This window comes from Methylophilus sp. DMC18 (assembly GCF_056314005.1).
Map to the genome: position 1 here is coordinate 279908 of NZ_JBQUZE010000003.1, position 115343 is coordinate 395250.

The 115343-nt window shown below is 51.9% G+C and carries 108 protein-coding genes, 1 tRNA gene and 1 pseudogene (2 of these 110 running past the window's edge); 62 read left to right on the forward strand and 48 right to left on the reverse strand.

Annotation, left to right across the window (positions count from 1 at the left end; genetic code table 11):
* The 5 genes from ACT53G_RS08355 to lgt form a co-directional block, all read left to right on the forward strand.
* Positions 1-393 carry the final stretch of an efflux RND transporter periplasmic adaptor subunit gene (locus tag ACT53G_RS08355; protein ID WP_275356344.1) on the forward strand. 786 nt of this gene lie to the left of the window's left edge, so the window shows 393 of its 1179 coding nt (coding positions 787-1179); the start codon falls outside the window, past its left edge; its stop codon occupies positions 391-393.
* A gap of 82 nt (positions 394-475) precedes the next feature.
* Positions 476-3613 (forward strand): efflux RND transporter permease subunit, encoded by a 3138-nt coding sequence (locus tag ACT53G_RS08360; RefSeq protein ID WP_275356343.1) that lies wholly within the window; start codon positions 476-478, stop codon positions 3611-3613.
* A complete protein-coding gene (locus tag ACT53G_RS08365; protein WP_476169141.1) occupies positions 3610-5070 on the forward strand; it encodes an efflux transporter outer membrane subunit in 1461 nt (486 codons plus the stop codon). Before ACT53G_RS08360 ends, ACT53G_RS08365 begins: the two co-directional genes overlap by 4 nt.
* 111 nt (positions 5071-5181) lie before the next feature.
* Positions 5182-6447, forward strand: a complete 1266-nt coding sequence (locus ACT53G_RS08370; protein WP_476169142.1) for an MFS transporter — start codon at positions 5182-5184, stop codon at positions 6445-6447.
* 99 nt (positions 6448-6546) lie between these two features.
* Entirely contained in the window at positions 6547-7338 is a 792-nt protein-coding gene (lgt, locus tag ACT53G_RS08375; RefSeq protein WP_476169143.1) for a prolipoprotein diacylglyceryl transferase, read from the forward strand.
* Between the two features lie 13 nt (positions 7339-7351).
* Here lgt and ACT53G_RS08380 read toward each other — a convergent pair whose 3' ends face one another.
* Together ACT53G_RS08380 and ACT53G_RS08385 are read right to left on the reverse strand one after the other, a co-directional pair.
* On the reverse strand, positions 7352-7624 hold the full coding sequence (locus ACT53G_RS08380; protein WP_476169144.1) for a YkgJ family cysteine cluster protein: 273 nt from the start codon (positions 7622-7624) through the stop codon (positions 7352-7354).
* A 6-nt stretch (positions 7625-7630) separates the two neighbouring features.
* Entirely contained in the window at positions 7631-8371 is a 741-nt protein-coding gene (locus tag ACT53G_RS08385; RefSeq protein ID WP_476169145.1) for a competence/damage-inducible protein A, read from the reverse strand.
* A 212-nt stretch (positions 8372-8583) separates the two neighbouring features.
* Between ACT53G_RS08385 and ACT53G_RS08390 the strand changes: the two genes are divergently transcribed.
* The gene (locus ACT53G_RS08390; protein WP_476169146.1) at positions 8584-10257 is read left to right on the forward strand and encodes an MHYT domain-containing protein; all 1674 of its coding nucleotides are present in this window, start codon (positions 8584-8586) and stop codon (positions 10255-10257) included.
* A 29-nt stretch (positions 10258-10286) separates the two neighbouring features.
* Here the strand turns inward: ACT53G_RS08390 and ACT53G_RS08395 are convergent, their stop codons facing one another.
* From ACT53G_RS08395 to polA, 3 genes are all read right to left on the reverse strand, one after another.
* Positions 10287-10526, reverse strand: coding sequence for a GlsB/YeaQ/YmgE family stress response membrane protein (locus ACT53G_RS08395; protein WP_194748688.1), 240 nt, complete (start codon positions 10524-10526; stop codon positions 10287-10289).
* Positions 10527-10677: 151 nt separating this feature from the next.
* Positions 10678-10896, reverse strand: coding sequence for a hypothetical protein (locus tag ACT53G_RS08400; protein ID WP_228518837.1), 219 nt, complete (start codon positions 10894-10896; stop codon positions 10678-10680).
* A 58-nt stretch (positions 10897-10954) separates the two neighbouring features.
* Complete coding sequence (polA, locus tag ACT53G_RS08405) at positions 10955-13720, reverse strand: DNA polymerase I (protein ID WP_275356336.1); 2766 nt, start codon at positions 13718-13720, stop codon at positions 10955-10957.
* Between the two features lie 96 nt (positions 13721-13816).
* Between polA and ACT53G_RS08410 the strand changes: the two genes are divergently transcribed.
* The 4 genes from ACT53G_RS08410 to ACT53G_RS08425 all read left to right on the forward strand — a co-directional run bounded on the left by ACT53G_RS08410 (position 13817) and on the right by ACT53G_RS08425 (position 16778).
* Complete coding sequence (locus tag ACT53G_RS08410; RefSeq protein ID WP_194749104.1) at positions 13817-14542, forward strand: LOG family protein; 726 nt, start codon at positions 13817-13819, stop codon at positions 14540-14542.
* 104 nt (positions 14543-14646) lie between these two features.
* Complete coding sequence (locus ACT53G_RS08415; RefSeq protein ID WP_275356335.1) at positions 14647-14991, forward strand: DUF2782 domain-containing protein; 345 nt, start codon at positions 14647-14649, stop codon at positions 14989-14991.
* Between the two features lie 40 nt (positions 14992-15031).
* Complete coding sequence (locus ACT53G_RS08420; RefSeq protein WP_313985567.1) at positions 15032-15958, forward strand: homoserine kinase; 927 nt, start codon at positions 15032-15034, stop codon at positions 15956-15958.
* A 22-nt stretch (positions 15959-15980) separates the two neighbouring features.
* Positions 15981-16778 (forward strand): BPSS1780 family membrane protein, encoded by a 798-nt coding sequence (locus tag ACT53G_RS08425; protein ID WP_476169147.1) that lies wholly within the window; start codon positions 15981-15983, stop codon positions 16776-16778.
* Between the two features lie 19 nt (positions 16779-16797).
* Here the strand turns inward: ACT53G_RS08425 and ACT53G_RS08430 are convergent, their stop codons facing one another.
* The 3 genes from ACT53G_RS08430 to trmL all read right to left on the reverse strand — a co-directional run bounded on the left by ACT53G_RS08430 (position 16798) and on the right by trmL (position 21664).
* Positions 16798-18567 carry a GGDEF domain-containing protein gene (locus ACT53G_RS08430; protein WP_476169148.1) on the reverse strand — a complete coding sequence of 590 codons (1770 nt, stop codon included), beginning with the start codon at positions 18565-18567 and terminating at the stop codon, positions 16798-16800.
* 206 nt (positions 18568-18773) lie between these two features.
* Complete coding sequence (uvrD, locus tag ACT53G_RS08435; protein ID WP_476169149.1) at positions 18774-20954, reverse strand: DNA helicase II; 2181 nt, start codon at positions 20952-20954, stop codon at positions 18774-18776.
* 245 nt (positions 20955-21199) lie between these two features.
* The gene (gene trmL / locus ACT53G_RS08440) at positions 21200-21664 is read right to left on the reverse strand and encodes a tRNA (uridine(34)/cytosine(34)/5-carboxymethylaminomethyluridine(34)-2'-O)-methyltransferase TrmL (RefSeq protein WP_194748681.1); all 465 of its coding nucleotides are present in this window, start codon (positions 21662-21664) and stop codon (positions 21200-21202) included.
* A 141-nt stretch (positions 21665-21805) separates the two neighbouring features.
* On the opposite strand from trmL, the gene ACT53G_RS08445 reads away from it, so the two are divergent.
* From ACT53G_RS08445 to ACT53G_RS08515, 15 genes are all read left to right on the forward strand, one after another.
* The gene (locus tag ACT53G_RS08445; RefSeq protein WP_338655325.1) at positions 21806-23458 is read left to right on the forward strand and encodes a GspE/PulE family protein; all 1653 of its coding nucleotides are present in this window, start codon (positions 21806-21808) and stop codon (positions 23456-23458) included.
* A 5-nt stretch (positions 23459-23463) separates the two neighbouring features.
* Positions 23464-24678, forward strand: a complete 1215-nt coding sequence (locus ACT53G_RS08450; protein ID WP_476169150.1) for a type II secretion system F family protein — start codon at positions 23464-23466, stop codon at positions 24676-24678.
* A 121-nt stretch (positions 24679-24799) separates the two neighbouring features.
* On the forward strand, positions 24800-25216 hold the full coding sequence (locus ACT53G_RS08455; protein WP_476169151.1) for a prepilin-type N-terminal cleavage/methylation domain-containing protein: 417 nt from the start codon (positions 24800-24802) through the stop codon (positions 25214-25216).
* A 29-nt stretch (positions 25217-25245) separates the two neighbouring features.
* Positions 25246-25698 (forward strand): pilus assembly FimT family protein, encoded by a 453-nt coding sequence (locus ACT53G_RS08460; RefSeq protein WP_476169152.1) that lies wholly within the window; start codon positions 25246-25248, stop codon positions 25696-25698.
* 35 nt (positions 25699-25733) lie between these two features.
* On the forward strand, positions 25734-26357 hold the full coding sequence (locus ACT53G_RS08465; RefSeq protein WP_476169153.1) for a type IV pilus modification PilV family protein: 624 nt from the start codon (positions 25734-25736) through the stop codon (positions 26355-26357).
* Complete coding sequence (locus ACT53G_RS08470) at positions 26341-27132, forward strand: prepilin-type N-terminal cleavage/methylation domain-containing protein (protein ID WP_194748676.1); 792 nt, start codon at positions 26341-26343, stop codon at positions 27130-27132. Before ACT53G_RS08465 ends, ACT53G_RS08470 begins: the two co-directional genes overlap by 17 nt.
* 86 nt (positions 27133-27218) lie before the next feature.
* Positions 27219-27578, forward strand: coding sequence for a hypothetical protein (locus ACT53G_RS08475; protein ID WP_476169154.1), 360 nt, complete (start codon positions 27219-27221; stop codon positions 27576-27578).
* Between the two features lie 6 nt (positions 27579-27584).
* A complete protein-coding gene (locus tag ACT53G_RS08480; protein ID WP_476169155.1) occupies positions 27585-30641 on the forward strand; it encodes a DUF6701 domain-containing protein in 3057 nt (1018 codons plus the stop codon).
* A gap of 277 nt (positions 30642-30918) precedes the next feature.
* Positions 30919-31857 carry a hypothetical protein gene (locus ACT53G_RS08485; RefSeq protein ID WP_194748675.1) on the forward strand — a complete coding sequence of 313 codons (939 nt, stop codon included), beginning with the start codon at positions 30919-30921 and terminating at the stop codon, positions 31855-31857.
* Positions 31854-32738: a PilN domain-containing protein gene (locus ACT53G_RS08490; RefSeq protein ID WP_476155694.1), complete on the forward strand. Its 885-nt coding sequence runs from the start codon at positions 31854-31856 to the stop codon at positions 32736-32738. The genes ACT53G_RS08485 and ACT53G_RS08490 overlap by 4 nt, the downstream gene beginning before the upstream one ends.
* A gap of 3 nt (positions 32739-32741) precedes the next feature.
* On the forward strand, positions 32742-33455 hold the full coding sequence (gene gspM / locus ACT53G_RS08495) for a type II secretion system protein GspM (protein WP_476169156.1): 714 nt from the start codon (positions 32742-32744) through the stop codon (positions 33453-33455).
* 13 nt (positions 33456-33468) lie between these two features.
* A complete protein-coding gene (locus tag ACT53G_RS08500; RefSeq protein WP_476169157.1) occupies positions 33469-33840 on the forward strand; it encodes a hypothetical protein in 372 nt (123 codons plus the stop codon).
* Between the two features lie 61 nt (positions 33841-33901).
* On the forward strand, positions 33902-35680 hold the full coding sequence (gene mshL / locus ACT53G_RS08505; protein ID WP_275356320.1) for a pilus (MSHA type) biogenesis protein MshL: 1779 nt from the start codon (positions 33902-33904) through the stop codon (positions 35678-35680).
* 8 nt (positions 35681-35688) lie between these two features.
* Positions 35689-36579: an ExeA family protein gene (locus tag ACT53G_RS08510; RefSeq protein ID WP_194748670.1), complete on the forward strand. Its 891-nt coding sequence runs from the start codon at positions 35689-35691 to the stop codon at positions 36577-36579.
* A 19-nt stretch (positions 36580-36598) separates the two neighbouring features.
* The gene (locus ACT53G_RS08515; RefSeq protein ID WP_476169158.1) at positions 36599-37777 is read left to right on the forward strand and encodes a tetratricopeptide repeat protein; all 1179 of its coding nucleotides are present in this window, start codon (positions 36599-36601) and stop codon (positions 37775-37777) included.
* Between the two features lie 9 nt (positions 37778-37786).
* Here ACT53G_RS08515 and ACT53G_RS08520 read toward each other — a convergent pair whose 3' ends face one another.
* A complete protein-coding gene (locus ACT53G_RS08520) occupies positions 37787-38239 on the reverse strand; it encodes a ComF family protein (protein WP_476169159.1) in 453 nt (150 codons plus the stop codon).
* 391 nt (positions 38240-38630) lie between these two features.
* On the opposite strand from ACT53G_RS08520, the gene bioB reads away from it, so the two are divergent.
* The 6 genes from bioB to ACT53G_RS08550 are packed head-to-tail and all read left to right on the forward strand — an operon-like array spanning position 38631 to position 44211.
* Complete coding sequence (gene bioB, locus ACT53G_RS08525; RefSeq protein ID WP_409934468.1) at positions 38631-39662, forward strand: biotin synthase BioB; 1032 nt, start codon at positions 38631-38633, stop codon at positions 39660-39662.
* The gene (bioF, locus tag ACT53G_RS08530) at positions 39663-40847 is read left to right on the forward strand and encodes an 8-amino-7-oxononanoate synthase (RefSeq protein ID WP_476169160.1); all 1185 of its coding nucleotides are present in this window, start codon (positions 39663-39665) and stop codon (positions 40845-40847) included.
* Positions 40844-41635 carry a pimeloyl-ACP methyl ester esterase BioH gene (gene bioH / locus ACT53G_RS08535; RefSeq protein WP_194748665.1) on the forward strand — a complete coding sequence of 264 codons (792 nt, stop codon included), beginning with the start codon at positions 40844-40846 and terminating at the stop codon, positions 41633-41635. The genes bioF and bioH overlap by 4 nt, the downstream gene beginning before the upstream one ends.
* Positions 41636-42514, forward strand: coding sequence for a malonyl-ACP O-methyltransferase BioC (gene bioC, locus ACT53G_RS08540; protein ID WP_476169161.1), 879 nt, complete (start codon positions 41636-41638; stop codon positions 42512-42514).
* Entirely contained in the window at positions 42514-43158 is a 645-nt protein-coding gene (gene bioD, locus ACT53G_RS08545) for a dethiobiotin synthase (RefSeq protein WP_476169315.1), read from the forward strand. Before bioC ends, bioD begins: the two co-directional genes overlap by 1 nt.
* Positions 43159-44211, forward strand: a complete 1053-nt coding sequence (locus ACT53G_RS08550; RefSeq protein WP_476169162.1) for a rhomboid family intramembrane serine protease — start codon at positions 43159-43161, stop codon at positions 44209-44211. It begins immediately after the preceding gene.
* A 4-nt stretch (positions 44212-44215) separates the two neighbouring features.
* Here ACT53G_RS08550 and ACT53G_RS08555 read toward each other — a convergent pair whose 3' ends face one another.
* The gene (locus ACT53G_RS08555) at positions 44216-45346 is read right to left on the reverse strand and encodes a glycosyltransferase family 4 protein (RefSeq protein WP_476144390.1); all 1131 of its coding nucleotides are present in this window, start codon (positions 45344-45346) and stop codon (positions 44216-44218) included.
* Between the two features lie 30 nt (positions 45347-45376).
* On the opposite strand from ACT53G_RS08555, the gene waaC reads away from it, so the two are divergent.
* Positions 45377-46327 carry a lipopolysaccharide heptosyltransferase I gene (waaC, locus tag ACT53G_RS08560; RefSeq protein ID WP_476169163.1) on the forward strand — a complete coding sequence of 317 codons (951 nt, stop codon included), beginning with the start codon at positions 45377-45379 and terminating at the stop codon, positions 46325-46327.
* Between the two features lie 39 nt (positions 46328-46366).
* On the opposite strand, the gene ACT53G_RS08565 is transcribed toward waaC, so the two are convergent.
* Positions 46367-46873 carry a type II secretion system protein gene (locus ACT53G_RS08565; protein ID WP_194748661.1) on the reverse strand — a complete coding sequence of 169 codons (507 nt, stop codon included), beginning with the start codon at positions 46871-46873 and terminating at the stop codon, positions 46367-46369.
* Positions 46874-47123: 250 nt separating this feature from the next.
* Between ACT53G_RS08565 and grpE the strand changes: the two genes are divergently transcribed.
* From grpE to ACT53G_RS08585, 4 genes are all read left to right on the forward strand, one after another.
* Positions 47124-47660, forward strand: coding sequence for a nucleotide exchange factor GrpE (gene grpE, locus ACT53G_RS08570; protein WP_275356311.1), 537 nt, complete (start codon positions 47124-47126; stop codon positions 47658-47660).
* A 100-nt stretch (positions 47661-47760) separates the two neighbouring features.
* A complete protein-coding gene (gene dnaK, locus ACT53G_RS08575; RefSeq protein WP_476169164.1) occupies positions 47761-49677 on the forward strand; it encodes a molecular chaperone DnaK in 1917 nt (638 codons plus the stop codon).
* A 94-nt stretch (positions 49678-49771) separates the two neighbouring features.
* Positions 49772-50902: a molecular chaperone DnaJ gene (gene dnaJ / locus ACT53G_RS08580; RefSeq protein WP_194748658.1), complete on the forward strand. Its 1131-nt coding sequence runs from the start codon at positions 49772-49774 to the stop codon at positions 50900-50902.
* A gap of 496 nt (positions 50903-51398) precedes the next feature.
* Entirely contained in the window at positions 51399-52193 is a 795-nt protein-coding gene (locus ACT53G_RS08585) for a ParA family protein (RefSeq protein ID WP_476169165.1), read from the forward strand.
* A gap of 6 nt (positions 52194-52199) precedes the next feature.
* On the opposite strand, the gene corA is transcribed toward ACT53G_RS08585, so the two are convergent.
* Entirely contained in the window at positions 52200-53288 is a 1089-nt protein-coding gene (gene corA / locus ACT53G_RS08590; RefSeq protein ID WP_338657605.1) for a magnesium/cobalt transporter CorA, read from the reverse strand.
* A gap of 119 nt (positions 53289-53407) precedes the next feature.
* Between corA and aroC the strand changes: the two genes are divergently transcribed.
* Positions 53408-54499: a chorismate synthase gene (aroC, locus tag ACT53G_RS08595; RefSeq protein WP_476169166.1), complete on the forward strand. Its 1092-nt coding sequence runs from the start codon at positions 53408-53410 to the stop codon at positions 54497-54499.
* Positions 54500-54554: 55 nt separating this feature from the next.
* Positions 54555-55727 (forward strand): MFS transporter, encoded by a 1173-nt coding sequence (locus tag ACT53G_RS08600; RefSeq protein WP_476155676.1) that lies wholly within the window; start codon positions 54555-54557, stop codon positions 55725-55727.
* Between the two features lie 198 nt (positions 55728-55925).
* On the opposite strand, the gene folE2 is transcribed toward ACT53G_RS08600, so the two are convergent.
* From folE2 to ACT53G_RS08640, 8 genes are all read right to left on the reverse strand, one after another.
* The gene (folE2, locus tag ACT53G_RS08605) at positions 55926-56732 is read right to left on the reverse strand and encodes a GTP cyclohydrolase FolE2 (protein ID WP_313985639.1); all 807 of its coding nucleotides are present in this window, start codon (positions 56730-56732) and stop codon (positions 55926-55928) included.
* Between the two features lie 49 nt (positions 56733-56781).
* Entirely contained in the window at positions 56782-58626 is a 1845-nt protein-coding gene (gene dxs, locus ACT53G_RS08610; protein WP_476169167.1) for a 1-deoxy-D-xylulose-5-phosphate synthase, read from the reverse strand.
* A gap of 2 nt (positions 58627-58628) precedes the next feature.
* Positions 58629-59519, reverse strand: a complete 891-nt coding sequence (locus ACT53G_RS08615) for a polyprenyl synthetase family protein (protein WP_476169168.1) — start codon at positions 59517-59519, stop codon at positions 58629-58631.
* Between the two features lie 26 nt (positions 59520-59545).
* On the reverse strand, positions 59546-59791 hold the full coding sequence (gene xseB, locus ACT53G_RS08620) for an exodeoxyribonuclease VII small subunit (RefSeq protein WP_476169169.1): 246 nt from the start codon (positions 59789-59791) through the stop codon (positions 59546-59548).
* A 74-nt stretch (positions 59792-59865) separates the two neighbouring features.
* Entirely contained in the window at positions 59866-60522 is a 657-nt protein-coding gene (locus ACT53G_RS08625; RefSeq protein ID WP_476169170.1) for an alpha/beta hydrolase, read from the reverse strand.
* A gap of 117 nt (positions 60523-60639) precedes the next feature.
* A complete protein-coding gene (locus ACT53G_RS08630) occupies positions 60640-60981 on the reverse strand; it encodes a pilin (RefSeq protein ID WP_476169171.1) in 342 nt (113 codons plus the stop codon).
* 445 nt (positions 60982-61426) lie between these two features.
* Entirely contained in the window at positions 61427-61972 is a 546-nt protein-coding gene (locus tag ACT53G_RS08635) for an SRPBCC family protein (protein WP_194748650.1), read from the reverse strand.
* A gap of 187 nt (positions 61973-62159) precedes the next feature.
* Positions 62160-63209, reverse strand: coding sequence for a YVTN family beta-propeller repeat protein (locus ACT53G_RS08640; RefSeq protein ID WP_476169172.1), 1050 nt, complete (start codon positions 63207-63209; stop codon positions 62160-62162).
* A gap of 147 nt (positions 63210-63356) precedes the next feature.
* Between ACT53G_RS08640 and ACT53G_RS08645 the strand changes: the two genes are divergently transcribed.
* Positions 63357-63905, forward strand: coding sequence for an RNA pyrophosphohydrolase (locus ACT53G_RS08645; RefSeq protein ID WP_275356300.1), 549 nt, complete (start codon positions 63357-63359; stop codon positions 63903-63905).
* Positions 63906-63919: 14 nt separating this feature from the next.
* Here ACT53G_RS08645 and msrA read toward each other — a convergent pair whose 3' ends face one another.
* On the reverse strand, positions 63920-64435 hold the full coding sequence (msrA, locus tag ACT53G_RS08650) for a peptide-methionine (S)-S-oxide reductase MsrA (RefSeq protein ID WP_476169173.1): 516 nt from the start codon (positions 64433-64435) through the stop codon (positions 63920-63922).
* 163 nt (positions 64436-64598) lie between these two features.
* Between msrA and gap (ACT53G_RS08655) the strand changes: the two genes are divergently transcribed.
* Both gap (ACT53G_RS08655) and ACT53G_RS08660 read left to right on the forward strand, forming a co-directional pair.
* Positions 64599-65600, forward strand: a complete 1002-nt coding sequence (gap, locus tag ACT53G_RS08655) for a type I glyceraldehyde-3-phosphate dehydrogenase (RefSeq protein WP_379074761.1) — start codon at positions 64599-64601, stop codon at positions 65598-65600.
* A 99-nt stretch (positions 65601-65699) separates the two neighbouring features.
* Positions 65700-66893: a phosphoglycerate kinase gene (locus tag ACT53G_RS08660; protein WP_338655270.1), complete on the forward strand. Its 1194-nt coding sequence runs from the start codon at positions 65700-65702 to the stop codon at positions 66891-66893.
* A 48-nt stretch (positions 66894-66941) separates the two neighbouring features.
* Here the strand turns inward: ACT53G_RS08660 and ACT53G_RS08665 are convergent, their stop codons facing one another.
* Positions 66942-67934 (reverse strand): sensor domain-containing diguanylate cyclase, encoded by a 993-nt coding sequence (locus ACT53G_RS08665; RefSeq protein WP_379074765.1) that lies wholly within the window; start codon positions 67932-67934, stop codon positions 66942-66944.
* 157 nt (positions 67935-68091) lie between these two features.
* Between ACT53G_RS08665 and gap (ACT53G_RS08670) the strand changes: the two genes are divergently transcribed.
* The 4 genes from gap (ACT53G_RS08670) (at position 68092) to ppa (ending at position 71095) form a co-directional block, all read left to right on the forward strand.
* The gene (gap, locus tag ACT53G_RS08670; protein WP_194748644.1) at positions 68092-69153 is read left to right on the forward strand and encodes a type I glyceraldehyde-3-phosphate dehydrogenase; all 1062 of its coding nucleotides are present in this window, start codon (positions 68092-68094) and stop codon (positions 69151-69153) included.
* Positions 69154-69257: 104 nt separating this feature from the next.
* On the forward strand, positions 69258-70157 hold the full coding sequence (locus ACT53G_RS08675) for a phosphoribosylaminoimidazolesuccinocarboxamide synthase (RefSeq protein ID WP_275356295.1): 900 nt from the start codon (positions 69258-69260) through the stop codon (positions 70155-70157).
* A 21-nt stretch (positions 70158-70178) separates the two neighbouring features.
* On the forward strand, positions 70179-70475 hold the full coding sequence (locus ACT53G_RS08680) for a YkvA family protein (protein ID WP_476169174.1): 297 nt from the start codon (positions 70179-70181) through the stop codon (positions 70473-70475).
* Between the two features lie 71 nt (positions 70476-70546).
* Positions 70547-71095 carry an inorganic diphosphatase gene (gene ppa, locus ACT53G_RS08685; RefSeq protein ID WP_194748641.1) on the forward strand — a complete coding sequence of 183 codons (549 nt, stop codon included), beginning with the start codon at positions 70547-70549 and terminating at the stop codon, positions 71093-71095.
* 92 nt (positions 71096-71187) lie between these two features.
* Here ppa and ACT53G_RS08690 read toward each other — a convergent pair whose 3' ends face one another.
* Positions 71188-73218: a sodium-translocating pyrophosphatase gene (locus tag ACT53G_RS08690; protein ID WP_313985686.1), complete on the reverse strand. Its 2031-nt coding sequence runs from the start codon at positions 73216-73218 to the stop codon at positions 71188-71190.
* Between the two features lie 196 nt (positions 73219-73414).
* A complete protein-coding gene (locus ACT53G_RS08695) occupies positions 73415-73915 on the reverse strand; it encodes a DciA family protein (RefSeq protein ID WP_228518830.1) in 501 nt (166 codons plus the stop codon).
* 42 nt (positions 73916-73957) lie between these two features.
* On the opposite strand from ACT53G_RS08695, the gene ACT53G_RS08700 reads away from it, so the two are divergent.
* The 3 genes from ACT53G_RS08700 to ACT53G_RS08710 all read left to right on the forward strand — a co-directional run bounded on the left by ACT53G_RS08700 (position 73958) and on the right by ACT53G_RS08710 (position 77903).
* Positions 73958-74860, forward strand: a complete 903-nt coding sequence (locus tag ACT53G_RS08700) for a M23 family metallopeptidase (protein ID WP_194748639.1) — start codon at positions 73958-73960, stop codon at positions 74858-74860.
* A 101-nt stretch (positions 74861-74961) separates the two neighbouring features.
* Positions 74962-77694 (forward strand): preprotein translocase subunit SecA, encoded by a 2733-nt coding sequence (gene secA, locus ACT53G_RS08705; protein ID WP_476169175.1) that lies wholly within the window; start codon positions 74962-74964, stop codon positions 77692-77694.
* Positions 77695-77717: 23 nt separating this feature from the next.
* Positions 77718-77903, forward strand: coding sequence for a DUF1289 domain-containing protein (locus ACT53G_RS08710; RefSeq protein ID WP_194748637.1), 186 nt, complete (start codon positions 77718-77720; stop codon positions 77901-77903).
* Between the two features lie 163 nt (positions 77904-78066).
* Here ACT53G_RS08710 and ACT53G_RS08715 read toward each other — a convergent pair whose 3' ends face one another.
* The 10 genes from ACT53G_RS08715 to rsxB all read right to left on the reverse strand — a co-directional run bounded on the left by ACT53G_RS08715 (position 78067) and on the right by rsxB (position 84264).
* Positions 78067-78534, reverse strand: coding sequence for a MarR family winged helix-turn-helix transcriptional regulator (locus ACT53G_RS08715; RefSeq protein ID WP_275356290.1), 468 nt, complete (start codon positions 78532-78534; stop codon positions 78067-78069).
* 196 nt (positions 78535-78730) lie between these two features.
* Entirely contained in the window at positions 78731-79483 is a 753-nt protein-coding gene (locus ACT53G_RS08720; protein ID WP_476169176.1) for an HvfC family RiPP maturation protein, read from the reverse strand.
* Positions 79483-80361: an HvfB family MNIO-type RiPP peptide maturase gene (locus ACT53G_RS08725; protein ID WP_476169177.1), complete on the reverse strand. Its 879-nt coding sequence runs from the start codon at positions 80359-80361 to the stop codon at positions 79483-79485. The genes ACT53G_RS08720 and ACT53G_RS08725 overlap by 1 nt, the downstream gene beginning before the upstream one ends.
* A 14-nt stretch (positions 80362-80375) precedes the next feature.
* Positions 80376-80723, reverse strand: a complete 348-nt coding sequence (locus ACT53G_RS08730; RefSeq protein WP_275356287.1) for a hypothetical protein — start codon at positions 80721-80723, stop codon at positions 80376-80378.
* A gap of 36 nt (positions 80724-80759) precedes the next feature.
* The gene (locus ACT53G_RS08735; protein ID WP_476169178.1) at positions 80760-81008 is read right to left on the reverse strand and encodes a zf-HC2 domain-containing protein; all 249 of its coding nucleotides are present in this window, start codon (positions 81006-81008) and stop codon (positions 80760-80762) included.
* A gap of 22 nt (positions 81009-81030) precedes the next feature.
* On the reverse strand, positions 81031-81573 hold the full coding sequence (locus tag ACT53G_RS08740) for a sigma-70 family RNA polymerase sigma factor (protein ID WP_476144369.1): 543 nt from the start codon (positions 81571-81573) through the stop codon (positions 81031-81033).
* Between the two features lie 83 nt (positions 81574-81656).
* Positions 81657-82304, reverse strand: coding sequence for an MOSC domain-containing protein (locus tag ACT53G_RS08745; protein WP_476169179.1), 648 nt, complete (start codon positions 82302-82304; stop codon positions 81657-81659).
* A 105-nt stretch (positions 82305-82409) separates the two neighbouring features.
* Complete coding sequence (locus ACT53G_RS08750; RefSeq protein WP_275356285.1) at positions 82410-82859, reverse strand: DUF1841 family protein; 450 nt, start codon at positions 82857-82859, stop codon at positions 82410-82412.
* Positions 82860-82861: 2 nt separating this feature from the next.
* Positions 82862-83521, reverse strand: coding sequence for an endonuclease III (nth, locus tag ACT53G_RS08755; RefSeq protein ID WP_476169180.1), 660 nt, complete (start codon positions 83519-83521; stop codon positions 82862-82864).
* A gap of 14 nt (positions 83522-83535) precedes the next feature.
* On the reverse strand, positions 83536-84264 hold the full coding sequence (rsxB, locus tag ACT53G_RS08760) for an electron transport complex subunit RsxB (RefSeq protein ID WP_476169181.1): 729 nt from the start codon (positions 84262-84264) through the stop codon (positions 83536-83538).
* Between the two features lie 200 nt (positions 84265-84464).
* Here rsxB and dapA point away from each other — a divergent pair, with 200 nt between their 5' ends.
* From dapA to ACT53G_RS08775, 3 genes are read left to right on the forward strand one after another with little or no spacing between them, the layout of a single operon-like run.
* Positions 84465-85346, forward strand: a complete 882-nt coding sequence (gene dapA, locus ACT53G_RS08765) for a 4-hydroxy-tetrahydrodipicolinate synthase (protein ID WP_194748626.1) — start codon at positions 84465-84467, stop codon at positions 85344-85346.
* Between the two features lie 39 nt (positions 85347-85385).
* Positions 85386-86642: an outer membrane protein assembly factor BamC gene (bamC, locus tag ACT53G_RS08770; RefSeq protein WP_275356281.1), complete on the forward strand. Its 1257-nt coding sequence runs from the start codon at positions 85386-85388 to the stop codon at positions 86640-86642.
* A 12-nt stretch (positions 86643-86654) separates the two neighbouring features.
* Positions 86655-87422, forward strand: a complete 768-nt coding sequence (locus ACT53G_RS08775; RefSeq protein ID WP_476169182.1) for an MBL fold metallo-hydrolase — start codon at positions 86655-86657, stop codon at positions 87420-87422.
* 42 nt (positions 87423-87464) lie between these two features.
* On the opposite strand, the gene ACT53G_RS08780 is transcribed toward ACT53G_RS08775, so the two are convergent.
* From ACT53G_RS08780 to ACT53G_RS08835, 12 genes are all read right to left on the reverse strand, one after another.
* Positions 87465-87797 (reverse strand): P-II family nitrogen regulator, encoded by a 333-nt coding sequence (locus ACT53G_RS08780; protein WP_275356279.1) that lies wholly within the window; start codon positions 87795-87797, stop codon positions 87465-87467.
* Positions 87798-87842: 45 nt separating this feature from the next.
* Positions 87843-90944 carry an efflux RND transporter permease subunit gene (locus ACT53G_RS08785; protein WP_313985728.1) on the reverse strand — a complete coding sequence of 1034 codons (3102 nt, stop codon included), beginning with the start codon at positions 90942-90944 and terminating at the stop codon, positions 87843-87845.
* Positions 90945-90947: 3 nt separating this feature from the next.
* The gene (locus ACT53G_RS08790) at positions 90948-92099 is read right to left on the reverse strand and encodes an efflux RND transporter periplasmic adaptor subunit (RefSeq protein WP_476169183.1); all 1152 of its coding nucleotides are present in this window, start codon (positions 92097-92099) and stop codon (positions 90948-90950) included.
* 10 nt (positions 92100-92109) lie between these two features.
* Positions 92110-93354, reverse strand: coding sequence for a TolC family protein (locus ACT53G_RS08795; RefSeq protein ID WP_194748620.1), 1245 nt, complete (start codon positions 93352-93354; stop codon positions 92110-92112).
* Between the two features lie 93 nt (positions 93355-93447).
* Positions 93448-93801 (reverse strand): hypothetical protein, encoded by a 354-nt coding sequence (locus ACT53G_RS08800; protein WP_194748619.1) that lies wholly within the window; start codon positions 93799-93801, stop codon positions 93448-93450.
* Positions 93802-94021: 220 nt separating this feature from the next.
* Positions 94022-96277: an ATP-dependent Clp protease ATP-binding subunit ClpA gene (gene clpA, locus ACT53G_RS08805; RefSeq protein WP_194748618.1), complete on the reverse strand. Its 2256-nt coding sequence runs from the start codon at positions 96275-96277 to the stop codon at positions 94022-94024.
* A gap of 274 nt (positions 96278-96551) precedes the next feature.
* Positions 96552-96863, reverse strand: a complete 312-nt coding sequence (gene clpS, locus ACT53G_RS08810; protein WP_194748617.1) for an ATP-dependent Clp protease adapter ClpS — start codon at positions 96861-96863, stop codon at positions 96552-96554.
* 81 nt (positions 96864-96944) lie between these two features.
* Positions 96945-98216, reverse strand: coding sequence for an HlyC/CorC family transporter (locus ACT53G_RS08815; protein WP_313985737.1), 1272 nt, complete (start codon positions 98214-98216; stop codon positions 96945-96947).
* Positions 98217-98297: 81 nt separating this feature from the next.
* Positions 98298-99242: a protein translocase subunit SecF gene (gene secF / locus ACT53G_RS08820; RefSeq protein ID WP_194748615.1), complete on the reverse strand. Its 945-nt coding sequence runs from the start codon at positions 99240-99242 to the stop codon at positions 98298-98300.
* Between the two features lie 44 nt (positions 99243-99286).
* The gene (gene secD, locus ACT53G_RS08825; protein ID WP_194748614.1) at positions 99287-101116 is read right to left on the reverse strand and encodes a protein translocase subunit SecD; all 1830 of its coding nucleotides are present in this window, start codon (positions 101114-101116) and stop codon (positions 99287-99289) included.
* 60 nt (positions 101117-101176) lie between these two features.
* Entirely contained in the window at positions 101177-101491 is a 315-nt protein-coding gene (gene yajC / locus ACT53G_RS08830; protein ID WP_194748613.1) for a preprotein translocase subunit YajC, read from the reverse strand.
* Between the two features lie 445 nt (positions 101492-101936).
* Positions 101937-103127 (reverse strand): tRNA guanosine(34) transglycosylase Tgt, encoded by a 1191-nt coding sequence (locus ACT53G_RS08835; RefSeq protein ID WP_338655228.1) that lies wholly within the window; start codon positions 103125-103127, stop codon positions 101937-101939.
* Between the two features lie 156 nt (positions 103128-103283).
* On the opposite strand from ACT53G_RS08835, the gene pssA reads away from it, so the two are divergent.
* From pssA to ACT53G_RS08855, 4 genes are all read left to right on the forward strand, one after another.
* Positions 103284-104072 (forward strand): CDP-diacylglycerol--serine O-phosphatidyltransferase, encoded by a 789-nt coding sequence (gene pssA, locus ACT53G_RS08840; protein WP_476169184.1) that lies wholly within the window; start codon positions 103284-103286, stop codon positions 104070-104072.
* 125 nt (positions 104073-104197) lie between these two features.
* Positions 104198-105730, forward strand: coding sequence for a 2-isopropylmalate synthase (locus ACT53G_RS08845; RefSeq protein ID WP_194748610.1), 1533 nt, complete (start codon positions 104198-104200; stop codon positions 105728-105730).
* A gap of 84 nt (positions 105731-105814) precedes the next feature.
* On the forward strand, positions 105815-106708 hold the full coding sequence (gene yedA / locus ACT53G_RS08850) for a drug/metabolite exporter YedA (RefSeq protein ID WP_476169185.1): 894 nt from the start codon (positions 105815-105817) through the stop codon (positions 106706-106708).
* A gap of 24 nt (positions 106709-106732) precedes the next feature.
* Entirely contained in the window at positions 106733-107404 is a 672-nt protein-coding gene (locus tag ACT53G_RS08855; protein WP_476169186.1) for a histidinol-phosphatase, read from the forward strand.
* Between the two features lie 33 nt (positions 107405-107437).
* Here the strand turns inward: ACT53G_RS08855 and ACT53G_RS08860 are convergent, their stop codons facing one another.
* Positions 107438-108271, reverse strand: coding sequence for a cytochrome C assembly family protein (locus ACT53G_RS08860; protein WP_476169316.1), 834 nt, complete (start codon positions 108269-108271; stop codon positions 107438-107440).
* A 138-nt stretch (positions 108272-108409) separates the two neighbouring features.
* On the opposite strand from ACT53G_RS08860, the gene ffh reads away from it, so the two are divergent.
* The 4 genes from ffh (at position 108410) to ACT53G_RS08880 (ending at position 111993) form a co-directional block, all read left to right on the forward strand.
* Positions 108410-109771: a signal recognition particle protein gene (ffh, locus tag ACT53G_RS08865; protein ID WP_194749092.1), complete on the forward strand. Its 1362-nt coding sequence runs from the start codon at positions 108410-108412 to the stop codon at positions 109769-109771.
* A gap of 139 nt (positions 109772-109910) precedes the next feature.
* A tRNA-Lys gene (locus ACT53G_RS08870) sits at positions 109911-109986 on the forward strand.
* Positions 109987-110138: 152 nt separating this feature from the next.
* A complete protein-coding gene (locus ACT53G_RS08875; protein ID WP_476169187.1) occupies positions 110139-110990 on the forward strand; it encodes a hypothetical protein in 852 nt (283 codons plus the stop codon).
* Between the two features lie 19 nt (positions 110991-111009).
* The gene (locus tag ACT53G_RS08880) at positions 111010-111993 is read left to right on the forward strand and encodes a hypothetical protein (RefSeq protein ID WP_476169188.1); all 984 of its coding nucleotides are present in this window, start codon (positions 111010-111012) and stop codon (positions 111991-111993) included.
* A gap of 227 nt (positions 111994-112220) precedes the next feature.
* Here the strand turns inward: ACT53G_RS08880 and ACT53G_RS08885 are convergent.
* Positions 112221-112568, reverse strand: a pseudogene (locus ACT53G_RS08885) (tyrosine-type recombinase/integrase); the annotation flags it as partial.
* A gap of 184 nt (positions 112569-112752) precedes the next feature.
* Here ACT53G_RS08885 and ACT53G_RS08890 point away from each other — a divergent pair.
* The 3 genes from ACT53G_RS08890 to ACT53G_RS08900 form a co-directional block, all read left to right on the forward strand.
* The gene (locus ACT53G_RS08890) at positions 112753-113094 is read left to right on the forward strand and encodes a PilZ domain-containing protein (RefSeq protein ID WP_194748605.1); all 342 of its coding nucleotides are present in this window, start codon (positions 112753-112755) and stop codon (positions 113092-113094) included.
* A 52-nt stretch (positions 113095-113146) separates the two neighbouring features.
* Positions 113147-113467 carry a hypothetical protein gene (locus ACT53G_RS08895; protein ID WP_476169189.1) on the forward strand — a complete coding sequence of 107 codons (321 nt, stop codon included), beginning with the start codon at positions 113147-113149 and terminating at the stop codon, positions 113465-113467.
* A 334-nt stretch (positions 113468-113801) separates the two neighbouring features.
* Positions 113802-115343, forward strand: partial view of a putative bifunctional diguanylate cyclase/phosphodiesterase gene (locus ACT53G_RS08900; RefSeq protein ID WP_476169190.1) — the 5' portion only. The gene runs 897 nt beyond the window's last position; the window shows 1542 of its 2439 coding nt (coding positions 1-1542); the start codon lies at positions 113802-113804; the stop codon falls past the right edge of the window.

Genomic DNA, 115343 nt, shown 5'->3' on the forward strand with positions numbered 1-115343 from the left:
CAGATTGACCCGGCATTGGGGACGCAGCAACTGCGGGCCGAGTTCCAGAATGCGGACAGTGCCTTGTTGCCAGGTCAGTTTGTCCGTGTGCGCCTGACCACTGGCAAGCGTGATGGCGTCTTCCTGATTCCGCAAACGGCCGTACTGACTGGTCAGCAAGGCAAGTTTGTCTTTGTGGCCGAAAAAGATAAAGAAGGCAAAACGGTGGCCGCGGTCAGGCCGATTGTCGCGGGCGGCTGGTTTGACAACCGCTGGACGGTACTGGATGGCTTGAAAGCCGGCGATCAGGTCATTGTCGACAACCTGATCAAGGTGAGACCTGGTGCACCGGTGGCACCACATGCACCAGACGCTGCGCCAGCCCAAGCGGCACCGGCACCAGCCAAGTCTTAACGCATTCACCGTCTTTGTTGAATAAGCCCATTATGTTACCAAGGGCCTGGGCATGTACCAGGCCCGTCTCAGGGAAAACGATATGACCCGATTTTTTATCACACGCCCGATTTTTGCCAGCGTGCTGTCTATCATCATCGTGTTGGCAGGTCTCGCAGCGGCATTCCAGTTGCCGATTGCCCAATATCCGCAAATTGCACCCCCTACGGTGCTGATTACGGCCAGCTATCCTGGTGCCAGCGCAGAAACACTGTCAAAAACCGTGGCTGCCCCGATTGAGGAGCAGCTAAGTGGTGTGGAAAACCTGCTTTACTTTAACTCTAGCTCTGACAGCAGTGGTACCTTAACCATTACCGCTACATTTGATGTCGGTACCGATGTCAACCAGGCGACCTTTAACGTCAGTAACCGTGTGAACATTGCGTTGCCGCGTTTGCCCGAAGATGTACGCCGGACCGGGGTTGTGGTTCAAAAACGTTCGAATGACATCCTGCTGGTCGTGATGCTCACCTCGAAAAACAAAGACCATAATCGTTTGTTCTTGAGTAACTACGCTACCTTGAATTTGCTGGATGAATTCAAGCGCATCAAGGGTGTGGGCGATGTCACCATTTTTGGTGGGCAAGATTATTCTATGCGTGTCTGGTTACGTCCTGACCGCATGGCGCAACTGGGGGTGTCTACCAGCGATATTTCTGCGGCCATCAGCGCACAAAACGCGCAGTATGCCGCAGGCAAGATCGGTGCAGAGCCCGCTTTGCCTGATCAGCAATTGTCATTTACCGTGACAGCTAAAGGACGGTTGATTGACCCTGAAGAGTTCGGCAACATTATTTTGCGTGCGCAAGGCCCAAACGGTGTCTTGCACCTGAAAGATGTTGCACGCATCGAGTTAGGCGCCCAAAGCTATAACGTGACCTCTGCACTCGATGGCCAGGCCGGTGTGGCAATGCCGGTCTTTTTACAGACCGGTGCCAATGCACTAGATACCGCCAATGCCATCAAGGCCAAGGTGGAAGAGTTAAAAGCCAAATTCCCGCAAGGCATGGAATACAACATTCCTTATGACACCAGTGACTTTGTGAAAGCCACCATCAAAGAAGTGTTCCATACCTTTGGTGAGGCGCTGGTACTGGTCGTGATCGTGGTGTTCCTGTTCCTGCAAAGCTGGCGCGCAACCCTCATTCCGATGATTGCAGTGCCGATTTCGATTGTTGGTACGTTTGCCGGCTTGTATGTGTTCGGCTTCTCGATCAACCTGCTGACTCTGTTTGCCATGATTCTGGCCATCGGCATTGTGGTGGATGATGCGATCGTGGTGCTTGAGAACACCGAGCGTTTGATGAAAGAGGAAGGCTTGAACCCGCTGCATGCGGCGATTAAGTCTATCGCACAAGTGCAAGCGGCGGTGGTGGCGATTGTACTGGTCCTGTGCGCAGTGTTTGTTCCTGTGGCATTCCAGGGCGGCATTGCCGGGCAGCTCTATCGTCAGTTCGCGGTCACTGTGGCCATTGCTGTGGTCATTTCAGGCGTGGTGGCGTTAACGCTGACCCCTGCTTTATGTGCCATGATTCTGAAGAGTGGCGGTCATCACGAAAATGCTTTTTTCAGAAAGTTTAACCAGGGCTTTGGCCGGTTGACAAACTTGTACACGGGCACCGTCCGCTTGACCCTTCGTCACAAATTGATTGGTGCCGTCGTGTTTGGGGCCATGCTGGTGGTGATGATCTTCCTGTTCCGTACCGTGCCCGGTGGATTTGTGCCGCCAGAAGATCAGGGCTATGTCATTAGCATTGTGGTTATGCCAGATGGTGCCACCTTGAAGCGGACTTCCCAGACCATGGAAAACATCCGGTCAGCGGTCGCGAAAGATCCTGCCACCGCGCATGAGTTTGCGGTGAATGGGTTTGAATTGCTCACCGGCGCCAACAAAACCAATGCAGCGACCATGTTTGTCCGTATGACGGATTGGGAAAAGCGTACGACCAATGCCGACCAGATGGTTGGAAAGTTGATCGGCATAGGCATGAGTCAGCCGGATGGCATGGGCTTTGCCGTGAACCCGCCAGCGATTCGTGGCTTGGGTTCTGCGGGTGGTTTTGAGGTCTATGTGCAGAGTCATGGGGATACGGATCCCATCAAGCTGGCGCAAGTCATGAACAACTTTATGGATGCGATGCGTGCCAATCCGCAACTGACACAGATTAATAGTTTCTTCCGGCCGACCGTACCGCAGTTGTACATTGAGGTGGATGAAGCCAAAGCCTTGTCACAGAATGTGAAAATTGCGGATATTTACGCGACCTTGCAGAGCACCATGGGCTCGCTCTATGTCAACGACTTTAACCGTAATGGCCGGACTTACCGCGTGCAGTTGCAAGCCGAGGCGGGTTACCGCATGAAGCCTGAAGACCTGGGCAAGGTGTATGTACGTAGCCAGCCGACGGATGATAATCCGAATGGCAATATGGTGCCGATGTCTGCATTGGCAAAAGTCAGCAACATCGTCGGTGCCGAACAGCTGGAGCGCTACAATGGCCTGCTGTCTGCCAAAGTGTTCGGTAGCGGTGCGCCCGGCGTGAGCTCTGGCGATGCGATCAAACTGGTGGAAAAAATCGCCAAGGAAAACTTGCCGGATGGTTACCAGATTGCCTGGACCGGTCAGGCTTACCAGGAAAAACGGACCGGTTCTGCTGCGCTGGTGGCCTTTGGCTTCGCTACCATCATGGTGTTCCTGATCCTGGCGGCACAGTTTGAAACCTGGTCCTTGCCGCTGGCTGTGATCATGGCGATTCCATTTGCCATGACAGGCGCCTTGCTGGCAGTGTTGACGCGTGGCATGAACAACGACATCTACTTCCAGATTGGCCTGATTACGCTAATTGGTCTGGCGGCTAAAAACGCCATCCTGATTGTGGAATTTGCCTCGCAAAAAATGGAAGAGGGCATGCCGTTGGCTGAAGCTGCGCTTGAAGCCGCCCGCTTGCGCTTCAGACCGATTGTGATGACGTCCATGGCGTTTGTGCTGGGGATTATTCCACTGGTATTTGCGACCGGTGCAGGTGCTGCAGCGCGTCAATCCATGGGGACGGGCGTCTTCGGCGGCATGTTGCTGGCAACCTTTATTGCCACCATCTTTATCCCATTGTTCTTTACCTGGCTGACCAGTGAGAAAAAAGTGCGTCACCATGGTCATGTTGAAGAAGAGGAAGCGGTATGAAACCGACAGTAAAACAACTGGTGTGGGCACAACGCCCGATCATCATCGCGCTGGCAGCCTTGTCGTTGGCAGGTTGCCAGTTACTGGGCCCGTTATATAGCCGCCCTGACAGTCCGCTGCCACAGGGGTATGTTGAGCCCCAAGCGGCGACGTCGACGGCGGTGCCTGCGGCACAAATGCAGCAATGGTGGTCCTTGTTTAATGATCCAGTGTTAACCAGGCTGATTGATACTGCGCTGGTCAACAACAGTGATGTGCAGCTCGCCGTGGCACGCATTGAACAATACGATGCCGTGGCGCGTGAAACCTCTGGCAATGTGCTGCCGACCATCACGCTGGACAACAACAATACCCGTACCAGAATTACCGGGGCAGGGCCTAACCCGGTTTTCGGGGTCAACCCGCGTAATGACAATAAACTGGCGTTAAACGGCAGTATTGAGCTGGATGTGTGGGGCAAGTTGAGAACGGCCAATGTCGCGGCACGGGCCAATCTGCTGTCGACCGAGTATGCCCGTGAGGCAGTACGCTGGTCATTGGTAGGGCTCGTGACCAATCAATACCTGATAATCCGTAGTCTGGATGGACAGCTGGCAGTCAACGCCGAAAACATCAAAACGGCGCAAGAAAGCCTGGCCATGACACAACGGCAGCTGGATGCAGGTGTTAATACCGCACTGGATGTTAACCAGGCTGAGCTGGTAGTGACCAATTTACGCGCGCAATCGCTGGAGTTGCAGCGCCAACGTTCAATCAGCGAGCATCAGCTCGGAGTGTTGACTGCAGACTTAAGCGTCAAAATCCCGGTCGGCGGTTTAATGTCCATGCCGATACCGCCGATGCCTCCCGCAGGCTTGCCATCCACCTTGCTGGAATCACGTCCGGATATCCGCCAGACTGAGCAGGATTTGATCGCTGCACATGCGAATGTGAAATTGGCAAAAGCAGCCCTGTATCCGACCTTGTCACTGACCGGGGCTTATGGTGGCGAGAGTAAAATCCTGAGTGACCTGTTTACGGCGCCAGCCAAAATCTGGACACTGGGCTTTGCAGCAAGCTTGCCAATATTCAATGGTGGACGCTTGAACGCCAGGGTCGATCAGGCCTCTGCCTTGCAGAAGCAGGCCGTGATTAACTACCAGGCCGCCTTGCGGACTGCATTTAGCGAAGTGAATGATGCGCTGGTGAATGCGCGCCAATACCGTGAGCAAGAAGCGGTGGCGGAGTCCAAGCAAAAAACCACTGCCAACATTTTGCGTATTTCGCAAAATCGTTATCAGGCGGGTTACTCCAGCTATCTTGAAGTGCTGGATGCGCAACGTAACCACAATGAGGCGACACAAGCCTTGGTTCAGAGCCGACAAAACACGCTGACAGCCACCGTGTCACTGTTTAAAGCTCTGGGCGCGGGTTGGGATCCAGAGCCTCTGAAGAAAAAAGCCGAGGCTTCCAAGTAAGTCATGGCTTTATTCAACGCGCCGGGAGTAGTTATCTCCCGGCGTTTTTATTTGGCCGGCCGCATGCTGGCGAGGCTTGGAGATTTACGGTCTGCCAGCTAAGATGCTGCGATGTCTAGCCCCTCACTCAAGCACATTGCCTTTGCCAGTTTTATTGGTACAGCCATCGAATTTTACGATTTTTATATTTATGCCATGGCGGCAGCGCTGGTCATTGGCCAGGTCTTTTTCCCCGCCAGCGCGCCAGCGGTGCAATCGTTAAATGCCTTGCTGACCTTTGGTCTGGCGTTTATTGCACGGCCACTGGGCGCTTTGCTGTTTGGTCATTTTGGTGACCGTATCGGACGCAAATCCACCCTGGCAGCGTCATTGCTGGTCATGGGCTGCTCGACGTTTCTGATTGGCGTCTTGCCAGGCTACGATCAATGGGGGCTGTGGGCGCCGGCGCTGCTTTGTCTGTTGCGGTTTGGTCAAGGCATCGGCTTGGGCGGCGAATGGGCAGGGGCTGCCTTGCTGGCAACCGAATATGCGCCCGTACATCGTCGCAGCTGGTTTGGCATGTTTCCGCAACTGGGGCCTTCGATCGGCTTTTTACTCGCAACCTTGACCTTTTTGGCCTTAACTCTGGGGCTAACGGAGACACAATTTGAGCAATGGGGCTGGCGCGTGCCGTTTATCGTCAGTGCGGCGCTGGTCATGGTCGGGCTATACGTCCGCTTCAAGCTGGCTGAAACGCCCGCATTTGCGCAGGCACAGTCTTCAAAAGAGTTGCATCGCTGGCCGCTCAAAGCGCTGGTGGTCACGCATGGACGGGCCATTGTGCTTGGTGCGCTGGCCATGGGGGTGTGTTATCACCTGTTTTATACGGCGACGGTGTTTTGCCTGAGTTATGGCACGCAAACCTTGCACATTGCGCGCCCGGTTTTTCTGGGGCTGTTGTGCATCGCTGTGCTAGGCATGGCCACCGCGACGCCACTGGCTGCCTGGTGGTCAGACAAGGTTGGCCAGCGACCTGTGCTGATGCTCGGGCAAGGTCTGGCCGTATTGCTGGGATTTGCCCTGGCGCCTTTACTAGGCAGTGCGGATAGCGGGCTGATCCTGGTTTTTCTGTTTGCTGCGCTGTTTTTAATGGGCATCACCTTTGCCCCCATGGGCGCTTTTCTGCCACAGCAGTTCCCAGTTGCTGTGCGTTACAGCGGGGCAGGGCTCAGCTATCAGCTCGGTGGCATCTTGGGTGCCTCCTTCGCACCGGCCATTGCTCAATCTCTGGTCAATCAGGGCGGCTTGACCTGGGTAGGGGCCTATCTTTCCAGCATGGCTTTGATCAGTTTGCTGGCCGTCTGGCGCATGTCGCCAAGCACCTCCAACCCGGATTGAATAATAGGTGCATTCAGTGATTGAGTGGCTTTTAGTCTCTGTTTGCCTGCGCTGGTCGGGTCAGCAGTTATAATGCAGTTTTTTTCACGGTGATACGGCATGTTTACCCATCCGGGCTTTAACCCCATCGCATTACAAATCGGCAGTTTTGGTATCCACTGGTACGGTTTGATGTACCTGATCGGTTTTTTTGGTGGCCTGTGGTTGGGGCAGTACCAGGTCAACCGGTTGCGTAAACTGGACCCCAACTCGCCCTGGCAGGCGCGTGACCCGGACGACATGCTGTTTTACATCGCGCTCGGTGTCGTGCTGGGTGGGCGGTTGGGCTATGTGGTGTTTTACCAGCCCAGTTATTTCCTGCAACATCCGCTGGAAATCTTTGCCCTGTGGCAAGGGGGCATGTCGTTTCATGGTGGCTTTATTGGTGTGATGGTGGCCATGGCCTTGTTTGCCCGCAAGCGCGGCGTGATTTGGTTGCAATTGATGGACTTTGTGGCGCCGCTCGTGCCGATTGGCCTGGGGGCAGGCAGACTGGGTAATTTTATCAATGGCGAGTTATGGGGGCGGCCAACTAATGCGGACTGGGGCATGGTGTTCCCAGCCGTCGATCAGGTGGCACGGCATCCTTCGCAGCTCTACGAGTTTGCACTAGAGGGCATTGCACTGTTCCTGATTCTCTGGTGTTTTGCGGGCAAAAAACGACCCATCGGTGCAGTGTCCGCCATGTTCTTGCTCTGTTACGGCAGTTTCCGTTTTCTGGTTGAGTTTACGCGTGAACCAGATAGCTTCTTGGGCCTGCTATCGCTGGGGCTCAGCATGGGACAATGGCTCTGCGTGCCTATGATTCTGGCAGGGCTCTGGCTCATGCGCCGGGCTTATCGTCAGTCGTAAAGCCAGATTTCCATTAGGCGTTGCCTGGCTGAGTGGCACGTTCGAGGGCACTCAGCCACTGGATGGCATATTCACGTCCTTGCTGTTCTTCGCCACACATCTCCAGGCTAGGGCTTAATCCGCCACAAAACGCTGGGCGTTGTGGCTGCCCAAACAATTTGCAGCGATAGGCCTCATCTAGTTGTATGCATGGCACACCCGCGGGCTTGCCATGTGGCATGCCGGGGATCGGGCTATTGATGGACGGGGCAATGCAGCAGGCTCCGCAGTGAGGGCGGCAGTCCATCCGGGATTAAACATCCACCCAGGGGTAGCCTAGGGCAGTCACGCCAGCCTTCAACTCCAGCATGGCTGCAAGCACATGCGCACTTTCGCCTTTGAGGCCGACTTCTGTGGTGCGGCGCTGGTTGGTGCGTGGCAAGCTGAACAACTTGAGCATGGGATAACGGCTCAGCATGCTGTTCATCAAGTCAATCAAGTCGCTTTCGCCTGCCTCAGTGACGACAATGGCTTGCTCCAGATAGTCCTGGCCATGAAACAGGTGACTGTAATAGGTGTCCAGCACCCATTCCACCATCGGGTGCGCCATTTCTGGAAAGCCGGGCACAAAGTAATGCTCGTGAATGCTGAATCCGGCGACGCGGTTAATCGGGTTGGGGATGAGCTCACAGCCTTGCGGAAAGTCAGCCATAAGCACGCGTTTAGGGTAAGCCGCTTCCCCATATTGCGCTTCAATATTGGCAACGGCGCCTGCATGTCGCTCAATCGGTACCCCGGCAGCCGCGGCTGCACATTGGCGGGTGTAGTCATCCGGGGTGGCACCGATGCCGCCAAAGCTAAACACGACATCGCCACGGGCCATGCTGGCTTTGAGCAGGCTGGTGATCTGTTCGGGAATATCGCCGATAAAGTGCGCCCAGCTGAGTTGCAGGCCGCGGGCAGACAGAAGCGCAATGACCTTGCTGAGATGGGCATCCTGGCGCTTGCCGGACAGGATCTCGTCACCGATGATATAAATCCCAAATTGGCGCATGTTATATTGAGTAAATTACTTTTGAGTGAGCGTTTTAACAGCAGCATAATACCAAGCAATTGCTGAAAATTCACAGCATAGCCATTGCGGCAGCACTTTTGCGGTCTGGTGAGCGCGTCAGTGTGCAAGTGCTTTGATGTGGTTTTGACCTATTGCGTGCTGGTCTAGCCAGCTTTTCAGTCAGTGATCAGTACATTATCGAAAGAAATCCATTGAACAGTTTTCTCTTTGATTTTGTGAGTCCAGCAGACACCATCCTTTCATCTCGCTATGAACCCTCGATGGTCGCCTTGTCCTACCTGATCGCACTCACGGCCTCTGTGATTGCCATCCATCTGGCCGAGGTCTCCCAGCAATTCAAACTTAAGCGCGACCGCCACTTGACCATGCTCGGCGGTGGCCTGGCAATGGGTGCCGCGGTGTGGGGCATGCATTTTATTGGCATGCTAGCTTTCGAGCTGTGTGCCACGGTGCGTTACGAGCTGGTCATCACCTTGCTCTCCTTGTTGCCGGCATTTGTTGCCTCCTGGGCATCCATGCAATGGGTGGCGCAAGCAAGAAAATCTCCTTACGATTTAACCATTAGCGGCGCCTTGATCGGCCTGGGCATCGGGGTCATGCATTACACCGGTATGCTGGCCATGCAAACGGCTGCTGTCATGGCGTTTAATCCATGGCTGGTACTGGTGTCTGTGTGCTCGGCAGTGATGCTCGCCATTCTGGCGTTATGGTTTCATCAACGCTGTAACCGTTTGCGGCGCCTGCGGCCCTGGCGCCATCTGTTCAGTGGTCTGGTCATGGCGGCTGCCATTACCAGCATGCACTATCTGGGCATGGCTGCGGCCAGCTTTAGTGGCCCCATACAGTTTGATGAGCCTGTGCCCACCGTAGACCGGCTGTATTTGTCCTTGCTGGTCACCATGGGCTTGGTGACCTTGCTAGGCGCTATTCTGGCGCAAACCATGATTAGTCGGCAGCGGCAATTGGCCCGCGAGTTACAGTTCAGGGAGCATCAAATGCGCGTGATCTTTCAGCACGCGATAGACGCCATTGTGATTACGGATGCCAAGGGACATATCCAGATGGTGAACCGCGCTTTTGAGGCGATGTTTGGCGTTCAGGCGCAGGCAATCGTGGGCCGTTCGCTTGGCAAAATGATCCCCGACTGGAAGCAGCTCAGCACGCTCTCGCGCAAACGCAGGCAACATGACCAGGCTGGAAAAGTGGTCGCTGAGCGTCACGGGATACATGCGGATGGGCGCGAAATTCCATTGCGGATTGCACTGACCCGTGTGATTGAAGATGAGCTGGATTTTTGTATCAGTTTTTTGATGGATTTAACCGTATTTCGCCAGCAGCAAAACGCCCTAGAGAAACTGTTGACCGAAGATCCGCTGACCGGCTTGTTCAACCGGCGCGGCATGCTCAGTATGATGCATGGCATTGTCAGCCAGCTTCAAAGCAGTCATCCGCAACGGGGCATTATTTTATTATTCGTGGATCTCGATGGGTTTAAAGCCGTCAACGATACCCATGGCCATCCTGTGGGCGATGAAGTGTTGATGGCCATCGCACAACGATTACCTGATGTGTTGCGCGAAGAAGATATGGTGTGTCGTTTTGGCGGGGATGAGTTTGTCATTTTGCTGACCTTTGCCTCCCAGCCGGAAGAGTTGGCCCGCATGGTTGCAGGCAAGCTGGTCGAGAGCATCAGTCAGCCCATCAAGTTGCAATCGGGTCAGGAGATCGCGGTAGGCTGTAGTATAGGTATCGCCTATGACTGGCCTAAAACGGCCGACGACATCGAAGCCTTACTGCAGAAGGCGGATAATGCGATGTATCAGGCCAAAAAAGGCGAAGCTGGAAAAGTCATCTTTTCCAGCTAGGCTGTACTGCAGTAAGGGTGAATGCTGCTTTATGCCGACCTGAGCAGGCGGGAAATAAAAATCAGGAAGACGGCACCGATGGTGGCGACGATAATGCTGCCTATCATGCCACCACTGGCACTCAAGCCCAGCAGGCCAAACAGCCAGCCGCCGACCACTGCACCGGCAATACCAAGCACCAAATCCCAAATCAGGCCAAAGCCATCGCCTTTCATGATCAAGCCTGCCAACCAGCCCGCGATAATCCCTACAACAATTGTCCAAAGCATGTGTGTACTCCCCTGTTGTTATGATGAAGCTCTATGCTAAGCACAGTTGCGCCTGTCATCTGTCAGCCCATCTAGGAAAAACCTGTCAGATTCAGCTGACTCGTTTGCTGCAAACGTCCAGATAGCGCCACGCCTACCCTGACTTGAGGATTTATTTTTTCAGACCGATGATCAACAAGGCGGCCCCCGCCGCAATCACAATCAGGCTAAGCGCTTGCGGGACTTCCACCTCTTTGGTGATCTCTGCATTGGCCTCTAAAGAGCCGATTTTTGCTACGGTCTCTTTGCTCTCGTAACTAAACCCTTTGAAAATCAGACCAGCTGCGCCGACTGCAATCAATATAATGCCTACCATCGCTAATGATTTCATGCCCAAGCTCCACAGTTAAAAAAGATAGGCTCATATTGACCGTAAGTCAGGCGACTGTCTAGTGGGCGCTCTCCCAGTTGTTGCCCACGCCGACCTCGGCTAGTAACGGCACTGATAAGGTTGCCACTTCTTGCATGAGCACGGGCAAGGTCTGTTTGACTAATGCCAGTTCATGTTCAGGCACTTCCAGCACCAGTTCATCGTGCACCTGCATAATGAGTTTGGTCTGCAGTTTTTGCTCGGTCAGCCATTGGTCGACGGCGATCATTGCAAGTTTGATCAGGTCGGCCGCCGTGCCTTGCATGGGGGCATTAATGGCGGCGCGTTCGGCGCCGTTTCTTCTTTGTACGTTAGCGCTGTTGATTTCAGGTACCCATAAGCGTCTGCCGAAATAGGTTTCGACATAGCCTTGCTGCTTGGCCAGTGCGCGCGTGTTTTCCATATAGGCTTTGACACCGGGGTAACGCGCAAAATAGCGCTCAATGTAATTGGCCGCCGCGCCGCGCTCGATATTGAGGTTTTGCGCCAGGCCAAACGCGCTCATGCCATAGATGAGGCCAAAGTTAATCACTTTGGCGTAGCGGCGCTGCTCGTTGTCTACGGCCGCTTTGTCCACGCCAAAAATTTCTGCGGCCGTGGCGCGATGGATGTCTTCGTTATTGGCAAAGGCCGTCAGCATCCCGGCATCTTGTGAGAGATGCGCCATGATGCGCAGCTCAATCTGCGAATAGTCCGCCGAGATGATCTGGCTGCCGGGCGGGGCGATAAAGGCTTCGCGGATGCGACGGCCTTCGGCGGTGCGTACCGGAATATTTTGCAGGTTGGGGTCCGAGCTGGCCAATCGCCCGGTAATCGCCACCGCCTGGTTGTAGTTGGTATGCACGCGCCCGGTTTGCGCGTTGATCATTTTCGGCAACTTGTCGGTGTAGGTGGATTTCAGCTTGGCCAAGCTGCGGTGCTCCAAGATTACCTTGGGCAACGGGTAATCCAGCGCCAGTTCCTGCAATACATCTTCGTCGGTACTGGGGGCGCCAGAAGGCGTTTTTTTCAAGGGTTTGATACCCAGTTTGCCAAACAGGATTTCTTGCAACTGCTTGGGCGAACCCAGGTTAAACGGTTGTCCGGCCAGCTCATACGCCTGTTTTTCAATCTCCATCAAACGCAGGCCAATTTCATTGCTCTGGCGGTTGAGCATGTGGCTGTCGATCAACACGCCGTTGCGCTCCATGCGTTGCAACACTTGCATGCTGGGCATTTCCACCTGCTCATAAATAAAGCGCAGTTTGTCCGAGACTGTCACTTGCGGGTACAGGGCCTGATGCAGTTGCAGCGTGATGTCGGCGTCTTCCGCGGCATATTCGGCAGCCACCTCGACAGTGACCTGGCTAAACGACACTTGTTTTGCGCCTTTGCCCGCCACGCTTTCGTAGCTGATGGGGGCAATGCCAAGATGGCGCTCGCTGAGCTCATCCATGCCATGCCCTTTGTGGCTCTCAAACACATACGATTGCAACAGGGTGTCGTGCGCAATGCCTTGCAGCGTGATGCCATGATTGGCCAGCACATGCATATCATATTTGAGGTTCTGGCCGACTTTTTTAATGTCCGGGTTTTCAAGGATGGGTTTGAGTTTGGCAAGGGTCGCCGTCAAAGCCAGTTGTGGAGGCGCATCAAAGTAATCATGGGTGAGCGGGATGTAAGCCGCTTCCCCCGGCGTGATGCTGAACGAGACGCCGACAATTTTGGCTTGCATGGGGTCCAGTGAGGTCGTCTCAGTGTCAAAGCAAAGCAGAGCGGCTTGTTCCAGTTTGGTGAGCCACGGTTCCAGTTCACTGTCCGATAAAATGGTCTGGTAAAGCCGTCGCGTATCCGGCGAGTAATCGCCACCGGCTTGTCCGCTAAGCTCCTCGACGGTCGGTAGGGCCGGATTTTCAATCAACGGTGCTGTGGCACCGTCTGGCAATTTGTCTAAGTCACGCTTCCAGCTTCTGAACTCAAAATGGTCAAACAGCGCGAGTAGCGCAGGCTTGTCCGGGGCTTTGGGGATCAGTTCATCAAAATGCTCACGGATACCGATATCACAGCGGATGGTGATCAATTCGCGTGCTGTGGGTAACCAGGGTAGGGCTTTGCGCAAGTTCTCGCCGACCACGCCTTTGATGTTGTCGGCATTGGCAATGATATTGTCGAGAGAGCCATATTCTGTCAGCCATTTGACCGCCGTTTTTGGGCCGACTTTTTCGACCCCAGGCACATTGTCTACACTGTCACCGACCAATGTCAGGTAATCGATAATTTTGCTGGGCGGGATGCCAAATTTATTTTCTACGCCGGCAATATCCAATACATCATCGGTTTTACGGAAGGCATCACGCATGGTGTTGACCACGGTAATATTTTCATTCACCAGTTGCGTGATGTCTTTATCGCCAGTCGAGATAATGGTGCGGATACCTTCTTTTTCGGCCTGCTTGGCCAGTGCGCCAATCACATCGTCTGCTTCAACGCCTTCTTCAATAATCAGCGGCCAGCCCATCGCGCGGATGGTTTCGTATAGCGGTTCAATCTGCACGCGCAAATCGTCCGGCATGCTGGCGCGGTTGGCCTTGTATTCGGGATAAAGATCGTCGCGGAAGGTTTTGCCCTTGGCGTCAAACACACAGGCGCTATAGTCAGAAGGATAGTCCTTGTGCAGGCGCCGTAACATATTCAGCACGCCTTGAATCGCCCCGACCGGTTCGTTGGCCGAGTTGCGCAAATCCGGCATGGCGTGAAACGCGCGGTATAAATAACTGGAGCCATCGACCAGCAGCAGGGTTTTCATCGTGTGTTCTCAAGAGTCAAATCAATGGCGTATTTTACGCATTTCAAAGCCACTTCATGTACACTAATTTGGTTTTGATTGTTGAAGGACTGAATGATGACCACCCCCAAGCTGCCTACCATGGTCGAGCCTGAGCTGCTCAATGGCGATAGTGCCAGCCATGAATCCTGGCATGCCTTTGAAATCATGGCCGAGTTTGTCGGCGCCACTGAAAACCTCAAGGCGATTACGCCCGCGGTGTCGATTTTTGGCAGTGCTCGTACCAAGCCTGACCATCCGTATTATCAACGCACCGAAGAAATTGCCCGGCTATTATCAGACTCAGGCTTTAGTGTGATTTCTGGCGGCGGGCCAGGCATTATGGAGGCGGCCAATAAAGGTGCTTTTCCAGGCCGTGGCGCCAGTGTCGGGCTGAATATCAAGTTGCCTTTCGAGCAGCACGGCAATCCCTATCAGGATATCGGCATCAGTTTCAAATACTTTTTTATGCGCAAGGTCATGTTTGTTAAATATGCCAGCGCATTTGTCGTTATGCCGGGCGGCTTTGGCACACTGGATGAACTGATGGAGGCGATTACGCTGGTGCAAACTGGCAAAAGCCGCAAGATTCCGATTATTCTGGTCGGCAGCCAGTTTTGGGCAGGCTTGATAGACTGGTTGCGCAATACGCTGGTGGCAGAAGGCATGGCTTCGCCGACCGATATGCATCTGGTGCAAGTGATTGATGAGCCGCAACAGATCGTGGACGCGATTTTCAAACATTATGAAACCACTGGCTTCGAATTGACGCCGGCGGAGCGCAAGATGCAGTTGTACCTGTAATCGCTGCGCGCAAAGCCAGGATATTTACAAGTTTATTCAGCGCTGGATGTCCGCCACGGCACGGCTTTTTGCTAGAATAGCGATCACTGACTAAGGAGTCTTCCATGCGTAATGTTTCCCGTTTTATGCTGACCACACTGTGCCTTGCGAGTTTTTCCATGCTGGCTAGTGCTGCGGCCCCCAAAGATGCCGAGTTGCTGGATGACATTCCCTCTCCGCCCAAAGTCATTGAAGGACAACCCATAGACCAGCCGACCATCTCCAAGCGCAAGGATGGTGATAACGAGGTTGAGGAATATAGCCTGAATGGTGAGGTCTATATGGTGAAAGTGACACCACCGAGCGGCAAGTCTTACTACCTGCATCGGGAAGACCGTAATGGCGAGTGGGTACATGATGGTCCTTCTCGCCCGGTGTCCGTGCCCAAATGGATTCTTTTCCGCTTCTAAATGTTTTTGACCTGCCCGTAAGGGTAGGGTTGTCACCCACATGTCTGTTTTTACCACTCTGAGTCTGGATGAAGTGCGTCTATGGTTGGCGCCTTTTAATGTTGGCGAGCTGCAAACCTTGCGCGGCATTGCGGCTGGCATTACCAATACCAATTATTTTGTCGAAACCAGCGAGTCACGCTTTGTGCTGACCGTGTTCGAGAAAAACGATTTTGACGAGCTGCCTTATTTTGTGCACTTAATGACGCATTTATCGCAGCACGGTATTCAATGCCCAAGCCCGATTGTTGATAAAGACGGCGTGGCGTTGCACCGGATTCATGGCAAACCTGCCCTGATGGTGAGCTGCTTGCGTGGTAGTGATGTCAGTCAGCCTAACCTGACCCAGATTGAAGCCGTGGCACAGACGCTGGCGCGTATGCATCTGGCGGGTATGGCGTTTCATGAGCAATCACACAATCAGCGCGGTCAGGGCTGGCGCGTTATGACAGCGCAGCAGGTGATGCCCAAGCTTGCACCCGTACAGCAGCATTTGTTGCAAGAGGAATTGCAGTTTCAGCATGGCCTGGATTTGTCTGGTCTGCCCCATGGTGTGATACACGGCGATTTATTCCGCGATAACGTGTTGTTTGACGGCAATGTGTTGGGTGGCTTTATTGATTTTTACTATGCCTGCCATGATGTACTGGCCTACGATGTGGCCATTGCGGTGAATGAGTGGTGCGTGGATGCCAACGGTGCGTTTGTCGATGACAAGCTGGCCGTGTTCATGAATGCTTATCACGCGGTTCGCCCGTTCACTGCAGAAGAAAAATCCTTCTGGCCAGCCTTGTTGCGCCGCGCTGCCTTGCGCTTCTGGCTATCGCGCCTGTATGATTTTTACTATCCTGTGGCGGGGGAATTGACCCATGCCAAAGACCCGGCTCATTTCGAGCGGGTATTGCTGAATCGTCAAGCGCTTACTTAGTCGCGCTATAAAAGGGAGTCACATGACAGAAACAAACAGCCAGCGCGGGATTCGCTGGGTCAAAGAAAGCCTGGCTTTATTTAAAACGCAGCCACATATCTGGATGTTGTGCTCGCTGGCCTATATCTTCATTTTTATGGTGTTGCCATCCTTGCCATTGCTGGGGTTTCTGGGCATGGTGAGTGTGGTGATCTGGCCCGTCTGCATGGCCTGGATTGTGATGCTCTACCGCCAGGTGGATATGCACGGTGAAATGTCGCCCGGTGACGCCTGGCAACATCTCAAACTGCATCTTAAGCCTTTGTTGCTGTTGGGCGCTAGCTGCCTGATTTATGCTGTGTTGGCGACCTATCTGCTCAGCAGCGAACTTGCTTCGCTCATTTCGCATGCGCCGACCAAAGCCGGCATGAGTGATTCACATATGACCAAGTTTCTTGAAAATGCGTTGTCATTTATTGTGAAGTTGTTGTTATTGCTCTTGCCTTTGTTTATTGCCACCTGGTTTTCACCTATGCTGATTGCTCTCAATGGCTATCCGCTGGTGAAAGCGATCAAATCCAGTATCGCCGGCATGCTGCAATATACCGTGCCCATGGGCGTAGCCTGGCTATTCATGATGCTGGGCATGCTGGTGGTAATGCTGGGACTGGGGCTGGTGATTGGCATTTTAGGTGTGCTGATTCCAACGGTCACGCAGTTGCTGATGCCGCTGCTGGTATTTATTGCCTTGCTGGTCATTAATGCGCTGATGTTTGCCTTTCAATACATCAGCTACAAAGATGCCTTCAGGGCCGCACCACAAGTCGAGGCCAGCGTTTAATTGCTTGCTGCTTGCAACGTTATCGCTTGCGGCGCTCGGTAAACAGGCTGTTACCGACAATCTTTTTGGCTTGCTTTTTGGCATGACTCATGGCGCCAGCCACTTCATGATGGCTGGCAAAAAACTCGGCGCTAACTCTGACTGCGCCGATAGATAAACTGCCAAACGGGAAAAAATGTTCATTGCCCAAGCGGTCTTCAATATGAATGCCACCTGACTGCACATCCTTGAGGTCATAAAAGTCTGGCATGACCTTCGCCACCGTGTCCAGAATGTCGCGGCATATCCTTTCCCAGTCTTCACTCTGAAACACAATCACAAAGTCGTCACCGCCGATATGGCCGACAAAATCATGCTCATGGTTCACCATACTGCTCAGCATGCGCCCGACAAACTGGATCACCTCGTCGCCGCGGCGATAACCATAGGCATCGTTAAACGGCTTGAAATGATCAAGGTCACAATAACAGGCGACAAACGCTATGCGCCGTTCCAGCAGCTTGTCGATATGGGCATTAATTGGCACATTGCCCGGGAGCAGGGTGAGGGGGTTGGCATAACGTGCGGCATGAATCTGCATGTTGGTCACTTCGCGCAATAGCGCGTGACCACTGCCCATGCCCACATAACGCTCGCCGTCGACAATAATAAAGCCGTTCAGTAAATACTTGGGATCGGCTTGCAGGATCAGCTCGCTCAAGGCCAGGATGTGCATGTCCTTTTGGATGATGAGGCATTGCGTATCCATAAATGTGGTGCAGGATTTCTTGCCATGTAATTCTTTTTGGTAACGCCGCGCAAAGCGGTCTATGGTGTCATAACGGCTGATCAGTCCCAGCGGCTTGCCTTTATGGTCGGTGACCGGGATAGAGTTGAGATTGTTGTCGTGATGAAACCAGTCATAGACCTCTTCATTGGTCATTTCAGGCAGCGCCGCCACTTGATAGCTGGTGAGCCCGGATACGGTTGCTTGTTTGGAGACCATGGTTTGCTGGTCCGCAAATAAACGAATAATGTTTTTGTTGAGCAGCGTGCTCACTTCTTCGGACAAAGTCGCCTGAAATTTGGGGAACGGACGGCCCAGCAGGTAGCCCTGGGCATAGTCTATTTTCAAGTCTTTGATGACCGCCAGCTCTTCTTTGGTTTCTATGCCCTCGGCTATCGTCAGCGTGTTCGACTCCAGCGCAATTTTCTGAATGCCGCGGACAAATTCCAGCTTGATCGGATCGTTGTGGATGTTGGCAATAAAATGCTTGTCGATTTTGACATAGTGCGGTGACAGCTCAGACCACAAACGCAAACTTGAAGTCCCTTCACCCAGATCATCGAGCGCGATTTTAAACCCGAGTGCCTTGAGTTTGGTGACCGCCTCTTTGAGTTCGGCGTAATCGCGTATGGTGGAACTCTCGGTGATTTCGATAACAATATCGCTGGCTGCAAGCTGATAGTTCTCCAGCTGCGCCAAGCTTAATGACCAGTCACTTTCGCTGTGCAGCAAGGCATCCGGGCTAAAGTTTACAAACAGAGGCATGGCATGGTTCGCCCGGCGATATTCTTCAAAAATCACATCGCGCGCGATAGACTCCATCTCGATATCTCGCCCACATAACTTGGCTGCATTGAGCAAGGCAATCGGCGCATGTAGTTTGGACTCCAGTGGTCCGCGAATCAGCGCCTCATGCGCAAACACCTGCGCTTGCTTGATATCAATAATGGGCTGAAACAAGGGCAACAGGTTTCTCTGTGCCAGGATGACTTCAATTTCGGTATTGGGGGCAGCATAAATCATGCTAGCAGTATCGACGAAGCGTGAAGATTCTTGATCAAGAAAATGTCAAGATTGGATGAAATATTTATGACTATATCTTGTTGCTACAAGCTAGCTTGAAATAGTCGCACGCAACAACTGAGACGAATGAAACCTCAATTTGAGGCGCATCACCAGAGGATCAGTGAAGTTGCCACCCCAGGCCTAGATAACAGGCGTAAACGACCTCAGATTTTTTCCAGCTTGGCGTATTCGAGCATCAGCGTTTTCAATCCGGCGCTGCCAAAATTCACTTTCACGGCCAGATCGCTGGCGTTCCCCTCATAGCTAACCACAACCCCTTCGCCAAATTTGCTGTGGCGTACACTTTGGCCAATCTTGAAAGGATAATTGGACTGGGTGCTTGCCGGTTGTGCGGCTGGCATGGTGTATTGACCGCCTGCCGCATAAGGTTTGGCAGCCGGTTTGCTATTGAGGCGTTTGGTGAGGTCGGCAGGGATTTCATCGACAAAGCGTGACGGGATGCCGTAGCGGACTTGCCCATGCAGCATGCGGCTTTGCGCATAGGTCATATACAAGCGCTGGCGCGCGCGCGTGACGGCGACGTACATGAGCCGCCGCTCTTCCTCAAGGCCACCATTTTCATAGGCAGCTTGCTCGTGTGGGAACAGGCCTTCTTCGACGCCGCTGATAAACACACTCTGAAACTCCAGACCTTTGGCGGCATGCACGGTCATCAGTTGCAGGGCCTCATGACCAACGTCGGCCTGATGGTCGCCTGCTTCTAGGCTGGCATGGTTCAGAAACTGGGTCAGCAGGTCGGCATCTTCCTCCATGTTGTGATGGTTACCCAAGTCCTGCTTGCTAAAGGCGACCGCAGCCGTCACCAGCTCTTGCAAGTTTTCAATGCGGTCTTCGCCTTCTTTGTCGTTTTGGTAGTGCGCCATCAGGCCACTCAGGTTGATGACCATTTCTGCCATTTCACCCAGCGTGATGCCGTAGCCTTGGTCAACAATTTGCCGGATCAAGGCGACAAAGCCATCTAAGCCTTTGCTGCCTAGCTTGCCTTCACCGACTTTGTTGGTGGCGGCCTGCCATAAGCTGCATTCATTTTGGCGCGCAGCTTCTTGCAGTTGCTCCAGTCCACGCGCACCGATGCCGCGGGGCGGGAAGTTAATAATACGCAACAAGGCCGTGTCGTCGTTGGCGTTGGCAATCAGCCGCATGTAGGCCAAAGCGTGTTTGATTTCAGCCCGCTCGAAAAAGCGCAGACCGCCATACACGCGGTAAGGGATGTTGGCCGAAAACAGGGTATGTTCGAGAATGCGGGACTGCGCATTGCTGCGGTAGAGTAGGGCCATCTCGCCCAAGGGCACGCCTTCTTTTTGCAGCATATTCACTTCATCGACAATAAACTGCGCTTCGTCGGTATCGTTGTAAGCCTCATAAATGCGAATCGGCTCGCCCTTGCCGGCCGAGGTCCACAGGTTTTTACCCAAACGGTTGCGGTTGTTGGCAATGATGGCGTTGGCGGCATCGAGGATATTGCTGTGCGAACGGTAGTTTTCTTCGAGCTTGACGATATTCTGCACGTTGAAGTCGCGCTGGAAGTCATTCATATTGCCGACGCGTGCGCCACGGAATGCGTAAATGCTCTGGTCGTCATCCCCGACGGCAAAAATACTGTTATGCGCGCCGCCTAACAGTTTTAGCCACAGGTATTGCAGCCGGTTGGTGTCCTGAAACTCATCGACCAGGATATATTGAAAGCGTTGCTGATAATGCGCACGGATGTGCGGTTCGCGTTCTAGCAACTCGTAGCAACGCAATAATAACTCGGCAAAATCGGCCACGCCTTCCCGGTTACATTGCTGATCATAGGCCGCATAAATTTCGCGCAGTTTCTGGCTATGGCCGTCGTAAGCATCGACGCTATCCGCTCGCAGGCCTTCCTCTTTGCAGCTATTGATATAGCCCATCACCTGCTTGGGTGGATATTTTTCATCATCCACATTCATCAGTTTCATGACGCGCTTGATGGCAGAAAGCTGGTCGGCGGTATCTAAAATCTGAAAGGTATTAGGTAAGCCCGCTTCACGGTAATGCGCGCGCAACATGCGGTTACACAAGCCGTGAAAAGTGCCTGCCCACATACCACGCGTATTGATCGGCAACATACTCGTGAGGCGGGTCAGCATTTCCTTGGCTGCTTTGTTGGTAAATGTCACGGCCATGAGGCCCATGGGGGAGGTTTGCCCGGTTTGGATCAGCCAGGCAATCCGCGTGGTGAGCACGCGGGTTTTGCCACTGCCGGCCCCGGCTAGAATGAGTGCCGAGACATGCGGCAGGGTGACCGCTTGCAGTTGTTTATCATTCAGGCCCTGTAACAGATTATTTTCAGAATACATGCCGTTATTATCGCATGATGCAGCGTTTCAGGCGCAGTCTAAGCATGCGCTTGTAGTCGGCAAATCGTTGCACTCAACATTTTTCTGGAACTTTTTAAAACCTCTCACACTCATACTTGCACGATGATGATGAATCATCTTTCCGCTTCTTTCCTCCCTGAGCGGAAGCCTTTACGATGAGGCCTATTGCCCCGATTTACCCCTTAATCGGGGCTTTTTTTGTCTATAGGTTTTAGAAGGTGATTTTAAACACCACCGGTAAACCCGACTTGTCGCCAGGCTTCATACAGCAAAATTGCGGCTGAGTTGGATAAATTCAGGCTACGGCTATGCGGCAACATTGGCAATCTGACACGATGCTCTGCCGCAAATTGGGCGCGAATTTCCTCTGGCAAGCCACGTGACTCTGGTCCAAACACAAATACATCCTCGTCTTTAAACTGCAAATCGCTGTGGCGCGTGCTGCCTTTGGTGGTCAAGGCAAACATGCGTTTTCCATGCAGCGCTTGCTGGCATTCCGCCCAGTTTTCATACACGGTCAACGCTGCATATTCATGGTAGTCCAGCCCAGCCCGCTTTAACTGTTTATCTGAAAGTTCAAAACCCAGAGGTTTGACCAGATGTAGCCTGGCACCTGCATTGGCACAGAGACGGATAATGTTGCCTGTATTGGGCGGGATTTCGGGTTCGAAAAGCACGATATGAAACATGTTTGGCTGCTTGTTTGCTTACGCAAGGATAGTATGACGGTGATATGATAGTCGAGAAAGTATCTCAAGATAAATAATTACAACGCCATGGCTCGTCCCGAGAAAATTAGATTAGGTGAAATTCTGGTCAGACAGAATTTCATGACCCAAGCTGAACTGGATCAGGCGCTGGAAGAGCAGCGCAAGACAGGCCGCCGCCTTGGACGGGTGATTGCTGAAAAAGGCTATGCCAACGAGCGGCAAATTGCTGAAGCCGTTGCACATCAGCTCAATATCCCTTTCCTGGATCTTGGCCAGTATGAGCTGGATCCCAAGCAGGTTCAAAAACTCCCTGAAGTGCAGGCACGCCGTTTCCGTGCCATTTTGCTCGAAGAGCGTCCAGACAGCATTCTGGTGGCGATGGTTGACCCTTCGGATGTCTATGCCTATGACGAATTGGTCAGGCTGCTCAGGCGTGATATTGATATCGTCGTGGTGCAAGAGAGTCTGCTCATGCAGACCATTGATCGTTCCTATCGCCAGACTGAGCAGATTTCTTCACTGGCGCTTGAGTTGCAAGAGGACCTGGCAGACAGCAATGCCGATCTCTCAAGCATGATGGGCGTAGATCTGGGCGTAGACGATGCGCCCGTGGTCAAGCTGTTGCAGACGATATTTGAGGATGCGGTGCAAGTGCGAGCGTCTGACGTGCACATTGAGCCGCAAGACAACAAGCTGCTGATCCGCTTTCGGATTGATGGTGTCATGCACTTTCAAACCCAGGCAGATATCAAAATTGCCACTGCGTTGGTCATGCGTCTCAAGATCATGGCTGGTTTGGATATTTCTGAAAAGCGCCTGCCACAAGATGGTCGTTTTGGCTTCTCGGTCAAAGGTAAGGCGGTCGATATGCGTATTTCGACCATGCCAACACAGTATGGCGAAACGGTGGTCATGCGTCTGCTGATTCAAAATACTGCGCACTTTCAGCTGGACAAATTGGGCATGCCGCCTGCTTTACTCGCACGCTTTAGAAAAATGATTAACCGCCCCAGTGGTATGGTGTTGGTCACCGGGCCTACCGGGAGTGGTAAAACGACGACCTTGTACTCAGCATTGAGTGAGCTTAATACCCCCGAAACCAAAGTCATTACGGTGGAAGACCCGGTGGAGTACCGTTTACCCGGCATTATTCAGACGCAGGTCAATGAAAAAATCGAGCTGGATTTCCCCAAGTTGCTACGTGCCATTTTGCGTCAGGATCCAGATATTGTGCTGGTGGGCGAGATGCGAGATGAAGAAACTGCACAAACGGGTCTGCGCGCTTCCATGACTGGTCACCTGGTACTCTCCACGTTGCATACCAACGATGCCTCAACTGCTCCGGTGCGTTTGATCGACATGGGCGTGCCGCGTTTCATGGTGGCCATGTCCTTGCTCGGTGTCATGGCGCAACGTCTGGTGAGGCTGATTTGCCCGCACTGTGCTGAAGAGCATGCGCCTACAGAGAGTGAAACGGTGTGGCTCAATCAGGTGTTGCCGGATGCAACCTTACCGACCAACTTCCGCCATGGCAAAGGCTGTCAGCATTGCAACCGCACCGGTTATCTGGGGCGGGTTGGCTTGTATGAGTTTCTTGAAATGACCGATGAGCTGGCAATGGCCGCCAACATGCCGGATACCAACATCTTTATCAAAAAAGCGCGTGAACGCCTGAAAGGTAAAACCCTGCGCGACCAATCGCTGCAATTGGCGATTGAAGGTAAAACCACGCTGGAAGAAATCATGCGTGTCGATAACCAGTTTGAAGAATAACGCCTATGCCATTATTTGAATACAAAGGGCGCACCGAAGATGGCATGATGGTGACTGGGGTACAAGAAGCCGCCGATGCCGATGCCTTGGGCGCCGCGTTAATTGGTACCAGAATTACGCCGATTGAAATCAAGCCCAAGAAAACGAGTGGCGTCGCGATTAACCTGTTTGAAGAGAAAATCACCAGCCTTGAGGTGATGATTTTCAGCAAGCAAATGTATACGCTGCTTAAAGCTGGTATCCCGATCATGCGCGCCCTCTCTGGGATTCAAAGCTCCGTAGGCAACCCCAAGCTGGCGCAAGTGGTGGGGCAACTGCGCGTGAGCCTGGACTCAGGCCGTGAATTGTCAGTGGCGATGACTGAGCATCCAAAAGTCTTCGATAGTTTTTATATTAGTATGATCCGGGTTGGCGAAACGACGGGTAATTTGGATAATATTTTTTTGCGCCTGTCTGAGCATATCGAGTTTGACCGCTTTATGCGTGGACAAATCAAATCGGCTTTGCAATATCCTATGTTTGTACTCACTGCCATGGCAATTGCGATTGTGGTGATTAACGTTATGGTGATCCCGCAGTTTGAAAAAGTGTTTGCTAGCATGCATGCCGATTTGCCAATGATTACCAAAATGCTGATTGCATTTTCAAACTTCATGCGCAATTACTGGTTTGTGCTGATTGGCATGATTGCCGCGGCAGGCTGGTCATTTAAAACGTATGTTAAAACGGCAAGTGGTCGGTCAAACTGGGATCGGATCAAGATGCGTATCCCGATTGCCGGTAAAATTATTTTTAAAGGCACCATGGCACGTTTTGCACGTAGCTTTGCGTTGTCTACACGCAGTGGTTTACCCATTCTGTCAGCGTTAAGGCTGGTGTCACAAACCGTCGAAAATGACTATATTTCAGCCAAAATTTTGAGCATGTCTGCGGGCATTGAGCGTGGCGAAACCATCCTCAGAACAGCTACGCAAACTGGTGTGTTTAACTCACTCGTTTTGCAAATGATCGCTGTCGGCGAAGAGTCAGGCTCGCTGGATACATTAATGCAGGAAATTGCCGATATGTACCAAGCGGATGTTGAGTATGACGTCAAAACGTTGGGTGCGCAGATTGAGCCTATTTTGATTATGTTTTTGGGAGCGTTAGTCTTGGTGCTTGCATTGGGTGTATTTTTACCGATTTGGGACATGAGTTCTGTGATGCTAAAAGGTGGCTAGTTTTGTGGTAAGGGAATGGACCAAAATTGTCTGGCATAGTATTTGCTAATGACAATTTAACGCAGTGTTAACCTGCCACTGTGATAAGAACGGCAGGGCATTTTGATTAGGAGTTTGAGTAATGAAAAAACAAGCTGGTTTTACATTGGTTGAATTGGTTGTTGTGATCGCAGTGCTTGGTATTTTGGCAGCAACAGCGTTACCAAGATTTGTGAACGTTCAGACCCGGGCACTCAAAGCTGCCGGCGGAGGTTTGCAAGGCTCGATAGCCTCTGCTGCAAACTTAGCTAGAGCATCATGGATTGCTGGAGGTAGTACTGGAACTTCCGTACAGATGGACTCACAATCAGTAACTGTAAATAGTTCTGGTTGGCCAACAGCTGATGGGGATGGTATCTCTAAGGCCTTACAAGATATTGGCGGTTTTGCAGACAATGGGGCCGGGGTTTTCACAAAATCAAATGGAAGTTGTACTGTTACGGTTACTTACACTGCGAGCACTGGCAGTGCAGCGTTGAGCGATAATGGGTCCTGCTAAGGACTGTTTTCTAATGTCTCGTGCAACTTATGAGAGGCTTCACGCTAATTGAACTGGTTGTAGTGATTTCCGTGATGGCTATAATAGCTGCTATGGCTGTCCCAAGATTTGCAAACGGTGACATCTTCGAAACCCGCGGTGACGCGGGTTTACTTTCATCTACATTACGCTATGCGCAGAAAACGGCGATTGCCCAGCGTCGGAATGTGTATGTGATTCATAATAATGCGATACCTGATACGGTCAGCTTATGTTTCGATACCGCCTGCAATCAGGCGGTAATTAATCCTGAAACCGCTGAGGCATACGTGTTCACAAGTAGCAAGAATGTGGATATCAGTTCGGACAATGCCAGTCTTGGGTTTGATTCGCTTGGTCGTGCAGTCCCGAACTCAACGGTGAGTTATCAAGCGACCAATAGAAAAAACAATGCGCAATACGTGACCGTGACTGTCGAGGAAGATACTGGATACATACACTGATTAGTTCACCAGTAGCTCCAGACTGGATAATAACAATGCATCACAACAAACATCACTCTTACAGACAACCAGGCAAATTGTGCGTGCGCTTGCATGCAGGTTTTTCATTGGTGGAGATGGTGGTGTTTATGGTGATTGTCACCACCGCCATCGCCGGTGTTATCGGTGCGCTTTCGTTTATGGGACGTCATTCTGCCGACCCGCTGGCGCGCAAGCAAGCAATCGCGATTGCTGAGTCGCTGATGCAAGAAGTCCAGCAAATGCCTTTTACTTATTGTGATCCCGATGACCCGAATGCGTCTACGGCGACAAGTTATGGCGATTGTACCAATCCACAAAATGCGACCTTAAATGGCCCTACACCCTCTACGGAGAGCCGTTACAGTGCCACCGATCCATTTGATAATGTGGCCGATTATGGTGGATTTTCCATGCCTGGTGGTGGATGTGCCGGCATTTGCCGCATTGGCAATGCGACTGCCTTACCGGGCTTAAACCCTTACGCGGCATCCGTTGCAATTACTCAGGCGGGCGGGAGTGGTGCTTTTGCAGCGTTGCCAGCAGATGCGGTGTTACAGATTGTGATTACGGTGACAGGTCCCGCAGACACTACCATCCGGCTGACTGGATACAGGGTTCGTTATGCGCCGAGAATTTAACCAACCCAAATCTGCTATTTCAGGCTTCACCTTGGTGGAGTTGGTCATCGTCATTGTGGTGATGGCAATTCTCGGCGGTATTTCCGTCACCTTTATCAAAAATTCCATTTTGGCTTATGTGAATTCCGAGGCTTATTATGAGCTCGCCGATCGCGCCGATATCTCATTGCGCCGCATGTCACGAGATATCCGCAACGCCTTGCCCAATAGTGTCTGGGTGGCTGCTGATAATTCCTATGTAGAGTTTGTGCCGATCAAAGCTGGCGGCCGCTACCAGCAGGATACGCTGGATTTTGTAAGTGCGAATGACACTTTTAACGTACTCGGCGACCCTGTGCCTTCTGTAGACTCTGGCGACCAGTTGGTGATTTATAACCTTGGTATTCAAGGAGCAGATGTGTATGCGGGGGATACGATTCGATCCTTAACCAGCACTGGCACTAATCTCAGCACGCTCTCATTTAGCGGTTCAGCCTTTCCACTACCCTCCCCGGGTAGCCGTTTTTATGTGGTGAACGGGGCCGTATTTTATGTCTGTGATTTAGCCAACCGCCGTCTGTTGATGTATTCAAACTACGCAATTCCATCTGCCCATCCGTCAAACTTTGCCGGACTCACCCCTAGTATCGTTGCGCAAGATGTCACGGGTTGCAGTTTTACTTATACAGAAGGCGTCATGCAGCATAGCGGCGTGGTAACAGCACAGCTCGAGCTCAGTAAGAATGGTGGCGTTGTGCGCCTGGTTAACCTGATTAATGTGGTGAATTCGCCATGAAAAATACGCTTCATCGCATAAAAGGATTTATGTTGCCCGTGGCAATCTTCTTAATGGTGATATTGGCGTCGCTTGTAGGGTATTCTATGCGGCTGTCATTGTTGGCCAATCAAGGCACGATACAGGATGTGCAAGGTGCACAAGCTTACCTGGCTGCCAAGGCTGGCGTGGAGTGGGCGGCTTATCAGGTGATTGCCCCGGGGTCGACCACGATGAAATCCTGCCCCACGCCGCCTGATCCGTTTACGATTAATGGCTTTAACATTGCATTGACATGTAATCAAACAAACCCGATGCCGCAAGACCGGGCAGGGACACAGAATATTGGGATGTATACCATTACCGCTACCGCCTCAAAAGGGGCAGCTGGCGCGCTTGATTATATTGAGCGCAAAGTCACAGTGAGCTTGAGTCGTTGCCTGATGGGTACAGAAGAGTGTAGTTAGAGGAAAATGACCGTGTTTAGATGGAAGCATGCAACTGTGATATGGCTTTTGTGTCTGGTCAGCTTGTTTTCTGCTGAAGCGACAAAAGCGGCAACCGTTACTTTAAACGCCAACGGCGGTTCTGACTCTTCAAATGGGTTGAAAATATTCATCAATGATAACTCACAAATTCAAGTGCAAAGGCTTAATAGTAGCGGCCAGCTTTATCAACCTGACCGAACACCAGCCAATAACAGGTTAGATAACGGGATTTATATTCGTGGCAATAATACTATTTATGGCCCTGATCACTTTGCCTACAACGCACCAGGAAACTATACAACGCAAGCAATGACAGCGGTGACGCCGGCCAACGCATCCGCTGGAAATGCGCAGACAACTCGTTCGCAGTTCACTGTTCCTGCGAACAATATCGGCGGCGGGCCTCAAATCACTATTGATTGGAGTTACACCTATCCTTATGACTTTGTCACAGCCAAAGTGAGCATTTATATCCCCCCTTTATATCCAGTCAGCTCAACAAACCCGGTAAGGTATTATCATGCAGTTGATACCTATTTGGGCGGCTCTGACTGTGGCTGTGGTGTCCGTTACGTGGATACAAACGGTAAACAAGTCGCTGGGACTTATCCTTATGCCGGTAGTTGCTCATCTGGGAGCGGAAATACGAATGTGCAGTGCCCTTCTAGTACAAGTTTGCCTGCAAACCTGGATGTCGTTGAAAGTTTTAGAGAGCGTGATGGAACGTTTAGTCGTTATTGCGTAGGCAACTGGCAAACTTTCTGGTCAAGTAGTAATTCCAGTGCATGTGCGATTGGTAAATCAGACCAATTATCGAATACCGTCAATACAACCTTGACTGATACCGGCGCTGCGATCGAGTACGATTTTACTTTACCTGGAACATACACATTCAGCTATGACTTTGTGGTTGGGTCAACCTTAGTGCCTGATTATGATCATTTGGAAATCCGCCACCCTGGCAGTTCCTCTTTATGTCCGGTCGATATTCAGGTCATGGCTTGTTTGGTTTCTACCATGCCTTGTCCGGATGATCAGCTCATCAATTCAGGAAGCCTTACTGGTACGCTGACCATCTCTCCCAGTTCTCCAACCGTCACAGTGACGCCGGACGCCCAGTTTGAGGTCGGGAATGCCCGTACCATTGACACCCTTACCTTACAAGGTAGCGCTGCAGCTACTTATACCTTGGGAGCAAGCGGTCTCAGCAAAGGTCCGATGAATGGTATCAAGTGCTGGAACACGGCAAATAACTCGCAAAGTTGTAGCTTTACAATGACAAATACCCCATGCGTGAGTACCTATGAGTGTATGGAAAGCGGGGTGACTTATAATAATTTGAATAGCAATTCATCGGCACGTAATCCGATTTACACAAAAATCCTAGCACAGTCTTTTGATCTGGATGTGGTTGCGCTGCTCTCAAGTGGCGCCCAGTCGAGTGGCTATAATTCTTCAGGCTTAAAAGTTGATTTGGTGACAGATAGCAATGGCTCATGCAGTACAAATATTGTCGTCACTAAAGATGTTAGTTTTGCAGCCTCAGATGGTGGACGTAAAAAGGTGACTTTCAGTGCAACAGATGTCCCCAAAGCTTATCCTAATTTGCGCTGTCAGGTACGCGACCCAGGTCAGAACAAATCGGGGTGTTCGTCTGATAATTTTGCCATTCGGCCACAATCCTTGGCTGTGACCAATACCAATACAGCAAGCTCAAGCTCACCAAGCAGTACAGTGAGCCCTGTGTTCAGGGCGGGGGCTGATAATTTCAGTCTGACGGTTTCTAGTGGCGAACAGGGCTATAACGGCACCCCAAAAATATCCAATGCCTTGCTGGCTGCTCACCCAGGCGCACCCGTCGTGGGGCAGGTGGCCGGGTCATTTGCTGCAGCCAGTTCTGGGTCCAGCACCGGAACCAACTTTACTTACTCCGAGGTTGGGCATTTTAAAATTTCACCGCAAGGGCTTTACGATGATACGTTCACTGCGGTTGATCAATCCAAAGGCGATTGTGATAACAGTGGCAGTCCATTTGATAATGGCGGCGCAGGGACGCCGCCCAAATACGGCTGCCGTTTCGGCAATACCACAGACACAAATTATTTTGGCCGTTTTATCCCTAACAGTTTCCGGGTGGATCCCTCTAGTACGGTGACGCTGGCGTGTGGCAACTTTGTGTATTATGGACAAGACACCACTGCAAGCAGTGCAGCACCTGGATTTATTACACCCTTCAGCATTACGGCCTTGAATGCTGCTGGCACCACCACACAAAACTACACAGGTAATTATGCACGGCTGGATTTGACAAATTATAGTTTGTACCGATTTAGCGCTTCGCCGTCCAATGGTGCAACCCTAAGTGCGAGTGCTGCAAACCCAGCGATTAGCAAAACAACAGACAACACAGCGCCGATTTGGGGAAATGGGACTACCAGTGTTCGTGTCAGACATAAATTATCCCGACCGTCTTCTGCCATCAATCAGCAAAGTGTGGTGATCTCGGCACAGCCGCAAGACAGTGACAATGTGACTTCTACACAAACTGCATTGACGAGTGGTGGGATCGCTTTCCGCTATGGACGTCTGGCAGTGATCCCTGCACATGGTTCTGAGCTGTTGGCCTTGCCGGTGCCGATTGAGGCGCAATATTACAAAGATGGCTTTTATGTGCGTAGCCAGGGCGATGCATGTACCACCATTGATAGCAAAAGCATCGTTATGAAAAACTATAAGGGTAACCTGGCGGCATGCGAGACCTTTATGAATGGTACTTATACTGCGAATAACGGCTTGGTGAAAGCCATTCTGTCAGCGCCCAAAGTGGGGTCTGATGGGCGGCCCAATGTCGGGAGTGTTGATCTTGAAATAAATCTGGACAACGCTGTTCCTGGGGAGGTCACTTGTCAAAGCAATGCCGGTACGGTCAGTGCTATTGGTGGCGGCAAGTCAGATTGGTTTGGTACCTCGGACCCGGTGGGGCGCGCCTCCTTTGGCATCTACAAAGCGCCCATCATCTACATGCGTGAAAGCTTCCAATAAAGACAAAACCACCTAAATCAGGTGATTTTGTCGTCTTATTCCTGCATTTGATCTCCCGTTTCAGGCACTAAAGTTGCTCGCATATATGAGGCGTGGCCGGATAGCGTGATTGTCTGATGCCACGATGGCGCATGGCCACTTAAGTCATTTTGCGCATAAGAAGATGATTTGATGTGCGACTTTTTTGTGTATACTAATTTGCGATTGTGCTTGAAGTAAGTATTATTATTCTTTGATTTTAAATGATAAAGTGACTCTGAAAGACTGGCGACTCTCTATGCAATGGTTTAAAAGACAAAAAAACAAGCAGCAGGTAGGGGTGAGTTTTACCGACATGCATGTGAGTACTGTTGCCTTGACGCCGCCTGCAGAAGGGACCAAGCCGGTGGTTTCGTTTGCGGCGGTTGAGCAAATACCGCTGGATGCTACTTCCACATTACGTCACTTTGTGACCAAAAATGACCTCAAGTCTTTACCCTGCAATCTGGTACTCAATGTCGACCAGTACAACATCGTGCAAATTGACAAGCCCAATTTGCCAGAGGATGAAGTAAAACCGGCGTTACGCTGGAAACTCAAGGGATTGCTTGATTATGCGGTAGAGCAAGCGGTGGTTGATGGGATTGATCTGCCTTCGGATCCCTCTGTGGCAAATCGCCAAGCGCTGATGCTGGCGATTTGCGCCAAAAAAGCTACGGTAACCGGGGCGGGTAACCATTTGGTCGATGCCGGATTTAACCTGCGTTCGATTGATGTGCACGCGCTGGCACAACGCAATATTGCCCATTTGCTTGAACACGAAGATCGCGCGCTGGTGATGGTCAGCATCCTGCCACGCGGTTGCCTGATCACGTTTACGGCAAAAGGTGAGCTTTACCATACGCGTCTGATTGAGCTGGATCGCGACTTTTTGAACGATAGGGACGAAATCTTCAGAATCAATTTTGATAAATTGGTGCTTGAGCTGCAACGCTCGCTGGACAGCTTTGACCGTCAGTTTCCTTTCCTGAGCTTGAACCGTATGGTGGTGGCGCCGGTCGTGCATCGCGATTATCTGGTGAGCGGCCTGAGTTCCAGCCTCTATGTGCCGGTCAACGTTTTTAACCTGGAAGATGTTGTTGAGCTGCCTGCCAACCAGGATTTTTCCAGCCTTGAAAAACAGGCCATGTTGATGCCTGCCCTGGGTGCTGCTTTGCGTCAGGAGGCGGCTGTATGAGTCAGCAGATTAACCTGTATGAAGGCGGTGGTGTTAAAGCCAGAGAGTGGTTTAGCCTGCCGATGGTGGCGGCCGTCTATGTGCTGGCCGCAGTGGTGATGTATTACTTTTATACTGGACTGGCTGCTGAAAACGAGCAATTGCAAGTGCAGCGTAACCAAGCACTTGCGCAGTATGAAACCATGCAGAAAAAAGTGGAAGCCTTTTCGAAAAAGGCGATGCCTATCGATAACACCAAGCTTGAGGCTGAGTTAAAAGCATTAAAAGCGCAACTGGAGATGCAGACCCAAATTCTGGCTATTTTTCAGCAGTCCATTTCAGAACAATCGGCACACCTGATCGACTACATGCGTGCATTTACCGGGCAACAGCAACCTGGCGTCTGGTTAACCGGTTTTAAAGTTGAGCCTGCCGTCCAACACTTGACGCTTGCCGGGCAAGCGTTGCAGTCAGAAGATATTCCAGCCTATCTGGATTTGCTCTCTCACCAGTCTGTATTTGCCGGGACTGAGTTCTCAGGTATTCAGTTCAAACAACTGGAGTTGCAACAGCCTCAGTCGCGTTCAGGCGGAAATGCTGGAGCCTCTGCAGTGAGTCCATCGCTTGCGCCAGCGCCAGAGGTTGCCACAACCTCGCCTGCAGGCAAAGACGGGGGTGCTCCGCCAGTGACGCCGGCCTCAGCAGCGCCTGTTAATCCACAAGGCGGAAATAGCCCTTCGAATCAGGCGAACACAGCATTGCCTGTACTCAAAGTGTATACCTTTGAAGTCAAAGGGCGTGATACGCAAGCCACAAACAAATTGGTGAATGGCATGAGTTGGGACGAATTTGTGCGCCAGACGGTGCCACCTCAGCCCGGCAACCAGAGCGGGAGGCAGTAAGTCATGCGATCTGAAAAACTACAGGCAATCAGCGACAAATGGCAAGCGTTCTCCATGCGCGAGCGCTGGATGTTGTTTGGCACCGGCTTGTTTGCCGTGGTGGGCCTGATGGATACCTTTTTGCTGGAGCCACAGCGGGTGCAACTGGCTAATACCCAGCAAGAAATCCTCAAGATACAAAACGATACGACCACCCTGACCGAGCAACTGACCAAGATTGCTGCCCAGGCGGCGCCACAGCCAGCTACGCAGGCGTTTCAGCAGGAGATTGCAGAAACCAGCCAAAAAATGGCTAGCCAGGCAGATGAGTTACTTAAAGTTTCTGCCTTTATGGTCCCACCGCAAGCCATGGTGGAGATGCTGAAAAAACTGTTGCAAAAGCATACCGATGTGCAAGTGATTGAAATGCAATCCTTGCCGGTGGTGGATTTTATTGAAACGCGAAGAAAGTTATTGCAGGCGCAAGCCGCGCCAGGAACTGAAGCGTCATCAACCTCGGAAGAGGCTTGGAAAAACATGCCACATGTTTACCAGCACGCCGTAAAAGTCCATTTAAAAGGGCAGTATTTTGCGTTGATGGCGTATAGCAAGTCCCTGAAAGCGATAGGCCGTCAGCTGGCATGGGACAATGCCGAGCTTAAAGGCGGTTACCCAGAAAGCGAATTGATTTTTCAAGTGTATACCCTGAGTGGGGAAAACGCCTGGTTGGGGATATAGCATGCGCATATTCATGATTTGGATGGTATTGGTCAGCGTGGCACATAGCCAGGCCGCCGAGCAAATGATAGATCCTACGAAGCCGCCAGCTGCCGTATTGCCTTATCTGCCAGAGGCGCAAACGGAGACTGCGCAGGCTTGGCAAGTCACGGCCATTCAGGACAACGGCAAGCATGGGTTTGCTGTGGTCAATGGCGAGCTCGTCAACTTGGGTGAGCGTTATCAAGACTTTAAACTGGTTTCGGTCAAGCACCAGCAAGCGGTGTTTATCAATCAAAACGGTGAGAAAAAACTGTTGGGTTTGGGGTTGACCAGTGTTGTGATGCAGGCACCGCCGCCTGCGCAGGTAAAAAAAGCCAAACAGGCAAAAACGGTTAAAAAATAAAGTGAAAATGCCTGCGATTGGCTGAAGTGGCCGCCAGGTGAATATCAATAGAGAGACTGCTATGAAAACTTTTGTGAATACCTTGGGTGTGATGATGATAGGCGCCGGGTTGGCTGGATGCACCAGTAACCCGTTCACGCCGACCAATCCATCAATTCAGCCAAAAATACAAAACGAATTGGCGACCTCTGCGGCCAAGGCGCAAGCACAAGTGGTGCCGCCGCCTAAAGAAGTGACGGATGAGTTGTTTGAGCCGCTTAAAATTGAGCCACCCAAAGCCCTGGCCAAACGCGTCGAGCCTCGCTTTGACCTCGTGGTTAACAAAGCCCCGGCTAGCCAGGTATTGATGGGTATCGTCTCTGGCAGCCCTTATAGCATTGCCTTGAGCCCGGAGCTGAAAGGCGAGATTACGATTAACCTGCGCGATGTCACGCTGTTTGAAGCGCTCAATGCCTTGCGTGACTTGTATGGTTATGAGTACAAAATGAATGGCAAGCAGATTTTTGTCGAGCCACAAACCCTGCAAACCCGGGTTTTCCAGGTTAATTACATTACAGGCGCTCGCAGAGGGTCTTCTGCCACCCGTGTCACGTCCGGGACGGCCAGCGGTTCGGGTGCGGGCGGTGCCGCAGGCGTGGCCGGGCAGGCCGCCGCCATGAACGGCGCCATGGGCGTTGGCTCTGGCTCAACCGGGACAGGTACGGGCAACCAGGCGGCCTCGGGCGCCTCCAACCTGCAAGTGTATGCTTCAGATGTGAGTATGCGTACCAATAATGACTTTTGGGACGAGATTGCAGGCTCATTGAGTAGCCTGATTGGCGAAGAAAACGGGCGCAAGGTAGTCATTAACGCGCAGTCTGGCCTGATCATGGTCAAAGCCATGCCCAAGGAAATCCGCCAGGTGGAGAAATTTCTGAGTCTGATGCAGGTGACCGTGGATCGTCAGGTGATTCTGGAAGCCAAGATTATCAAGGTGCAACTGAATAGAAACTCGCAACAAGGGATTAACTGGGCGGCGGTCAGAAACATTCGCGGCCGCGATTACACCTTTGGTAACGTCAACGGTAATACCACCCTGGGAGAAACCGGTGCCCTGACCAACGGCACGCTGACCAGCACCGTACCTGGCGCTTTGAGTAACAGTGACCCGGTGTCCATAGGCGGCTCAATGTTTGCGTTAGCGGTACAAGGCAAAAACTTTTCTGCGCTGCTTAACTTTCTCGAAACGCAGGGTAATGTAGAAGTCCTGTCCAGTCCGCGCATTGCCACCATCAACAACCAGAAGGCGGTACTCAAGGTGGGGAATGATGCGTTCTATGTGACCAATGTGCGTACCAATGTCACCACCACCACGGGTGGTGCCGTAGTGACGCCAGATATTCAGCTGCAACCGTATTTTTCTGGTATTTCACTGGATGTGACACCGCAAATTGACAAGGACGACAACATTATTCTGCACGTCCATCCGTTTATCAGTGAAGTCACCCAGGTCAACCGCACTGTGAGTTTGTCCAGTGCCAACGGTGGCACCTACACGATTCCAACGGCCTCCTCCAACATCAATGAAACCGATAGCATCGTGCGTACCCGCGATGGCAGTGTGATTGCGATCGGCGGGCTGATGTCAGAGTCCGTGGATAATACACGTACAAAAGTCCCTGGTTTGGGCGATGTCAAATTTTTGGGTAACCTGTTCCGCCAGAAAGACCAAAGCTCCACCAAAACAGAACTGGTCATTCTGCTCAAATCCACCGTGGTCCGCAGTGGCGATAACTGGGCGCAAGATATGCTCGACAGCCAGGACCGGGTAGAAAAACTCAAGTCAGACAACGCATTTTAGGAGCGGGCATGTACCTGCAGCATTTTGGCTTAAAAGAGTTTCCATTTTCGATCACGCCGGATACGAGCTTTTATTACGCCACGCGCACGTTGCAAGAAGCGCTGAATACGCTATTGATTGCGATTGAGTCGGGTGAAGGCTTTGTCAAAATCACAGGTGAAGTCGGCACCGGTAAAACATTGCTCTGCCGGCGCCTGCTCAAAGCCTTGGAACCCGGTTGCCAGATTGCTTACCTCCCCAACCCCTATCTAGATCCGCACGCCTTACTGATGACGCTGGCCACCGAGTTTGGCGTCGCCTTCAAGCCTGAGTTTACCCACCATGACATGATAGATGCGCTGCATCGCACATTGCTGACCTTTGCTGAAAAAGGCACGCATGTGGTGGTCTGTCTGGATGAAGTGCAAGCCATGCCGCTGGAAACGCTGGAAGCCTTGCGCTTGCTGAGTAACCTCGAAACCGAAAAGCGCAAGTTGTTACAAGTGGTCATTTTTGGCCAGCCTGAACTGGAAGAACGTCTCAACCATTCGTCTATTCGCCAACTGCGGCAGCGCATTGGCTTTGAATATCACCTCAAAGGCCTGCAATGGGAAGAATTAGCGTTTTATTTGAATCATCGCATGCATGTGGCAGGGTATCAGGGCGGCATGGTGTTTAGTCCGGCCAGCATGCGATTGCTATACCGGTATGCCAACGGCATTCCGCGCTTGTTGAATATTCTGGCGCATAAAGCATTATTGTCTGCGTTTGGCCGTGGCCAGCACAGGGTTACAACCGAGGATGTGAAAGCGGCGATTCTTGATACACAAGCCAGTGTAAAAGCACAGCATCGTTGGCTGGAGCATGGGTTTAAATGGTGGTTGACGTTGCATGCCACCCTGGCCGGGTTTGGTCGTTAGCAGGCGACGGAGGAATCAAATGAGCTTGATTAATCAGGTGTTACAAAACGTAGAGGCCCGTCAGGGCAACACCACTGATGGTTGGGCCGGGCAGGTCAAGCCAGTGTTGTCTGCACAGCCAGCCCCAGCTGGCCGTTGGTTGAATCGCCTGATAGGCGGCGGGCTGCTGCTTGCGACAGCCGGATGGGTGTGGATGAATGCGCCCATGTTGATGGCGTATTTTTATCCGCAGCATGTGACTGCGATACCCCAGGCCGCGCCGCAGGCTCAGGGCCAAAAAACACGCGTACAGACTGTTTTATCCCCGGCAGCCGCAGAGGCAGGCACGGTGGCGACTTGGGCGCCGCCGCAGTTGACCAGGTCATTGTTCAGTGCCTGGCAGTCCGAATCTGCTTCTGCAAAGCCCAGTGCGCGCGCTGTCGTTGCTCAGCCAGTGGCTAATGCTGCTGCACCACAAGTTGAGGGTGAGTACAGCATGAAGTCCGCGGATACGGCGGCAATCACGGTTGCCACCATCGCGCCTACACTGGAGACGCACGCGGACCAGAACCAGGGCAAAAGTGATGAAAAGTCAGCCGAAAAAGGTATGGTCAATAAACATGTCAGACCGGAGCAGGAAGTGAATGTCTTGATCCAGCGTGCCGTCGATCATGAGCAAAAAGGTCGTTTGAACGAGGCGTTGGCAATGCTCAGGCAAGCGCTGACGATTTATCCGCAGTCTGAAGATGCACGCCAGCTGTTGGCCGCCTATTTGTTTGAGTCCCGGCAAGAGGCCGAGGCTGTCTCGGTTCTGCAGGCCGGCATCAAGCAGTTTCCGGCACAAGTGGGTTTGCCAAAATCACTCGCCAGATGGCAGTTGGCACATGGTCAGGCAGAGGCAGTGTTACAAACATTAAAACCGGTGGTCAATGTGCTGGCGCAAGATGCCGAATCGCAATGGATGCTGGCCATGGCTTATCAGCAAACCGGGCAGCATGCCGCTGCCTTGCCGCATTTTGAGCGCGCGACGCTGCTGCGGCCAGGGCATGCACAATGGATGGTGGCGTATGCCATTTCATTACAAGCCGTGGGCCAGAATGCGCAAGCCTTGCAGCAATTGCAACAAGCGCAAAGCCTGCCGTTAAGCGAGCGCTTGCTCGAATTTGTCACGCAGCGCATCCGTCAGCTGGGTGGCAGCGTACAAGCCAATGCCGAATAATTGTGCTAGCTAGTCCTGTTTGAGGGTGCGTGCCAGCACGAGCGCCGTCACCTGTGCAGCCCCCGCCTGTTTAAAGACTTTTGCCAGCGCATGCATGCTGGCCCCTGTCGTCATCACATCATCCACGATCATCACATGCTGACCTTGCCATCGCTGCGAGGTCGCAAAGGCACCGCGTAGATTGCGGGTTCTTGTTTTCATGTCCATCCCTGCTTGCGCTGGCGTGTCTATCAATCGTTCACAGCCGTCTATCCTTAACGGAATTTGCCACTGCTTTTGCAAGTGCCTGGCTAATTCAAGCGCATGATTAAACCCACGCTGTTTGACGCGGTTCAGGTGCATGGGCATCGCCACCAGGACGGGTGGCTGCTGGCTCGCGGGTAACACTGGCAGGCGGGATAGCCAGGCCTGAGCCAATAGCGCCCCCCATGGCAATTGCTGGTGGTATTTAAATTGATGCAAGAGTCGATCTAGCGGATAGGCATAGCGAAAAACGGTCAGCGTCTGGTCAAAGGCGGGGGCATGCTGTAAACAGATGCCGCACAGCTCACCTCGCGTATTTGGTAATGCGCATTGTGGGCAACGCGGCGATTCGTACCAGGGAAGGCTGGCCTGGCAGTCTAAACAAAGTCCGTTTGGAGGGGAGGTTGGCTCGTCAGTCGCTGAAGGTTGGCGAGCGCCTGGGGCTAGATGGCACAGCGGGCAGGGCAGCGTCGTTGTCAGCCACTGCGACAACCAGTGAGTGGTGTTGATTTGTTTAAATTTTAAGCTGTTGTAAAATTTTTTCACGTATGATTTTAAACAACATATAATTCGGCCAAATTATTCATCTACTTTTTAATGCGTGGGACTTATGGAACAACACACCTCTGCTACTGCTTGTGGCACCGAAATGCAAACCTCCGTCATTAATCTGGATGGCTTGAAGCCTGCGGCTTCCTGTCATCCAACGGTTGAGCGCTGGCGCGTTGCAGATATCATGGCACTGTTTGAGTTGCCGTTCAATGATTTGCTGCACAGAGCGCACACTGTGCATAGGGAGCATTTTGATCCAAACGCCGTGCAGGTCAGCACACTGCTGTCGATTAAAACGGGCGGCTGTTCCGAAGACTGCGGCTATTGCCCGCAAGCTGCGCGTTATCATACCGAGGTTGAAAACGAGCCCTTGATGCAGTTGGACGAGGTGCTAGCCGCAGCCAAAGCGGCCAAAGAAAGCGGTGCCAGCCGTTTCTGTATGGGGGCCGCCTGGCGCGGACCCAAACAGCGCGACCTGGAGCCTGTACTCAAAATGATCTCTGAAGTGAAGGCGATGGGACTGCAAACCTGTGCCACGCTGGGCATGCTCAAGGATGGGCAAGCCGAGCAACTGAAAGAGGCTGGGCTGGATTATTACAACCATAACCTGGATACCGCGCCCGAGTTCTATGGCGATGTGATTACCACGCGGACGTATCAGGACCGTCTGGATACCCTGGACCGCGTGCGCAGCATGAATATCAATGTGTGCAGCGGCGGCATTATTGGCATGGGTGAAACCCGTGCGCAGCGCGCGGGCCTGATTGCCCAGTTGGCCAATATGGAGCAACCGCCGGAAAGCGTGCCCATCAACTTGTTAACCCAAGTGGAAGGCACGCCTTTGCATGGCACCGACCCATTGGATCCGCTGGAGTTTGTGCGTACCATCGCCATCGCTCGCATCACCATGCCGACCAGCTTTGTCCGCTTGTCAGCGGGCCGCCAGAGCATGGGCGAAGCCGTGCAGACCTTGTGCTTCCATGCCGGGGCCAACAGTATTTTTTACGGTGAAAAATTACTGACGACCGGCAACCCTGAGGTTGAGTCTGACAATGCCCTGTTTGCCAAATTAGGCTTGAAGAAAATCTAAATGAGCAATCTGCTGGAGTCTTTACGGGCCGATCTGGAAAAACGGCAAACACTGGGCCTGATGCGTCAACGCCGCTTGCTGGATTCACCGCAGGCCGAGCATATCACCGCCAATGGCCAGCCGTTTTTGTCGTTTTGCAGCAATGATTATCTGGGCCTGGCCAACGATGCTGCGCTGGTGGCCGCTTTGCAACAAGCCGCTGCCGAAGCGGGCGTGGGCAGTGGCGCCTCCAATCTGATTACCGGTCATCACCGCTATCATGATCAGTTAGAGCAGGCGCTGGCGGCTTTTGTCGGGCAACCGGCAGCCTTGCTGTTTTCCACCGGCTACATGGCGAATATTGGCGTCGTCAGTGCGTTGATGGGGCGTGAAGATGCCGTGTTCTCGGACAAGCTGAATCACGCCTGTCTGAATGATGGCGCATTTTTGTCACGTGCCACACATCATCGCTTTCCGCACAATGACGTGGCCGCCTTGGAAAAATTATTGCAAGCCAGCACGGCCCGTCACAAGCTGGTTACCGCTGATGCGGTGTTCAGCATGGATGGCGATATTGCGCCGCTGGCTGAGTATCTTGCGCTCTGTGAACGCTATGATGCCTATTTGTATGTGGATGATGCGCACGGTTTTGGTGTGCTCGGTCCGCAAGGGCGTGGCTCGCTCAAGCACTTGGGGCTGCAGTCGCCACGCCTGATCATGATGGGCACACTAGGCAAAGCTGCGGGTGTGGCGGGTGCTTTTGTAGCTGGCCAACAAATCGTGATTGATTACCTGATTCAGCACGCCAACAGTTATATCTATACCACGCCTGCGCCACCACCGCTGTCCGCCGCCTTGCTGGCTTCAGTGAAAGAGATAGAGCAGGGCGATGCGCGCAGAAAGCAATTGTTTGACATGATTGCGCTGCTCAAGAGTGAGCTCTCACTCACCCGTTGGCACTTGCTGCCGTCAGAAACCGCTATCCAGCCACTGGTGGTGGGCGATAACCATGAGGCGCTGGCATTGAGCCAGTATTTGCAGGCGCGTGGCATTCTGGTGCCGGCAATCCGGCCCCCTACCGTGCCGGTCAACACTTCCCGCCTGCGGATTTCCCTGTCGGCTGCCCATCGTGAGTCCGACGTCAGGGCGCTGATTCAAGCCTTGCACGATGCCGAACGTGAGTTAGCTATCGGGGCGGTGGGATGAGTTGTTTTATCGAAATCATGGGGCAAGGCAAACCGCTGGTAATGCTCCATGGTTGGGGCATGAACAGTGCGGTATGGGAACGGGTCACGAAGCGGCTGTCCACCCATTTTCGACTGTTTCTGGTGGATTTGCCCGGCATGGGCCAGAGCCGTCCGGTTTATCCTTATCACTTGCATAGTCTGGCCGAAGCGGTGGCTGAGGAAATCCCCGGTGTGTCCACCATTTTAGGCTGGTCGCTGGGCGGCCTGGTTGCGCAGCAAATTGCCCTCAATCAACCCGACCGGGTAGAGAAGCTGATTCTGGTGGGGACCAACCCCTGTTTTGTGAGTAAACCAGACTGGTCACATGGCATTGCAGCCCGCCATTTTGAGCAGTTCAACGAGCGGTTTGCGCAAGACTTTAATGCCACCTTGCTCAATTTTCTGACCCTGCAATGCATGCATGCCAAAGATGCGCGCAGCACGGTACGCCAATTGCGTATTGCGTTTGGCGCCAAACCCACGCCTACCCAAGATAGCCTGAATCAGGCCCTGGATATCTTGATGCAGACGGATCTGCGCGAAGAGGTCGGGCGCTTGTTCCAGCCCGCGCTGATCATTCACGGGGATAGAGACACGCTGGCGCCGGTCTCGGCAGCGCACTGGCTGGCCATGCATTTGCAGCGTGCCCATTTGCGCGTGATCGCCGGGGCGGCACATGCGCCCTTTTTGTCACATGCGGAAGCTTTTTGCGAAGCGGTGGAAGCCTTTATGGCGGATGAGCCCGCTGTGCGCGCCGGGGAGCATTAAATGCAGGATGTTTATCAGATCGACAAGACGCGCATGCGCCAGTCGTTTCACAGTGCGGCCAAACAGTATGATGCCGCCGCCATTTTGCAGCGCCAGGTACGTGAGGAAATGTTGAGCCGTCTGGACGTGGTCAAGCTGGCGCCTGCGGTGATTCTGGATGCAGGTTGCGGCACCGGTCATGGCTTGCATGCCTTGCTCAAACACTTTAAGCAGGCAAGAGGCGTGGCGCTGGATATTGCCGAAGGTATGCTGGCCCGCACGAAAACGCTGTTTCCCTGGTATCGCTTCTGGCAGGCCAAACCACAAATGGTGTGTGCCGACATTGAAGCCATGCCGTTGGCGACCGCCAGTGTTGATATGGTGTGGTCCAACCTGGCCGTGCAGTGGTGTAACGATATGGACACCGTATTGCAAGAATTCAGGCGTGTGCTGAAACCCAACGGGCTGCTCATGTTTGCCACCTTGGGCCCGGATACGCTGAAAGAACTGCGTGCAGCCTCTGGTCAAGGACACACCCATGTCAGCCGTTTTATTGACATGCATGATATCGGCGATGCACTGACGCGGGCTGGCTTTAGCGCGCCGGTGCTGGATGTGATGCATTACACCCTGACCTACGATACGGTGGAATCTGTGATGCGCGACCTCAAAGCGATTGGCGCACATAATGCGACGGCGGGGCGTGCCAAGGGCTTGAGTGGCAAGGGCTTTTTGCAGCAATTGCGTCAGGGCTATGAGGCTTTTCGCCACCAGGGTAAATTGCCCGCCACCTATGAAGTGGTGTTTGTACATGCCTGGACCGGGAGCCAGCCCTACACGGCACCCGGGACCAGTCCGGTGCAATTTATGTCGCGCAAACCCGCCACGCAGGGGGCATGATGCAGCCGTTGCCCTCACGTTTTTTTGTCACTGGCACCGATACCGGTGTCGGTAAAACCACAGTCACCGTTTGTTTAATGCAGCAGTTGATTGCGCAAGGCAAGACGGTGATCGGCATGAAGCCGGTGGCTTCAGGTTGCGAGTGGCTGGATGGCCGCTGGCAAAATGAAGATGTGCGTTTACTGACTGCAGCCTCCAACGTGACAGCACCTGCTGAACTGATTAATCCCTACCGCTTTACACCGGCCATTGCGCCCCATATCGCCGCTGCGCAAGCCGGCGTGGAGATTCAGCTTGAGGTCATTCAAGCCGCCTATGCACAACTGACCACGCTGGCCGATGTGGTGATTGTGGAAGGCGCAGGGGGCTTGCTGGTGCCTTTAAACCAGACGCACAGCATGGCCGATTTGATTCAGGCCCTGCAATTGCCTGCGCTGATGGTGGTCGGCATGCGCCTGGGCTGTATCAACCATGCGCTGCTGACGGCAGAGGGGCTCAAGTCGCGGCAGATAGCGTGTTGTGGCTGGGTCGCGAACAGGATTGATCCGCAGATGTCTATGCCAGAAGAAAACCTGCAAACCTTAATCGATAGCTTGCAACAGCCGCCCTTGTTGCAGGTGCCTTTTCAGGAGTCCCTCGCCTAGATGCACGCTTCACCCACCCCTCGCATTGAGCTGCGCGCACCTGTGCCGCCGATGACGCGCACCTTGATTGCGCTCAATGTGCTGGTGTTCGTGCTCATGCTGTTTGGTGGCGCCGGGTTTTGGCACTCGCCCAATACAGTACAGCTGACCTGGGGCGCCAATTTTGCCCCAGCCACGGCCGATGGTCAGTGGTGGCGCTTGGGCAGCGCCATGTTTTTACACTTTGGCGCCGTGCATCTGGGCATGAATATGCTGGCCTTGTGGGATGGCGGCAAGCTGGTCGAACGCATGTTCGGCTCTGCACGCTTTTTCTTGATTTACCTGGTTAGCGGTATAGGCGGTAATCTGTTGTCGCTGGTGGTTCAGGGCAATCAGGCGGTGTCAGGCGGCGCCTCCGGGGCGATTTTTGGCATCTATGGCGCGTTGCTGGTCTATCTCTGGGTTGCCAGACACCAGATGCAGCAAGTTGAGTTTCGCTGGTTGTTCTGGGGAGGCATGCTCTTTTCAGCGTTGACCATAGGCATGGGCTACGTGATCCCCGGTATTGATAACTCTGCGCATATTGGCGGGTTTTTGACCGGCGGCGTGCTGGGCTTGCTCATGTTGCCCGCTTTTTTACGTGGCTCGCCCGCTATCACTATATCGCAAGCCTTGGCAGGGCTGGCCTGGGCGCTGGTCGTGCTGGGTTTGCTGACGCATTTGCCGGCACCCAAATATCGCTGGCGGCAAGAGGTGGCGATTCAAAAGCAATTGCAAAAACTCAACCAGGTTGACCAGCAGGCTCAGCACAAATGGCAGCAGATCATGCTTGAAGGGCGAGAGGGCAGTGTCAGTTTTGATGAAATGGCGGCGCAGATTGACGCACAGGTCGCCACGCCTTATGAAGAGAGCTTTGAAAAACTGTCCCGCTTGTCTGAGGACCCCAAGCTGCCTTCTGCGGCCTTGCTTGAGCAGGCCAAAGCCTATGCCTTGAAACGCAGTGAAGCCAGCAAGGCGGCGGCGGACCAGCTGCGGCATCTGCCGTTTAAGGCCGGCCGACCCGCTGCGCCTTAATCGGTTAAAGTGGGCGGCGGCTTGAAGCAGCCTCAATGATGCGGGCTTCAGGCGCTGAGACCTGTTTGGCGGCCAGTTGGGCGACGTATGCGCGGGCCTGTTGGCCCCAGCGTTGTTGCGGCAAGCTGGTGAGCATGGTCTGCAAAGTGCGGTTCATCACGGCCTGATCAAACGGTTCAGGCAATACTTCTCCTGCCCCGGCAGCGGCAACATAGCTCGCATAGCCGCACACACTGGTCACCAATTGCGGCAAACCGGCCGTCATCGCTTCAATGATGACGATGCCGGCCAGTTCTGAGCGCGCGGCGTGTATGAGCACATCGCAGCCTAGCATGAGCGCCGGGATATCCGGGCGGCCCCCAGCTTCAATACAACGGTCGGCGACACCACGCTCAGCAGCATAGGCCTGCATATTGCTGCTGGATTCAAACTCTCCGACGGCGATTAGCCAGCAACGTTGCTTGAGTGTCTCTGGCAGGCTGCTCAAGGCGTTGATTGCACGGTCCACGCCTTTGCGCAAAAAAGCCGAACCGACGGTGAGCAAGACGATGGCGTCTTCTGGTAACGCAAATGCCTGGCGCACATAGGCGCGGTCATCCTGGGCGGCTAAGTCAGCAAATCGCTGCAGCGGGATATTGGGCGGGATCAGGTGAAAGCGTGCCTGGTCGGTACCATACCAACGCTGAAAAATCGCCTGGTCATGCTGGTTAAGCAGCAAAATCTGTGTGCCTGCCTGGGGGCCAAACACGGCCTGCTCCATGGCAGAAAAAAAGCGGTAACGGCCAGACAATTTTTTATACCAGGGTTCGCGTGACATGCGTTCGGCATAGCAGGGATCGGCGGCGAAATAGACATCCAGCCCCGGCATGCGGTTAAAGCCGACAATACGGTCAAACTTGCCTTGCGCAATCCCTTGCTGCATCTGGCGGATCAGCGAGGTGTGTCGGTGATGATTGAGCCAACCGCGGGCCTTGAGCAAGCGGATGTGTATGCCTGATGGTTGTTCGCCACGCCATTCGCCGGTAAAAATGGTGACTTCGTGTCCCAATGCCACACAGTCGCGGGCAATACGCAGCATGTCACGCTGCACACCGCCGTAGGGAAAGTATTTGAATATGAGAAACGCAAACTTCATGCGCTGGCATTGTATGCGAAAATAGCGGCCATGAAACGCATCTTGATCGTCAAAACCACCTCCATGGGGGATGTCATCCACGCTTTGCCGGTGGTGGAGGATCTCTTGCAGCATCATCCCGATGCGCAGATTGACTGGCTGGTAGAAGAAAGTTTTGCAGATATTCCAAGATTGCATCCGCAGGTAAAGCAAGTGTTTACCGTCGCGGTGCGCCGCTGGCGCAAGCAGTGGTGGCGTTGGCAGACCTGGCGTGAAATTTCGTCAGTCAAACAGGCTGTCGCGGCTCAACCTTATGATGCCGTGCTGGATTTGCAAGGTCTGCTCAAAAGTGCGGTGATGGCCACCTGGGCACGCGGTCCGCGCCACGGCTATGATCGGCATTCCATTCGTGAGCCCCTGGCCAGCCGCTTTTATCAGCACACCTATGCGATTCCCTACCGGCAGCATGCTGTGATTCGGATGCGCACCCTGGCGGCCAGCGCACTTCATTATGCGATGCCATTGGAAAAACCCAATTACGGACTGTCTGCGCAATGTCCAGATGCTCATAGCATGGCATTTCTCGCTCTCCATGCTACCAGCCGCGATAGCAAACTATGGCCAGAAACTCATTGGGTTGCCTTGGGGCAGTATTATGCGCGGCAAGGATTGCAAATGTGGCTGCCTTGGGGCAACGACATGGAGCATCAACGTGCATTACGCATTGCAGGGCAAGTGCCAGATGCGCTGGTACTGCCCCAAATGGATCTGCAAACACTCGCTCGTCGCATGGTTCATGTGCGGTTCGCTGTTGGTGTTGATACCGGGCTTTCTCACCTGGCCGCGGCATTAAATGTGCCTGTTGTGGCCCTGTATACGGATACTGAGCCAGCTTACACGGGAGTGGCAGCAGGGCGAGTTTCACCTGCGATGAATCTCGGTGGGGCTGGGTTAATGCCGTTAGTGAACGATGTGATAGCCATGCTGGCTCCAATTGCGTGATTCGTGCCGGACGCATTATCAACACCGATGGCCGGGCTATCAACAGCCGCTGGTGACTAAGCTGACGGACATCAATGGTGGCTGGCCATCTGGGCTCAATTGATAAATCACTTTGCAATTTTGTGGGTCTGTTGCACCATCTTTGGTATATACAGTCTGGAAAGAACCGCCTTGATGCTGTGTGTAACTGAAGCCCGTGATATCCATTAAATCTCTAAGACTACCGACACCATCGTCTACAAAAAAACGACCCCATCCCGTCGGATATCCATAATGAAAATAAATCGTCTTGCCTTCTATCACCGTGGTCGGAAATTGCCCACCATCTGCGTTCATATTGCATTCAGGATCCAAAAAACACATGCTTCTACCCATTGTAGCCGCCTGTATAATTGTGCCCTTAAAAGCATATAAAGTCGAAATTCGGGCACTGCTTGCAACATTCGCAAAGCGTGGAAGCGCAGATGCAGCAAGAATACCCAAAATGGCAATGGTGCAAACAAGCTCGACCAGAGTAAATCCTCGATGTTTAAATATCGATGACATGGTGGCAGCATCTCATATCAAATACACCTTTGATTCTATCTTGGAAGCCGCCAAACAATCAGCCAAGAAGATGCAAGATATATTGCTACTTCTTTGCTTGAGTCTGATCTCGATTTTTCTTTTGGGCAAGGATGACGTTTCAAGCACATCAACCCAAGATAGCGCCCTAAATTTTATCTGATGGCCCTTGAAATCTCTGCGACTGCTCCCCATTTGCAAAAAATACCGTAATAAATCTTAGGGGAGCAATATGCAAGAAGAAAATAACGCATCAGCGGCTGAGCCAATCAACAGCCAGCCTGATGGCCAAACCACACCAGATCTCACGAACGATACTCAAGATGCCCGCATTGCCGAACTCGAATCAGCGCTGGAAGAAGCCAAGGCGCAGGTGCTGTATGTGAAAGCCGAAGGCGAGAATATTCGTCGCCGCGCTGCTGACGATATTGATAAGGCGCGTAAATTTGCGCTCGAAAAATTCAGTGGTGAGTTGCTGGCAGTGAAGGACAGCCTGGATGCCGCGTTGGCGGTAGAGAACGCCGATGTGGATAGCTACAAAAATGGCGTAGAACTGACTGCAAAACAACTATTGAGCGTATTTGAGAAATTCAATATTGCTGAAATCAACCCGGTGGGTGAGAAGTTTGACCCGAACAAGCATCAAGCCATCAGCATGGTGCCAGCAGAGGGTGAGCCCAATACGGTATTAAGCGTCTTGCAAAAAGGCTACAGCCTGAATGAGCGCGTGTTGCGTCCAGCGCTGGTGACCGTGATTCAGGCAAAATAATCCATATTGTGAACAGGGACTTGAAATCTGTAGAGATGTCCCAATGTTCAGTGCATCAGAGATTGAGATTAACCAAATTTAAAGGATAAGGATAACGACTATGGCAAAGATTATCGGGATTGACTTGGGGACCACCAACTCCTGCGTGGCAGTGATGGAAGGCGGGAAACCTCGTGTGATTGAAAACGCTGAAGGTGCGCGTACCACACCTTCTATCATCGCTTATCAGGAAGATGGCGAGATTCTGGTCGGTGCCCCTGCTAAACGTCAGGCCGTGACCAACCCGAAAAACACCCTGTTTGCGGTGAAGCGTCTGATTGGCCGTCGCTTTGACGAAAAAGAAGTGCAAAAAGACATCGACCTCATGCCTTACACCATTGCCAAAGCCGACAATGGTGACGCTTGGGTCGAAGTACGCGGCAAAAAACAGGCGCCGCCACAAATCTCCGCAGAAGTGCTGCGCAAGATGAAGAAAACTGCTGAAGACTATTTGGGCGAAGAAGTGACCGAGGCCGTGATTACCGTGCCTGCTTACTTTAACGACAGTCAGCGTCAGGCCACCAAAGATGCAGGCCGTATTGCCGGTCTGGAAGTGAAACGGATTATCAACGAGCCAACCGCTGCCGCATTGGCGTTTGGTTTGGACAAACAGGAAGGCGACCGCAAGATCGCGGTGTATGACCTGGGTGGTGGTACGTTCGATATTTCGATTATCGAAATTACTGAGATTGATGGCGAGCATCAGTTTGAGGTGTTGTCTACCAACGGTGACACGTTCCTCGGTGGTGAAGACTTTGATAACCGTATCATCGACTTCCTGGCAGATGAGTTCAAGAAAGAGAACGGCCTGGACCTGCGCAACGACTTGCTGGCTAAACAGCGTCTGAAAGAGGCCGCTGAAAAAGCCAAGATCGAGTTGTCTGGCGCACAACAGACAGAGGTCAACCTGCCTTACATTACGGCAGATGCGACCGGTCCTAAGCACTTGGTGGTGAAAATCACCCGCGCCAAACTGGAATCCCTGGTGGAAGACCTGATCGAGCGCACCATGGCGCCTTGCAAAATGGCATTGAAAGACGCAGGCGTGTCGCCTTCTGACATCTCTGACGTGATTTTGGTCGGTGGTCAGAGCCGTATGCCTAAAGTGCAAGAAAAAGTGAAAGAGATTTTTGGCAAGGAGCCACGTAAAGACGTGAACCCGGATGAAGCTGTGGCGGTAGGTGCTGCGATTCAGGGCGGGGTGTTGAAAGGCGATGTCAAAGACGTATTGCTGCTGGATGTGACCCCATTGTCACTGGGCATCGAAACCCTGGGCAGCGTAATGACCAAGCTGATCAAGAAAAACACCACGATCCCGACTAAGGCTTCGCAAGTGTTCTCGACTGCTGAAGACAACCAGAATGCCGTGACCATTCACGTGCTGCAAGGTGAGCGTGAAATGGCCTCGGGTAACAAGAGCTTGGGTCAGTTCAACTTGAGCGATATTCCTCCCGCACCGCGTGGCATGCCACAGATTGAAGTGACTTTTGATATCGATGCCAACGGTATTCTGCATGTGTCTGCCAAAGACAAAGCAACCGGCAAAGAAAACAAAATCACCATCAAGGCGAACTCCGGCTTGTCTGAAGAAGAAATTCAGCGCATGGAAGAAGATGCGGCCAAATATGCAGACGAAGACAAGAAACTGCGTGAACTGGTCGATGCCCGTAACCAGGCTGACAGTGTATTGCACAGCGTGAAAAAATCGCTGGGTGAGCATGGCGACAAGATGGAGGCAGATGAAAAGGTCAAGATCGAAGACGCAATCAAGGCGCTGGAAGACGTCGCTAAAGGCGATGACAAAGCCGACATTGAAGCCAAAACCAACGCATTGATGGAAGCTTCGCAAAAACTGGGCGAGAAGGTATACGCTGAGCAACAGGCTCAAGCCAATACCGAGAGCGCACAGCCCCAAGGTGAAAAAACCGTGGAAGGCGATGTGGTCGATGCCGAGTTCGAAGAAGTGAAAAAGGACTAATTCGACACGGCAGGCGAATAGTCGTTAGTCCTCTTGCAGGCTAACGACTTTCGCATTTCTAGACGCTGTTAACTGGACATGAAAAAGGCAAGCAATGGCAGCTGCAAAAAAAGACTATTATGAAGTGCTCGGTGTGAACCGCGACGCCAGCGATGAGGAAATTAAAAAAGCCTTTAAAAAGCTGGCGATGAAGTTTCACCCGGACCGTAACCCGGATAACCCTAAAGCCGAAGAGAGCTTTAAGGAAGCAAAAGAAGCCTATGAAGTGCTCAGCGATGAGCAAAAACGCGCCGCTTACGACCAATATGGTCACGCCGGGGTAGACCCGAGCATGGGCGGCGGCGCTGGCTTTGGCGGCTTCGGTGGCGGTGGATTCAGTGATGCTTTTGGCGATATTTTCGGCGATATTTTTGGTGGTGGACGCAATCAGCGTTCCAACGTCTACCGTGGTGCAGACTTGCGGTATAACCTCGAAATTTCGCTTGAAGAGGCGGCGCGCGGCACCGAAACCAAAATCCGTATTCCGGTGCAAGCCACCTGTGAAACCTGTCATGGCTCTGGCGCACGGCCTGGTACCTCTCCTGTCACTTGTACCACTTGTAACGGACATGGTCAGGTGCGCATGCAGCAGGGCTTTTTCTCTGTGCAGCAGACCTGTCCCAAGTGTCACGGCACCGGCAAGATGGTGAAAGACCCTTGCCCAACTTGCCATGGCAATGGACGCGTCAAACAGAACAAGACACTGAACGTGAAAATTCCGGCCGGTGTGGATGAAGGCGACCGTATTCGTTTAAGCGGTGAAGGGGAGGCTGGCGTCAACGGGGGGCCAACCGGTGATTTGTATGTGGTGGTCCACCTTAAGGAACATCCGATCTTCCAGCGCGATGGCGCAAACCTGCATTGCGAGATGCCGATCAGCTTCAGTACCGCTGCGCTGGGCGGCGAAATCGAAGTGCCGACCCTGGATGGCGCTGCCAAAATGAAGATTCCGGCAGAAACACAGACCGGCAGCGTGTTCCGTTTGCGTGGCAAGGGCATCAAGCCTTTGCGCTCTAGCGAGCATGGCGATCTCATGGTGCATGTGGTGGTTGAAACACCGGTGCGCCTGACCGAGAAGCAAAAAGAGTTGTTGCGCGAGTTTGAGAACAGCACCCAGGCGGATGCTGGCAAACATAGCCCGAAGAACAAAAGTTGGGTCGATAAAGCACGCGATTTTTTCAGCTAATTCTTGTCTTTGATCAAAGCCGTTAGTCTGGCGAGCCGCCTTCTGTTAGACTAACGGTGATTCCATTTTTGACTGTTTTATTTAAAACAGTTTTTCAAGCGATTCTTGCAAGTTGTTGTTTTTATTAAAGTTACAATTTAATAACAATTGAATTTTCAGTTTTACAATTCAGTTACAGCTTGGTCAAATTACTGCAATAACTCCTCCCTATACTGAACACATCTTTAAACGAAACACAAAATGTTTTGTTTGATGGCTAGGTTTAGTTGATTTTCAACGACTAGCATTGATTTCCTCCTGATCCAAACCCCCTTTTAACCCGCTTTTGCGGGTTTCTTTTTTTGTACTGTTTGCTTTGTGCGCCCGGCTTTGTTGCTTGCACAGGCGGTGCGGGGTGGTCTCTACTGGCAACATCGTTTATGATAGTGCGCATCTAGGTCTGAAATATCCAGGTCTGAAATGATTTCCTCAAGCGCGACTTTGCATTCATACCCTCATGTTAAAAATTGCCATTCTTAATCAGAAAGCCGGAGTTGGGGCGACGACGACTGCGCTAAATCTGGCCGCCGCCTACCAGCGCAAACAACGTCCAGCGTTGTTGCTGGATATGGATCCGCAGGCAAGATTGACGGAGATCTATAAGCACACAGGGTTGAATGTTCAGTCCAGCCTGCTCGATTTTTATGAGCGTGGCACCGCTGTCGCCAATCTGGTTCAACCGTTACGTAATGGTTTGCAAGTGATTACGGCCAATCATGCATTGAGCAAGCTCGATTCGCAATTTGGCCGTGGACCGGCGACCCTGGGTAAGTTGAATGCGGGCTTGGACACCCTGGCACAACAGCAGCCGGCGTTAACGGTGGTGATGGATTGCTGCCCTTACATGGGGGTGATTTCATTAAGTGCCGTGTTTGCCAGTGACCTGGTCGTAGTCCCTGTGACCACGGATTATTTATCGATTCATTCTGCGGTCAGGATGGACAAGGCGCTCAATGCCTTGCAGCCCGTGCTCAAGCGCAAGATCGCGCGCCGCTACCTGCTCACGCGTGCGGAGTCACGCAAGAGCATGACCACTGAGGTGGAGCAGGAAATGCGCCGCCTGTTTGGTCAGGAGCTGCTCATGACCAAAATTGGTGAGCATGCTGCCTTGAGCGAAAGTCTGCGCATGGGTCAGCATGTGTTTGAGTATGACGCACAAAGTGCCGCCGCCCATGACTATCTGGCGCTTTACTTCGAGCTACAGGATGTGTTCAGGCAATTGAACCGGCAACCGCTGCTGACGCTTGCCTGAGTGCCATTAAGCTTCACGGCGGCTGCTTAACCACTGCCGCCGCCAGAAAACTAGCAGCATGGCCAAGGCAATGCCCAGCATCATCAACATCGCCCACCAAAAGCCGTTTGGCTCCTTGAGCCATGGCATTTCATTGAAGTTCATGCCAAAAATCCCCGCAATCAGTGTCGCTGGCATAAACAGCATGGCGACCACGGTCAATGCCCGTACTTCCAGGTTGACGCGCTGACTCAGGCTGGTCATGTAAATATCCATGAGTCCACTCAAGGTGTCACGGATCGCTTCCAGCGACTCGGTGAAATGCACGGTGTGATCATACAGGTCGCGCAGGTAAGGTACAGTTTGCGGACTAAAGAATCCGTGTTCATTGCGGATCAGGCTATTGAGTACTTCGCGCAAGGGCCATACCGCCCGTCTGAGTTGAATGGACACATGTTTGAGGCGGTGGATATTCTGCAGGTCTTCCGGCGTGGGCTGGTTAAGCAAATGTGCTTCGAGTTGTTCGGCATCCTCATTGATGGCCTCCAGCACCTGAAAGTAACGTTCCATCAGGCTATCTAGCAGGGTATAGCACAAGTAGTCCGGGCCACTTTGACGCAGCAAGGCCTGGCCCTGGCGCAAGCGCTCGCGCACGGGCTCAAAACTGCCAGAGGGCCTTTCCTGAAAAGTCAGTAGCCACTCACGACCCAAGGCCATGCTGATTTGCTCGGAGCTCACACTCATGCTTTCAGCATCATAGTAAAACAGGCGCGTTTCCAGAAACAGGTAGTCGGGGTAGGTATCCAGTTTGGGACGCTGTTCGGTGTTTAAAATATCGTCCAGTACCAACGGATGCAGCTTGAAACGACGGGCGACCGCTTGTAACAGGGGAATATCCAGTACGCCGTGCACATTAATCCAGGCCACATGCCCGCCAGGCGCTTGCCAATCAGTGATCTCCTGCATGGTCAGTTGCTGCGCGACTAGCGCTTGCGCGTTGTAGCAAATTTTGTGAATGCAGGCGGCGGTTGACTCTGTTTGCGTGTTCGTGTCGATGCCGGTTTGCGGCTTGCCTAACAGGCGATGTTTGCGGTGCGGGTGCTTGCGTTTAGCCATCATGGTCCCAGATCAATAAGCCGTTTCAGCATAAGCGTTCAAGGCCCGGAAATCAACCCGTGGGCGGGGTCGCAGGCAGTCTATGATAAAATAAACAAAATTATTCAGTGAGAGTTCACATGTCTGGCAATACCATCGGCACCCTGTTTACCCTGACCTCATTCGGCGAATCGCATGGTCCGGCCATTGGCGGGATTGTGGATGGCTGTCCACCAGGGCTGGAGTTGAGTGCGGCCGATTTGCAAGTCGATCTTGATCGCCGCAAACCAGGGACTTCACGCCACGTCACACAACGTGCTGAAGCCGACGAGGTTGAGATTTTGTCTGGCGTGTTTGAAGGCAAAACGACTGGTACACCGATTGGTTTGCTGATTCGCAATACCGATCAGCGCTCGCAGGATTACAGCAAAATCATGGACACTTTCCGTCCTGGCCATGCGGATTATACCTATGCCCAGAAATACGGCATTCGCGATTACCGTGGCGGTGGCCGTTCCAGTGCGCGTGAAACTGCGGTGCGGGTTGCCGCCGGCGCCATTGCCAAAAAATGGCTCAAGCAACAATACGGCGTAGAAATCCGCGGCTATTTGAGCCAACTCGGTGAAGTCAAGGTGCCGTTTGTGGGCTGGGAAGCGCTGGCACATGAGGGTAACGCTTTCTTTGCCCCCAATGTCGAGATGTTGCCGCAACTTGAAGCTTATATGGACCAGATCCGTAGCGAGCGCGATTCTGTCGGTGCTCAGATTACTGTGGTGGCCGAACGCGTGCCGGTTGGTCTGGGCGAACCGATTTTCGACCGTCTGGATGCCGATATTGCGCATGCGATGATGGGCATTAATGCCGTTAAAGGCGTGGAAATCGGTGCCGGGTTTGATTCGATTGCCCAGCGCGGCAGCGAGCATTGTGATGAGTTGACGCCAGAAGGGTTTGCCACCAACCATGCCGGGGGTATTTTGGGCGGCATTTCCAGCGGTCAGGACATTGTGGTCAATGTCGCGTTCAAGCCCACGTCCAGCATCCCGCAAGCGCGTCGTTCAATTAATCAGGCTGGCGAGGCGATCATGATGCAAACCACGGGTCGTCATGACCCATGTGTCGGCATCCGGGCCACGCCTATCGTAGAGGCGATGCTGGCATTGGTGCTGATGGATCATGCCCTGCGTCATCGTGGCCAGAATGCGGACGTGCATTCAAACACGCCTCGTCTGTAATTTCACCCGCCCATGGCCTGCGCCTGGGCGGTGACCTTTAAAGCGCACACCTGTCATGAGCCACGCCTTACACTTTAATCTGTCGCGCTTTTATTTCATCTACTACTTTTTCGTCGGTGCGTTCGTTCCCTACTGGGGGCTTTATCTGACGGCCGAATCCTTCAGTCCTGCCGATATCGGCATCCTCATGTCGCTGTTTCAGTTGAGCCGGATCGTCGCGCCCAATCTTTGGGGCTGGCTGGCTGACCATACCCGGCAACGTGTACGCTGGATACGCGTGACCGCGTTTCTCGGCTTGCTGGGCTTTGTCGCCATCTTTTGGGCCCATGATTTCAAGACCATGTTTATTGTCATGGTCGCCTTAAGTTTATTTACCAGCTCCACCTTGCCGCTGTCGGAGTCGCTGGTACTGGCGCATTTGGCTAGCACCAACGGTCACTACAGCAAAATTCGTTTGTGGGGCTCCTGGGGCTTTATTGTGGCCTCAGTCTTACTCGGTTACCTGACGGACTGGTTTGGCATAGGCAGCCTGCTCTGGTTTATTCTGCTGGTGCAATGCAGCTTGTTTGGCCTGACCTGGTTATTACCTGAGGCGCATGTCCCCCCGCATGCGCAGGATGATTTTTCAGTGTGGCAAATTCTGAAGCAGCCTGCCGTGATGTCTCTGCTGATTGGCTGCGCCATGATGGTGACCGCGCATGGGCTCATGTATAACTTTTATTCGATTTATCTGGCCGAGCATGGCTATAGCAAAGGCATGATCGGCTGGTTATGGTCGCTAGGCGTGATTTGCGAAATTGGCATTTTCATGAAAATGCCCTGGATCATGGCACGCTTTAAACTCAAAACCATTTTGCTGGTGAGCCTGCTGATTGGCGTGGTGCGCTTTACCATGATGGGTCTGGTGCCAGATCAACTGTGGTTGTTATTACTGGCGCAAACCCTGCATGCGTTTACCTTTGGCAGTTTTCACGCGGCCTCTGTCGAGGTGGTGACGCAATATTTTAATGGCCGTCACCAGGCCAAAGGGCAGGCCATATATAACAGTGTGGCGTACGGGGTAGGTGGCGCGCTGGGTGGCTTACTCGGCGGTTTTGCGTTGCAGTATTTAGGCGGCCAATTGACCTTTACGCTAGCGGCGCTGTTTCCGCTCCTGGGGGCGATCATCGTGGCGGTCGGCCTGCATCTGAATCAACCTTATGCGCGCAATGGCATGTTTAGTCATTAGCGAAGGAGGGCGCATCAGCAGGTATAAAAAACGGCCTAATGGCCGTTTTTATTTGCATGTGCGGTTATGAAAGACGTTTGTCTTTCTCAATTAATGCATAAGCCGAGTGATTGTGGATAGACTCGAAATTTTAGTTTTGGCCGCTTCGCTTAACATCGAAATCGATGTTAGCCTACACTGAAACTTTGTCAAAACAGATTACTGAACGCGTTTGTCTCTCTCGATCAAGGCATATGCACTATGGTTGTGAATACTCTCAAAGTTTTCAGATTCAACAACGTATTTGATGATGCGTTTTTCATCATTGAGTTGTGCTGCGACGTCACGCACCATATCCTCGACAAATTTTGGATTGTCATAGGCACGCTCGGTAACGAATTTTTCATCTGGACGCTTGAGCAGGCCATACAACTGGCAAGAGGCTTGTTCTTCAACTAGGGTTACCAGGTCTTCCAGCCACATAAACTCGCTCAATAATGCAGTGACAGTCACATGTGAGCGCTGATTATGTGCGCCGTAGTCTGAAATTTTCTTGCTGCATGGGCACAGGCTGGTCACTGGTACCATGACCTTGACGGTAATCTCGAACTGGCCGTTTTTAATTTCACCGATAAACGTTACTTCATAATCAAGCAGGCTTTTCACACCAGATACTGGCGCCGCTTTGTTGATGAAGTAAGGGAAACGCATTTCCACATAGCCTGATTCAGCCTCCAGGCGCTCCACCATTTGGCGCAAGATGGTTTCAAATGAATCAATCGAGATGGCACGCTCGTTCATGTTCAATATCTCGACAAAGCGAGACATATGCGTGCCTTTAAAATTGTGCGGCAAGTGCACAAACATATCAAACATCGCTACGGTATGTTGTTCGCCGCCCGTTTTGTCTTTGACAATCACAGGGTGACGGATAGATTTGATGCCGACTTTGTTGATGTCCAGACGACGCACGTCAGGCGTATTTTGTACGTCTTCAATCGTTGTGGGGATCACGGGTTGATTCATTAGGGTTCCATAGCGGGGATGCCCGCCTGTTAGTTAATAGTTGAGTTTACTACTCGGAAATTAATTTCTCAATAGCCAAGCGTATACCGGTCTCGTCTAGACCACAATCCGCAAGCATAGTTTCATGTTTGCCGTGATCAATAAAACGGTCAGGAAGTCCCAGACAGCGGATGGCTTTCACCACGCCATGCGACTGCAAGCACTCCATGACGGCAGCGCCAGCTCCACCCTGAACAGCGTTTTCTTCCACCGTGACCAGGTAGTCGTGGGTTTGCGCCATGTGCAACACCATCGCTTCATCCAGCGGCTTGATAAAGCGCATATTCACCACGCTGGCATTCAAAGCTTCTGCAGCTTGTAATGCAGGCTGCAGCATGCTGCCAAACGCCAGAATTGCCACTTTTACGCCCTGTCTGACTTGGCTGGCTTTGCCGATTTCTAGCGTCGCTAACGTGGGCGACACGGTGGCACCGATGCCACTGCCGCGCGGATAACGGACAGCCGCAGTCCCAGGGTAGTGGTAGCCGGTAGACAACATCAGCCGGCACTCGTTTTCATCGCTGGGCGCCATGATGACGATCTCCGGGATGCAGCGCAAAAAGCTTAAATCAAAGCTGCCAGCATGGGTGGGGCCATCGGCACCGACCAGCCCGGCACGGTCAATCGCCAGTAACACATCCAGTTTTTGCAGCGCAATATCGTGGATCAATTGGTCATAAGCGCGCTGTAAAAAGGTCGAGTAGATCGCCACCACCGGTTTAAGGCCATCGCACGCCATGCCTGCGGCAAAGGTGAGGGCGTGCTGTTCGGCAATGCCGACATCAAAATAACGTGCCGGATACGTCTCTGCAAAACGATTGAGTCCGGAACCGTCACACATGGCAGGCGTGATGCCTATCAGTTTGTCATCTGCTGCGGCCATGTCTACCAGCCAATCACCAAACACTTGCGTATAAGTCGGACGGTCGCTGTGGCTCAGGCTGTGGCCATTTTCCGGATCAAACTTGCTCACGCCGTGGTATTTGTTCGGGTTGTCTTCGGCCGGGCTGTAGCCTTTGCCTTTTTGTGTGACCACATGCAAGAACTGCGGTCCTTGCAATTGACGGATATTGCCCAGCGTATCCACCAGCGTGTCTATGTCGTGGCCATCAATCGGGCCGATGTAATTAAACCCGAATTCTTCAAACAGGGTGCCGGGCGTAACCATGCCTTTGGCATGTTCTTCCGCGCGTTTGGCAAATTCTTTGACGGGCGGCATGATATCCAGCACTTTTTTACCGCTACGGCGCACGCTGTCATACAGTTTGCCCGACATCAGGCGGGCCAGGTAATTGTTGAGGGCGCCCACATTGTTGGAAATGCTCATGTCGTTGTCATTGAGGATCACCAGGATATTGGTATCCATGTCGCCCGCATTATTGAGCGCCTCAAACGCCATGCCTGCGGTCATGGCACCATCACCGATAATGGCAACACTGCGGCGATCCAGTCCTTGCGCTTTGGCCGCTACCGCCATGCCTAGCGCTGCAGAAATCGAGGTGCTGGAGTGGCCGGTGCCAAAGGTGTCGTACTCACTCTCATCACGCTTGGGAAAACCGGCAATCCCGCCCGCCTTGCGCAGGGTCGCCATGGCTTCGCGTCTACCAGTCAGGATTTTGTGCGGATAGGTTTGATGGCCGACATCCCATACCAGACGGTCATCCGGCGTGTTGTAAATGTAATGCAGCGCAATGGTCAGTTCGACGACGCCAAGGTTAGAGGCCAGATGCCCGCCTGTTTGCGAGACGCTTTGAATCAGAAATGCTCGCAGTTCTGCGGCCAGCACTTTGAGTTGTGTGCGTTCGAGTGCGCGTAACTCAGTGGGGGAATGAATACGGGACAACAGTGAAGTCATGATTAAAAAGGACGCTCACAAATAAATTTGGCAATCCCGCGCAGCGGATCCGCCTGGGCACCATAGCCTGCCAATAATTGCAGTGCTTCAGCATAAAGTGCTTCTACCAGTGTTTTTGCCTCTTCCAGCCCCAGCAGGCTGACGTAGGTAGACTTGTCTTGCAGCGCATCCTTGCCAGCCGTTTTGCCCAGGGTTTGTGTATCTGCCGTTGCATCGAGAATGTCATCGACAACCTGAAATGCCAGCCCCATCTTTTGGCTGTATTGCTCCAAACACTGAATTAATGCCGGTGCGGTGTCTGGCGCCGCATAAGCGCCAAGCAATGTCGCGGCTCGGATCAGCGCGCCAGTTTTATATTGATGCATGGTCTCTAACTCAGCGCGCGTCAACCGTTTGCCCGTACTCTGCAAATCGATGCTTTGGCCGCCACACATGCCACGTGAGCCGGTCGCTTGTGCCAGTACCTGCACTTGCTTGAGCGCTTGTGGCGCTTGCGTCTCAGCAATGCATTCAAACGCCAGGCTTTGCAGCGCATCACCCACCAAGAGTGCCGTGGCATCGTCATACTGCTTGTGGCAGCTGGGTTTGCCACGACGCAAATCGTCGTCATCCATGCATGGCATATCGTCATGCACCAATGAAAAGGCGTGAATCAACTCGACAGCTGCCGCACTGGCATCAGCCGTTATTCTGGAGGTGCCTGCCAGTTCTGCTGCGGCATAACTCAATAAGGCGCGGACCCGTTTACCCCCACCCAGCACCGAATAACGCATGGCCTGGTGCAGGCGCTCAGGCAATACTTGGTCACTTGGCAAGAGGCGAGCCAGCACCTGCTCCACATGTTGTTGATGTGCGCGTGCCCAGTGATCAAAGACAAAAGCAGAAGTAGTCATGAATAAACAGTAAAGTGGCTGGCGGGTTAATTCGCTTCGAAGGGCATCAGTTGCTGTTGTTGGTTAAGCAGCATCACGGTTTGTTCTGCTTGCTCTAAAGAGGTCTGGCAAGCTTGTAACAATTGCACGCCCTCAGTGTAGGCTGCCAGCGAGGCCTCCAGCGGCAATTCGCCTGACTCCATGCGCTTGACGATGGTTTCTAGCGCCGCCAGACGTTCGGCAAAACTGGGTTGATCACTCACCGCAGACGGTGTTTTTTTGGGAGCACTCATGAAAATAGGCCTATGAAAACGCTGGCTATTTTAACAAAACTCCCCCTGCTTGCGGGATTATTCTCAAGATAGGGTTATTGCGCTGGCGGCAGCACCTTGAGCAAAAATTGGCGGATATCGTTGATCTCTTCGTCGCACACACTATGCGGCATATCGTATTCATGCCATTCCACCGCATAGCCTGCGGCCTCCAGTGTTTGCCGCGACGCTTGCGAAGTTGCCAGTGTGATTACACTATCAAAGCGCCCATGCGCCATCCAGATCGGGCACTGCTGGTTGGCTGGGTGTTTTTCTTGAGAGAGCTGGCTCTTTAAGGGTAAATAAGTGGAAAGCGCCAGTACGCCTGCCAACGTTTGCGGAAAACGCGTTGCCGTATGCAAAGCCATCGCGCCGCCTTGCGAGAACCCTGCGAGTAAAATGCGGTGCGACGGGATGCCCTGCGCAATTTCGGCTTCTATCATCGCATTTAATGTCGCTCGCATGCTGTTAATCCCGGCTTCATCTTGCGGGCTATCCGGCTGTAGCCCAAAAATGTCATACCAGGCACGCATCTCATAGCCGTTATTCAGAGTAACTGGACGATAGGGGGCATGAGGTAAGATAAATTTTATGTGGGACAGGTTGAGCATCTGTACCACAGGCTCAAAGTCATGGCCGTCGGCACCTAGGCCATGAAGCCAGATAATGGATGCCTGAGAAGCGTTATACTGGCTGATGATATTTTCGAGCATGTCGTTAGTGATCTAATATAAAAACGAATCTTAGAAAAAAACAAGGGTGCAAGTTGGATGTGAAAAAACCCTGTAATTTGAACAGGGTTTTTTCATTAATACCTTAATGTTACTTAACTAGCTGCAAGAGCCTGCTTTTGCTAAATCACATGTATAAGTTTTATTTGCACTACCGTTTACGGGTGTGAATGTTAGTGTATCGTTGACTGTTGCTGGCGCGTTGACCGCTGCGCAAGCGCCTGCGGGGTAGTTAGCTACTGCAACATTAGGTTTAAGAGTTAAGGACGTATAAGCACGTTTAGAGTATGCTGAGGCTTCTGCTAAACATGCGCCATCATGTGCCTCGTTTACATAATCGGTATAAGCGGGAATCGCCACAGAAGCCAAAATACCAATAATCGCTACCACGATCATCAATTCAATCAGGGTAAAACCTTGTTGTGCGTGTTTTTTCATCATGTTTTCCTTCAAGTCAAGTTTAAAGTCAGTTACTTCTTTGTTTAAGTCACTGCTTTTTCAACAGTGTTGGCTAACCCTAAAGCAACAGGTGTGCCAATCCGCTTTTGTGGTTTGTAACTGATTGAAAAATATGAATTAAAGGGTTTTTGTGCTTTATTTCTTCGAATTGAATTTAAAAAGTGAGGGCTTGGTTGCGATTAGTTAAGCTGACAGAAAGTGACAGGCTTTGCCCATCTTTGACAGAGTAGGTGATGGTTTTGGGCAGGTGGTTTGGCTAAATGCAAAAAAGGGATTGTGTGGTACACAATCCCTTTACTTGGTGCCAGTCGCTTGCTTTTGGCCGTGACTGATTTGCAAAAACAGTGTTGTTTACAATGTAAGACTTACCAGAATTTCCACCAGGGTTTACTGTTGCCTTGCGATTTTTTTCCAGAACCCTGGCTAATTACTTTCCCGATTCGGCAACCTTTTTCAGGCTTTCGAGACCTGGATCAAAAAAGTCGTCGAGCGCCTTGGTCGCGGCATCATCATTTTGCTCAGGCTTTGGAATGTTGGAGGAATCGGCGCGAGTGTAGCTGCCTTTGACTGAAACGACGGTGTCATTGCCGTTGGCAGTCACTGTGATCATTGGGTAAAAGTTAGCAAACTGTAATGTACTTTTTTCATACACATATTCATATTTAACGCGCATGCCAGCGTCATCAATGAAACGCAGTTTTTCGTACATGACGCCGCCGTTTTTCAGTTTGACGGTGCGGTAGGTGGCATCGTCGCCGTTTTCATCTTTTTTCTGCTCTACGGTGGTAGACGCAACACCAGCGTGCCAGGCTTGTTCGTTACCAAAGTCTTTGACCAATGCCCATACTTTTGCAGCAGGCGCTTTGATGGTGACGCTTTTTTCAAAGCGTAAGGCTGCTGCACCGTGTGCACCAGCAGTGAGGGGGATCAACGGCAATAAAGAAACAGCAATCATGCCTAGAAATTTTTTCATTACATATCTCCTGAAATTTACAGACTTTTAAAACTAAAGCTCGGCGTGGATCGGTAAGCGGTCAAAGTGTTTTAAAAAACAATCCGAGACTTTACCCAAAAATAAACTTCTTTGCGACTAATTCATTGGTCATCCTGTGAAAAAATCAAAAAATAGGTTGCTTTGGCTCTGCACAGCCCTTTTCTTGCTATTTTGCTTCGAGAATAAATTGCCCGAAAGAGCGGCATAACTTGGGACTGCTGATCGTTTGCGTCACGGTATTGGTGAGTGCATCAATGATGGAGACATTGTCAGTACCCCAGTTGACGACCAGTACCTGATTGCTGGCTTTGTCGTATTCAATGCCTTCTGGATATTCGCCCACGGCGATGGTTTTGATGGTGTTGCCGTTGGTCAAATCAATCACCGATACGCTTTCGGCGTGATTGTTGCTCACGTAAGCACGACGGCCATCTGGGCTGATCGCCACGCCATAAGGGTGTTGCCCGGTTTTGACGGTGCTGGCCTGATAGGTCTCTACATTCAGCAAGGTCAGCGTGTTGCTGACCACATTAACGACAAACACGGTTTTACCATCCGGGCTCAAGCTCAGAGCAAAAGGATGTAGGCCAACGGGCACTTGCGCGATGGTTTTCAAGGTTTTGGTATCGACCACGGTGACATCGTCACTGTCGCGGTTGGCGATAAACAGCTTTTTGTTATCTGCACTGACCAGCAAGCCGGAAGGGGTTTTGCCCGCTTTGAAGGTTTGCTGTTTTTCAGGATGCGCAGTATCCACTGCAATCACTTGCTCACCACCCCAATCGGCCACGTACAAGGTTTTCTCGTCGCGGCTTAAAGCAATGCCAACGGCTTGGGCATTGACCGGGATTTCTTGCAGCGTTTGTTGGGTGGCACTATTGATGACTGACACGGTTTGGCTATTAGCGTTGCTGATATACACGCGCTGCTTTTTAGGTGCGATAGCCACCCCGACCGGGGCTTTGCCCACCGCAATGGTACGCGTGACTTGCTTACTGGCGATGTCCAGCACGGATACGCTGTCACTGCCTTGATTTGTGATGTAAGCGAGGTTGCCCGCTAACGCGAAAATGGGCACACCAAGCAAGAGGGGGGCAAAAAACTTCATACTTGCCAACGGGAGACGGATCGAGAGCCCGGTCATAAATCTGGTTGAAAATCGCTTGAGCATGGGCAAACAACGCATGGTCTTGTCTCTGGTTGACAGTGTTTTCATGGGGCGCATGATGGATTTTAAATAAATTGGCGAGTCTGCTTTTCAATTTTATACACCTTGCCGGGCTTGCGCATGCTTTTGACGGTTGTCCTTTCATTAAAGGCTAAAGTGTGAAAAAATTGCATGAAATATTGAAGGCAGTTTTTTATGTTAGATCGTGATGGATACCGTCCAAACGTCGGAATTGTGCTTTGCAATACGCACAATCAGGTGTTTTGGGGCAAGCGTATCAGGGAACATGCATGGCAGTTTCCGCAAGGCGGCATCAAATATGGTGAAACGCCTGAGCAAGCCATGTATCGTGAATTGATGGAAGAGGTTGGCCTCAAGCCTGAGCACGTTAAAATTCTGGGCCGTACACGTGACTGGTTGCGCTATGACGTGCCTACCAGTTGGGTCAAGCGCGAGTGGCGCGGAAGCTACAAAGGACAAAAACAGATCTGGTTTTTGTTGCGCCTGATCGGGCGTGACAGTGATGTGTCATTGCGCGCGACCGAGCATCCCGAGTTTGATGCCTGGCGCTGGAGTGAGTATTGGGTGCCGCTGGAGGATGTCATCGAATTCAAGCGCGAGGTCTATCAATTGGCCTTGAATGAGTTGGCGACTTTTCTGCATCATCCTGCCAGACGCCATTATCCTAAAGCACGCAAACCTTCGGCCGTGACCAAGCAGCCGCCCACCGTAACGCCAGAATAATGTTCATGCCTGGTTTATAACCAGCTTGCTGTTGCAATATCTTGCGGCAATATCCACTGCGGTCTCAGGCCGTGGCAGGTGTAGCCGTTGGGGTAACGCAGCAGATAATCCTGATGCTCCGGTTCTGCCAGCCAGAAATCTGTTGCGGGCGTAAGCTCGGTGACAATTTTGCCGGGCCAGATGCCTGAGGCGTTCATTTCAGTGATCAATTGTTCGGCAACAGCTTTCTGTTCTGCTGATGCATAAAAAATGGCTGATCTGTAAGAGGGACCCAAATCGTTCCCCTGGCGGTTAGGCGTGGTCGGGTCGTGAATCTGAAAGAAAAACACCAGTAATTGCCGCAGGCTGATCTGCGCGGGATCAAATACAATCTCAATCGCCTCGGCATGGTTGCCATGATTTTTGTAAGTGGCATGGGGCACCTCACCGCCGGTATAACCTACCCGTGTGCTAATGATGCCAGGCAGTCTTCTGATTAAATCCTGCATGCCCCAAAAGCAGCCACCCGCCAGAATAATGTTGTCTTGCATAACCTTCCTCTTTCATCACAAGCAGCCCTGCGTGGTCAAAATGACCGGGTTTTAAATATGGGAATGCTTGAGTCGTGTATCAAATCAAACACTTACTGTCTGTCCAGTATAGTGTGTTTAGGTTAAAATACTTCATTTTAGTTCTAACAATGTTGGGGAGCATATGTCAGTCAAGGTAGGCATTAACGGGTTTGGACGGATAGGTCGCATGGCGTTGCGTGCGGCAATTGAGCAGCCAGAGTTCAGCAATATTGAAGTGGTGGCGATTAACAGCTCATATGATGTTGAATACATGATGTATTTGCTCAAGTATGACTCAGTCCATGGTCGGTTTAATGCCAAAGTAGAAGCTGACAATGGCGCGTTGGTCGTGAATGGTAAGCGTATCCATTTGACGGCTGAGCGTGACCCGAACAATATTGACTGGCGCAAAGGCGGTGCAGAGATTGTGGTGGAGTCCACCGGCGCCTTTTTGACTCAGGAAACCTGCCAGCCGCATATTCAAGGCGGTGCCAAAAAGGTGGTGCAATCTGCGCCGGGTAAAGATGATACTCCCATGTTTGTATTTGGCGTGAATCACCATGAGTATGCTGGTCAGGCCATTATTTCAGCGGCTTCGTGTACCACCAACGGCTTGGCGCCTTTAGCCAAAGTCTTGCACGATAGCTTTGGTATCAAGCGTGGCCTGATGACCACCATTCATGCCGCCACTGCATCACAACTCACGGTTGATGGCACCTCCAAAAAAGACTGGCGCGGCGGTCGCAGTGTGTTTGAAAACATTATTCCTTCGAGTACAGGCGCGGCCAAGGCGGTGGGCAAGGTGATTCCTTCCCTCAACAAAAAACTCACCGGCATGTCTATGCGCGTGCCTTCTGCCGATGTGTCTGTCGTTGATCTGACCGTGGAGCTCAATAGCGAAACGACTTATGAGGCCATTTGTGCAGCCATGCAACAAGCTGCTGACGGCGCGCTGAAAGGCGTACTGGAATACACTAACGAGAAGGTGGTTTCCAGTGACTTCCGTAGCAGCCCAGCCGCCAGTGTGTTTGATGCTGATGCCGGCATTATGCTGGATCCGACCTTTGTTAAAGTGGTCGGCTGGTATGACAATGAATACGGATATACCTGTAACCTGCTGCGTCTGGTTCAACACATTGCTTAATCATGCACGGGGCTTTATGCCCCGTTTGCTTTTGCCAAACAGCTTTTTATCCTTACCAGTTTATATTCAAGCGGCGCCGACCGCTCAAGGGAGACCTTCATGAAATTCATCAAAATGACCGACCTCGATTTACGTGGCAAGCGCGTTTTCATCCGTGCGGATCTCAATGTGCCGGTAAAAGATGGCGTAGTGACCAGTGATGCCAGAATTGTGGCCAGCATGCCCACCATAGAATATGCATTGAAAGCCGGCGCCAAAGTGATGGTGACCTCACACCTGGGCCGTCCTGAAGAGGGCGTGTATACCGAAGAAAACTCCCTGAAGCCCGTGGCCGATGTCATGAGCAAGCTATTGGGTCAGCCGGTCCGTCTGGTGAAAAACTGGCTGGCACCGAATGCGCCTGAAGACAGTTTGACCACCGAGGACGGTCAGTTGATTTTGCTCGAAAACTGCCGCTTTAATGTGGGCGAGAAAAAAAACAATGATGAATTGGCCAAAAAGTACGCCGCGCTCTGCGATGTATTTGTCATGGATGCCTTTGGCACCGCACACCGCGCCGAAGCCTCCACCCACGGCATTGCCAAATTTGCGCCTGTCGCCTGTGCCGGTATTTTGCTGACCGAAGAGCTGGATGCCTTGAGCCAGGCCTTGCTGGCCCCGGCACGTCCGCTGGTGGCGATTGTGGGCGGGTCTAAAGTCTCTACCAAGCTCACCGTGCTGGAAAGTTTGTCTGACAAAGTGGATCAACTGGTGGTAGGCGGCGGCATCGCCAATACCTTCCTCAAGGCGACGGGTCATGAAATAGGCAAATCTCTGTGCGAAGACGACCTGGTGGAAACGGCCAAAGGCCTGATGGGGAAAATGGCTGCCCGTGGCGCTTGTGTGCCGATTGCCAAAGATGTGGTGGTAGGTAAGCAGTTTGATGCGAATGAGCCTGCCGTGAAAAAAGCCGCAACTGAGGTCGCTGCGGATGACATGATTTTTGATATCGGCGCGCAATCCGCGGCTGAGTTGGTTGATATCATCATGAAAGCCGGTACCGTGGTCTGGAATGGCCCGGTTGGTGTGTTTGAGTTTGACCAGTTTGGCGAAGGCACCAAAACCATTGCCAAGGCGATTGCCGAAACCAAGGCGTTTACGCTGGCCGGCGGCGGTGACACCATTGCCGCCATTCAAAAATACGACATCTATGACAAAGTGTCTTATATCTCTACGGCCGGCGGGGCGTTTCTGGAGTTTCTGGAAGGCAAGACCTTGCCTGCGGTGGCTATGCTGGAAGCGCGTGCTGCCTAGTTTTTGTTCACCGCGGTGAGCTGCTCGCGGACTTCGCCCACATTTGGGCTACACCGAGAGCGGCACCGTCAGTCTGTGGTGTTTGTCGTACACTTCAACGCGATTACGGCCCTGTTTTTTTGCGACATACAGGGCCTTGTCCGCTTGTTCCAGCAGCAAATTACCGTCTTCACTAAAATTGAGCCACTGGGTGCGTGCGGGTTGCTCCTTTGTGGATTGCGCATGATGGGCGCCCAGTGAGGCAATGCCTATGCTCACTGTCATCAAGCGGTGTCCGGCAAAACGGATATCCAGCGCCATGATTTTTTGCCGGATGCGCTCGGCAATTTTGACGGCTTCCGCCTGCGTGGTCTGGCCCAGTACCAACACAAACTCTTCTCCACCGTAGCGTGCAGCCAGATCTCCTGGCCGGTTACTAAAGCCTTGCAGAATGGTGGCGACTTGCCGCAAACAGTCATCGCCAGCGGCATGCCCCATGCTGTCATTGAGTTGCTTGAAGTGATCCGCATCGACCATCATCACACTCAGGCTGGATTGATGGCGGATCGCGCGTGACCACTCATCCCGCATGAATTGCTCCAGTCGACGGCGGTTGGCGAGGCCGGTGAGCGGGTCTGTCAGTGTGAGGGCAGAAATCCGGTCTTCGACCTGCTTGTGATGCGTGATATTGGTGAGGGTCAGCAAAAAGCACGGGCCCTGCTCTGCGAGGCTGCTTTGCATCGGCTGCAAATTCAAGGTCAGCCAGGTCGGCTCCTGGGTTGGGGTGTGGCAGAGGTAATCAATACTGAAATGGTCACGTGCCCCACTTAATACCTGTTGAACGCCCTCCAGCAAGGCTGGCTGGTTGGTGTCTTCATTGGCCTTGCAAATATCGAGATAGGCGATGCCAAACCAGTCTGTGTCAAGTTGCAGCCCGTAAAACAGGCCAAAGCTGCGCCAAGCCTGATTCACATAGAGAATGCTGCTTGCTTCATCAATCACTGCCACTTGCAATGATAATGTATCCAGAATACCACTCAGTAATTGCTCTGCAACGTTCACAAAATATCCGATGGGCGGGGGGGCTTGAATGATTTAAAGTTTTTAAGTTTTCAACTCTATTCTATTCAAGGCCACGATGACTGTCTAACGCTAACTGCTCAAAATGAGCATCAAAATTGCTTGTTTTAGGATATCCACGACAAAAGGAGTCCAAAAAATGACTGTTCGGATCGGCATAAACGGGTTTGGCAGAATTGGGCGCATGGTGCTCAGAGCCGCTTTAAATCAGGCAGAGTTCAAAGATGTGGAGGTGGTGGCGATCAACGGCATCGAGGCGCCCGAGCAGATGTTGTATATGCTCAAGTACGATTCGGTGCACGGTCGTCTCGCATACGATGCACAGTTAGAGGGCGAATCGCTGGTGGTGAATGGCAAGCCCATCCGGTTGACGGCACATCGTGATCCGGCGCAGATTGACTGGGCCAGTGCAAACGTGGATGTGGTGGTGGAGTGTACTGGTGTCTTTCTGACCAAGGAAACCTGTGCTGCACACATCAATGGGGGGGCGCGCATTGTCGTCCAATCAGCGCCAGGGAAGGATGACACGCCTATGTATGTCTATGGCGTCAATCATTACCATTATCGCGGTGAAGAAATTGTTTCTGCCGCCTCCTGCACCACCAATGGCCTGGCGCCTATGGCCAAGGTGTTGCATGACCATTTTGGCATCAAACGTGGATTGATGACCACTATTCATGCGGCCACGGCGACTCAAAAAACGGTGGATGGGACGTCGAACAAAGATTGGCGGGGAGGTCGCGGCGTCTTTGATAACATTATTCCTTCAAGTACCGGGGCGGCCAAGGCCGTCGGTAAAGTGATTCCGGCCCTCAACAAGAAGTTAACCGGCATGGCCATGCGTATTCCGTCGGCAGATGTGTCGGTGGTTGACCTGACGGTCGAGTTGCAGCAAAAAACCACTTATGAAGACATCTGCGCCGTGATGAAGTACGCCGCAGAGCGAGATTTGAAGGGGGTGCTGGGGTATACCGATGAGGCCGTGGTTTCCAGTGATTTCAGAGGCTACCCAGCTGCCAGCGTGTTTGATGCATCGGCTGGCATTATGCTGGACCCCTCTTTTGTGAAGCTGGTAGCCTGGTACGACAATGAGTATGGTTATACCTGCAATTTGCTGCGTCTGACGCGCTATGTGGGCTATGCCAAGCTGTGCATGACCAACTTACCTGATCCGGTCGAGATTGAAGAGGTGGCCGCTTAGCGAGACGGCCTCCATTTGCGGGCTGATGTCGTTAACGGACAATTTATTCGCCTGCAAGGGCGTGGCGCATTTATAATGCGGTTTTTACTTTTGTGATCACGATTATGTCAGCGCCATTGCTCGAAACTTCTATCAAGAGTCTGAAAAAACTGCACCAGGGGAAGGTGCGTGATATCTACGATATCGACGCGCAGACCATGCTGCTGGTCAGTACAGATCGCTTGAGTGCTTTTGATGTGATTTTGCCCACGGGGATTCAACACAAGGGCGCGATGCTGACGCAAATGGCTAACTTCTGGTTTGAGCAATTGCAGAATGTGGTGCCTAACCACTTGACCGGGATCGCGCCGGAATCTGTAGTCGCGCCGGATGAAGTGGCTCAGGTCAAAGGCCGTGCCGTGGTGGTCAAAAAACTCAAAGCCTTGCCATTGGAAGCGATTGTGCGCGGGTATCTGGTGGGCAGCGGCTGGAAAGAGTATCAGGCCAAGGGCACGGTGTGTGATATTCCGCTGCCTGCAGGCCTGCAACTGGCGCAGCAGTTGCCACAACCTTTGTTTACCCCTTCGAGCAAGGCGGCGGTAGGCGAGCATGACGAAAATATCAGCATTGCCCAGGTGGAAGCTCTGATTGGTAAAGCGCTCACGGCCCAGGTCGAGCAGGCGGCAATTGCGCTGTATACGCGTGCGGCCGAGTATGCGCGTACCAAAGGCATCATCATTGCCGATACCAAGTTTGAATTTGGTGTGGATGCGCAAGGGGTATTGCATGTAATGGACGAGGTATTGACGCCTGATTCTTCACGCTTCTGGCCTGCAGACCAGTATCAGGTGGGCAGCAACCCGCCCAGCTACGATAAACAGTATGTGCGTGACTGGCTGGAAAGTTGCGGTTGGGACAAGACGCCGCCAGGCCCGGAATTACCTGCTGACGTAGCTCAACGCACCTCGGACAAGTACATGGAGGCATTTGCCAAACTCACCGGTCGCACGCTGCAGGTGGATTGACCGCTGAATCGGTCAAGGGCGATGGGGTTTCGTGCACAACTGGTGACGCTGGGCCAGCGTTTTAAACAAGAGGTTTTGTTTTATCGCGCATTGCTCGCGCATCCGCAAACGCCCTGGTTAGCCAAAGCGTTATTATGGCTAGCCCTGGCGTATCTGGTGTTGCCGTTTGATCTGATCCCCGACTTTATTCCGCTGATTGGCCAGCTTGATGAATTGGTGATTATTCCGCTGTTGCTGTATCTCGCGCTCAAGCTGATTCCTGTGACGATCAGGCAGGCATGCCGCGATGCGGTCGCGGCTGCGCAGGATCAAAAATAGTGTTGTTTGCCAGCAAATGTTCATATTAATCGCCTATAATGGCGATTTTTTATAGGGATAGGTTTAAAAACATGTCTTTGAATTTGGTGCCTAGCGGCAAAGATTTGCCCCACGACTTTAACGTCATTATCGAGATCCCAGCCAATGGTGATCCAGTGAAATATGAAGTAGATAAAGAAAGCGGCGCACTGTTCGTCGATCGCTTTATGGGCACCTCCATGCAGTATCCATGTAACTATGGTTACATTCCACATACCCTGGGCGATGATGGCGACCCGGTCGATGTGCTGGTGATTACGCCAGTGCCTTTGTTGCCAGGTGTGGTTGTGCGTTGCCGTGCATTGGGCATGTTGAAAATGACGGACGAAGCGGGTGGTGATGCCAAAGTGCTGGCGGTGCCGGTTGAGAAAGTCTGCGGCCTCTATGCTTATCAAAAAACATTGACCGATGTATCGCCTTGGCGCCTGGATATGATTGCGCACTTCTTTGAGCACTACAAAGATCTGGACAAGGGTAAGTGGGTGAAAATTGAAGGTTGGGTGGGGATTGAAGATGCCCACAAGGAAATCGTGGATGGGGTTGCCCGTTACAACAAGGCCGAAGTGAAACCTGCGTTTTAAAGTGAAGCCAGCGTTCTAATTTGTTGCAACGCGCACAACAAAGCCGGGTCGTTCGCCCGGCTTTTTGCTTTATGAACGCTTAAAATCCAAGGTCAATGTAATAAGGGCACGATCAGCAGCGCAACAATATTGATGATCTTGATCAGTGGGTTCACAGCTGGGCCCGCCGTATCCTTGTAAGGGTCGCCAACGGTATCGCCTGTCACGGCCGCCTTGTGCGCATCAGACCCTTTGCCGCCATAATGGCCATCCTCAATGTATTTTTTGGCGTTATCCCAGGCGCCACCACCAGTACACATCGAGATAGCGACAAATAAGCCGGTCACGATGGTGCCCATCAACAAACCACCCAGTGCGACCGGCCCCAGAACCAGTCCGACCACAATCGGTGCGGCCACCGGCAGCAGGGAGGGCAACATCATTTCCTTGATGGCTGCGCTGGTCAGCATATCCACGGCTTTGCCGTATTCAGGCTTGGCTGTGCCCTCCATAATGCCTTTGATTTCGCGAAACTGGCGGCGGACTTCTTCAACCACACTGCCTGCGGCACGACCTACCGCTTCCATGGCCATGGCGGCAAACAGATATGGAATCAAGCCGCCGATAAACAAGCCTATGATGACTTTGGGGTCGCTCAAATCAAAGCTGGCAGTGATGCCGGCGCTTTCAAGCTTGTGTGTGTAGTCTGCAAACAGGACTAACGCTGCCAGGCCTGCGGAGCCAATAGCATAGCCTTTGGTGACCGCTTTGGTGGTGTTGCCTACAGCATCCAGCGGGTCAGTTACATCGCGGACACTGCTAGGTAATTCAGCCATTTCGGCAATCCCGCCTGCGTTATCGGTGATCGGGCCGTAAGCATCTAAAGCCACGACAATGCCTGCCATACTGAGCATGGCCATGGCGGCAATGGCTACCCCATACAGTCCTGCCAGGTGAAAAGCGACATAAATCGCAAGACACACCGAGAGTACAGGCAGGGCGGTGGACTTCATCGAGACGCCTATCCCGGCAATAATATTGGTGGCATGGCCGGTGGTAGAGGCTTGCGCCACGTGTTTGACCGGCGCGTAATCGGTCCCAGTGTAGTATTCGGTAATCCATACCAGTGCCGCGGTCAGTCCCAGCCCTACCGCACAGGCGCCAAACAGGGCCAGGCTGGACACCGTGACTTCACCATGGGTATAGCCTTGCGGAAATACATATTGCGTGACAAAGTAAAACGCAATTAGCGAGAGGACGCCAGCGACCGCCAGGCCTTTATATAGCGCGGGCATCACATTCTTCATACCGGGCGAGGCTTTGACAAAAAAGCAGCCAATAATTGAGGCGACGATGGAAACCGCACCTAGCAACAAGGGGTAAATGATGCCATTGGCACCTGCTTCTGTTGCCATCAGTCCCCCCAGTACCATGGTGGCAATCAGGGTCACCGCGTAAGTTTCAAACAGGTCAGCCGCCATGCCCGCGCAGTCACCCACATTGTCGCCGACATTGTCCGCAATCACAGCCGGGTTGCGGGGGTCATCTTCAGGAATACCCGCTTCTACCTTACCTACCAGGTCGGCCCCGACATCGGCGCCCTTGGTGAAAATGCCACCGCCCAAGCGCGCAAAGATAGAGATCAACGAGGAACCAAAAGCCAGACCAATCAGTGGGTTCAGATCAGTCGCCTGCTCAGCACCCAGGTAGATATAAAACCCTGCCACCCCTAACAGCCCCAGGCCAACGACGAGCATGCCAGTGATTGCGCCGCCTTTAAATGCGACATCCAGAGCCGCCCCTATGCCATGCGTCGCGGCTTGGGCGGTCCGTACGTTTGCTTTCACCGAGACGTTCATGCCTATAAATCCGCAGGCCCCGGAGAGAACCGCGCCAATCACAAATCCGATGGCAGTTTGCGGGTTTAGAAAAATACCGATCAAGATCGTCAAAACAACCCCAACCAGGGCAATCGTTTTGTATTGTCGGGAGAGATAGGCAGCCGCCCCTTGTTGAATGGCGCCGGCAATTTCTTGCATGCGGGCGTTCCCCGCGGGCAACCCTGAAATCCATTGACTCATTACGACGCCATACACTACCGCCAGAACGGCGGCACCAAGCGCTAACATTAGTGCAACTGACATGACTTCTCCTGTTCCTGATGAAACTGCGTTGAAGATAATGACTGCTCACCACCCTGTTGCCAGATTTGTTAATGGAATGTAACAGGTTGGGGCATTATTGCACTATTAGTGTGCACCTACAATAGCGTGTAATAGCGGAGCCTACGTACTCTGATTGCAGAGATGGCCGGGTTCCCGGCTAACAGGTGAGGTTGGCTCAGTCTTGACGCTGGTGATCGACAAACTCAAGCAGGGCCGCTTCCAGCGCAGGATTGTCGATTTGTTTGGCGCAACGTTCGAGTGCCGTTAAGGCGTGCTTGGACGGGGATTTGATGCGTTTGGTTTTGCTAGGCGGGCGAGATTTTACTTGCACTTTGACCTTAATTGCGTTAAGGTTTAAAGCCTTGATTTTCCGGGAGTTTTGACTAAATTCCTGGATTTTTCGCAGTAATTGGGCTTCCATTAGCCTGATTCTGCTGGCCACAGCGCCTGATTGCACTGCAATCGTTAGCGCCCCCTCTTGTAGGGCTAGCACATGCGAAAGCCTGGAAAATTCCGGGGCAACTGCAGACCAGCATTGTTGTAATTGCTGACGGTCATCCGCTTCTTGTAGTAGCGGTTTGAGCGCTTGATGATGTTTGAAAATCTGGTTGATTTTGAACATGGCCGGTTGTCCACAGAATGCTTGAATATTGTACACCACATCGCTGTCATGCATGTTTAGTCGGCATGCGGCGGGTGCATCGCGAGAGTTCGTAGCATGATTAATATCATTATTGTTTCAGAAAAAATGGCCAAGCCCAAAACATTGGGCGTGTTTGAAAGTGTCGGCTTGGTGCTGGCGCTGATTTTGGTGCCTATCGTATTGACGCTGTTGTTTATCACACCGCAGCAGGTCATTAAATCACAAGGCGTTAAAGCTATGCTGCCGCCTCACTTGCGTGGTGCCATGTTGTCTACCCAAAATCACCTCGATGCTTATGCCAAGCAAATTGGCGAATTGCAGGCGCGTATTTTGCGGCTGGATGCGCAAAATCAGCGCTTGTCCAAATTGGCAGGCGTCAAATCGACTGCAGAGCCGATTAATGAAAGAACGCCGGTCAACGACATGATGGGCCGCGGGGGGCCGCTGGTAAAAGATTCTCCGCTGAGTGAGGAAGACCTGAAAGCAACCATCGAGCAAATGTCTGCAGACCTCGATTTGCGTGATGAGTATCAGGGCAAGCTTGAGGCCAAGTTGTTGCAAAAGAGCGTATTGCGCGAAATGCTGCCTAATAGTAGTCCGGTGGAAGCCGCGTATAGTTCGTCCAGTTATGGCTGGCGGATTGATCCCATGAGTGGCCATCGCGCTTTCCACGAAGGCCTGGATTTCCCAGCCTCGGTGGGGACGCCAGTTTATGCAGCTGCAGACGGTATTGTGACCACCGCGGTACAAACCGCAGACTATGGCAATTTGCTCAAGATTGACCATGGCGCGGGTCTTGAAACGCGCTATGCCCACAATTCGAAGTTATTGGTGAACCCGGGAGACCGTGTTACCAAGGGTCAAAAGATTGCCTTAATTGGCAGTACCGGACGCTCAACCGGGCCGCATTTGCATTATGAAATTCGTCTCAATGGCAACCCGCTGGACCCGCGTGAGTATCTCAAAAATCATTCCTGACCCAGTCAGGCAATACAATAATTGAGACAATCGCCCTCTATATCTTATACAATCTCTGTTTATTTCAATTAACACCGCGTCAGCGGAAATCGGTGTGACTCATGTTAGCCTCGTTGTTTAAAAAAGTATTTGGTAGCCGCAATGATCGGCTCGTCAAGCAGTACCAGCAAATCGTCAAACAAATCAATGCATTAGAGTCAGAAATCGCCACACTCTCGGATGAGCAGTTGCGGGCTAAAACTGAGGAGTTCAAGCAGCGTTATGCCGGCGGCGAGAGCCTGGAAAAGCTGTTGCCAGAAGCTTTTGCGGTTGTGCGTGAGGGCGGCAAGCGCGTGTTGGGAATGCGTCACTTCGACGTACAGCTGATCGGTGGCATGGTGCTCAACGCAGGCAAAATTGCCGAAATGCGTACCGGTGAAGGTAAAACCCTGGTGGCGACCTTGCCGACTTATCTGAATGCCTTGACCGGTAAAGGCGTACATGTGGTGACAGTTAACGACTATCTGGCCAAGCGTGACGCCGAATGGATGGGCAAGCTGTATAACTTCCTGGGTCTGAGCGTAGGTATTAACCTGTCTCAAATGACGCATGATGCCAAGCAGCTGGCCTATGCGGCAGACATTACCTACGGGACCAATAACGAGTTCGGCTTTGATTACCTGCGCGACAACATGGTGTTCAGCAAAGAGGAGCGCGTACAGCGTCCTTTGCATTATGCGCTGGTGGATGAGGTGGACTCTATCCTGATTGATGAAGCGCGTACGCCATTGATTATTTCCGGCCAGGCGGAACACAGCGTGGATTTGTATGGTGCCATCAATGAAGTGGCCAAGCAATTGGTGCGTCAGCAAGCCGAAGAGGGTGAAGGCGACTTCTGGGTAGATGAAAAAGCCCAGAGTGTGACCATGAGTGAAGCCGGGCATGAGCATGCCGAGCAATTGCTGGAACAAACCGGCTTGCTGACGGCGGGTTCAAGCCTGTATGAACCGGCGAATATTACGCTGGTGCATCATTTGTATGCCTCCTTGCGCGCACAAAATCTCTATCATCGTGATCAGCATTATGTCGTGCGTAACGGCGAGATCGTCATCGTCGATGAGTTTTCTGGCCGCATGATGCCGGGCCGCCGCTGGTCTGATGGCCTGCACCAGGCAGTCGAAGCCAAAGAAGGCGTGACCATCCAGAAAGAAAACCAGACCCTGGCTTCGATCACTTTCCAGAACTATTTCCGCATGTATCAAAAGCTGAGCGGCATGACCGGGACGGCTGATACCGAGGCCTATGAGTTTAACCAGATTTATGGCTTGGAAACCGTGGTGATTCCAACCCACAGACCGGTACAGCGCCTGGACGCGATGGACAAGGTCTACCGCACGGCGATGGAAAAATACAAAGCCGTTATTGAGGATATCAAACAGTGTCAGGCCAAAGGCCAGCCTGTGCTGGTCGGCACTACCTCGATTGAAAACTCCGAACTGATTTCTAAGCTCCTGACTCAGGCCAAGCTTGAACATCAGGTATTGAATGCTAAACAGCATGAGCGCGAAGCAAGCATCGTGGCAGAGGCCGGTCGTCCAGGCGTGATTACCATTGCCACTAACATGGCTGGCCGCGGTACCGATATTGTGCTCGGCGGTAATTCGGAAAATGAAATTCATGCTATCCAGCAGGATGAAAAACTGTCTGAGGCAGAAAAAGCCGGCAAAATTGCCCAGCTCAAAGCCGAGTGGCAGCAACGCCATGATGCCGTGCTGGCCGCGGGTGGTTTGCATATCATCGGCACCGAGCGTCACGAATCTCGCCGTGTAGATAACCAGCTGCGTGGACGAGCAGGCCGTCAGGGCGATCCAGGCTCCAGCCGCTTCTATCTGTCGCTTGAAGATCCATTGTTGCGTATTTTCTCCGGTGAGCGCGTGGCAGCGATTATGACCCGCCTCAACATGCCGGAAGGTGAAGCGATTGAACATGCCATGGTGACGCGCGCCATTGAAAACGCGCAACGCAAGGTTGAAGGCCGTAACTTTGACATCCGCAAGCAATTGCTGGAATACGATGATGTCTCCAATGACCAGCGCAAGGTGATATACGAACAGCGCAATGAGTTGCTAGAGTCTATTGATGTCGGTCAAACGATTTATGCCATGCGCGAAGACGTCATCAACAGCTTGTTTAATACTTACGTTCCTCCAGGCAGCGTGGAAGAGCAATGGGAAGTCCCAGCGCTCGAGCAGGCTTTGCAGGCTGAGCTTGGCTTGACCTTGCCAGTGGCGGAATGGCTGGAAACCAACCCTGACCTGCATGAGGAGACCTTGCGTGAGCGTATCCTAAATGCTGCCAATGAGTTGTATGGTGCCAAGGAGGCACTTGCAGGCAATGACAACATGCGTAATTTCGAGCGATCAGTCATGTTGCAAAGCCTGGATAACCACTGGCGCGAGCATTTGGCGGCACTGGATCATCTGCGCCAAGGCATTCATTTGCGTTCTTATGCGCAAAAGAACCCCAAACAGGAATACAAGCGTGAAGCGTTTGAGCTGTTTGAGTCGCTGTTGAATACGGTGAAAAGTGAAGTCACCAAGATCACCATGCAGGTGCAGATTCGTTCCCGCGAAGAGCTTGAAGCTGAAGAGCGCCGCGCAGAAGAGGCCATGCGCGCCGCCGAGGTGGCAAATGTGCAGTATCAACACACGGATTACGACTCTGCATTGGCAACTACAGATGCAAGCGCCGCGGAATCTTTGAATGTGCCTGAAGGCGTACGTGTCGGGCGTAATGACCCTTGTCCATGTGGCTCTGGCAAAAAATATAAAAATTGCCACGGTGCTTTGAGCTAGGGTAAGTTTGAAAGGAAATCAGCATGTCAGAACAGGAAATTGCCTCACCATGTGTCGGGGTGTGCAGCATGGACGAAGTGAGTGGTTTTTGCCAGGGCTGCTTTAGAACGCTAGAGGAAATTCGCCAATGGTGGGATCTGGATAATGCGGCCAAAGCCGAAGTCATCAAAACGGCAGCGGCACGTGAGGCGGCAGTGTTTGGCGAATAGCTCGATTTTGCAGGATTCAAGATACAAATAAAAAAGTCGGCAGTTGCCGACTTTTTTATTTGTGTAAGTTATTTTGAGCTGATTGAGGGCTGATTTAGCTGAAGCCAGGCGAATGATTTGTGACGCAAACAGTGATTCTCAATCCTGAAATCAAGTGATGCTTTTACATATCACCCAGTGGCTGGTCGGCAAGTGCTTTGGATTGTGCGTCCAACTTGGTAATGACCATGTTCAACGAGGCATTTAACTCTTTTAAAGCTTCGATATCCAGTGTGTGCAAGACTTGCGGCAGAATACCATCTACTGGTTTAGGTGCCTTGGCGAGCACCGCGTGCCCAGCATCAGTCACAATCAGACCGACTTTGCGTTGGTCTTCGCTTTGACGCTGTTTTTGCACCAATTGTTTTTTGACCAGCTTTTCGACCAGCAGGCTACAGGTGGATTGATGGATGGCCAGATTTTCAGCCAGACGAGAAACACCTAATTCTGGGTGCGTGGCGATTTCGTGTAATAACCACAATTGCGAGCCTGAAATGCCACACGACACTTCAATCTCCCTGAAGTGTTGCCTCACGGTTCCAAAAATAATCCGAAATTGTTTTAAAGCTTCTTTGGCAAGAGTATTTTGCATGGTTAATTTAATGTAAATATTTATTTTTTTATTGTATCAGCTTCCCTGAATGTCCACCTGTTATGAGGTGGCGAATGTCGGGAAAAAATCCCGAACTGGGTTTATTTTAGACAAAAAAGTCCTTTTCGCGATAAATATTAATGATATTTATACTTTAAGGGTAATTGTTTACGTGGATTAATGAGCCCGGTGCGTATTAGTCCTGCGCTGGGGTAACGTCGATCGCTTGCGCCGCGGCCAGGGTCTGCAAGGTCTCTATTCCAAATTGAAGCAAAGTCTCGCGCGGCAGATCTGGCAGATGTTGGGACAATTCTAGCAAATGTTGTTCTGTAGTGGCCGGATGCAGATGTATCTGTTGTAACAATTGGTAGGTGATCACGTTGAGTTGGATAAAGCGTATCTGAAAATCTGGCGTACGATACACGAGCAGGTAAGTGTCAGCGGCAGGGAGATGTCGTTGCTTGCGCGACAGTTGATGCACCGGAAAAGCATAATGCAGCAGGCGATGCACGGCGGTCAGGCTAACGCGATGGGTGAGTCCAGGTACCAACGCTGTTTGCGCGGCCGCTGGCAATGGTGCTTCTGTCAGCTCGCGGCTAAGCGCCAGTTCTATCCATTCATAATGGGCCAATGCAGCCGTGTATGGGGGCAGGTCAGCGGCTTGATGGATGCTTAAAAAATCGACAAATCTGGCGGGAATATCCTGAAACAAGGGATTGGCAAATGTTTGCCTGGAGAAGCACTGCCGCGCCAGGCGTTGAAAGATGCGCTTGCCGAGGATGGATCTGAGCACAGGAAAACAGGCTTGCAGGCTAGTCAAAAACTGGTTAAAGACGATCTCCGTGTAAATGCGCATGCGTTTGCGGTCTACCCCATGCGGAGGGGCATGCTGCGCTGGCTGACGCAAATGGGCGGTAAAGTCGGCCTGGTAATCCTGAAAGGCGGGCATCAGGCCACCTCTGGCAGCATGTTTGCGTCGGTCAGCAATTGCGATTGCTGTGATTGCGCAATCCGCTTCACTTCAAGCATGACTTCGTTGAGTGCCGGAATATTGCTATCCCGCTCCAGCAGCGTCGGGAAGATCTTCAGGTTGCGATAGGCATGGTTGAGCAATTGCCACACCGGCTCAATGACCGCTTCGCCATGCGTGTCTACCAGTAAGTCAGGTTGCGCTTGCCAATGGCCGGCCAAGTGCCCGTACACCACACGCTCGGCTGGGATCTTGTCCAAAAAGGCATAAGGATCAAACTGAAAGTTGACGCTATTGACATACACATTGTTGATATCCAGATGCAGGTCGCAATCCGCCTCGGTCAATATGGCATTGATAAAGCTGACTTCATCCATGTCTGACATCGGTGCCGCCACGTAAAACGAAGTATTTTCAACTGCGATGCGCTGCTCCAGAATATCCTGCGTTTGCCGGATGCGTTGCGCCACATATTTCACCGCCTCTTGCGTGAAGGGGATAGGCAGTAAATCATAAATATAGCCATTGCTCAGGTCGCTGCAATAACTCAGGTGCTCGGTATAGAGCGGAATCTCGAAGTCTTTCAGAAACTGCTTAAGCTGTTTGAGAAAAGCGATGTTGAGCGGGTCTGGACCGCCCAACGATAAACACAAGCCATGACACACCATGGGATAGCGTTGCACAAACCAGTCTAGTTCCGCCGCGTATTTGCCGCCAGCCTGTAACCAGTTTTCCGGGGCAATCTCCAAAAACTGCAGCGCGCTGAGCTGTGGCTCCCCATGCTGCCGCATCAGTTGGGGAATTAGCTCACGCTTGAGCCCCAAGCCCGCACCCTGAATCTCTGAGCGTAACGCCATGGCGCTAGGGTCCCTCAGGATTTGCTGGCGTGACAGGCACCTTCTTTCATTTTCTCGGCAGAGCAGCCACCCTCCTTCATTTTTTCTGCTGAACAGCTGCCCTCTTTGCTTTTATGGTGGTGGCAAGAACCCTCTTTCATTTTCTCGGCAGAGCAGCTGCCTTCTTTCATCTTTTTCTTGTGTGCCCCACATTGGCCGCTCGCACATTTGCCTTCCTTGGCTTTGCTGTCTGTGGCTTCTGCCACCTGGTATCCTTGCGCGAGCGGTTTGATTTCAAACGGGTTGCTGGCAGCATGCGCGCTGACCGCTGCAATTGACAAGGCCACTGCACCTGTCATTAATGCCACATTTTGCTTTTTCATGATTTTTTCCTTCTTCCTCAGATTGAAAAGCGGACATCAGTAAAACTTGTCCAGTTGTTGTGTGATTCGTTCCTTGGCTGGTGCAGAAAGCGTCAGTGACTGATCATCCGCCGCCTGTCGCTGCCAACTGGCGAGGTGACGGCGCATCCACAGCAGTTGCTGTTTAAAACGCCTGCAATAGACGCAAATGAGCAAATGCACTCTCACCGCCCACCGCTCACGCCAGTTGAGTGGACGGTCCAGTGATTGCGAGACCAGCAGGCTGGTTTGTTTGCAACTCAACATTTATTTTCTGTGCTACCTATGGTTACCAGTTCATCTCAAGACATTTTCGCAGACCCATGCGGGCGCGGTATAGCATGACCCAAGCATTGGTCGCGCTGATCTCGAGTACCTTACAAATTTCTTCATTCTCCATGTCATCGACTTCGCGCATGGTGAAAATCGCCGCCAGTTTTTGTGGCAGCCGCTCCATGCATTGTTGCAATATGGTCAGGAACTGGCTTTGTTGCAAGGCTTGCTGTGGCATATCCCACGCCTGCGGTTTTTCTGCCCAGTGCCCGGTTTCATCAAAAAACTCATCCATATTGGCATCTTCTTCGCTCATGAGTTCCGAGGCGGGCACTTCACGCAGTTGTTTGCGCAGACAGTCTATGATTTTATGCTTGAGGATGCCGGTCAGCCAGGTGCGTGGGCTGGAGTGTTCGGCAAAGTTTGGATTTTTGATGGCTGCAAGCAAGGTTTCCTGCACGACATCTTCAGCTTGATGACTGTCGCGCAAGCGGGCGAGGGCAAAACGGTAAAGATAGTCGCCATGTTCATTGAGCCAGTCATGCGGATTCGGTTTCATGGCGGCTATTGAATCATAGATTCAAGGGCGGTGGAATAGCGTTTGCAGGAGAGTGACGTAAGCTCCCATGGGTGTGACACAAACTATCCCAGTTGCGACAGTCGTTCAGAATAGACTTTGCGTAGCAATGGCGCCAGCGTACTTACCTGCAAGGCTTTTTGCAGCAGCTTCTGGTCTCCTTCCCCGAGTTTTTGCAGTCCTAGTGCGGTGCGTATGCTGATGCCGTGCACGTCGCGCTGCAAAATCTGGATGTCGTCACCGGCTTGAATGAGGCCGACTTGCAGCACACGCAAGTAAAAACCGCTGTAGCCGCTACGCAAGAACTCATCGAGCATGTCGGGCTTGCCCACTTTGTGGCCGAATTTAAAGCACGGAATGCGCGGCATGGTCACTTGTACCTGCACCACATCGCCGATTTGCAGGATATCGCCGATACAGACGTCACTTTCGAGCAATCCTTGTACGGTGAGGTTTTCGCCAAAAGTGCCATACGCGAGTGTACTTTTTTGCCAGCGGTTTTGCCAATGCGCATAATGCTCAACCGGGTAGGCATACAAGGCCTGGTGTTCGCCGCCATGCACGGTCAAATCGGCCTGACCATCGCCCGTCAGGCCCAGCGCTTGCACGGCAACCTGGCCTGTCAGGGGTGTTTTATAAATGCCAGTGAGGATGGGTTTGCCGTTGATGTGAACGGTTTGCGGCATGGCCGCATTGACTGAAAGTAGTTTCATAGCAAGCTAGAGAGGGGAGTCGGTGATCTTGTCATGCTCGCATAAATCGCCTTGTGCTTTAATAAGTGATTCAACTTATCTTCCAGCATACGCGCATGCCAGGCCTTATTGACTGGGGGGCATGTCTGCGCGTTGTTCTATCAATTGCAAATAATGCGCGGCATCGAGACCGGTTTGATTGCGCTGCGCCAGCCAGATAGTTTCTGCCAGGCATTCGAGCAAGGCATGTTGGGCGGCGTGCTCTTCCTGAAAGCGGGTGCACAGTTTGCCGTAGGCTTGCGTAATGCCGATCGGCTGGTTGATGCTGATTTGTTCCTGGATGGACAGGTGCAAACTCATATGCAAAAACGGATTGGTTTCTCCCATTTCAGGATAGTAAGCCTGTTGCAGGTAATGCGCTGGCTGGTCCAGGATGTCGTGGTATTCGGGATGCATATGCATGATGCCCACGGCCATTTTCTCCAGCTCGGTCAAGGCTTGTTGCTGTTTGAATTTTGCCCAGGCATCAAAGAAAAACTGCCTCACTTCATCGCGGCTGGGATTAAACAAGGCCATGGCTAAACTCCTGCCGGTGGGGCAACCGGCTGTATCTGTTTGTCGTGAAATTCACATAAATCGGCGATGCAACATTCACCACATTTAGGGTTGCGGGCTGTGCAGGTATAGCGGCCATGCAGAATCAGCAAATGATGCGCATCTTTTAAAAAGGCTTTAGGTGTCGAGCTCAAAAAACGTTGTTCGACCTCGAGTACATTCTTACCCTGGGCCAGTTTGGTGCGGTTGCCGACGCGGAATAAATGGGTATCGACCGCAATGGTGGGTTGGCCAAAGGCGGTATTCAGGATCACATTGGCTGTTTTGCGGCCAACCCCGGCCAGGGCTTCGAGCGCTTCTCGGGTATCTGGAACTTCACCGTCATGCAAGTTAAGCAATTGCTCGCAACATTTGAGCACGTTTTGGGCTTTGGCGTGATACAAGCCTATGGTTTTGATATAACTTTCCAGGCCTTCGACCCCAAGTGCCAGGATGGTTGCCGGCGTATTGGCGACCTTGAACAGCTTGCGCGTGGCGATGTTCACGCCTTTGTCTGTCGCTTGTGCAGACAAAATCACCGCAATGAGCAACTCGAAGGTAGAGCTATACTCGAGTTCTGTGGTGGGGTTGGGAATGGCCTGCGCCAGTCTTTCAAAAATGGCCTGTCTTTTTTGAGCATTCATCACAAGATTTCAATCTATTGGGGTGGCTTAGCCTGCCTGGCTTTAATACGCGCCAGCGCGGCTGCAATTGCCGCCTGTTTGAGTGCCTCGGTAGCGGTCGGGGTTGGCTGCGCGGTGTCGCTGGCTGGCCTCGTCTCCATCCGTGTCTGGTCTTTGGCATAGGTGTGGGCTGTTGCGTGATTTTCAAGCGCCAAGCGTTTTTGCCGCTGCTGATGGCGGCGTCTTGCCAGGTCGGATTCTGCGGGAGACATTGCCATCTGCCGCCCCGGCACGGCTTGCAGGCTGATGCAGTCGACCGGACAGGGCGGCAGGCATAATTCACAGCCGGTGCATTCCTGCGCGATCACCGTATGCATTTGCTTGGAGGCACCGACGATGGCATCAACCGGGCAGGCCTTGATACACAGCGTACAGCCAATGCAGGCGTCTTCATCAATCACGGCCACCAGTTTGCCTTTGGTCACGCCATGTGCGGGATTGAGCGCTTGGTAGGGTTGGTTGAGCAAGGCGGCCAGTGCGTGTATGCCAGCGTCGCCGCCCGGCGGGCACTGGTTGATGTTTGCCTCGCCGCGAGCAATGGCGCCAGCATAGGGTCGGCAGCCGTTATATCCACATTGGCCGCACTGGGTTTGTGGCAGCAGGGCGTCAATTTGACTGATCAATGGCTCTAGTCTGGCAGGGTTTTCTGGCGCGGTTACGCCTGTCTGCGTGAGGTCTGCTGGGGGCTGTGCGGAAGGCGGCATGGAGCTTGGACGAGCGTTAATCCGAATGGATTGATTATAACTGAAAGGGTGCGTTACTCAGGAGTTTATGCCGTATCCCCACTGTTTAAATCTATGCTGCTGGCAGGATTATGGAGTCACAGACGCCTTGCAAGTGGTTCTTTGGCGTTCATGCGTATAATCAGTTAAAATATTGGCTTTATTATTGAATGGCGTTAGGTATGTTGACGGGCAGTTTGGTCGCAATTGTGACCCCGATGTTTGAAGATGGTCGTTTGGATCTGGACGCACTCAAAAAGCTGATCGACTTTCATGTCGATGCCGGTACGGACGGTATTGTGATTGTCGGGACGACCGGTGAGTCGCCCACCGTAGACGTAGACGAGCATTGCCTGCTGATTAAAACCACGGTGGATTATGTCGCCAAGCGGGTGCCGGTGATTGCCGGTACTGGTGCTAACTCTACCGCTGAAGCCATTGCTTTAACTGCCAAAGCCAAAAGTTTGGGTGCGGATGCCTGCCTGCTGGTCGCGCCTTATTACAACAAACCTTCACAAGAGGGCTTGTATCAGCACTTTAAAGCAGTGGCTGAAGCCGTCGATATCCCGCAAATTTTATACAATGTGCCTGGCCGCACCGGGTGCGACCTGAGCAATGACACGGTGTTGCGCCTGGCGCAGCTCCGCAACATCGTCGGCATCAAAGATGCGACAGGAGGCATTGAGCGGGGCACCGATTTGCTGCTGCGCGCGCCATCAGATTTTGCGGTCTACAGTGGCGATGATGCCTCAGCACTTGCGCTGATGTTGCTGGGTGGCAAAGGGGTTATTTCCGTGACGGCGAATGTGGCACCGAAACTGATGCACGAAATGTGCGTGCAGGCCTTGAGTGGCAACCTGGTTGCCGCCAAGGCGGCCAATGCCAAACTGTTTGCCCTGCACCAGAAACTGTTTGTTGAGGCCAACCCCATCCCCGTGAAATGGGTATTGCAACAAATGGGCTTGATCGGTACCGGGATCCGTCTGCCGCTGGTCAATTTGTCGGGCCAGTATCATGAAGTATTGCGTCACGCCATGCAGCAGGCAGAAATCGCCGCTGTTTGAGCGTGCAAAGACTAATTTAGGATAAGGCTAGTGAAACACATGAGTCATGTATGGTTACAACGCGCAGTGCTGTTCAGTCTGGTGACTGTGTTGGCCGCCTGCGATTCTATCCCGTTTATGAACAACAGTTCGGACTACAAGGGGGCCAGTCGTTCCAAGCCACTTGAAGTGCCGCCTGACCTGACGTCGGTCCGCACCAGCAGTACCTACAATGTGCCAGGCGCCACCAGCTATTCGGCTTATAGCCAAAACCAGGAAGCGCAAGAGCAGAATGGTCCGCAGCCCGTGCTGGCTGACATGAAAAATGTGCGTATGGTCAAAGCGGGTTCCCAGCGCTGGCTGGTGGTGAATGCGCCACCGGAAAAAATCTGGCCGCTGGTGCGTGATTTCTGGCTGGATCAAGGCTTTGCCGTCCGTGTCGAGAATCCTGAGCTTGGGGTGATCGAGACAGAGTGGTTGCAGTCGGATGCCATCAAGCCCAAAGAAGACAACCGTGGGTATGGCGAAAAGTTTGATGCCTGGCTGGATAAACTCTCGGGCTTTGCTGACAGACGTAAGTTCCGTACCCGTTTGGAGCGTGGCGAAAAAGAGGGTACCACTGAAATTTATATGACGCACCGTACCGTTGCCGGTGCGCCAGATGATGGCAAAAACTACGTCACCACTCAGTTAGGGGTGATTGATACCGGTTATCGTCCGAATGCGGCTGATAACAAAAATAATGCAGGGAAAGAGTTTGATGCTGATCTGGATGCGGAGTTGTTGCGCCGGATGATGGTCAAGCTTGGTCTGGATGAGCAGAAAGCCGATCAGGTCATGACGCAGGCGGTTTCGGACAAGCGCGCCGATGTGGTAAAAGAGCCGGACCAGAGCGTGACGCTCAAACTTAATGAGCCGTTTGACCGCGCATGGCGCCGTGTGGGCCTGGCGCTGGACCGTATTGGTTTTGTGACCGAGGATAAAAACCGCTCTGAAGGTATTTTCTATGTGCGTTATGCGGATACGGATGCTGAAGACCCGATCAAGCAGAAAAAAGGCTTGCTGGAGCGCTTGAAATTCTGGAGCAGTGACGATGACGAGAAGAGTAATGCACCGACCGAGGTTAAATCCGGTGATAAAAGCAAATTCTGGAAAGGCACGTCCGATGGTGACAAGTCGAGCAAGCAATACCATATCCAGGTGCTGGAAAATGCCGATGACACCACCGATGTGTATGTGTTGACGCCTGACAACAAACGCAATACCTCCACTACGGCAAACCGCATTATTTCGCTGTTGTATGATCAATTGAAATAAGCGGGTCCGCGCGTGCGATTTGCATCATTGGGCAGTGGCAGCGCAGGCAATGCCACGCTGGTAGAAGCCGGGGAAACCCGGCTTTTGCTTGACTGCGGCTTTAGTGTCAAGGAAACCGTGCAGCGTCTGGCGCGCTTGCAGTTGGCCCCTGAGCAACTGACAGGCATCCTGGTGACGCATGAGCACGACGATCATGCGCGAGGCGCGTTTAAACTGGCTGCACGCTACCAGATCCCAGTCTGGCTCACGCATGGCACCTACCGCATGTGCGAGCGCTATTTGCCTAGCCAGGCGCTGACGGTAAAGCTGATTGATGCTCATACGTCATTTGCCCTGCAAGACATAGAGGTCCATCCCTATCCTGTGCCACATGATGCCCGCGAACCCGCACAATTTGTGTTTACGGATGGCGCGCACAAGCTGGGGGTGCTTACAGATGTTGGCAGTGTGACACCGCACATCGTGGCCATGCTACAGGCGTGTGATGGCTTGCTGCTTGAGTGCAATCATGATCTGGAGATGTTGCGCACCGGACCTTATGCACACTCGCTAAAAAAACGGGTAGGTGGCTGGTTAGGGCATCTGGACAATCAATCCAGTGCCCAGCTGCTGAGTCAGCTGGACAACCGCCGCCTCAAGCATCTGGTTGCTGCGCATTTAAGCGAGAAAAATAATACGCCTGCCTTGGCCAGGCAGGCGTTGAGTGAAGTCTTGCATTGTGACAGTGACTGGATAGGCATTGCCCATCAGGCTGAGGGTCTGGACTGGCGAGACTTGTAAGGCACGCCATATGCCTCCGCCTAACTTAGTGCCACATGATCGCTAGTCTAGCACCATGATTTGCTCTGACAGCCTGATCATGCGTTCCACGGGCGTCACCCAGACTATGCCATCTCCCACATTGCCGGTATGGGCCACCTCTACGATGGTTTGCAAGATACCCTCTACCAGGTCATCCGGCACCACCATGTACAGATAGACTTTAGGGCTGTAATCGGTGAGCTCCTCACGTACCCCTGCACTTGGTTTTTGCAGGTGTGGACCGCAGCCTTCCATCTTGTGGACGGACATGCCGGGGAAGCCTTTGATGTTGCGCAAGGCCGAGCGGATTTTAGGTAATCTCGCTGGTTGTACAACCGCTTTGATTTCTTTCATAAACAGTCACCCTGAATATTTTTACGTCGCTTGTTTAGGCATGGATTATGCCTCTATTTTGCTTTCTTCAAACTTACGGTACAAGGTTGGCACCACAATCAGTGTCAACAAGGTTGAAGTGATCAAGCCACCAATGACCACGATTGCCAATGGCCGCTGTACCTCTGAGCCTGGGCCGGTGGCAAACAGAAACGGCACCAAGCCTAGCATGGCCACCGTGGCCGTCATCATGACCGGTCGGAACCGCTGCGCGCAGCCCTTGCGAATCGCCTCCAGTTGACTCAGGCCTTCATCACGCAAGGTGCGGATATAAGACACCAGCACCACGGCATTAAGTACTGCAATCCCCCACAGGGCAATAAAGCCGACAGAGGCCGGGACTGATAAATATTCGCCGGTGACAAACAAAGCAATCACGCCGCCAATCGAGGCGAATGGCAGCACCAGAATAATCATGGTGGCAAAGCGTATCGATTGGAACAGCAAGAACAGCAAGAAGAAAATCGCCGCAATGGTAACTGGGATAATAATCATCAGGTGACCCATGGCCCGCTCCATGTTCTGGAACTGGCCACCATACTCAAGGTAGTAACCATCGGGCAATTGCAGGCGCTGATCCAGCACTTGTTGCAGCTCCGCCACAAAACCACCCAGGTCACGGTCTTTCACGTTCACCCCGATGACAATACGGCGTTTGGCCAGTTCACGGCTGATCTGCGCCGGGCCATCTTTCACTTCAATATCGGCCACATCGTCCAGCGCCACGCGCGAGCCGTTAGGGGAGGTCAACATAATGTTGCGGATGGCTTCTTCATTATTACGGAAAGATTCTGGATAGCGTACTGCGGCTGAAAATCTGCGTTGTCCCTCAAAAATCTCGGTGGCGATTTTGCCGCCTATGGCTGTTTCAACGATGTCATGCACATCGGCAGTGTTGATGCCATGACGGGCAATCGCCTGACGGTCAATCGTAATATTCAGGTATTGTTGCCCGGAGACTTTTTCTACCTTGATTTCTGTCGCGCCTTTGACCGTGCCGGCAATCTTGGCAATTTCGTCCGCTTTTTGTTTCAGCATATCCAGATCTTCACCGAAGATCTTGACGGCGACATCGGCACGCACCCCAGTCAGCAACTCATCCACGCGGTCAGAAATAGGCTGCGCCATGATGATTTGCACGCCCGGGATGTACTTCTCAAGCACTTGACGCATTTTTTCCGCAATATCATCCTGTGTCCAGCCTTCCGGCCATTCATCACGCGGTTTCAGGCTGATAATGGGGGTGGACTCGTTTTGTGCCTGCGCATCGGCCGGGCTTTCACCACGGCCGAGGCCGGAGATGGCAGACTTGACGCCCGGCACTTGCTCCATGATCAGCTTCATCGCCTTGTTTTCCATTTTCATGGATTCTTCGAGCGAAATATTAGGGACACGGTTAATGCCCGGCACAATCGAGCCTTCTTTCATTTCTGGGATAAAAGAAGTCCCTAAAAATGGGAATAGCGCAATGGTGCCAATAAATAAAAGCGCCGAGAAAGTAATGGTTTTTTTCTCGTTATTGAGTACCCAGTTCAGAGCGGATAAATAGGGTTGCTTGATCGTCTGTATCAGCTTGGTGTCTTCACCGCTCCCGCCCTTTAACACATAGGAGCACAGCGCTGGCGTCAGGGTCAGCGACAAGATCAGCGACACAAACAGGGCAATGGCAATGGTGTAGGCCAGAGGCGCAAACATTTTGCCTTCCATGCCTTCCAGTGTCATCAATGGCAAGAACACCAGGATAATAATGCCTACGCCAAACAAGACGGGTGTCGCCACTTCCGTGGCAGCTTCCAGTGCCACGCGAATCCGGCTTTCATCTTTACGGTGCCCCAGGTGGTGAAACGTATTTTCAACCACCACGACTGATCCATCGACCATCAAGCCAATGGCAATCGCCAGACCACCCAGCGACATCAGGTTGGCAGAAATCCCGTAATGGTTCATCACCATAAAGGTAATCAGGGGCGTCAGCACCAGCGTGCCGACCACAATCAGGCTGGAACGCACGTCGCCCAGGAACAGGAACAGAATCACAATCACCAGAACAATGCCTTCAATCAGCACTTTGGTAACAGTGTGTAGTGCCGCATCCACCAGTTCGCTACGATCATAATAAGGCACGATCTGCAAGCCATGCGGCAGCATGCCTTTGCTGTTGATTTCTTCCACCCGCGCCTTGATGCGACTAACCACTTCCTTGGCGTTGCCGCCACGCATCATGATGACGATGCCACCCACGGATTCGGTATCACCATTTTTCAGCACCACGCCGACGCGCACTTCATGGCCTATAGTGACTTCTGCGACATCACGGATGTAGACCGGGATGCCGTTTTCTTCCTTGAGCACCATGTTGCGGATATCGTCTAGGTTTTGCACCAGGCCGACACCGCGGATCAGGTATTGCTCGGCATAGTGGGGCAGAATGCCGCCGCCACTGTTGGCATTATTACGCGCTAACGCTTCATACACATCTTTGAGCTTGATCGAAAAATGCGTCATGCGGTCAGGATTGACCAGGACCTGATATTGTTTAACGTAACCGCCTTGAGAGTTAATCTCGGCTACGCCGGGGATACCGCGCAGCAATGGGCGCACGACCCAATCCTGGATGGCGCGTCTTTCGGTCAGGTCTTCACGCGTCAGTTCTTTTTTGCCATCACTGGGTTTGTCCAGCGTGAATTGATACACCTCCCCCAAGCCAGTGGAGACTGGCCCAAGAATAGGCGTCACGCCTTGAGGCATACGCTCCATGACTTCCATCAGGCGTTCCATCACCAGTTGTCGGGCGAAATACACATCGGTGCTGTCAGTGAAAACCAGCGTAATCAGCGACAGGGCATTTTTATTCACCGATCGCATTTCAGTGAGGCCGGGCAGGCCGGTCATGGCGATTTCCAGCGGTACGGTGATAAACCGCTCAACTTCTTCCGGAGATTTTCCGGTGGCTTGTGTCGCAATCATGACCTGAACGTTGGTCACATCAGGAAATGCGTCGACAGACAGTTTTTTAACGGCAAATAAACCGGCGCCAATCAGGGCGATGGCAAGCACCAACACAATCAGGCGCTGCTTGAGCGCGCTGCGAATTAAAGACTCAATCATGCCTTACTCCATTTCTTTGCGCTTACGCTCGTTATTGACGTGAAAAGCGCCATCCAGCACGATTTGGTCACCAGCTTGCAAGCCCTGTAATACTTCCCGGTAACCCTGGTAGGTTCTACCGAGGGTGACAGGCATCAGTTTGTATTGCGTTGGTTTCATGGTTTGCACAAAAACATGGTCTGCATTGTTTTCACGCACCACAGCCGTCGCGGGTACAGCCACAACTTTTTCCGGTTTAGCCTCGAGCAGGATGGTGATCAGCATGTCTGGCTTTAACAGCATTTTGCTATTATCGATATTGGCACGCGCCATCACGGTCCGCGTGGCCGGGTTAACAATATCGCCCACAAACGCCAGCTTGCCGGTCAATTCGGCATCGTCCAGTGCCGGTACCTCAATATTGATGGTTTGGCCTTCGCTGATATGTGCAATTTGCTGTTCAGGAATCTCGGCAACCGCCCAGACATGCGATAAGTCTGCAATCACAAACAGCTCTTCGGCCGGGGCGACGACTTGCCCCAGTCTGGCATTGCGTGCGATGACCGTGCCGGTGATTTTTGAATTCACCTGGCTGGTAGACATGCCGCTATTGGCCAGACCCAGCTGCGCGATGGCATTAGGCGCCATGCCAAGGACCTGTAACTGGTCGCGGGCAGCATTGACCTCTGCATTGGCGGCATTGAGCTCACCTTCACGGCGCTGCAATTCGGCCGGGCTGATCACGTCGGCTTCAAGCAATTGCTTGGCGCGGTCAACGGCCTTTCTATGCAATTGCATCTGCTGGCTGGCTTTAATATAACTTAGTTGATACTGCGCCAGCTCTGTACTTTTGATGGTGGCCAGACGCTGGCCTGCTTTAACTTCGTCGCCCAGATTGACATCGAGTGTACTGATACGACCGGTAATCGACGCCCCTGCACGCGATTCATATTGTTCATCCACCTGGATACGGCCAGGGATGCGCAAAGTATCGACGAACTGTACTTCGGTGACCGGACCGGCCTTGACGTTGGCTTGTAATTCTTTGGTCAAGGTGACCAGGCTAGGGTCGACGACTTCTTTTTTTTCTGCAACCGGGGCAGGTTTTTCTGAGCACGCGGTAGACATCACAGCCAGCGCGGCGACCAGTAAAGTTGAAAATAACACACGAGACATGACCATCCCCTTAAGGTTGTACCAAATCGGAACCGATGAAACGTTCGATTTGCAAGACACTGAAAAAATAATCGAATTTGGCAATCAGGTAGTCCCGTTTGACTTCACGATTGACGCGTTGTGCATCCAGATACTCCAGAATGCCGCGTTCTCCGAATTTATAAGCCGCTTCAGCGCGACTCAAGGTTGCCTGCGATTGTTGTAACAAGCCGTTTTCAAACGCTTTTAGCTGGTTGCTGGCAATCACGGTCCGTTGATAGGCGCTGTCTATCTCCTTACGCAGTAACAGTTGCTGCTGCTTGATGTTGGCATTGGCTTCCTCAATCCCCGCCACTGCTTGTGCTATTTGGCCTTCGCGCCGGTTCCAGACCGGTAAAGGCACCACCACGCCTACTCTTAAGGTATTCAGGTCCGGGTCTTGCGTGAAGTCTGACTTCACGGTCACCCCGGGGAAACGTAGCGCCTGCTCCAGCTTTAGTTTGGCTTCAGCACTGTCCCTGGCACTCTGCAGCTGTTGCAGGTAAGGATTGTTCTCTGCCGAACGTCTCAATTCGGTGATGTCGGGTAGGTTCGAGATGGTAGGTAACTGCCGCTTGATCTCAAACGCGTCAGGCATATTGCCGATCATGCCATGCAACATGGCTTTGGCTTCGTCAATTCTGGTTTGTGCACTGGCATAGTCACGTTCAGTGGCCAGTAATTCAGTATCCGCCTTGATCAATTCATATCTGGCCGCTTCGCCTATTTCAACTTTGCGTTTGACGCGGCTTTGTACTTGCTGCAGTAACGCCAGGTTTGCGCCCAGCATTTCCATAATCTGCTGGCGGAGTAAGACATTCAAGTAAGCCGCTTTAATCTGGTTACGCAAGTCAAAGCTGGTAGTGTGGATGCCTTTCTCGGCGTAATTAAACTGCTGCTCTGCATATTCACGACGGGAGGCGCGTGTGCTAAGAAAGTCCAGTGGCTGGGAAATGGTCACGCCATAGTTCTGGTTGGTCGTACCTGGGGCATTACGATATCTGGCGGGTCCCGCCATGATTTCCAGGTCCGGATTATAGTAAGAACGCGACACGGTAACGCCAGCGGCAGCAGCTGCCGTTTGAGCTTTACTCACTGCAATGGTGGGATTCTCAGCCACGGCTTTGTCCAGCAGCATTTGCAAGTCAAAAGTTTGGCCTTCGGCCAGTGCGAGGGCGGGCAGGCTACACAGCCATCCCAGCCAGTATAAGGTTCGCCAACGAATACAAGACAACATAATGATCCTCATGACAGCGTGCTGTTGACAGCACTCTGTGAATACATATGACACCTGCGTCACATCCTGAGGATGCGCGCAGGCACGACGTCTTTAAACGGATTGCGGAGGCCGGTCTAGCCAGAAGGATAAGAGCAAGTGATAGGAAGAGGATTGATGTTCGGGAGGATGGAACTGGGTTTTATGTAATGGGTAACTGAATCCGGGGAGCAGGATTTTATCAATGTCGATTTCGGCAATCTCAAGCATGTCTACCGAGTTGCTCACCTCTCCAAAGTCCGCAGACAACGCGTCATCGGATGCATTAGCCAGGCTCGCGACTGTAGTGACGGCGTTGTCAAGCAAGCCGGTCTCGAGCAGGGTAGTGGTGGCCGCCGGTTCGGCGGCCGTTGTTTGCAGTGCAAACAGCAAACACAACACATGTAGAAAATAAAAAATCTTTTGCATGTACAAAATCAGTTCTGTCAGGCAATTCATTGATAGCAATAACTATACCAGCAATTTGCATATCCCTAACGTATTGATTTTAAGCCTGGCTGAAACAAAACACGGGGGCCAGGCAGCAATCGCATGACTCGTGTCCATGGTTTTTTTGCACTAAAGCAGTGCAAGAAACACAAAAGCCACCGTTTAGAGTGGCCTTTGTGCGATGAAAGTTCAATCCAAATCAGGCTGAAACAGTTTCCTCTTTAAAATTCAACTGAATCTGGTCATGTTCATCAATATCAATATGGACCTGACCACCATCATTTAGCTTACCAAATAGCAATTCATCGGCCAGGGCTTTGCGGATCGTATCCTGGATGAGGCGTGCCATCGGACGCGCACCCATGAGTGGATCGAAGCCTTTTCTGCCCAGATAAGCCTTAAGCTCATCACTGAAGGTGACATCCACTTTTTTCTCATGCAACTGATCTTCAAGCTGCATCAAGAACTTGTCTACCACGCGCAGTATGACTTCCTGGTTCAAGGCACTGAACGACACGGTCGCATCAAGACGGTTACGGAACTCAGGGCTGAACAAGCGCTTGAGGTCAGCAGCTTCATCGGTGCTGTCCTTGCTGTTGGTAAAGCCTATGCTGGCTTTGGACATGCTTTCTGCACCCGCGTTAGTCGTCATGATAATGGTGACATTGCGGAAATCCGCCTTGCGGCCATTGTTATCTGTCAGTGTGCCATGATCCATCACCTGCAACAGAATGTTGAAGATGTCAGGATGGGCTTTTTCAATTTCATCTAGCAGCAATACGCAGTATGGTTGCTTGGTGACCGCCTCAGTCAACAAACCACCCTGATCAAAGCCGACATAGCCCGGAGGCGCACCAATCAGGCGGGAGACGGCGTGACGCTCCATATACTCGGACATATCAAAGCGCAGCAACTCAATGCCCAGGATGTAAGCCAATTGTTTGGCCACCTCGGTTTTACCGACCCCGGTGGGACCCGCAAACAGGAAGCTGCCAATCGGCTTGTTGCCATTGCCCAAACCGCTGCGAGCCATTTTGACGGCAGAAGACAATACTTCGATTGCCTTGTCCTGACCAAACACCACGGCTTTGAGATCGCGTTCCAGCGTTTTGAGCGCATTGCGGTCATCACTGGAAATATTTTTCGGCGGAATGCGCGCAATCTTGGCAATAATCTCTTCAATCTCTTTATTGCCAATAATTTTTTTCTGCTTGCTCTTTGGCAGAATGCGCTGGGCTGCTCCTGCTTCGTCAATCACGTCAATCGCCTTGTCTGGCAAATGGCGGTCGTTGATGTATTTGGCAGACAATTCAGCGGCCACAGTCAGGGCGCTGGCACTATATTTCACACTATGATGCTCTTCAAAGCGGGTCTTAAGGCCTTTGAGAATTTCAATGGTCTCAGCCACGCTAGGCTCTTGCACGTCGATTTTCTGGAAGCGACGAGACAGGGCGTGGTCTTTCTCGAAGATGCCGCGGTACTCCTGATAAGTGGTCGCACCTATGCACTTGAGGGAACCGTTTGAGAGCGCTGGCTTGAGCAGGTTGCTCGCATCCAGCGTGCCACCACTGGCAGAGCCGGCGCCAATCAGTGTGTGGATTTCATCAATAAACAAAATCGCATCCGGTTTCTCGGACAATTGTTTCATGACGGCCTTCAAGCGTTGCTCGAAATCACCACGGTATTTGGTGCCAGCCAACAGCGCGCCCATGTCGAGCGAGTACACGGTGGCATTTTCCAGCACTTCTGGAATTTCTTTGTTGACGATGCGTGAAGCCAAGCCTTCTGCAATCGCAGTTTTACCTACGCCTGCCTCACCCACCAGCAGCGGGTTGTTTTTGCGGCGACGGCACAATGTCTGGATCACGCGCTCAAGTTCCAGGCCACGCCCAATCAGCGGGTCAATTTTGCCCGCAACAACTTGCGCATTGAGGTTCAGGGTGAAGTTTTCGAGTGCGCCGGTGCTGACACTTTCACCTTCAGTTTCCTGTTCGCTGCTGCTGGATTTTTGCTCGTTTTCCTGGATTTTGGCCACGCCATGTGAAATGAAGTTGACCACATCCAAGCGAGTCACGCCTTGCTGATGCAGGAAGAACACGGCATGCGAATCTTTTTCGCCATAGATTGCGACCAGCACATTGGCGCCCGTCACTTCTTTTTTGCCGGAGGACTGCACATGCAGCATGGCGCGCTGGATGACGCGTTGAAAGCCAAGCGTCGGCTGCGTGTCAACCTCATCGCTGCCAGCCACTGTCGGCGTGTGTTCTTCAATATATTGGCTGAGTTCGCTACGCAGGGTATCAAATTTGGCACCGCAAGCACGCAGGACTTCTGCGGCTGTCGGGTTATCTAACATAGCCAATAACAGATGCTCAACCGTAATCAATTCGTGACGCTTTTGTCTCGCGTCCATAAAAGCCATGTGCAGGCTAACTTCAAGTTCTTGAGCAATCATGATGACTTTCCTTAATACACTACACTACAAAAAACGCCGGATTCACAACAGCAACCCTTCGCTAACTGGCAAAAACGATTTGTTTTCTTGTTATCGTGCTTTTTTCAAAAAAATTCAATGCCCCAATCGTACTATTTGCTCAAGTTTAAATGAGTCAAACTGAATGAAACCATGTATTCACATGCTACCACTGCTGCTGATACTTTGAAGCGCAAGAATGTCAGCGTATTTGCCCGATATTCTTGCGATGCCTATTCCCGGCTTCAACCCTGTGTTACGCCGCTTCAATGACGCATTGCAAGGGATGTTGCGCTTCTCTGGCCGACTCCAGCACCTGGTGCATTTTGGTTTCGGCTATGTCTTGTGGGTATACACCGCATACGCCCACACCCTCGGTATGTACTTTGAGCATGATTTGCGTCGCTTGTTCGCGGGTCTTGCTAAAAAAACGCTCAATCACTGCCACCACAAACTCCATCGGGGTGTAGTCATCATTGAGTAACAACACCTTGAACAGTTCGGGAGGTTTGGGTTTGGCAACTTGAGGGGCTACCGCCAAATCACTATCACGCTTGGGTCTTGCCATAGTTTCGTATACCTGTCTTAGGACTTATTTTGCGCCTTGTATTAAAAAATTCAAGTGCTGGATACGGAAGTTAGCCGTGTTTTAAAGATAAATTTTGACGCGCTTGACGATACGATCCTGCGCTTCCAGGATTTCGAGCCGGTGATCACCGATCTTGAAGCTGGTATTCTGCTCGGGAATATCCTCAAAGTGCTCCAGAATCAGTCCATTCAATGTACGTGGACCATCGGTAGGCAACGAGAGTTTCAATTTGCGGTTGAGATCGCGCAACAGACTGCTGCCATCCACCAGCCAGCTGCCATCTTCATGTTGATGAAACTGGCGTTCATGTTCTGGCGTTTGAGTGGTGAACTCACCGACCACTTCTTCCAGAATGTCCTCCAGTGTCAGCAGGCCTTTGAATTCGCCATATTCATCTACCACCAGCGCAATGCGTTCATGGTGCTTCTGGAACTGCTGTAACTGGGTATACAGCGGTGTGCCAGAAGGGATGTAGTAGGGCAGACTCATCGCTGCCTGCAGCAACGCTTTGGTGGGCGCCTGGCCAGTATGGAAGTCGCGCAGGAGCGGCAGTACTTTGCGCACATGTAAAATGCCAACAATGTCTTCATGATCGCCCTGGCGCACTGGCAGCCGCGAGTGGTGGCTACGCACCAGTTGTTCCATGATTTGCTCAATCGGATCATCGAGGTCTATGAATTCCACCATGGTGTGCGCGGTCATCGCATCGTCGACAATAATGTCTTCCAGATCAAGCAAGTTGAGCAAAATGGTCCGGCTTTGTGACGGAATATATTGCCCGGCATCGCTGACAATGCTGCGTAGTTCTTCAGAGGTTACCGCTTGGGCCTGCTCGTCAAAGTTAACGCGTACCCTGAGTATTTTCAGGAAGGCTTTCACAAACAGATTGACAAACCAGACCACGGGCGTGAATAACCATAATAGCGGGTAGAGCAGGTAACTGCTGGCAAAGCCCAGTTTTTCGGCATGGGCAGCGGCAATCACTTTTGGCGAAATCTCACTGAACACCAGAATGGCAAAAGTGATGGCCAGCGAGCCAAACATCAGCACATAGTCGCCCTCACCAAACAGACGCTCCGAAATAATCACTTCCAGCGTCGAGGATCCCACAATACAAAACGTGTTGCCCAGCAGGATGGCACCCAGAGTTTTGTCGGTTTGCGCAATCAAGCGGCTTGCCAGTTTAGCCCCGCGGTGACCTTCTTTGGCCAGATGTCGCATGCGGTAACGGTTCAGCGACATTAAACTGGTTTCGGCAATAGAGAAAAAGGCCGTAAAAGCCAGCAACAGCAATAGCAGGCAAATCTGCCAGCTTAAGGGGATATTGTCCAAGGGGGCGACGATAAAAACAAGAAGCCACTAGTGTACTCACCAGTGGCTAAAAATCAAGGGAAACTGGGACTAGGCTACGGCTTAGGGGGCGAGGGCGGCTTCGTCTTCTTTCGGTTTTTTCTCGCTGTCACCAATCAGGTTGGCACGGTTAACGCCCAGCCACATGGCAATCGGGCAGGCAACCAATACGGATGAGTAAATGCCGAACAGAATGCCAATGGTCAAGGCCAGTGAGAAGTTGTGCAAGGTTTCGCCACCAAAAAACAGCATGGAACAGACCATGGTTTGCGTCATGATATGGGTGATGATGGTGCGTGACATGGTGCGCGTAATCGCATTATCAATCACTTGCACTGCGCTGGCTTTACGCATTTTCTTGAAGTTTTCGCGCACACGGTCAAAGACCACCACAGATTCGTTCACCGAATAACCCAGCACGGCAAGAATCGCGGCGAGCACCGTCAGGTTGAATTCCCACTGGAAGAACGCAAAGAAGCCCAAGATAATAATCACGTCGTGCATGTTGGCGATGATGGCAGCTACCGCAAAACGCCATTCAAAACGCAAGGCCAAGTAACCCATGATGCCTGCGCAGACCAGCAGCAAGGCCAGCGCCCCATTTTCATACAACTCTTCACCCACTTGTGAGCCGACAGACTCCACACGACGGATTTCAGCACCTGCATCCGCGCCTTTCAGGGCCGTCGAGATTTTTTCAGAGAGCTGGGCAATCGATAATTCTTTTTTGACGGGCAGGCGGATCAGCACATCCTGGCTAGAACCAAAGTTCTGCACCGTGACATCTTTCAAGCCAACCGCATCCATGACCTGGCGAATTTGCTCGATATTGGCAGCGGCCGGGTAATGTACTTCCATCACGGTCCCGCCGGTAAAGTCCACCCCATAATTGAGGCCGCGGTGAAACAGGAAGAAAATTGCCAGCACAAACGTGATCAGCGAGATTGAAGTGGTCAGACGCCCGTAACTCATGAACGGGATGTCTTTTTTAATTCTGAATAATTCCATAATGTGTTCTCTTAAATGCGTTTCTAGTCGTGGCAGGTCACGGATTAGCCGATCCGCAGGTGCTCAATCTTGCGGCGATAGCCATACAAGAGATTCACCAGTGCACGAGAAACCAGCACGGCACTAAACATAGAGGTCATAATGCCCAGCACGTGAACCACAGCAAAGCCTTTGATCGGGCCGGTCCCGAACATGAACAGTGCCAGACCTGCAATCAAGGTCGTCACGTTGGAGTCCAGAATCGTATCAAACGCGCGATCGTAACCAGCATGGATACTGGCTTGCGGCGTATTGCCGTTACGCAATTCTTCACGGATACGCTCGTTGATCAGTACGTTGGCGTCAATTGCCATCCCCAGGGCCAGTGCAATCGCGGCCAAACCTGGCAGAGTAAGTGTGGCTTGCAACATGGATAGGATGGCAACCAGCAATAGCAGATTCACACCCAAAGCCATGACCGAGACGCCCCCAAACACCATGTAGTACACAATCATCATGACCGCAATCGCGGCAAAGCCCCACAGGGTAGAGTGCACACCACGTTTGATGTTTTCTTCACCCATGCTTGGGCCCACAGTACGCTCTTCAATGATTTCCATCGGTGCGGCCAATGCCCCGGCACGTAACAGCAATGAAATGTCTGTGGCTTCCTGCGCGTTGGCCATGCCGGAAATCTGTACGCGGCCACCGCCAATTTCTTCATTGATCACCGGCGCTGTAATCACTTCGGTGCTACCTTTTTCAATCAGCAAAATCGCCATGCGTTTGCCAACGTTTTCTCGGGTGACATTTTTAAAGATTCCCGCACCACGGCCATCCAGCGTGACATTCACGACTGAAGCGCCATTTTGGCCATTCACACCAGGCCCTGCATCGGTAATCCGGTCACCAGTCAGCACCACATTCTTTTTCACCAGTACGGGGCGACCTTCACGGTCAGTGAACATCTCATCGCCAAACGGCACCTGTCCGCTTTGCGCTTTTTGCAAAGTAGCCATGTCAGACTTCTCTTCGTCTACCATGCGGATTTCCAGAGTCGCGGTCCGGCCCAGGATTTCCTTCGCCTTGGCGGTATCTTGCACACCAGGCAATTGCACCACAATGCGGTCCATGCCTTGCTGTTGCACGATAGGCTCAGCGACGCCCAGCTCGTTAATCCGGTTGTGCAGCGTTTGCAGGTTTTGCTTGAGTGCGAATTCCTGAATGCGTTTTTGCGCCATCACACTCATGCTGGCTGTCAGGTTGAAGTCCTTGTCGCTGCCCGTAATTTTATAAGTCAGGTCAGAATAGTCCTTTGCCAGCAGGTTGCGTGCTTTGGTGGCTTCTGCTTCGGATTCAAATTTCACTACCACCACTTGGCCCTGGCGCTCAATGCCGAAATAATTGACTTTTTCTTTACGCAAGGCCATGCGGAAATCGCCCATGGTGCTTTCTGCGGCTTTATCCAGCGCGGCTTTCATGTCTACTTGCAGCAGAAAGTGCACGCCGCCACGCAAGTCCAAACCCAGATACATCGGCTTGGCGCCTATGCTTTGCAGCCAGTTTGGCGTTTGTGGCACCAGATTGAGCGCGACGGTATAGTCTTTGCCCAGGTTGGCGACCAATTTGTCTTTTGCCAGCAGTTGCGTATCGGTATTGGCAAAACGTACCTTCACGCCGCTCGCATCCATAAACACGCCATCAAACGGAATATCCGCGAGCTTGAGCGTATCCTCCACTTTGCGCAGCAAGCCCTCATCCAGCTTGAGCGAAGTTTTGGCCGGACTGATTTGTACCGCAGGCGACTCCCCAAAAAAGTTGGGGATCGTGTACAGCAGCCCAATCACAATCACGGTGCCAATCAGCACGAATTTCCATAACGGATAACGGTTCATAACAAACTCTTGTTCAGAATGAAAGGCAAGCGCTTTGCGCTTGCACTAAATGGATAACAGTTAAATCGATTTTAAAGTGCCAGCAGGCAGCAAGGTCTGCACAGTATGTTTCTGTACATGCACCACGGTATTGGCCGCGATTTCGATGCTGACAAAATTTTCACTGACTTTAGTCACTTTGCCGACAATCCCGCCGTTGGTCGCCACTTCATCGCCTGCCTTCAGTGTTTCGAGCATGGATTTATGCTGCTTGGCCTGCTTGACTTGTGGGCGGATCAGCATGAAATAAAACAACACAAAAATGACCACCATAGGCAAAAAGCTCATAAAGTCGGTGGCTGGCGCGCCAGCGGCATAGGCATTGCTGATAAACATAATACTTGTTCCTGAATGAATCTAATAAGTAACTCGCGATTCTAGCACAGGCAAGAGAAGAATAAATGGCGGGGTGTGATTCGAGGATGAAAGGGCGTTATTTGCTGAAATGCGTTTTATGAGCGTTGTCGTTCTGGCGGAGGCCGGAATCTAGACGAGGGTAATATTAGCTTGGTTATAATTGAAGCATGAGCGTTAGTAAAGGGAGCGACTGTTCGAGTCACGCAGCGGCTCACGCATTTTGTGAGCTGCGAGGTCGAGTTTCGTGACTGCTTGTTTTGGCGAGCAACGGAGGGGATAAGCGGAAGCTAGGGTGTCGTTTTCTTTGCCTTCTTTTTGATGGACAAGCATAAGAAAGAGCAGTCGCCTAAAGGCGAAGTAAATCGATCATCGATTAAGCTTATGCCTCAGTGTTTCATTCACCTCTACAAGCATGGAGTTGTTCTTAACGCTTCTCTGCCCGTTTCCGGGCAAATTCCGCCTTAAACGCCTCAAAGCGGTTTTCTTCGATCGCCGCCCGCATGCCTTGCATCAACACCTGGTAATAATGCAGGTTATGGATGGTGTTCAAACGCGCGCCAAGAATCTCGCCGATGCGGTGCAGATGATGCAAATAGGCGCGGCTAAAGTGCTGACAGGTATAGCACTCACACTCATCATCCAGTGGGCGTGTATCCGTTTTGTAACTAGCGTTCTTGATCTTCACATCGCCGTATTGCGTGAACAGCCAGCCATTACGGGCGTTACGGGTGGGCATCACACAGTCAAACATATCAATGCCATAGCTGACGGCATCCACTAGGTCTTCAGGGGTGCCGACGCCCATCAGGTAGCGAGGTTTGTCTTTAGGCATTTGTGGCGCAGTATGTGCCAGGATGCGTAACATGTCTTCTTTGGGTTCGCCGACCGAGAGGCCGCCAATGGCATAGCCATCGAAGCCAATGGCTTCCAGGCCCTGGCGCGAAATATCGCGCAGGTCTTCGTACATGCCGCCCTGAATAATGCCGAAAAGTGCATTGCCGTTGGTGGGCAGATGCTCGGCACGCAGTTGTGCGACCTGTTCCTGGCCACCCTGCAGGGTCAGGGTATGCGCGATGGTGTGTGTCTGGTAGACATTAAAAGCATCGCGACTGCGTTGTGCCCAGCGCAGGCTGAGTTCCATCGACTTGCGCGCCTGATCATGGCTGGCCGGGTAGGGTGTGCACTCGTCAAAAATCATGACGATGTCACTGTTGAGTACACGCTGGATGCGCATGGACTCTTCAGGTGTCAGAAAGCAGCGGTCGCCGTTGATGGGGGACTGAAACTTGACACCTTCTTCGGTAATTTTGCGCAAGTCGCCCAGGCTCCACACCTGAAAACCGCCTGAGTCGGTCAGAATAGGCTTATCCCAGCCCATGAATTTATGCAGGCCATCATGCGCTGCAATCACTTCCAGGCCCGGCCGTAACCACAAATGAAAAGTATTGCCGAGCACAATGTGGGCTTGAATCTCATTGAGCTCCTGTGGAGACATGGCTTTAACCGTGCCGTAGGTGCCCACAGGCATAAAGGCCGGCGTTTGTACTTCACCATGGGGCAGGCTGACGGTGCCGCGGCGAGCTAGGCCGTCGGTATTGTGTAAGGAAAACTGCATGAACGCGCGATAACTGGCTTAAATAAAGCGCTATTTTAGCACAGCCGGGATACTTGCTTCTTGCGGAGAAAACCCGCTTGCATGCAGGGGGCACGCTTGCATTTTTTGTGATTGCCCGCAACAATGCAGGTATTCTGCAATTCTGAAAAGTTCCTTATGGTTGAATCACAAAACCGCCAGTCTAGACGCGAACAACACACCACCCTGCGGCAGCGCGGGATTTACCTGCTACCCAACCTGTTTACCTCAGCTTCGCTATTTGGCGGTTTTTACGCGATCGTGCAGGCGATGAACCAGCACTTTGAGCAGTCAGCGATTGCGATTTTTATTGCCATGGTGATGGATGGCCTGGATGGCCGTGTGGCACGCATGACCAATACCCAAAGTGCGTTTGGCGCTGAATATGACAGCTTGGCAGACATGGTGTCGTTCGGGGTCGCCCCGGCGCTGATCATGTATGTGTGGGCCTTGCAGCCCATGAACAAGCTGGGCTGGATTGCGGCGTTTATTTATGCGGCCTGTGCCGCCTTGCGCCTGGCCCGGTTCAATACCAAGCTGGATGATCCCTTTCAGGACAAGCGCTACTTTCAGGGCTTGCCAAGTCCGGCCGCCGCAGCCTTGATTGCCGGCTTTGTCTGGGTGTCTTATGAATACAATATCGATGGCCGCGAGATTTTCTTTGGCGCCTTGCAGGTGAAATGGATTGCCTGGTTTATCACTATTTTTGCCGCAGGCTCTATGGTCTCTGATCTCAAGTTCTACAGCGGCAAGGATATCAACCTAAGACATTCGGTGCCGTTTGTAGCCATTCTGGCGGTGGTGATGGCCTTTGTGCTGATTTCATACAGCCCGCCAGAAGTGTTGTTTAGCGTGGTGTTTGTGTATGCCTTGTCTGGCTATTACATGTGGGCACGCGAGCGGCTGCAAGCCAAAAATACTGCCTAGTGCAGAGTCTTCTCTAAAACGCGCTTGGCTAAGCGCGTTTTTTATTTGACGCCTGCGGTGTGGGCGCGGTTATAGTCATTTAAAGGACAAGCGGGTAAAATCCGGCTGTCAGATTAGGAATATTCATGGAACAAATTATTATTTTTGATACCACGCTGCGTGACGGCGAACAAAGCCCCGGCGCGGCGATGACTAAAGAAGAAAAAATCCGCATTGCGCGCCAGTTGGAGAAATTGGGCGTGGATGTGATTGAAGCCGGGTTTGCTGCCGCCAGCCCCGGTGATTTTGACGCGATTTCCGAGATCGCCAAGGTGATTAAAACCTCTACCGTTTGCTCGCTGGCACGAGCCAGTGAAAACGATGTGCGCCGTGCCGGCGAGGCGATCAAGCATGCCGTCCGTGGCCGTATCCATACGTTTATTGCCACCAGCAAAATCCATATGGAAAACAAGCTGCGCATGACGGAAGACCAGGTGGTTGAGCGTGCTGTGCAAGCCGTCAAATGGGCGCGTGAGTATACTGAGGATGTCGAGTTTTCTGCGGAAGATGCGGTACGCTCAGAGATTGATTTTCTGGTGCGCGTGTTTGAGGCCGTGATTGAAGCGGGCGCCAAAACCATTAACGTCCCGGATACGGTGGGTTACAGCCTGCCTGCGGTGTGGGGCGAGCGCTTTGCCACCTTGATCCAGCGCGTCAAGGGCGCGGACAAAGTGGTCTGGTCTACCCATTGCCATAACGACCTCGGCATGGCGGTCGCCAACTCGCTGTCAGCAGTCATGAATGGTGCACGTCAGGTCGAGTGCACAATCAACGGCCTGGGCGAGCGCGCCGGGAATGCCAGTCTAGAAGAAGTCGTCATGGCAATTAAAACCCGTAGCGATATTTTCAACCTGAACACGCGCATTGATACCACGCAAATCGTGCCGTCGTCCAAGTTGGTGTCAACCATCACCGGCTATCCTGTGCAGCCGAATAAAGCTATTGTCGGTGCCAACGCGTTTGCGCATGAGTCTGGCATCCATCAGGATGGCGTGCTCAAGCATCGTGAGACCTATGAAATCATGCGTGCCGAAGATGTGGGCTGGGGTGCCAATAAATTGACGCTGGGCAAACTGTCTGGCCGCAATGCGTTTAGAACCCGGTTGAAAGAATTGGGCATTGAGCTCGAAAGTGAAGACGCGCTCAATGCGGCGTTTGCGCGCTTTAAAGAGCTGGCTGACAAAAAATCGGAAATCTTTGACGAAGATTTGCACGCGCTAGTGAGTGATGAAGTGGTGCAGGAAAGCCGCGAAATGTTCAAGCTGAGCTACTTGCAAGTGGCCTCGCAAACCGGCGAGATCCCGCACGCGATTTTGACCCTGAGTGTGGATGGTAGCGAGCAGCGTACCGAAGCCAATGGCGGTGGTCCGGTCGATGCGACCTTCAAGGCGATTGAAAACGTGGTGCAAAGTGATTCCGAGTTGCTGCTGTATTCGGTCAACAACATCACCAGTGGCACCGATGCGCAAGGGGAGGTGACCGTGCGTTTATCCAAGGGTGGGCGCATCGTCAATGGTCAGGGCGCCGATACCGATATTGTCGTCGCCTCCGCTAAAGCTTATCTGAATGGCCTCAACAAGCTGTATGCAAAAGCAGAAAAATTGAACCCGCAAGTGTAAGCAGGCTCTGAACAAACGCTTGTTGCCTGCGGGTAACAAGCGTTTTCTTTTTTCAACCATGACACCCTGGAAAGGCAAGCCGCAATGACGCAAAGAAATCATTGGTTGTTGGTGACCATTGCGCTGGCTTGTACCTACTTTATCTGGGGCTCAACTTACCTCGCGATTAAGTATGCGATTGAGAGCTTTCCGCCCTTTGTGATGGTGGGGCTGCGTTTTACCATTGCCGGTAGCCTGTTATATGTCAGTTTGCGCTTGCTCGGGCATGCGCCGCCGACACGCTTGCAGTGGCGTGGCGCGGCCTTGGTTGGCCTGCTGTTGCCCGTGCTGGGCAATGGGACGGTGTCACATGTGCAACTGCATGTCTCCTCCAGCGTTGCGGCCTTGGCGATTGCGACTGCGCCCATCTGGATGGCGGTTTTTTCCAGCCTGTGGGGGCACACAATCAGCCGCCGCGAATGGTTGGGCATTGCGATTGGTCTGATTGGGATTTTGTTGCTGAATACCCGCGGCAGCCTGCAAGGCGACTGGGTCAGTGCCTGCTTGCTGATGTTTGCAGCCGCATGCTGGTCATTGGGATCGGTCTGGGGCAAACATTTGTCTATGCCTTCCGGGCTCATGGGTGCCGCTAGCCAGATGTTGTGTGGCGGGATCATTGCGTTTTTATTCAGTATCGCCTTTGGCGAGCATATGCCTGCGCAGGTGTCGCCCCGGGCATGGGTGGCGCTGGGCTTTATGATCGTGCCTGGGTCTATTATTGCTTTTTCTGCCTACCATTGGTTATTGCATCATGTGCGTCCCCTGGTCGCCAGTAGCAACACCTTTGTCAATCCGGTGGTCGCCTTTGTCGTCGGCGTCTGGTTTGCCGACGAACAGATATACCTCATGGAATATATTTCGCTGGCCGTGATTCTGGTCGGCGTCTTTTTAGTGCTGACGGCAACCAAAGAAGCCGTGCCCGATGAACAGATTGTTTAATGTTGATTAAAGAAATGAAGCGTGATGAAACAAAACCTGGCCTTATTTGACTTGGACAACACCCTGCTGGCGGGGGATAGCGACTATAACTGGAGCGTGTTTTTGATTAGTGAAGGCCTGCTGGATGGCGCGCAGCACAAGGCGCGCAACGAGCAGTTTTACGAAGACTATAAAAACGGCTGTCTGGATATTTATGCTTTTCTCAATTTCCAGTTGCAGCCTTTGTCGCAACATCCCAAAGCGTTTCTGGATGAGTTGCACAAAAAATATATGACCAACGTCATCCGCCCGATGATGACGCAAAAAGCACAAAACCTGGTCAACCAGCACAAAGCCAACGGTGATTTGTGCATGATCATTACCGCGACTAACAGCTTTGTCACCAAGCCGATTGCCACCGCATACGGCATCGAGCATCTCATTGGCACCGATCCTGAAATGGTGGATGGGCAATATACTGGTGGCGTCAGTGGCACGCCCAGCTTTCAGCAAGGCAAGGTGACGCGTCTGAACGAGTGGCTGGCTGCACGTGGTCAGCGCTTGGCCGATTTTGAGAAAAGTTATTTTTACAGTGACTCACACAACGATTTGCCACTCATGAAACTGGTGACCAATCCGGTCGCTGTGGATGCGGACCCTACGCTGACCGCCTACGCGCAAGGCCAAGGCTGGCCTATCATCAGTCTGCGAAACTAATAAGAGCCGTGTATGCTGGCAGGCGCTAAATAATTAGCGCCCCAGCACCACGTGTAACACAAAGCGGCTGCCTATATACGCCAGCAGCAGCAAGACAAAGCCCACCAGCGTCCAGCGCGTGGCGACTTTGCCCCGCCAGCCATATTTAAAGCGCCCGAACAGCAGCCAGGCGTAGATCATCCATGAGGCAATCGAAAACACGGTTTTGTGGTTGAACTGCAAGGGTTTGCCAAAAATTTCTTCGCTGAATAACATACCGCTGATCAAGGTAATCGTCAGCAAGACAAAACCCACGTGCAACACTTTAAACAAAAGCGCATCTAGCACCAGTAACGGTGGAAAGCCTTGCAGCGCCAGCCAGCTGTTTTTTTGGTGCAAGGCGCGCTCGGCCATGCGCATCAGGCACGCATGCAGCGCCGCAAAGGTAAACAGGCTGTAAGCCAGTATGGCGATCAGGATATGCAGGTTAAACAGGGTGAAGCCGTGGGTATCCACATAATAGTCTGTCACCGCAAAGCCTGGCATCAGCACGCAAAGCGCGGCAGGCGGCAAGACGAAGGCCTGCAAGCTGTGTAATGAATGTTTTAAATCGGCCACCCAGTAAATCAACACCGTCAGCCATAAAATCGCCGACAGCGCGTAATACACCCCCAAATTAACTGAGCCGATAGCAAACATATCCCGATAGAGCAGGCCGCCATGCATGACCAGTCCCAGCGCCACCATCGCGCCGTGCAGTTGAAACGGAAAAGCATTTTCATTGACCGGTTTGCCCTGTTTGGCAATGCGCCAGTAATCGAGCGCCACCGCCATATAGACAAACGCGACAATCAGGTAAGGGAGCAGGTGTTGAGTCATGCTTGGCATTATGGCAAAACTCATTGCATTCGCCTAGGGTTACTGCCGCGCAAACGCCGGATGCATGCGCTTTATTGCAAGGGTTGCCCCACCATGATGTAAAATCACTTTATACAAATTTCATGAATGATGAAAGAAAGGCCTTCCATGCTGGAAAACCTGACCGGCCGTTTGCAGGGCGTGATTAAAAACCTGCGCGGCCAAGCCCGTTTGACTGAAGACAATATTGCCGATGCCATGCGCGAAGTCCGCATGGCCCTACTGGAGGCCGACGTGGCCCTGCCAGTAGTTAAAGACTTTATTGCACGCGTGAAAGAGCGTGCTAATGGCCGCGACGTATTGCAAAGCCTCACCCCCGGCCAGGCCGTGATTGAGGTAGTGAATGATGAACTCACCGAGCTCATGGGTAAAGCCAACGTCGGCCTTAACCTGGCCGCTGTGCCGCCTGTGGTGATTTTGATGGCAGGTTTGCAGGGGGCAGGTAAAACCACCACCTCAGGCAAGCTGGCCAAGCTGCTCAAAGAGCAAAAGAAAAAAGTCCTGCTGGCCAGTGCCGACGTTTACCGCCCTGCGGCGATTACCCAGCTGCAAACGCTGGCCAAACAGCTCGAGATCGACTGCTTTGATTCCAACCCACAGCAAAAGCCGCTGGACATTGCTGCGCAGGTCATGGATCAAGCCAAAAAGAATTACTACGATGTGGTGATTTTTGATACGGCCGGTCGTTTAGCCATTGATGAAGCCATGATGGCCGAAATCAAAGACCTGCATGCCTACCTCAAGCCCACTGAGACCTTGTTTGTGGTCGACGCCATGCAAGGCCAGGATGCCGTCAACACCGCCAAAGCGTTTGGCGAAACATTGCCACTGACAGGCGTCATCGTCACCAAGCTGGACGGCGATGCACGCGGCGGTGCTGCGCTCTCGGTGCGCCACGTCACCGGCAAGCCGATCAAGTTTATCGGTGTGAGTGAAAAAGTGGATGGCTTGGAGCCATTCCACCCAGACCGCATGGCGGGCCGTATCCTCGGCATGGGCGACGTTTTAAGCCTGATTGAAGAAGCGCATAAAAAGGTCGATATGGCCGAGGCGCAAAAAGTCGCCGACAAAATCAAGTCTGGTGCCAAGTTTGACCTCGAAGACTTTAAAGCGCAGATGCTGCAAATGCGCAAAATGGGCGGCATGGCCTCACTCATGGACAAAATGCCCAGCCAGATTTCCGGCATGGCGCAAAAGATCAACACCGACGACGTGGATAAATCCATGCGCCGCATCGAAGGCATCATTAATAGCATGACGGCAGAAGAGCGCCGCAAACCCGAGCTGATTAAAGCCACGCGCAAAAAACGGATCGCCGCCGGTAGCGGTGTGCAAGTGCAAGACGTCAACCGCCTGCTCAATCAATTTGAAGAAACGCAAAAGATGATGAAGATGTTTAGCAAAGGTGGCATGGCCAAGCTGATGCGGGGCATGGGAGGCATGATGGGCGGAAAATTCCCCGGAATGTAAAGCAAAAAATCGGGATGAATAAAAAAATAAACTTTTTATACAAAAAAAGCCAAAACAGCATTGACCAAATTTAATTCATCCCCCATAATCGCGTTCTTTCAAATTTGACGCAAAACAAAGCGGCAGACAAGAAACAGATGGGGTGTTAGCTCAGCTGGTAGAGCAGCGGACTTTTAATCCGTTTGTCGTGGGTTCGATCCCCGCACACCCTACCAAATACTAAGCGGCTTGCAGAGATGCAAGCCGCTTTTATTTTATTGTGCCGTACACTAAATCGTAACCAAAAAATAAAGAATCTAATCGAGATGCTGCATAATTAAAAGGTAATCGTTCAAGTTGAGTATAAATACTCATAATGGGAAAAAATATGAGCAATAAAAATCAAGAGCATTCATGTTTTCAGAGATTGCTTTATGGGACAACAAACCTTTTTCTCTTCATAGCAGGATCAGCAAATCTTTTGGCTGGAACGATGGCCGCATTCAATTCAACTCCTGCGATTGCCGCAACATCTTTAACAGCGGCTCTTGTGCTCCTTTTTGCAGCCACTATTGACCGTTTTGAGTCATTAAAAGGGCTAGGGATTGAGGCCAAAACCAGGCAGCTTGCTCAGAAATTAAACCAAGCAGATGAAGCAATGGATAAACTCAGAGAGATGACAGAGTTAGCCGGTGCAAATCTAGTAGGACTAAAGTGTGGAGTTGGACGATTGGATTCAGCACCTGGCCCTAAGGAATTAATCGAGTTCGCTGACAAGATCAGGGCAATGATGAAAAGTTTAGGGTCTTCAGATAAAGCTATCAATGATGCACTCACCCCTTGGGCTTTCACTATGTGCTTTGATATGGCCCATGCAAAACTAAAACCTTTGAAGCAAGAGCTTCGTAACCGTGAAAAAGCGATTAGGGATCAACTTAAGGCAACAATTTCACAGGTAAATCCGTCTATCCATGAGCAATTAAATCAGCAATTGGTAGAAATTGCGAAATTTAATGAAAAAATAAATGACCTCTTTAACTTGAAAGTTCATGATTTCCCTGAAAAATTCATGGATTACTTTGAAAATGTTCCTGTTCTGACAACAGCAGAAGTCCAGCCCTTTAAAGACTCAGCAAAGGATATAACCTTGGACATGACCTCTTTGAAGACAAATCGAGTGTTAATCCATCCAGATAAATGGATTGATTTGATAAACAAATCCCGCAACATTTCATCATGACTAGTAAAAGGGTTTGCTAATGATTCGGAAAAACTTAAGAAGGGCACAGCAAGTAAAAGAAAAATCAGTCCCATTCTGGAAAGATAAGAATTTCATAATGTGGGCACTACCAATTATTGTGCCGTCAGCATCAGTAATTTTTGATTCTACTTATTTAAGATATTTCGATATACCAATTTTATTCGCTGAGATTAATTTATACATAATTTTGTATGTTTTTATCGCAATGATAGTCTTAATTCTTGTTCTGAATTTGGGATTGTTAGCTGCCCAAACTTTGGCCGATAGTAAGTACTCTCTCTTAAAGGTACTAGTTCAACCAGTCCCCTTCATGGTTGCCACTGTAGTGGCTATTTTCGACTTTTTTTCATATCACTCATACTGGAATGCGGTAATACTTTATTTGCTATTGATTTCAGCCAGCATGCTGATAGCAGTATTTGACGATAAAAAAATTAAATATAGCAATAGAGTGAATAGTCAATTCCAGTTTCTTGCTACTGGAGTGAAAGTAATCAATACCCCCGCTGGTCGAATTTACGAAAGAACTGGAACACTGGTGTTCTATCTTTTTGTAGCCTTCTTAGCAATGCTAGTTAGTGAAAACATTGCTTCAAGATACGACATGCAGGTACTAAAAGATAAACCAAATACTATTGTTATCAAAAGAAATAACAACGTCTTCATTTTAAAAAAATATGATCCTGCAACTAATATTCTAGAGGAGGGATACCAATTAGCTTCTATTGATACTCCTAATCTAAATCTAGAGCTTATGACAATAGAAAATCCAAGATTTTTAAAATCAAAATCGGATGTTGAATATTCAATCAAAGAAAAACAAAGACAAGAAAAAGATGAAAAGGAAATTGAAAATAGCCTGAATAATCTAATTCGTTATTTTGACGGTATAAAGCTAAAAATACACGATTTGATAACTTATCTATCATCACTGGATTTATTGGGGCTAAGCGACTCCAACGCTCAAGCTGATGGAAAATAAACTCCTCCTAACGTAGCTGAAACGTAACTTCAGTAGGCTTATTTGTACTAACTTAGACTGAATATGGCTAACATTACAAATTTGCGAGCGTTGTAAGTTATTGATTAATATATACCTGTAATGCGATTAGCAGGAGTTCAGCTTTCTTTTAATCCGTTTGTCGTGGGTTCGATCCCCGCACACCCTACCAAATAAATCAAAGGCCTATGAGAAATCATAGGCTTTTGTCATTTTGTAGCGTGACGTAAACGTGACGCGAAATCCACGACATTGGATTCATGTTTCGATTCAATCCGCGAAGCGGCAATCGTTAATTGCTCAGTTGCAAACTTCGCATAGCGATCCACCATTGTGCGAGACTTCCAGCCGCCCAAGTCTTTCAACTTGTCGCAAGTCGTTCCCGCCTGACGATGCCAAGATGTCCAGGTATGCCGCAGGTCATGAAAGCGTAAATCAAATAATCCCGCTTTCTTCACTGCCGTTTACCAAGCATGATTGGTAATCGCTCGTTTGATTGGTTGTCCCTGATAGGTAAACACGTATTGATCGTGATCGCCCAGCAGCTCTTCCAATACCCATACGATCAGCAATTGCATAGATATGCTTATTCACCCTTAAAGGATGATGTATAGCATTTTGTGTTTATGCTAAATCCCGCCTATTTAAAATTTTTCTTTAAATAAAACCCTCTTGTTCAGAGCAAAAATCCTTAATAAAATATCGGTTAGCTAAGTAAATGTTTTTGACGTTTTTCGCATCATGTCTATCAGTAGTTTGTACAACAATTCATCTGACGTAAACCGTCGTTTGTGGCGCAAAAAGTCTCAGTTAATTGATAGTACTGGACGCGCTTATACTGCAGTTACCCACGATATTTCCATGAGCGGGATGAGCCTGTTTGCGGATAAGTATTACAAGCCGGGGCAGGTGTGTGATGTGGAGATTCCGGTGGCGGCTGAGTCTGGCTTGCGCAAATACAGGTTTAACTGCCGGGTGGTTTTTTCATCCTTGTGCGGGATGCGGGGATTCAGGACCAATTTGGAGTTTCTGGATGTGCCGTCAGAAAATAAACACTTGATTCAGTCAGTGATGTCCAGATAAGCGTGTGGGCAGATGGTCGCCACGAGAGATGCAAAGACCCAGGGTGTGTGCCTTGGGTCTTTTTCTTTTTTGCTCACTGTTTTTTGCTCAGGCTGCACTTTTTCCAGGTGTAGGCGCCGCAGGTCATCAAGTAGAGGATGGCGGAGAAGATGTTGAGGACGGGGACCATGCTCCTGAAGGTGAGGAAGAAGGCTTTGCCCAGGGCGTGCCTGGGAGTGTTGAATTCGCAGTTTCTGAATTCAATCAGCGAGCCGATGGCGGAGATAATGAGTGGTACCAAATAGAATGCCGAGAATACCTTAAAGTCCATTTTGTGCCCCCGAGTTGTTTTTATGATTATAAATATATCTGGTTTAATGCGGTTTGGGGATGATTCCCGCGCTTGAGGTCTAGTGGTGACATTTTGCATGCAGGGGATGGGCTGGTTATTTTTAAACGCTTGTATTAGCATCTTTGCTGGGGTAATTGTTGGTCTGGTGATGTTTGTATTTTGCGCCATACCCCTGTCTTAAACTTGTCTGGTCGTGTTGATGTCTGGCCGGTCTGTATCACTGATTCATCTGTATCAGTCAATTTGTCGGATGTTTATCTGTGTAATTGGCGAATTGATTTTAGTCACTTCCCTTAAATTAATGTGCGGGGGCTTAAGCTGGACATCCATGACTGCACAAAAAAACATATTCGCAGGGCAGGGCGCGCTTATCAGAATGATATGGCTGATAGGCTTGTGTGTTCTATTGTGTTGCCTATATTTGGCGACGGGCGATGATTTTTCTGCCGAGGCGGGTTCTGTCAGTTTGCTTCTGGTGATCGGCCTGGTGGTGTGGACTGTGGGCGGCTGGTTGGCCTGGCGCCAGCAAGTGCTCTTCAGGCGACGTGTGGAGGCACAGCAGGCTGAAGCCAGCGCGCAGCATCTGCAGCTGAATCAGCTCTACATGGCTTTAAGCCAGTGTAATCAGTTAATTATTCAAAGTCAGAATCAGCAGGCTTTGTTTGATCAGGTTTGCCGCATTATTGTACATCTGGGCCACGCGAATCTGGTTTGGGTCGGTGAGCTGGACCACGACACCAAGCAGGTTCGGGTGGCGAGTGCTTATGGCTCAGGGCTTGAGTATCTCGATCAACTGACCATTACGGCAGATCCTTCACAGGTCAGTGGCAGAGGACCTTGTGGGTTGGCGATTGTGTCAGACCATCCTTACTGGGTACAGCATTTCCAAACGCATCCGGTCACCGCGCCCTGGCATGACAAAGCCAAGGAGTTCAATTGGCATTCAGCCGCTTTTTTACCGTTGCATACAGAAGGTCGGGTGATAGGTTGCCTGGCATTGTATGCCCAGCAGCCGCAGGCGTTTCATGAAAATATCCAGCATTTGCTCAAGGACATGGCGGCCAATATTGATTTTGCGCTGGACCGCTTTGCGGTAGAGGCGCAGCGCACGGCTTTTAGGCGGGATTTGCAGATCAGTGAGCAGCGCGCGCAGCTTGTGCTTGAAAACGCGCTGGATGCGATTGTGAATATTGATCAGGCCGGGCGGATTGTAGAGTGGAATCGGGCGGCCAGCCAACTGTTTGGCTATGCGCGGGCTGATGTCATGGGACGCGATCTGGGCGAGGTCATTGTCCCTTCCGCTTACAGGGAGGCGCATCATCAGGGCATGCTGCGCTTGCAGCAAACCGGCCAATCTACACTACTGGGCAAGTTGATTGAGATCACGGCGATCCGGCGCGATGGTCAGGAGTTTCCAATCGAGCTGACGATTGTTGAAATCGAGCGCGACGATGATCGTTATTACAGCGCGTTTATCCGCGACATTACCACGCGAAAACAGGCTGAGGAACGCATTCGATTTCTGGCTAATTATGACGCCTTGACCGGGCTGCCGAATCGCAACCTGCTCACCGAGCGCGTGATGGCTGAAATCGAAAAAGCCTGGGATCAGGATGGGCAGTTTGCGTTGATGTTTCTCGACCTGGACCACTTTAAGGACGTGAATGATAGTCTGGGCCATCGCTACGGAGATAATCTGCTGGTGGCACTGACCAAGCGCTTTCAGGCCATGGTGCGCCCGCAAGATACGATTTGTCGCCTGGGCGGTGACGAGTTTGTCTTTCTGCTGACTGAGGCCGATCAGGCGATGGCCAAGGACATGGTCGAGCGCCTGCTCAAGGTGGTTGAGTTGCCTGTGATTATTGACCAGTATGAGTTAACGATCACGGCCTCGATTGGTGTGGCGATTTATCCTGAT

Excerpts from the sequence above, each read along its gene's own strand:
- ACT53G_RS08690 (WP_313985686.1), bottom strand. The coding sequence starts at position 73,218 with ATGTCAGTTGCACTAATGTTAGCGCTTGGTGCCGCCGTTCTGGCGGTA.
- ACT53G_RS08445 (WP_338655325.1), top strand. The coding sequence starts at position 21,806 with ATGACCCAAGCTGAACTGGATCAGGCGCTGGAAGAGCAGCGCAAGACA.
- ACT53G_RS08400 (WP_228518837.1), bottom strand. The coding sequence starts at position 10,896 with ATGAAATCATTAGCGATGGTAGGCATTATATTGATTGCAGTCGGCGCA.
- secF (WP_194748615.1), bottom strand. The coding sequence starts at position 99,242 with ATGGAATTATTCAGAATTAAAAAAGACATCCCGTTCATGAGTTACGGG.
- corA (WP_338657605.1), bottom strand. The coding sequence starts at position 53,288 with ATGGCTAAACGCAAGCACCCGCACCGCAAACATCGCCTGTTAGGCAAG.
- grpE (WP_275356311.1), top strand. The coding sequence starts at position 47,124 with ATGCAAGAAGAAAATAACGCATCAGCGGCTGAGCCAATCAACAGCCAG.
- trmL (WP_194748681.1), bottom strand. The coding sequence starts at position 21,664 with ATGTTTCATATCGTGCTTTTCGAACCCGAAATCCCGCCCAATACAGGC.
- ACT53G_RS08460 (WP_476169152.1), top strand. The coding sequence starts at position 25,246 with ATGAGAGGCTTCACGCTAATTGAACTGGTTGTAGTGATTTCCGTGATG.
- yajC (WP_194748613.1), bottom strand. The coding sequence starts at position 101,491 with ATGTTTATCAGCAATGCCTATGCCGCTGGCGCGCCAGCCACCGACTTT.
- folE2 (WP_313985639.1), bottom strand. The coding sequence starts at position 56,732 with ATGAATCAACCCGTGATCCCCACAACGATTGAAGACGTACAAAATACG.
- ACT53G_RS08360 (WP_275356343.1), top strand. The coding sequence starts at position 476 with ATGACCCGATTTTTTATCACACGCCCGATTTTTGCCAGCGTGCTGTCT.
- pssA (WP_476169184.1), top strand. The coding sequence starts at position 103,284 with ATGGTTGAATCACAAAACCGCCAGTCTAGACGCGAACAACACACCACC.
- ACT53G_RS08380 (WP_476169144.1), bottom strand. The coding sequence starts at position 7,624 with ATGGACTGCCGCCCTCACTGCGGAGCCTGCTGCATTGCCCCGTCCATC.
- ACT53G_RS08490 (WP_476155694.1), top strand. The coding sequence starts at position 31,854 with ATGAGTCAGCAGATTAACCTGTATGAAGGCGGTGGTGTTAAAGCCAGA.
- ACT53G_RS08745 (WP_476169179.1), bottom strand. The coding sequence starts at position 82,304 with ATGAAACTACTTTCAGTCAATGCGGCCATGCCGCAAACCGTTCACATC.
- ACT53G_RS08470 (WP_194748676.1), top strand. The coding sequence starts at position 26,341 with ATGCGCCGAGAATTTAACCAACCCAAATCTGCTATTTCAGGCTTCACC.
- ACT53G_RS08450 (WP_476169150.1), top strand. The coding sequence starts at position 23,464 with ATGCCATTATTTGAATACAAAGGGCGCACCGAAGATGGCATGATGGTG.
- ACT53G_RS08395 (WP_194748688.1), bottom strand. The coding sequence starts at position 10,526 with ATGCTTTGGACAATTGTTGTAGGGATTATCGCGGGCTGGTTGGCAGGC.
- ACT53G_RS08795 (WP_194748620.1), bottom strand. The coding sequence starts at position 93,354 with ATGTTGTCTTGTATTCGTTGGCGAACCTTATACTGGCTGGGATGGCTG.
- ACT53G_RS08855 (WP_476169186.1), top strand. The coding sequence starts at position 106,733 with ATGAAACAAAACCTGGCCTTATTTGACTTGGACAACACCCTGCTGGCG.
- ACT53G_RS08480 (WP_476169155.1), top strand. The coding sequence starts at position 27,585 with ATGACCGTGTTTAGATGGAAGCATGCAACTGTGATATGGCTTTTGTGT.
- ACT53G_RS08510 (WP_194748670.1), top strand. The coding sequence starts at position 35,689 with ATGTACCTGCAGCATTTTGGCTTAAAAGAGTTTCCATTTTCGATCACG.
- dapA (WP_194748626.1), top strand. The coding sequence starts at position 84,465 with ATGTTGACGGGCAGTTTGGTCGCAATTGTGACCCCGATGTTTGAAGAT.
- bioB (WP_409934468.1), top strand. The coding sequence starts at position 38,631 with ATGGAACAACACACCTCTGCTACTGCTTGTGGCACCGAAATGCAAACC.
- uvrD (WP_476169149.1), bottom strand. The coding sequence starts at position 20,954 with ATGTATTCTGAAAATAATCTGTTACAGGGCCTGAATGATAAACAACTG.
- dnaK (WP_476169164.1), top strand. The coding sequence starts at position 47,761 with ATGGCAAAGATTATCGGGATTGACTTGGGGACCACCAACTCCTGCGTG.
- ACT53G_RS08500 (WP_476169157.1), top strand. The coding sequence starts at position 33,469 with ATGATTTGGATGGTATTGGTCAGCGTGGCACATAGCCAGGCCGCCGAG.
- ACT53G_RS08515 (WP_476169158.1), top strand. The coding sequence starts at position 36,599 with ATGAGCTTGATTAATCAGGTGTTACAAAACGTAGAGGCCCGTCAGGGC.
- waaC (WP_476169163.1), top strand. The coding sequence starts at position 45,377 with ATGAAACGCATCTTGATCGTCAAAACCACCTCCATGGGGGATGTCATC.
- ACT53G_RS08730 (WP_275356287.1), bottom strand. The coding sequence starts at position 80,723 with ATGAAAAAGCAAAATGTGGCATTAATGACAGGTGCAGTGGCCTTGTCA.
- ffh (WP_194749092.1), top strand. The coding sequence starts at position 108,410 with ATGCTGGAAAACCTGACCGGCCGTTTGCAGGGCGTGATTAAAAACCTG.
- aroC (WP_476169166.1), top strand. The coding sequence starts at position 53,408 with ATGTCTGGCAATACCATCGGCACCCTGTTTACCCTGACCTCATTCGGC.
- ACT53G_RS08640 (WP_476169172.1), bottom strand. The coding sequence starts at position 63,209 with ATGAAAACACTGTCAACCAGAGACAAGACCATGCGTTGTTTGCCCATG.
- yedA (WP_476169185.1), top strand. The coding sequence starts at position 105,815 with ATGACGCAAAGAAATCATTGGTTGTTGGTGACCATTGCGCTGGCTTGT.
- xseB (WP_476169169.1), bottom strand. The coding sequence starts at position 59,791 with ATGAGTGCTCCCAAAAAAACACCGTCTGCGGTGAGTGATCAACCCAGT.
- ACT53G_RS08695 (WP_228518830.1), bottom strand. The coding sequence starts at position 73,915 with ATGCATGACAGCGATGTGGTGTACAATATTCAAGCATTCTGTGGACAA.
- ACT53G_RS08725 (WP_476169177.1), bottom strand. The coding sequence starts at position 80,361 with ATGGCGTTACGCTCAGAGATTCAGGGTGCGGGCTTGGGGCTCAAGCGT.
- secD (WP_194748614.1), bottom strand. The coding sequence starts at position 101,116 with ATGAACCGTTATCCGTTATGGAAATTCGTGCTGATTGGCACCGTGATT.
- ACT53G_RS08660 (WP_338655270.1), top strand. The coding sequence starts at position 65,700 with ATGAAATTCATCAAAATGACCGACCTCGATTTACGTGGCAAGCGCGTT.
- ACT53G_RS08845 (WP_194748610.1), top strand. The coding sequence starts at position 104,198 with ATGGAACAAATTATTATTTTTGATACCACGCTGCGTGACGGCGAACAA.
- ACT53G_RS08710 (WP_194748637.1), top strand. The coding sequence starts at position 77,718 with ATGTCAGAACAGGAAATTGCCTCACCATGTGTCGGGGTGTGCAGCATG.
- ACT53G_RS08475 (WP_476169154.1), top strand. The coding sequence starts at position 27,219 with ATGCGGCTGTCATTGTTGGCCAATCAAGGCACGATACAGGATGTGCAA.
- ACT53G_RS08555 (WP_476144390.1), bottom strand. The coding sequence starts at position 45,346 with ATGAAGTTTGCGTTTCTCATATTCAAATACTTTCCCTACGGCGGTGTG.
- ACT53G_RS08550 (WP_476169162.1), top strand. The coding sequence starts at position 43,159 with ATGCACGCTTCACCCACCCCTCGCATTGAGCTGCGCGCACCTGTGCCG.
- bioD (WP_476169315.1), top strand. The coding sequence starts at position 42,514 with ATGCAGCCGTTGCCCTCACGTTTTTTTGTCACTGGCACCGATACCGGT.
- ACT53G_RS08700 (WP_194748639.1), top strand. The coding sequence starts at position 73,958 with ATGATTAATATCATTATTGTTTCAGAAAAAATGGCCAAGCCCAAAACA.
- ACT53G_RS08750 (WP_275356285.1), bottom strand. The coding sequence starts at position 82,859 with ATGGCCTTGTTTAATCCCAGCCGCGATGAAGTGAGGCAGTTTTTCTTT.
- ACT53G_RS08735 (WP_476169178.1), bottom strand. The coding sequence starts at position 81,008 with ATGTTGAGTTGCAAACAAACCAGCCTGCTGGTCTCGCAATCACTGGAC.
- ACT53G_RS08635 (WP_194748650.1), bottom strand. The coding sequence starts at position 61,972 with ATGAAAAAATTTCTAGGCATGATTGCTGTTTCTTTATTGCCGTTGATC.
- ACT53G_RS08370 (WP_476169142.1), top strand. The coding sequence starts at position 5,182 with ATGTCTAGCCCCTCACTCAAGCACATTGCCTTTGCCAGTTTTATTGGT.
- ACT53G_RS08455 (WP_476169151.1), top strand. The coding sequence starts at position 24,800 with ATGAAAAAACAAGCTGGTTTTACATTGGTTGAATTGGTTGTTGTGATC.
- ACT53G_RS08385 (WP_476169145.1), bottom strand. The coding sequence starts at position 8,371 with ATGCGCCAATTTGGGATTTATATCATCGGTGACGAGATCCTGTCCGGC.
- dxs (WP_476169167.1), bottom strand. The coding sequence starts at position 58,626 with ATGACTTCACTGTTGTCCCGTATTCATTCCCCCACTGAGTTACGCGCA.
- ACT53G_RS08565 (WP_194748661.1), bottom strand. The coding sequence starts at position 46,873 with ATGTCATCGATATTTAAACATCGAGGATTTACTCTGGTCGAGCTTGTT.
- ACT53G_RS08410 (WP_194749104.1), top strand. The coding sequence starts at position 13,817 with ATGACCACCCCCAAGCTGCCTACCATGGTCGAGCCTGAGCTGCTCAAT.
- ACT53G_RS08835 (WP_338655228.1), bottom strand. The coding sequence starts at position 103,127 with ATGCAGTTTTCCTTACACAATACCGACGGCCTAGCTCGCCGCGGCACC.
- ppa (WP_194748641.1), top strand. The coding sequence starts at position 70,547 with ATGTCTTTGAATTTGGTGCCTAGCGGCAAAGATTTGCCCCACGACTTT.
- nth (WP_476169180.1), bottom strand. The coding sequence starts at position 83,521 with ATGAATGCTCAAAAAAGACAGGCCATTTTTGAAAGACTGGCGCAGGCC.
- bioC (WP_476169161.1), top strand. The coding sequence starts at position 41,636 with ATGCAGGATGTTTATCAGATCGACAAGACGCGCATGCGCCAGTCGTTT.
- clpA (WP_194748618.1), bottom strand. The coding sequence starts at position 96,277 with ATGATTGCTCAAGAACTTGAAGTTAGCCTGCACATGGCTTTTATGGAC.
- ACT53G_RS08630 (WP_476169171.1), bottom strand. The coding sequence starts at position 60,981 with ATGATGAAAAAACACGCACAACAAGGTTTTACCCTGATTGAATTGATG.
- ACT53G_RS08715 (WP_275356290.1), bottom strand. The coding sequence starts at position 78,534 with ATGCAAAATACTCTTGCCAAAGAAGCTTTAAAACAATTTCGGATTATT.
- ACT53G_RS08780 (WP_275356279.1), bottom strand. The coding sequence starts at position 87,797 with ATGAAAGAAATCAAAGCGGTTGTACAACCAGCGAGATTACCTAAAATC.
- ACT53G_RS08680 (WP_476169174.1), top strand. The coding sequence starts at position 70,179 with ATGGGGTTTCGTGCACAACTGGTGACGCTGGGCCAGCGTTTTAAACAA.
- ACT53G_RS08645 (WP_275356300.1), top strand. The coding sequence starts at position 63,357 with ATGTTAGATCGTGATGGATACCGTCCAAACGTCGGAATTGTGCTTTGC.
- rsxB (WP_476169181.1), bottom strand. The coding sequence starts at position 84,264 with ATGCCGCCTTCCGCACAGCCCCCAGCAGACCTCACGCAGACAGGCGTA.
- ACT53G_RS08875 (WP_476169187.1), top strand. The coding sequence starts at position 110,139 with ATGAGCAATAAAAATCAAGAGCATTCATGTTTTCAGAGATTGCTTTAT.
- gap (WP_379074761.1), top strand. The coding sequence starts at position 64,599 with ATGTCAGTCAAGGTAGGCATTAACGGGTTTGGACGGATAGGTCGCATG.
- ACT53G_RS08720 (WP_476169176.1), bottom strand. The coding sequence starts at position 79,483 with ATGCCCGCCTTTCAGGATTACCAGGCCGACTTTACCGCCCATTTGCGT.
- bioF (WP_476169160.1), top strand. The coding sequence starts at position 39,663 with ATGAGCAATCTGCTGGAGTCTTTACGGGCCGATCTGGAAAAACGGCAA.
- lgt (WP_476169143.1), top strand. The coding sequence starts at position 6,547 with ATGTTTACCCATCCGGGCTTTAACCCCATCGCATTACAAATCGGCAGT.
- ACT53G_RS08485 (WP_194748675.1), top strand. The coding sequence starts at position 30,919 with ATGCAATGGTTTAAAAGACAAAAAAACAAGCAGCAGGTAGGGGTGAGT.
- secA (WP_476169175.1), top strand. The coding sequence starts at position 74,962 with ATGTTAGCCTCGTTGTTTAAAAAAGTATTTGGTAGCCGCAATGATCGG.
- ACT53G_RS08800 (WP_194748619.1), bottom strand. The coding sequence starts at position 93,801 with ATGCAAAAGATTTTTTATTTTCTACATGTGTTGTGTTTGCTGTTTGCA.
- ACT53G_RS08740 (WP_476144369.1), bottom strand. The coding sequence starts at position 81,573 with ATGAAACCGAATCCGCATGACTGGCTCAATGAACATGGCGACTATCTT.
- ACT53G_RS08615 (WP_476169168.1), bottom strand. The coding sequence starts at position 59,519 with ATGACTACTTCTGCTTTTGTCTTTGATCACTGGGCACGCGCACATCAA.
- ACT53G_RS08600 (WP_476155676.1), top strand. The coding sequence starts at position 54,555 with ATGAGCCACGCCTTACACTTTAATCTGTCGCGCTTTTATTTCATCTAC.
- ACT53G_RS08430 (WP_476169148.1), bottom strand. The coding sequence starts at position 18,567 with ATGATTTATGCTGCCCCCAATACCGAAATTGAAGTCATCCTGGCACAG.
- ACT53G_RS08675 (WP_275356295.1), top strand. The coding sequence starts at position 69,258 with ATGTCAGCGCCATTGCTCGAAACTTCTATCAAGAGTCTGAAAAAACTG.
- gap (WP_194748644.1), top strand. The coding sequence starts at position 68,092 with ATGACTGTTCGGATCGGCATAAACGGGTTTGGCAGAATTGGGCGCATG.
- ACT53G_RS08365 (WP_476169141.1), top strand. The coding sequence starts at position 3,610 with ATGAAACCGACAGTAAAACAACTGGTGTGGGCACAACGCCCGATCATC.
- mshL (WP_275356320.1), top strand. The coding sequence starts at position 33,902 with ATGAAAACTTTTGTGAATACCTTGGGTGTGATGATGATAGGCGCCGGG.
- bioH (WP_194748665.1), top strand. The coding sequence starts at position 40,844 with ATGAGTTGTTTTATCGAAATCATGGGGCAAGGCAAACCGCTGGTAATG.
- ACT53G_RS08890 (WP_194748605.1), top strand. The coding sequence starts at position 112,753 with ATGTCTATCAGTAGTTTGTACAACAATTCATCTGACGTAAACCGTCGT.
- dnaJ (WP_194748658.1), top strand. The coding sequence starts at position 49,772 with ATGGCAGCTGCAAAAAAAGACTATTATGAAGTGCTCGGTGTGAACCGC.
- msrA (WP_476169173.1), bottom strand. The coding sequence starts at position 64,435 with ATGCAAGACAACATTATTCTGGCGGGTGGCTGCTTTTGGGGCATGCAG.
- polA (WP_275356336.1), bottom strand. The coding sequence starts at position 13,720 with ATGAAAACCCTGCTGCTGGTCGATGGCTCCAGTTATTTATACCGCGCG.
- ACT53G_RS08415 (WP_275356335.1), top strand. The coding sequence starts at position 14,647 with ATGCGTAATGTTTCCCGTTTTATGCTGACCACACTGTGCCTTGCGAGT.
- ACT53G_RS08425 (WP_476169147.1), top strand. The coding sequence starts at position 15,981 with ATGACAGAAACAAACAGCCAGCGCGGGATTCGCTGGGTCAAAGAAAGC.
- ACT53G_RS08785 (WP_313985728.1), bottom strand. The coding sequence starts at position 90,944 with ATGATTGAGTCTTTAATTCGCAGCGCGCTCAAGCAGCGCCTGATTGTG.
- ACT53G_RS08860 (WP_476169316.1), bottom strand. The coding sequence starts at position 108,271 with ATGCCAAGCATGACTCAACACCTGCTCCCTTACCTGATTGTCGCGTTT.
- ACT53G_RS08420 (WP_313985567.1), top strand. The coding sequence starts at position 15,032 with ATGTCTGTTTTTACCACTCTGAGTCTGGATGAAGTGCGTCTATGGTTG.
- ACT53G_RS08790 (WP_476169183.1), bottom strand. The coding sequence starts at position 92,099 with ATGTCTCGTGTGTTATTTTCAACTTTACTGGTCGCCGCGCTGGCTGTG.
- ACT53G_RS08625 (WP_476169170.1), bottom strand. The coding sequence starts at position 60,522 with ATGCTCGAAAATATCATCAGCCAGTATAACGCTTCTCAGGCATCCATT.
- clpS (WP_194748617.1), bottom strand. The coding sequence starts at position 96,863 with ATGGCAAGACCCAAGCGTGATAGTGATTTGGCGGTAGCCCCTCAAGTT.
- ACT53G_RS08880 (WP_476169188.1), top strand. The coding sequence starts at position 111,010 with ATGATTCGGAAAAACTTAAGAAGGGCACAGCAAGTAAAAGAAAAATCA.
- ACT53G_RS08585 (WP_476169165.1), top strand. The coding sequence starts at position 51,399 with ATGTTAAAAATTGCCATTCTTAATCAGAAAGCCGGAGTTGGGGCGACG.
- gspM (WP_476169156.1), top strand. The coding sequence starts at position 32,742 with ATGCGATCTGAAAAACTACAGGCAATCAGCGACAAATGGCAAGCGTTC.
- ACT53G_RS08465 (WP_476169153.1), top strand. The coding sequence starts at position 25,734 with ATGCATCACAACAAACATCACTCTTACAGACAACCAGGCAAATTGTGC.
- bamC (WP_275356281.1), top strand. The coding sequence starts at position 85,386 with ATGAGTCATGTATGGTTACAACGCGCAGTGCTGTTCAGTCTGGTGACT.